Here is a 115,343-nt window from a genome sequence, read left to right as displayed (position 1 = left end):
GAAGACCTGCCCGAAGTACTCCGGATCGCCGGCCAGTCGTGCGGGGGTCAGCCTCAGCGCCGCGCAGGCGAGCGACGGGTCGGCGAGGTGCATCTTCGGCTGCTGCCGGAGCCGGGTCCGCGAGCGGAGGCTCACCGCCCACGCGGGCTGCTCGTCGACGACGAACACACGGGTGAGAGCGTCGAGGTAGCGCCGCACCGTGTCCCGATCGACGGCAGCACCGTCCGCGGCGACGTCGGCCGCGAGACTCGCCGTCGTGACCTCCGTCCCGATGGTGCGGGCGAGGCTGGCGAGCAGCCGCCCCACCCGGACGGGGTCGTGCCGCACGCCGGTCGCCAGGCGCAGATCGGTGGCCATGAGGTCCTGCAGGTACGAGGCGGTGAACTCCCGAGCGTCGGAGGCGGACGCGTCGATCAGCGCCGGCCAGCCACCGCGCACCGCCTCGACCGCGAGGTCCTGGTAGGTGAGGTCGCTGCGGACTCCGGTCAGCGGCTCGTCGCCGAGCGCGGCGAGACTCACCGCGGCCGTCGACCGGCCCCGCTCGTGGATCGACATCGGTCGCATCCTGATCCGGGCGAACCGCCCGGCGCCCGAGTGCCTGCGGACGTCGTCCGTGGGCGTCGCCGAGCCGGACAGGATGAACTGCCCCGGTGCCTGCCGGCGGTCCACCTCGTGCCGGATCACGTTCCAGAGCGACGGCGTCAGCTGCCACTCGTCGATCAGCCGGGGCGTCTCACCCTCGAGCAGGCCGGTGGGATCGAGCTCGGCGAGCTCCGCCACCGACCTCGACTCGTCGAGCCGCACAGCGCTCCGAGCGTGGTGGGACCCGGTCGACGTCTTGCCGCACGCGCGGGGGCCCTCGAGAACGACCCCACCCATGACGCCCAGGGCACGGGCGATGCGCGCGTCGGCCTCGCGTCTCCGGTACTTCACCACGCGACCGTACCGCATTCTGCACTGGTTCTATCCCGCAGCCTGCACCACATGTATCCCGCACTGTGCATGCTCGTCGTGCCGCACCTTGCAGATCGTCCTTGTCCGCGTGAGCCCCTCAGCCCTCCGCTGCGCCACCCGCCCCGAGGGCGCGCCCGACGGCGACCGCCGCCTCGTCCGAGAACGCCACGATCCGCACCTCGCGCACGCGCGACGGTGTGGCGCGCAGGGTCTCGACGGCGGCAGCCGCCGCGTCCGCCAGCGGCCACGCGTACACGCCCGCGCTGATCAGCGGGAACGCGAGGGTGCGCGACCCGATCTCGTCGGCGACCTCGAGGCTGCGCCGGTAGCAGGAGACCAGCAGCGCCCGGTCGCGCTCGCCGGCGGCCCAGCTCGGCCCCACGGTGTGGATCACGCGGTGCGCGGGGAGGTCGCCCGCCGTCGTCCATCCCGCGTCCCCGACGGCGAGCCCGCGCGGGAAGCGCGCGATACAGTCGGCGAGCACGGCGGGTCCGCCCGCGCGGTGGATCGCGCCGTCGACACCCCCGCCCCCGCGCATCGCGGTGTTCGCGGCGTTCACGACGGCGTCGACCGCCTCCCGCGTGATGTCGCCGCGCACGAGGGTGATCGCGGGCGGCAGGAGCGCCTCGACCACGACGCCGCCGAAGCGCGCCTCGTCCATGTGGCAGGGGTGCCCGTCGATCCACACGCGGTGGGTCTGCGTGGTCTCGCACGCGGATCCGTCGTCGCGGTGGTGCGCGACGAACCCGCCGCCGAGGCCCGTGTTCGCGCCGCCGACGGCGCGGCCGTGCACGCACCGGGGGCGCTCGTGGCAGTCGTCGCAGACCGCCCGGTCGTAGCGCGGCCCGCCGAGCGCGGGCGTCGCGCACAGGGGGCACGGGTGGGCGGTCGAGGTCGGCTCCTGCGCCAGGACCTCGTGGCGGGCGACGGCGCGCAGCACCTGCGCCTGCGTGGGGCGGCGGGCGGTGGGTCGCTCGCCGTCGGGCGTCCGGGTGGTTGACGCCCCGCCATCGCGCGACGCCCCGGCAGCGACCGCGGCCGTGGGTCGCATCGCGCGCCGCAGCAGCACGAGGGTGGCGTCCGCGCGGGCGACGTCGACCGGCTCGCCGGCCTCGTCGAGCGGCACCGGGTGCAGGTCGGCCGCGCTGCGCAGACCGGCGACGACGACGTCGACGGCGGCGCGCGTCGTCGCGGGGAGCGAGGCGGGGTCGATCGCGGTGCGCTCGCGCTCGCGGCGCCGTCGGGCCACGCGCCAGTACGCCTCGATCGCGGCCCGGCGCCCCTCGTCGGTGCAGGGGTCGACCGACCAGCTGCGCCCGCCGTCGACCCCGCAGACCAGGAGGGTCTGGTCGTAGCGGGCGGCGAACCCGCCGGCCTCGGCGTCCCCGGCGAAGGCGGGGTGCTCGACCTCGCGGACCGTGGTCGGGTCGGCCGCCTGGGCGATCGCGAGGGCGAGGGTGGTGGCGCGGGTGACGGGCGGGGTGTCGGGCACGGGTCCATGCTGCCCGCCGCCACCCGCGGCGTCACCCCGGACGAGAGCGGGGCCCCGACCACACCGGTCGGGGCCCCGCCTGCTAGCCGTTCGGCTCGATCACTCGGCCCGACGGCGTCGGGTCGTCATCAGCACCGCACCCGCGCCGAGGAGCACCAGGGCGGCGACGCCGAGCCCCGCCGCCGAGGCACCGGTGACGGGCAGCGACGGGCCCGTCGGCGGCACGACCGGGATCGACACCGAGGAGGGCTCCGCCGGGAGGGCGTTGTTGCCGGGGGTGGTGCCGGTCGCCGCCGCGGTGTTGGTCAGCTGGCGCGTGCGCAGATCCTCACGCGTGACCGTGTAGGCCGCGGTGAAGGTGGCCGACTCCCCCGGGGCCAGCGTGACCGGCGCCGGGCTCAGCGGACCGAGGTCGCCGCTGCCGGAGAACGCGGTCTCCACCGGTGCGACGTCGGTGAGCGAGACGTTGCCCGTGTTGGTGACCACGAACGTGTACGTGACCACCTGACCCGCGCGCGTGACGGTCGTGGTGTCCGAGGACTTCACGACCTCCAGGCCCAGGGTCCACCCGGCGGGGATGGTGACCTCGCTCGACGGGACCGGCGGGAGCTCGGTACCCGGGGGCGGGGTGCCCGTGGCCGTGGCCGCGTTCGTCAGCCCGCTCGCGTCCACGTCCGCCTGGGTGGCGGTGTAGGTCGCGGTGAAGGTGGCGGACTGGCCCGGGATCAGGGTCGCTGCGGCGGGGGTGATCTCGCCCAGCTCGCCCGTGCCCGAGAACGCGGTCTCGACCGGCGCGGCGTCGGTGATCGTGACGTTGCCCGTGTTGGTCACCACGAAGGTGTAGGTGACCTCCTGGCCGGCGGTGGTGAGCAGCGCGGTGTCGGAGGTCTTGACGACCTCGAGCGCCGGAGCCGGAGCACCCGGGATCGTGACCTCGCTCGGCGGGACCGGCGGCAGCTCCGTGCCCGGGGGCGGGGTGCCGTCGGCCGAGGCGGCGTTGGTCACCTCTCCCGCGTCCACGTCCGCCTGGGTGACGGTGTAGAGGGCGGTGAAGATCGCCTGCTCGCCCGGGAGCAGCGTGGCCGCCTCCGGGGTGAGGTCACCCAGCTCGCCCGTGCCGGAGAACGCGGTCTCGACCGGGGCGGCGTCGGTGATCGTGACGTTGCCCGTGTTGGTCACCACGAAGGTGTAGGTCACCTCGGCGCCCGCGACGAAGTCCTCCTCGCCGGTGAGCGAGGCGGACTTCACCACCTCGAGCGACGGCGCGCGCTCGCCGGGGATGTCGACGTCGCTCGGCGGGACCGGCGGCAGCTCGGTGCCTTCCGGCGGGGTGCCGGTGGCGGTGGCGGTGTTGGTCAGGACACCGGCGTCCACGTCCGCCTGCGTGGCGGTGTAGGACGCGGTGAACGTGACCGTCTGGCCCGGCACCAGAGTCGCCGAGGCGGGAGTGATCTCGCCCAGCTCACCCGTCCCGGAGAAGTCCACCTCGACCGGAGCAGCGTCCGTGATCGTGACCGTGCCGGTGTTCGTGACCGCGAAGGAGTAGGTGATCTCCTGACCGGCCACGGTCAGCAGCTCCACGTCGGAGGACTTGAGGATCTCCAGCGCCGGGGACCGGTCGCCCGGGATCGTGACCTCGCTGGGCGGGACCGGCGGCAGCTCCGTGCCCGGGGGCGGCGTGCCCTCGGCCGTGCCCGCGTTGGTGATCTCACCCGCGTCCACATCCGCCTGCGTGACCGTGTAGACCGCGGTGAACACCGCCTGCTCACCCGGCGCCAGCGTCGCCACGCTCACCGGCGTGATCGGACCCAGCTCACCAGTGCCGGAGAACGCGGTCTCGACCGGGGCCGCGTCCGTGATCGTGACGTTGCCGGTGTTGGTGACCACGAACGTGTAGGTCACCTCCGTCCCGGCCAGGTACTCCTCGCCCTCGGCCAGCGACGCCGACTTCACCACCGACAGGCCGGGGGTGCGCTCACCAGGGATGTCGACGTCGCTCGGCGGCACCGGCGGCAGCTCCGTGCCCGGCGGCGGGGTACCCGTCGCCGTCGCGGCGTTCGTCAGCTCACCCGCATCGACATCCGCCTGCGTGGCGATGTACGTCGCGGTGAACGTCGCCGTCGCGCCGGGTGTGATGGTGGCCGACTCGGGCGTGAAGGAGCTCAGCTCCCCGAGCCCGAGAACGCGGTCTCGACCGGCACGGCGTCGGTGATCGTCACGTTGCCCGTGTTCAGGACGGCGAAGGTGTAGGTGATCTCCTGGCCCGCTGTGGTCAGCAGCTCGGCGTCGGAGGTCTTGGTGACGAGCAGACCGGGGGTCCGCTCGCCGGGGATGTCGACGTCGCTCGGCGGGACCGGCGGCAGCTCCGTGCCCGGCGGCGGGGTACCCGTCGCGGTGGCCGTGTTGGTCAGCTCGCCCGCGTCGACGTCCGCCTGCGTGGCGGTGTAGGTGGCGGTGAAGGTGACGACGTCGCCCGGGGCGAGCGTCGCCGTCGCCGGCGTGAACCCGCTCAGCTCACCGGTTCCGGAGAACGCGGCCTCGACCGGTGCGGCGTCGGTGATCGTCACGTTGCCCGTGTTGGTCACCTCGAAGGAGTACGTGATCTCCTGACCGGCCTCCGTGAGCAGCTCGGTGTCGGAGGTCTTCACGATGCTCAGCTACGGCGCGCGGTCGGCGGGCAGGGTCGCGTCGTCCTCGTCGCCCACGGTGGTGCCGAAGGGGTCGGTCCCGGAGGCCGAGGCGGTGTTGTCCACCGTCCCGGCGTCGACGTCGGCCTGCGTGATCACGTACGTCGCGGTGCACGTCAGGTCCTCGCCCGGCGCGAGCGTGGCCGGCTGCAGCGGCGCGCAGTCGAGCGCGGAGAGCTCGCCCGTGCCGGTGAAGGACTCCTCGGTGACGGTGACGGTGACGTCGTCCAGCGTCAGCGTCCCGGTGTTGGTCGCGACGAAGGTGTAGGTGACCTCCTGGTCCAGGACGACCTCGGTGGCGTTCACCGTCTTGACCAGCGTGAGGCCGGGGGTGCCGTCGGTGGGGGTCTCCACGGTGCTCGTCGGAGGCGTGGGCGGGTCGACCCCCGGGGGCGGGGTGGCGGTCGCGGTGGCGGTGTTGACGATCTCGCCGTTGTCGACGTCGGCCTGCGTGACGACGTAGGGCTCGTCGGCGGTGCAGGTGACGAACTCGCCCGGTGCCAGCGTGGTCGGGTCGCAGGTGATCGCGATACCGGCCTCGGCCAGGGTGGGGTCGGAGACGCTCACGTCGCTCAGGGTCGTGGTCCCGGTGTTGGTCACCAGGAAGGAGTACGCGATCTCGTCGCCCACGTCGGTCAGGTCGTTGTCGTTCACGTCCGTGACCTCGGCCGACTTCACCAGCGTGTACGCGACCGTCCGGTCGACGGGGATCTCGACGGTGTCGGTGGGCTCCTCGGGTGCGGGGACGCCGGGCGGCGGCACGGCGGAGGCGGTCGCGGTGTTGACGACCTCACCGTTGTCGACATCGGCCTGGGTGAGGACGTAGGTCTCGTCGGCGGTGCACGTCACCGACGTCCCCGGCGCCAGCGGGGCCGGGTCGCACGAGATCGTGATGCCGAGGTCGGCCAGCGTCGGGTCGGAGACGCTCACGTCGGTCAGGGTCGTGGTCCCGGTGTTGGTGACGAGGAAGGAGTACGCGATCTCGTCACCCAGGTCGGTGAGCTCGTTGTCGTTCACGTCCGTGACCACGGCCTGCTTCACCAGCGTGTAGGCGGCGACGGCGTCCGAGGGCAGGACGACGTCGTCCAGGTCGGTCACCGTGGTCCCGAACGGGTCGGTCCCGACGACGGACGCCTGGTTGTAGAGCGTCCCGGTGTCGACGTCGCCCTGGGTGAAGGTGTAGGTCGCCTGGCAGGTCAGGACACCGCCCGGCGCGAGCGTCGCGGGCTGCGTCGGCGTGCAGGTCAGGCTCGAGAGCGTGCCGGCACCCGTGAACTGCTCCTCGCTGACGGTGACGCCGCTGAGCGGGACGTCGCCGGTGTTGGTGGCGGCGAAGGTGAACGTGACCGGGGCGCCGGCGACGATCTCGTCGGTGCTGGCGGACTTCTCCAGCGAGATGCCCGGGTTGCTGACGAAGGAGACGCTCGCGCAGCCGGGGAGGTCGATCCCGACGGCGTCCGAGATGTTCGCCGCGCAGTTCTCGAAGGTCAGGGGCGCGCTCTGCCCGGCGGTGATCGGGGCGTGCGTCACCTGGACGGTGACGGTGCACGAGGTCTGCCCCGCCGCGAGGACGCCGTTCGTGACGGCGACCGCGCTCCCGCCCGGGGTGGCCGTTCGCGTCGCCGTGCACGTGCCGCCGAGGGCGGGTGTGGGTGCGACGACGAGTCCGGCGGGGAGGTTGTCGGTGAAGGCCCAGCCGGCCTTGGCCGCCAGGTCGCTGGTGTTGGTGACCGTGAGCGTCAGCGTGGAGGTGGTGCCGACCGGGGTGGTGGCGGGGGTGAAGGACTTGTCGAGCTGCGGCGTCGCGTCCAGCACGCGGATGTTGTCGACCGCGCCGTCGTTGCCGTTGGGGTTCGTCTGCTCGTTGCGCAGCACGATCCCGAGCGAGCTCCCGTTGAACAGCACGGAGGCGTCGGCCGGGAACCGACCGTACCGGTTGGTCACCGCGCCCTGGTAGGCCATCGAGCGCGGCCCGACGCACGGATTGATCGCAGCGGTGGAGACGGGCGTCTCGGTCCCGTTGGCGTTGCGCAGGTAGAACCGCAGCAGCGGCTGGGCGGCCTGGCACGACGTCGCCGCAGCGTCGACGGAGAACGTGATGAAGCGGCCGGTCGCGCTGGGCAGCGGGACCTGACCGCTGGTGGCGAACATGATGCCGTTGGCCGGGGCGTTGCCCGAGGCGCCGCTGGTGTTGGTGCTCAGTGCACGGTTGGTGGTGGAGTTCTGCGGGCTGTTCAGGAGACCCAGCATCCGGGCCTTGAGCTGGACGCTCGAGAAGTCGCCCGCGTCGTTGCAGTAGCCCCCGGGGCGCGGCGTGGTGGGCCCCACGATGAAGCCGTTGCACGCGAGCGTGTTCAGCCAGTACGGCGCAGCGGTGTACGTCACGCCCGTGCTCGAGGTGTAGTTCGGGAGGTTCACGACCCCTGTGCCGTTCTCGAAGTCCTCGGCATAGATCACCGTGGGCACACCCGGGACTCCGGGGTTGCCGGGGACAGCCTCCGCGGTCTCGGGGGTGAGTGCCGCGCTGCCGGCGAAGGCGACGCACCCCGCGAGCACCCATGCCGCCGCCCTGGCGGCGAGACGCCTGCCTCTGTTCGGCCGTCGTCGATCCGTCCTCATTGCCGCCTCCACGGTCCATCGGTCACAGTGCCGGCACGACCGTGGACGGCCCCCCGACTGCGCCCCCTCGCGCACCGGCGGGAGCCGGGGCGGGTGCGAACGTCTCCAGTGGTGGCGACGTCTCGACGAGACACTACGGACGTCTGTGCAGCGCGTATAGATAAGCGCAAATAACATTTCGCTAACTTTCGCCCACCCGCCAAACGTGAACGAGCGGCAAACTTGCGTATTTCAAACCATTTCGATCCGTCTCGGAGTTTTCGAGATCGTTTAGTGATGAACGATCTCTCACGGGACGAGGCCCCCGCCCGCTCGGCCGTCGCCACGCTCCGCATCCCCGAGCAGCAGGAAGGCGACTTCCGTCATACGAGCCGCACCGGTCGCCGCGGACCGTCACGATCTACGCTCGCCGGGTGACGACGTCGCGCGATCCCGCCCACGCGCGCACCTCGCGGCAGCCTGCGCCGTCGGGGCGCTCGGCGCCCGCGGGCCCCACCGACGCCGACGCCCCCACCCCGGGCGCACCCGCGCCGTCGCGCGACGTCTTCTGGGACGCGGTCCGCGGCGTCTGCATCCTCGGCGTCGTCTGGACGCACACCCGCACCGGCATCCCCTACCTCGACGGCCCGCACGCGTGGAACTTCGACGCGTGGCTCGTGGTGCGCGAGGTGTGGAACTTCCCGGTGGCGGTGTTCGTGTTCCTCGCCGCGTTCTTCGTCCGCCCCGCGCGCGTGCTCGAGCGACCCGGCGCGTGGCTGCGCTCGCGCGCGGTGCGCCTGGGTGTGCCTTTCCTCGTGTGGTCGACGGCGTTCACCCTCCTGGGCGCGGCCCTCGCCGGCACGCGGGACGTGCGGCGCCTGGTGCGCGACGTCGTGCTCGGCGCCTCCGCCCCGCACCTGTACTTCGTCCTGGTGCTGCTGCAGCTCGTCGTCGTGACGCCGCTCCTGCTGCGCGTGCTCGAGGCGCGGTGGCGGTGGGTGATGTGGCTCGTGACGCCGGCGTTCGCGGTGTGGCTGTACGTGCGGACGCTGGCCGACGGCGGCCCGCCGTCGTTCTCCAACACGTGGCTGCTGGGATGGTTCGGCTTCTACTGGGCGGGTCTGTGGGTGCGGCGCTACGGCACGCCGCGGGTGGGGGTGCGCGCCGCCGTCGTGATCGCCGTGCTGGCGACGGCGGCGAGCGTGGCCGAGGCGGCGCTGCTGGTGCGGGCGGGGGTGGACGTCGGGTTCGCCGTCGGGCAGCTGAGCGGGACGTCGGTGGTGGCGGCGTTCGCCGTCGTGCTGCTGCTCGTGGTCTGGCACGAGAGGCGCACCGACCGCGGCGACACCCCGCCGCCCGGGCGGTTCGCGCGCGCCCTCGCGCACCTGGGCCGCGACTCGTACGGGATCTACTACGTGCACGTGCTGTGGCTGACGCTGCTGTGGCGGGCGGTGGCGCCGCCGTGGAGCGGGGACGGGCTGGTCGCGATGCCGGTGCTGCCGCTGCTGCAGCTCGCGGAGGCGGCGGGTGCGCTCGCGCTGAGCCTGGGGCTGATGGCCGCGGTGCGCGCGCTGGTGGGGCGCACCGCAGCGAGCCGGTGGCTGGGGTTCTGAGCGACCTCAGCGCTGCGACGCGGCGGTCGCAGCCGAGACGGCGGCGGCCGCGGCCCCGACCGTGATCGCGATCATCGTGCGCGTCACGGCCTCGGCGGCGGCGCTCGCGCCCCAGTCGCCGCGCTTGAGCTCCTCGGCGCGGTTCGCGACGGCGGAGCCCCACGGGATCTCGCGGTCCAGCGTGGGCAGGGCACCGCTCGCGGCGACGAGCGCCCCGATCGCGCCGGTGCGCGGATCGGGCTCGACGCCGTCGACCAGGACGGCGCGCAGGCGGGCGACGAGCTCGGCGCGGCGGCTCGTGTCCGGCACCTCGAGGACGGTCCGTCTGATCGGGCCGAGCACCTTGCGGGTCTCGCGCACGACGTCGCCGCGCTGCACGAGGCGCTCGAGCAGCGGCTCGCGCAGGTGGGGCCCGACGGCGGCGAGCACCGTCTGCGCGGCGCGCGGCTTCTCGGCGAGGTACTGCCAGGCGCGCTGCAGGTGCTCGTCGGCCGGGCAGTCGCCGCTCGCGTGCAGGAGGTCGCCGCGCAGGGCGCCGCGCTCCTCCACCGTGACGGCGCCGGTGGACCCGAGCTCTACGAGCACGGCGCCGCCGAGGACGTAGAAGAGCGTGCCCTCGCCGCCGATCGTGCCGCTGGCGGGGTCGAGGAGCACGAGGAGGACGTCCTCGGCGAGGAGGGGGTCGGTGGTGGGGGCGACGGCGGGGGTGGCGGCGTCGTCGTCGGGGTGGGCGTGCGCGGCGTCGGTCATGTGTTCAGCGTGCCGCGGCGCGAGGGGTGGCGGGAGTGCGTGGTGTCACCGGTGGAGGTGACGGATGTCAGGCCGACCGAGTCGGGAGCCCTGCTGCGCCCAGGCCGCGAGGCTCGGTTCTTTCGAACCGATTCGAAGAATCTGACCCCTCCGCCGCGCGACGAGCCCTCCCACCGGGACAGTTCCGCGGCTCACGATCAGGGGTTACAGGGCTTGCGCCCCCGCCAACATCGCGCTACCTTCGAACCGGTTCGCAAGGAGGCACCACATGGCTATCACCATCGGCGACGTCGCCAGGGTTGCCGGGGTATCCCGGAGCACGGCGTCCTACGCGCTGTCAGGCAAACGCGCGATCTCCGAGTCGGTCCGCACACGCGTGCTGCGCGCGGTGGACGAGCTCGGCTACACACCCAACGCCGGAGCACGCGCTCTGGCCACGTCGCAGACGAGGGTGATCGGTCTGCTCGCGCAGTTCCTGCCGGACGAGTTCGCGCCGGCGATGATGCAGTACATCCTGGGCGTCTCCAACACCGCCCGGGAGCTCGGGTACGACATCCTGCTCGTGACCGAGGAGGACGGGACGAACGCGCTGTCGCGCCTGACCGACTCGGGCATGGTCGACGGCGTCGTCCTGCTGAACGTCGCCGAGCAGGACGTTCGCATCCCCGTCCTGCGCGAGTGCGGGAAGCCCGGATCCCTCGTCGGTCTCCCGGCGGACGTCGACGGCGTCGACGTCTTCGATCTCGATTTCGAGGAGTCGGGCCGGGTGATGGTGGAGCACCTCGTCGCGCTGGGGCACCGTGAGCTGATCCTGATCTCGCAGCCCGAGCACGTGGTGGAACGCGGCGGCGCCTACGTCTGGCGCCTGCAGAACGCCGCCGTCGAGGCGGCGGCCTTCGCGGGGATCGAGATCCACACCTACTTCGGGGCGGCGAGCCAGCCGGAGATCGGTCGGCAGCTCGAGACGATCCTCGACTCCCACCCCACCGCCACGGGGCTGCTCCTCAACAACGAGGCTGTGGCCGCCGCCCTGCCCTCCACGCTCCACGCGCGCCACCTCGAGGCGCCGCGCGACTACTCGGTGATCGGGCGGTACTCGAGCGAGTTCGCGCGCACCTTCTCGCTCCCGTTCTCCCACGTGGAGAGCGCGCCCGACCTGCTCGGGCGGATGGCGGTGCGCCAGCTGGTCCGCCGGATCGAGGGGCGGACCCGACCGGGCGAACCCCACGTCGTCCGGTTCGTCGCACCCGATCTCGTCGACCTCGGCAGCACGGGCCCCCCGCCACCGTCGCTCATCGCACCGTCGTCGCCGGAGGGCCTCGACATCCCCTGACCCTCCGACCCGATCGACCACTCCCGACCGTGCCGTCACCCGGCCCCGTCGGCGGTATCCGACACCCACATCGTCACTCAGGCCCGCGCACCCTCGCGGGTCTCCCACCCACACCTGCATCCAGCAGCCCCCATCCGACACACGTCGGCACTGTTCGAGGAGGAACACATGAGGCACCTGAACACCCACCGGCACGGCCGCACCGCCGCGGCCGCGGTCGCGTGCGCGGCACTCGTCGTCGTCGCCGCCTGCTCCGGCGGAGGGGACGACGCCGACCCGACGAGCGGCGGCGGGTCGAGCGACAGCTACACCTGGTGGGACCCCTACCCCCAGCACGAGGCGGGGTCGGACTGGGACCAGCGCGTCCAGGCGTGCGGCACCGAGGCCGGCGTCACCATCAACCGCACGGCCTACGACACCACGGCCCTCACGAACCAGGCCCTGCTGTCGGCGCAGGAGGGCACCTCACCCGACGTCATCCTCATCGACAACCCGGCGGTCTCCACGCTGGCCGAGACCGGGATGCTCACCACGGTGGACGAGTTCGGGCTCGACACGGGTGACATCGACCCGAACCTCCTCGCGGCCGGAGAGCTCGACGGCGAGGCGTACGGCATCCCGATCGGCGCCAACACGCTCGCCCTGTACTACAACGCCGACATCCTCTCCGCCGCGGGTGTCGACCCGGCGTCGATCACCGACTGGGCGTCCCTCACGAGCGCGCTCGAGCAGGTCGACGCCGCCGGCTCGCGTGGCATCACGTTCGCCGGTATCGGCACCGAGGAGGGCTCCTTCCAGTTCCTGCCCTGGTTCTGGGGAGCCGGCGCCGACCTGAAGCAGCTCGACTCGCCCGAGGCCGTCGAGGCGCTCCAGCTCTGGGTCGACTGGATCGACGCCGGGTACGCACCCCAGTCCGTCATCAACAACTCCCAGAACACCGTCTGGGAGGAGTTCCTCACGGGCGAGTTCGCCTTCGCCGAGAACGGCACGTGGCAGGTCAACAGCGCCGCTGAGGCCGGCTTCGAGACCGGGGTGATCGCTCTCCCGGCGCGCGACGGCGGCAACGCCCCCGCGCCGACCGGCGGCGAGTTCATCGTCGCTCCCGTCCAGGACGACGAGGCGCGCTACGACGTCACGCGCCAGATCGTCGAGTGCATGACCACCCCCGAGGGCTTCGTCGAGACGGCGACCACGTTCGCCTACTACGTCCCGCCCACCGAGGAGGGCCAGGACCAGCTCCTCGCCGAGCTCCCCGAGCTGGACACCTGGGTCGACGCCGTCCGCACCGCCCAGGGGCGCACGAGCGACGGGCTGGGCGTGGAGTACCCGGAGATCTCCGAGCAGCTGTGGACCGCCGTCCAGAGCGCGATCTCCGGGGCGTCGACCCCGCAGGAGGCCCTCGAGGCCGCCCAGGCCGCAGCGCCCGCCGTCGACTGATCAGCGACCAGGTCCGGTGCCGCCCGCTCGTTCGGGCGGCACCGGCCCGGGGTCGAGATGGAGGGATCATGACCACCACCACCACCAGAGCCGCCGAGAGCGCGTTGTCGCCGGTGCGCGCCGCTGCACCACGGCCCGTCCCCCGGCGCCGGCGTGTCAGCGCCACGCAGTGGACGGCGCTCGGTTTCGCTGCGCCGCTCCTCGCCTACCTGGGCTTCTTCTACGCCTACCCGCTGTGGCGCAACATCGATCTCAGCGTGCACGACTACAACGTGCGGGCCTTCGTGCAGGGCGACGCCGACTTCGTCGGGTTCGCGAACTACGCGGACGTCTTCGCCTCACCCATCTTCGTCACCGCGCTGACGAACACCGTGATCTTCACGGTCGTGTCGATCGCCGTGCAGTACACGGTCGGACTGGCCCTGGCCGTGTTCTTCCGGGGCAGCTTCCGCCTCTCGAACACGCTGCGAGCGATGTTCCTCGTGCCGTGGCTGCTGCCCCTCATCGTCTCGGCGTCGACCTGGTCGTGGATGATGAACAGCGACAACGGCCTGATCAACTCGCTGCTGCGCGCGCTCGGCGGTGACGGGATCAACTGGCTGACCTCGCCCGACCACGCCCTCACGGCCGTCATCATCGCCAACATCTGGCTCGGGATCCCGTTCAACCTCGTCATCCTCTACGCCGGTCTCCAGAACATCCCCGGCGACATCTACGAGGCGGCCTCGCTGGACGGCGCCGGACCGGCTCGCACGTTCCGTGAGATCACGCTCCCGCTGCTGCGCCCGGTCTCGGCCATCACGCTTCTCCTCGGTCTGATCTACACGCTCAAGGTCGTCGACGTCATCTGGATCATGACGACCGGCGGGCCGGCGAACTCCTCGGTGACGCTCGCCGTCTGGTCCTACCGCGAGGCGTTCGGGACGGGACGCCCCGACTTCTCCCCGCGGCCGCCGTCGGCAACCTGCTGATCGTCATTGCCCTCGTCTTCGGCTTCCTGCACCTGCGGTTCCAGCGACGTCAGGAGGAGTCATGACCGCCACCCGCCGCTGGTGGAAGACCGCGCTCGGCGTCGTCTTCACCGCCCTGATGCTGTTCCCCGTCTACTGGATGGTGAACGTCTCCCTGACGCAGACCAGCGACCTGCGCCGCAACCCCCGCACCTGTTCCCGGTGAACCTGACGCTGGACGGCTACGAGGCGGTGCTCAGGCAGCAGCTGCCCGCGCTCGGGACGTCGCTGCTCATCGGCTTCGGCTGCGTGGCGCTGACGGTGCTCATCGCGGCACCGGCCGGGTACTCCCTCGGACTGCTGCGGTTGCGCGGCCGCACCACGTTGACGTTCCTGCTGCTCGTGGCGCAGATGATCCCCGCCGTCGTGATGGCCATGGGGTTCTACGCGATCTACGTGCGGCTCGGGCTCCTCAACACGATCCCCGGCCTGATCGTGGCGAACTCCACCATCGCCGTGCCGTTCGCCGTCCTCCTCTACACCGCGTTCATGGCCGGCCTGCCGCGCGAGATGCTCCAGGCCGCCAGGGTCGACGGCGCGGGTGCGTGGCGGACGTTCACGGCCATCGTGCTGCCCCTGAGCCGGAACTCCACGATCACCGTGGCGCTCTTCGCGTTCCTGTGGGCGTGGTCGGACTTCATCTTCGCCTCCACCCTGAACCGCAACGGCGACCTCATCCCGATCACGCTCGGGATCTTCAACTACATCGGCAACAACACGACCCAGTGGAACGCGATCATGGCGACCGCCGTGGTGGCCTCCGTTCCCGCCGCCGTCCTCCTGATCCTCGCGCAGCGCTACGTCGCCGCCGGGGTCACGGCCGGCGCCGTCAAGGATTGAGACCCCTCTTCATGACCACCACCACCGCCACGTCCGTCGCGCCCGGGACCGGGGCCTCGGCCCGTCCCGTCCAGCCCCCGGGACCTCGCCGCGGCCTCGGGGTCGGCGAGTACACCCTCGCCGACGGATTCTGGGGCCGGCGCCAGCAGGTCAACGCGGCCGCCTCGATCCAGCACTGCCACGCGTGGATGGAGCGGCTGGGCTGGATCGCGAACTTCGACTCCGTCGCGCGGGGCACGACGGCGGACCGAGCGGCCCGCGGCTGGCAGTTCGCCGACTCCGAGATCTACAAGCTGCTCGAGGCGATCGCCTGGCAGCTAGGGCACGCCCCGACCCCCGAGCTCGAGGACCTCTACGACGACCTCGTCACGCGTGTCGTCGCCGCCCAGGACGACGACGGCTACCTCAACACCCGCTTCGGCCACGCCGGCCAGCGGCCGCGCTACGGCGACCTCGAGGAGGGCCACGAGCTCTACTGCACCGGCCACCTCCTGCAGGCCGCCGTCGCCCGGGTGCGCACACGCGGTGAGGACGCGCTCGTGACGGCCGCGAGGAGGGCCGCCGACCAGGTCTGCGCGGAGTTCGGACCGTCGGGTCGGGCAGGACTGTGCGGTCACCCCGAGATCGAGACCGCGCTGGCGGAGCTCGGACGGGCGCTCGACGAGCCGCGCTACCTCGAGCAGGCCGCGCTGTTCGTCGAACGCCGCGGTCACGGGACGCTGCGACCGATCCCGCTGCTGAGCTCGGCCTACTTCCAGGACGACGTCCCGCTCCGGGAGGCGCACACGTGGTCCGGGCACGCGGTCCGGGCGCTCTACCTCGCCGCCGGTGCCGTCGACGTCGCGTCCGAGCGGGGTGACACCGAGCTCCTGGACGCCGTCGCGCGCCAGTGGGACGCCGTCGTCGCCCGACGCACGTACCTGACCGGTGGGATGGGCTCCCGCCACCAGGACGAGGGGTTCGGCGAGGACTTCGAGCTCCCGGCCGACCGTGCGTACTGCGAGACGTGCGCCGGTGTGGGCGCCGTCATGGTCTCGTGGCGCCTCTACCTGCAGACCGGGGACGTGAAGTACGCCGACCTCGTCGAGCGCGTCCTCTTCAACGTCGTCGCCGTCTCGCCGCGGGCCGACGGGCGGGCCTTCTTCTACTCCAACCCGCTCCACCAGCGCTCGGCCGGTTCGGACGTCGAGGCCGACGCCGAGAACCCGCGCGCCGAGGGAGGGGTGCGCGCACCGTGGTTCGACGTGTCGTGCTGCCCGACCAACGTCGCGCGCACGCTCGCCTCGTGGCAGAGCTACGCCGTCGCCGTCGAGCCAGGGGGCGTCACGCTCCTGCAGTACGCCGCGGGCGAGGTCGACGTCGAGCTCGAGCAGGGGCGCCTGCGGCTGCAGGTCGACACGAGCTACCCGGACGACTCCACCGTCACCGTCACGGTGCTCGAGACACCGCCCGCCGCGGGTGCGCTGCGGGTCCGGGTGCCGCGGTGGAGCGACACCGCGACGCTCGGCCGGCCCGGCGCCTCGCCGCATCCGGTCGAGCCCGGGATCGCCGTCGCGCTCCCGACGATGGGAGCGGGCGACACGGTGACCCTCACGCTCCCGCTGACGCCTCGCCTGACCTGGCCGGACCCCCGGATCGACGCGGTACGCGGCACCGTCGCGGTGGAGGTGGGTCCCCTCGTGCACTGCCTTGAGTCCCTGGAGCTGCCGACGGACCTGGCTCTCGACGACGTCCAGGTCGACGCCACGGCCGGCCCGCGCAGCGCCGTCGACGGCCACGGGGTCGAGGTCCGTCTCCTCGGCCCCGCGCATGGCGGCCCGTCCGACTCCGCTCACCCGATGCCCTACCTGCCGACGCCTCCGCCGCCGGTCACGGACGACGCCGAGCGCGCCGACTGGGTCCGCCTCACCCCCTACCACCGGTGGGCCGAACGGGGGCCGACCGCGATGCGCGTCTTCCTCCCCGTCCGGCCGACCACCTGACCCGCCCAGGACACGGCGGATCGCCCACGAGGAAGGAGCACGACCCGCCGCCGACGAGGTGGCTGCTCGAACAAGGACGTCCGAGCGCACGCACACGCGTGTGTCGACCGAAAGGCCAGAAACCATGACCGGATCACGCCCCAGGCGTGGCGCCCGCACCACCTCGTTCACCCTCGCCTCGGCCCTCGCGCTGACCGGGGTGGCCGGGATGGCGGGGATCGCCCACGCGGCACCCGACCAGGACGCACCACCCCAGGCACACCTGCACTACTCGATGGACGACATCGAGGGAACCACCGTCCCCGACAGCTCCGGCAACGAGCTCGACGGCACGATCTCCGGCTCGACGTCGGTCGTCGACTCCGACGAGGGCCGGGCCCTCCGGCTCCCCGGAGGGGCTGACGGCGGTTACGTCACCCTGCCGCGCGGCGCGCTCGAGGGCGCCACCGACCTGACCGTCTCCACCCGCGTCAGCTGGGACGGCGACGGTGGGAGCTGGCAGTGGATCTACGGGCTCGGCAGTGACAACACGCGCTACCTGTTCAGCACCCCCTCCTCCGGCAGCGGCCAGCTCCGGACCGCCGTGACGGCGAACGGTGGCGGCGGCGAGTCTCAGGTGACGGGGTCGGCGGCGCTCCCGCGCGAGCGCTGGGTGACGCTCACGACGACGCTCGACACCACGGCCGACGAGGTCGTCACCTACCTCGACGGCGTGGAGGTCTCGGCCCGCAGCACGCAGATCAGTGCCGCCGAGCTCCTGACCCAGGCGGCCACGGGCGCCGGGTACCTCGGCCGCTCCTTCTACTCCGACCCGCGTTTCAAGGGAGCGCTCGACGACGTCGCGATCTACCACGAGGCGCTCGACGCCGAGCAGGTCGCCGCGCTCGTCGACGGCGAGCTGCCCTCGCTCGTCGGCCTGACCGAGACGACCGCCGAGGTCCGCACCACCATCGGCACCCAGCCGACCCTGCCTTCACACCTGACCGGTCGGTTCAGCGACGGGTACGACCGCGACGTCCGGGTCACATGGGACGCCGTCGACCCCGCGCAGCTGGCGACCTCGGGCACGTTCACGGTCGACGGCGACGCGTCCGGCACGCCCGTGACCGCCGAGGTCACCGTGCACCGCGGTGAGCTCAAGGTCGACCTCGGCACCGACACCGGGGAGTTCCTCGGCGGCGCCTCGGGCCTGCTCTACGGCCTGTACGCCGATGGCATGCCGACGGACAACCTCATCGAGGGCATGGGCGTGCGCAGCATCGCCACCAAGGCCCAGGACGGCGCGCAGCACCCCGGCTCCGACGGTCTCGAGGTGCTCGAGCAGCTGTCGCAGAGCACCGGCGGCGACGTCTACATGCGCATCGTCGACTACTACCGGGGCTTCCCGTACGAGTGGCCGGGCGACACCCCCGAGGAGCGCTACGCCGACTTCAAGGTGACGCTCGAGGAGCAGCTCGACCTCATCGCCACCGTGCCGGCCGAGCAGCTCGAGGACCTGGTCATCGAGCCGTTCAACGAGCCCGAGGGGAACACGCACGGCACCGGTCGCTGGAGCTACGACGGCACGAGCTGGCTGGACGACCCCACGGACTACTTCCGGCACTGGGACGAGACCTACCGCACGATCAAGGCGCGCTTCCCGGACATGCGTATCGCCGGACCGGGCACCAGCATCCTGTTCAACCAGGTCGAGGGCTTCCTCGAGCACACGGTGGCCTCGGACACAGTGCCCGACATCATCACGTGGCACGAGCTGTCCGACCCGCAGACGATCCGCGGCTCGGTCGAACGCTTCCGCGGCTGGGAGGCCGGGGTCTTCGAGGGCACCGCGTGGGAGGGTACGGAGCTGCCCATCAACATCAACGAGTACGCGTTCAATTACCACACCTCCGTCCCCGGTCAGATGATCCAGTGGATCTCCGCGATCGAGGACACGAAGGTCGACGCGATGATCGCGTTCTGGAACCTGAACGGGAACCTGTCCGACTCGGCCGTCCAGAGCAACCGCGGCAACGGGCAGTGGTGGCTGTACAACGCCTACTCCCAGATGAGCGGGCACACCGTCGAGGTGACGCCGCCGTCGCCCGGTGAGAACTACTCGCTGCAGGGTCTGGCGACGATGGACCCGGACAACGCCCGGGCGAAGGTCATCATGGGCGGTGCGGACGGCGCGGCCCCGGTCGACGTCGTCAACATCCCGGCTGACGTGTTCGGGTCCCAGGTGCGCGCGACCGTGCGAGAGATCCCGTGGACGGGCCAGCTGGGCGACTCCGCCCAGCCGCGGCACCTCGCGGAGTTCACCGCCGACGTCACCGACGGCGCGGTCACGCTCGACTTCGGGGGTGCTCAGCTCCCGGAGCTGACCGAGTCCTCCGCCTACGAGGTCGTCCTGACCCCGGCCGGCGTCGGGGGAGCACCGCCGCCGATCCGCTGGAGTGGGAGGCGAGCTACGAGGCCGAGGAGGCGCGCGGCACCGGCGCGGGCTACAGCGTCAACGGCCCCGAGGGCAGCGAGACGAACGTCGCGGGGTTCTTCACCTCGGGCGGCTTCAACGTCGGCGGGCTGCGGACCGGGTCCGACGTCACGCTCGACTTCGACGTGGAGGTGCCGGCCGACGGCACCTACGACCTGTCGGTCTTCTCCAGCACGCTCAACACCTTCGCCCGGGTGACGGAGCAGGGTCCGACGAACATCTTCGTGAGCGTCGACGGCGCGCAGGAGCAGGAGATCCACCTGCCCCTGGGCTACAAGTGGGTGGTGTGGGACTCCACGTCCACCACGGTCGACCTGACCGCCGGGACGCACACGATCCGGCTGGCCGCCCGCAGCCTGGACGGGCAGCGGGGCACCGTGGGTGATGCGATCGTCGACCGCATCACGCTTGGGCTCGCCTCCGAGAACGCCGACAGCGCCGTGTACGAGGCCGAGCACGCCTCGCTCGACGGGGCCCGGGCGCAGTACACCGTGCCCGCCGGCGCCTCCGCCGGTGACGTCTCGGGTGCCGGCACCGTGCGCCTGGGCGCCGACGACTCGGCGACGTTCTGGGTCTACGGCGAGCAGAACGCCGAGGCGACGCTCACCGCGCAGCTGCACGGCCCCGGCCAGGGGCAGCTCTGGGTCAACGGCCGCGAGGTCCTCGACCTGGCCGACGCCCAGGAGGTCGCCGCGCACCTCGACGGTGGCGTGAACAAGATCGTCGTGACGGGTACCGGCTCGGGGCTCGTGCTCGACCGGCTCGTGGTCTCGCCCGGCCGCGACGCGCTCCCCGTCACGCAGTACCAGGCCGAGGACGCGCGCCTCGGGGGAGTGCCGCCGTCGTCGACCTGTCGCTGGCCGACGGCGGGAAGGCCGTCAGCGGCATCGGCGGCGAGCAGGGCAACGACAACACCCTGACGTTCGACGTCGAGGCGACGCAGGACGGCGCCCACGCGGTGGTGTTCCGCTTCTCCAACCCCGAGCAGGTGCCCGCCTCGCACTACAACCCCAACCCCATGGGGCGGCACGCCGACATCCGGGTGAACGGCGGCGACGTCCAGCGCGAGATGTTCGTGCCGACGTTCCACGAGAACAACTTCTGGGAGCGCACCGTCGTCCTCGACCTGACCGAGGGCGCGAACACCATCGCGATCTCGGCCCAGGAGCTCCCGAACTGGGACGGGGAGACCTTCGCCTCCGACACCTGGCCGCTGGGGTTCAACCTGCGGGCGGTCGAGGCGCCGATCGTCGACCGGATCTCGGTCTCGCCCGTGCGGGCGGACGCACCGGTCGACCCCGAGCCGCAGCCGCGCACGTTCGTGGACGTCCCCGCGGGGACGCAGTTCGAGCGTGAGATCACCTGGCTGGCCGAGAACGAGATCTCCACCGGGTGGGACCGGGGTGACGGGACGTTCGAGTTCCGGCCCGTGACCCCGATCGCCCGTGATGCGATGGCGGCATTCCTGTTCCGTCTCGCCGGCGACGACGACTACACGGCCCCCACCGTGTCGCCGTTCTCAGACGTGGACACCAACAACCAGTTCTACGACGAGATCGCCTGGCTCTACGACGAGGGGATCTCCACCGGATGGGACAACGGCGACGGGACGGTCTCGTTCCGTCCGCTCGAGCCCATCGGACGTGACGCGATGGCGGCGTTCCTCTACCGGATGGCGGACTCGCCGGCGTTCACCGCGCCGTCGACCTCGCCCTTCACCGACGTGACGCCGTCGACGCAGTTCTACGACGAGATCACGTGGCTCGTGGCGGAGGGGATCGCCACCGGGTGGCTCGGCAACGACGGGACGGCGATCTACCGCCCCGTGAATCCGATCAACCGTGACGCGATGGCGGCGTTCCTGTACCGCTACGTCGAGGCCGGGTTCGCGGCGGTCGGCTGACCGGCTGCGGCCCGCCCCGTGACGACGCCGCCTCTGATCCGGAACCCCGGGTCAGGGGCGGCGTCGTCACCTCAGATGAGTGCGTCCCCCTCGTCCCGCCACGAGTGCTCCGGCCGCCACCCCAGGACGCGCTCGGCGGCCGAGATGTCGAACAGCGACTGCGTCCCGCGCACCTCGCGGCGCAGCTCGACGCCGGGGAACTCCTCCGCCAGCAGCTCGGCCGAGTCGCGGCGCATGCACGTGTCGGCCGCCGCGATGATCACGTTGGGCGCGCTGCCCGCGCCTCCCAGCGACTCCTCGGACGCGACGAGGCCCGCCCTGCACGCGGTGGCGGCGTCGCGCGCGTCGATGTAGCTCCACAGGTTCCAGCGGCGGGCGGCCGGGTCGTCCCACGCCGGCGGGAAGAGGTCGCGGTAGTCCTGGATCGTCATGACGTTGGAGAACCGCAGGCCCACGTGGCTCACCCCGGTCCAGCGCGCGTACGTGGCTGCCATCTGCTCGGTCACGACCTTGGACAGCGCGTACGTGCTCTCCGGCCGCGGGAAGTGCGCCTCGTCGATCGGCGCGTACCAGGGCGGGGTGTCCAGCGGCAGACCGAGCGTGGTCTCGCTGGACGCCCACACCACGCGGCGCAGCCCGAGGGTGCGGGCCGCCGAGAAGACGGCCTGGTTCATCGCGACGTTGGTCGTGAACGTGACGCCCTCGGGCCGCAGCCCCGGCGCGGGGATGTTCGCGAGGTGGACGACGCCGTCGCACCCCTCGAGCGCGTCGACCACCTGGCCGAGGTCGGTCAGGTCGACGGCGAGCGCGGCCACCGAGGCCTCGCGCACCGCGGGCGGTGCGGGCGCGACGTCGAGCGCGACGACGTCGTACCCCGCCTCCGCGAGGTCCGCGACGGTGTAGCCGCCGAGCTTGCCGGAGGAGCCGGTGACCGCGATGCGGCCCGCGGTGAGGGGAGACGCCAGTGTCATGGGATCAGCGTATGTGAACGCTCACCACGGTTGGTGGCACACGGCGCTGGTCGTCAGGGCACCTCGACCCCGACGTCGCCCTCGTACCCGGGCACGAGCGTGGCGGCCGCGCGCCGCGCCGTCTACCCGGTCGTCTCGACGGCGACGCCGCCCGCCCTGGTCGTCACGATGCGGCACTCGTGGCCGTCGACCCAGACGCGACCGCTGCCGATCGCGGAGACGCACTCGGTGCGGTCGTCGTGCCAGACGGTGATCCCCATCGCCGTGAACCGGGTGTTCTGGCCGGTGACGGGTCGGTCGTGGGCGCATCGGGCGGAGGCGCGGCAGTCGTCGCAGACCTCCCGCGGGCGGTCGGCCGTGCCCGCCCCGGGCAGGCCGCACATCGGGCAGGGGCGAGGGGTCGGGGAGTCCCCGTGCTCTCGCGGCATCGAGCAGCTCTCGCTCAGCCCTTGGGACGCTTGGTGGTGAACAGCGCCCAGGCGATGAGCACGGCCTGGAACGGGAGGCGGGCGAGGCGCTTGGCGTCGGTGTCGAGGCCGAACCCGTCCTTCGCCTCGAGGAACTGCGCGACGTTGCCGGGGAAGATCACGACGAAGAACAGCGCGAGCAGCTTGCCGACGCGGCTGCGGGCCGGCTGCTTCCACACCGTGAGCATCAGGCTGCCGAGCGCGATCTCGGCCACCCCGGAGACGAGCACGACGGCGTCGGGATCCGCCGGGAACCAGTCCGGCACCTGGGCCTGGAACTCCTCGCGCGCGACGGTGAGGTGCGCCGTGCCGGCGCCGACCATCGCCGCGCCCATCGCGATCTGGCCGAGCGCGCGGACCGTGCGGCTGAGCCTGCTCCGCTTCGGCGCCTCGGGGGCGAGCGGGGCGCTGGGACGACGGGTGACGGCGCGGCGGGAGGTGCGCGACATGGGTGCTCCTGGTGGCTCGGCGGGAGCGTTCACCGTACGACGGCGCGGGGTGGGGCGGCCAGGGTGGTGCGGTCTAGAGGCGGCGCGCGAAGACCTCGAAGCGCTCGGCTAGGAGGTCACGGTCCGGATGGCTCGCAGCCTGCCTCGGGAGTCGCAGAGTGATGCCCTCCATGGCCTGAATGCCGTGCTTCAGCATGGGGCCGTCGACCTCCTCGAGCACAGCGGTAGAAATCCGGACACGATAGTCCGGCGTCACTCCGAGCATGCCTTGGTCGAAGGCAGCGTGATGGATCTTGCACATCGACAGACCGTTGGTCACCGTAGGCAGGCTCCGCGGGTCGCTATCAGCCAAGATGTGAGCAGCATCGAGGAGCGCGGGGTGACGGAGCGAGCAGACCGTGCACCTGGTGTCGTATGCGACGAGCACCCGGGTGCGGAAGGCTGGCTGGTGCAGGCGCTGCTTCGCGAGCCGCAACGCGTAGCGCTTCTGGTCGGCTGACATCGCGGCCCCGCGAGGCAGAAACCGGAACGCCTCGTCCAGGGCGATGATGAAGCAGCTGTTCTCGGGCTCGTCATCGACGACGTAGACAGGGGCGACCGGTGTAAGGACGTTGGGCATCTCCTTCCGGAAGAGGATCAAAGGCATCCCCGTCTCGAGCGCGTTGCGGAGCTTCCGGTTGTCCCCGGACCAGGGGTCGCCCTTGCGATACGAGTAGTGGAGCAGCCCGTCCTCCGGGGACTCGACGTCGTCGTACGGCCCGCCTGCCGCGCTCACAATGGAGAGGGTGGACGAAAACTCCGCCGGGTTCCGAATACCGCGGGAGTAGTCGATCACAGGCATCCGGCTGCCGTCGACACGCCAGTCGAGCAACTCAGCACGCGTCAGGAATCCACCGCTACCCTCCGCTCGCGCCATGACCTGCGCGATGATTTCGCTACGAATCCTCGCCTCGAGCACTGAGTCAACTGGCATGCAAGCAGCTCACCACATCTCTCCCCGATGCGCCTGCGGGAGGGAGGCCGGGAGCCACGGGACTCATCTCGAACGAGTACACCTGGCGACCGCAGGCGTTGCGGCGCACGACCATCTCGATGCCTCCCACGCCGCGCTGGTCGGGAGCGGCGGCGGCGATCCCGTTGCCGAGCACGATCATGCCGACGAACGTGCCTAGGGTCGGGAGTCCGCCGCGGAGAGCGTCCTGCAGCGGCTCTACGAGGTCGTAGACGCGCACGCAGCAGCTTCTCGATGGCCGTGGGCTCGTCCTCGGACAGTGAGGTCAGGCGGCGCAGCTCGCCGCGGATGGTCCGCGAGTGGGTGGTAGAGGTGGAGACGTCGCCGGTCCCGACCTCACCCTTGAAGCGGATCATCGCAGTGCCCTCGACGATGAGGCGCATGGCCGGGACAAAGTCGGTCCCGCCGCAGACGAGAGGACCGGTGAAAGCCCACTACTCGATGTGGTGGAAGTAGCCGGCCGGGGTCAGCACCTCAGACTCGTCGACGTCGAGGCACTGCACCAGATGCGCCTCGCGAAGTGGCCGATGCGCGCCGTGGCTATCCCGGCGATCGAGATGGTGGCGATGATCTCATCGGTCATGTTTGGGTCGCTCATGCGCAAGACGCCGCCCTCAGCACGGATTTCGGCGGGTACGCGCTCCATCGCCATGACAGCGACGGCGCCCGCGTCCCCGAGGATCCCCGCCCGCTCGGCCGTGAAGACGGACATATTTACAATACCCGTGAGTATGTCGGCCACGCCGCGCCCTTGAGGTGCCGACCTTGCTGGGCTCTGCTCGCGAACTCGGCGGCGCTGCGCAGAACTCGGGAGTACCCGCGAGTCAGTGAACCCGCTCCGTCATCGCAATCCCGCAGTCAGCATCGCAGGTCGCCTGACGTCGCCTCGCTACCGTCCGACGACTACCGCGCACGGGGTTGCACTGATATATTTGGTGCGTCGACTTCGACAGGAGAGAATTTTTCCCGAACGACGTCGAGCAAGTCGGCAAAAGGGGGCCGAGGTGGAACCAGTTCTGCGGCCAGCTTCCCCGTAAGGAAATTGCGGGCCCCATCCTCGCCGCTTGCAGCCCGCTCCACCTCCGCAGGAAACTTCGCGCACACTTCGGCTAGCGCCTCTTGGATGCCGCGGACCTTCGGAGAATTTTCAATCACTTGTTGAACAGCCATCTCCGTCGAGAGTGGCGATTTAAGCGTCAGCTCGAGCACCTCTGCGATCTGACGGCCGCGCAGCGAGTTAGCAAAGCCAATCGAGATCGCATCTGCCGCGGCGGCGGGAGCACGCTCTAAATATGCCCTATCTACGACCTTACTTAGGTCATTTAGTGCGACGTTAGATGCAAACTCTTTGGGCGCACCCTGAGCAACACTCTTTAGAACCACGCCGTCTAGCCCGGCACGGACCAGGCCAATGCAGACGCTCGGTGGGAGCCCAAGGTCGGACAGAACTTGCACTCTCGCCGTATCGTAATTTTTTCCACGACGCTCTTGAAACTTCAAGTACCAATCGGTCACAACCTGTGACATAACGAGAGAATTCCACGCCAGAACGTCGCCCAGCACGGACGGCCGGCGGTTCACCTTGGCAAGAGTAGGAGGCCCATGTCGAGGCGTCGATACCACCCAGGTCTGCCAACTTTTGCCTTCTTCCGACCGCACAATCGAATTCGAGAAGCGGTCACGAGACCGATAGACACCGACGACCGGGACGGCGCGTATCTCGCCGTTGCCGCTGACGCAGACGCCGGTTGTGCTGTCGGCCTTGAGCGCAAAAGACCCCGCCTCGCGTGAGGCCAGGTTGGCCTGCAGCGCCATCGGAATACTCCACGCGGCGAGGCGCTCGATAGCATCGGCGACTACGTTTACATGGCGCCCCGGGGGCGGTTCCTCCGAGCCATTTTCATAGCGCTCTCCTAGCCACCGATCGACATGCCTCTGCAGTGTGGCGTCTGCAACGATCGCTCCGAACTCATCCTCTGAAGCGTGACGCTCGACGTGAGCCACAAAGTCGACGCCACTCACGAAGCCCCCGAGTATCTCGGACTCGTCGGCGACAAGTAGTTGCGGACGCGCAGAAAGAAGTTCCTCGCGGAAAGCGAAGTAGCTGACAAATCCGAGAGCGCCGCGCGTTAGCTCCGAAATCATCAACAGGTCCTGGGAGGCTATCACTGCCGGGGAAACGCCTTGGGGGAGGTAGCCTGAACGTCCGAGATCCGCAGTCCGGGTAGAGACAGCACTCATGTCATCAGCTGTTGGGATTAAGACAAAGACACGATCTACAGCTTTTGCCAGGAGTCGAAAAGCTTGGCCGCGAACCCGAAGTTCGACTACACCTTCGTGAGCTAACGTGCGGAGAAGTCGCGTAGCTTGGAAGTAGGCCTCCGAAACCGTCTGATTAAGGTCCGAACGAGCCCCTTCGAGCGAACCGGACCTGGCAGCACGCGACACGAACCCGCCCTTCGCCTCCACCACGAAGAGCGTTCCACCAATAAGCACGGCCCCGTCGCTCTCACACTGCTCTCCATCCGTCGCTCGGTACATTCCTCCGCGCACTCCCCGAGCCCCGGGCTGGGCGATCAGGATCGACCATGCGACCTCCTCGGCGACCTCCCCTCGAGCCCGATAATACGCTTGGCCATGTTCCGCCGACCAGATGCGATTCACCAGTTCTGTGACATCTGTGTTTAATCGGTGAGGCCCGACCAACAACATTTGACGCCCATCGACCGCGATAGGTAAGTAGACGGCTCGGTCAGGGTCGACGGACTCGGGCGCCTTGTCAACATCAAAACAGATTCTATCGAGCCAATAGTTGCGCCCCGGAACATCTGATCGGGGCTCAGATAACTTGTCCCGGTCGACCCAGAGATGGTCAATAAGCGGCCCGAGCATCTCCAGTAACGAAGTGGAATCAGCTAATCGACGACCTCCGTCCAGAATCCCAGCGTCAAGAAGGCATAAGCGAAGCGCCACGTTCGAGTCCGCTAAGCTATGGAGTTCCCGAAATGCCGGCGACCATTCTGCGAGGAATTCCTGCGCGAGCCTCGTCAGACCAGTTAATTCGGGCGCCTCGACTCCCGCGTGAAGTAACCTCTTCCGAAGCAAGTTCATAACTCGCTGATCGAACGCTCCGTAGAATCTACCCCGAAGGAATGAAGCGGCATGGGCGAAATAAGATTCGACACCTTCGCCCATGTCGTCATCCCGGCCGCGGAGACTCTGCAAGATCGTGATTCTGCGTGCGAGCTGAAGTGCGTGGATCGACGCCTTGATATCGGCCGCACTTACGTCACGATCACTCGCGCTTAACGGACCCGCCGCGAGCAACTCGATCTCAGTGGCGTAGGCGTTGGGTGCGGGCGACAGCTGACGGCGACGATAGACCGATTGCCCGAGCAAAAGAGGGACGCCGAGAAGTGGTCGCGCCGGGATGCGTTCGATCACCGCTCGGAGGTCCCTCTGCGCCAGGTCGAGCATCTCATCGCATTGGCGATTGAAGTCGCGCCGATCATCTGGGGTCGAAACCCGTTCCGTGACTTTTCGGGCGTACTCGTTGGAAAGAGTGGCGACGATTGAGTCACGGCGCTCGGACGCCACGGAACCCTGAAGCCCCGAAAGGACGCGCATAGTATCGGCGTGTAAGCGCAAGTCCTCATCTGGAACGACCATCGAGCCCCGTCACATACCGTCGCGAAACCGCTTGGGTCGGCCCGAAAGCAACTGCGCCCGTACGCTCAGGTTTCCCGAGTTTGGATTGAAATGCTTGGCAGCGAACACCATCTGCCAGTCGGGCCCCCGACGATCACGTGAGGCACCAAACTATGCCAGTGCTTATCGCCGAGTATCTTAACGCGCCACATTTAGCAGCATGACTGGTACAGCGGAGACGGTGGGATTTGAACCCACGGACGGGTTGCCCCGTCACGGCCTTAGCAGGGCCGCGCACTAGACCTGACTATGCGACGTCTCCAAGACCTCTCGCCTCCGCACCCGCCCACGAGGGGTCGCTGCACCGAGGCCGATCGGCTCGAAGCAGGCTACCTGCCCGCGGCCCGGGAACCAAAACACGTCCACGCCCGCGCCGCACCGCCGCCCGCGAACCCGACCGGCGCCCCGCACCACCCACGCTCCCAGCCAACGTCCGGCCTCCCCCCAGGCTCGCACCAGCACCCCCGGCTTCCATGGGTCTCCTCACCCTCAGGAGCCCTCATGTCACTCAGCCCCACCCTCACCCTGCTGGCCGCCGATCTGGCCGCCGTCCTCGTCCTGGTGCTCGGCCTCTACCACCCGCGCCACCACCGCCGCGACCTCGTCGTCGCCTACCTCGGCATCAACATCGGCGTATTCACCGTCTCGGCCACGCTGGCGAGCTCCGCCGTCGGCGCCGGCCTCGGGCTCGGACTCCTCGGCGTCCTCTCGATCATCCGCCTCCGCTCCGACGAGCTGAGCCAACGCGAGGTCGCCTACTACTTCGCGTCCCTCGCGATCGGCCTTCTCGGCGGCCTCGCCCCCAGCCCCGTCTGGCTCGCCGCCGCGGGGATGGCGCTCGTCGTCGGCGTCATGTACCTCGCCGACCACCCCCGCCTCCTGCCCACCTCCCGCAGCCAGACGATCGTGCTCGACCGCGCGATCCCCGACGAGTCCGAGCTCCGCCTCCACCTCGCCGCCCTCCTGCACGCCGACGTCCGCGCCGTCACCGTCCAGCGCCTCGACCTCGTCAACGACTCCACCTGGGTCGAGGTCCGCTACCGCCTCCGCCCCGGCGCCCCCGCCGCGCCCGACGGACCGAACCTCACCTCCGCCGTCGCCCCGCTCGCGCGCACCACCGTCCACTCCCCTGCCACCCCCGCGACCCCGGCCGCGCCCACCGCGCTCGACGCCCTGCACGCCGCCGACACCCGCCACCCCGCCCGAGGAATGACCGTCCCGTGACCGCGCCCACCACCGCCACCCCGATCACGCTGGCCGAGCTGGTCGCGAGCGCCGCGCTCCTGACCCGCACCGACCGCAAGTACCTGCTCCCGACGGCGCAGCTCGCCGTCGTCGCCCACGCCGACCCCGACCTTCGCGTCCTGACGATCGACGGCGCGACCGCCCACGCCTACCGCTCCACCTACCTCGACACGGCCGACCTCACCGCCTACCGCCTCGCCGCGCTCGGCCGCCCGGACCGCTTCAAGGTCCGACGCCGCACGTACGTCGGCCCCGATCTCACCTACCTCGAGGTCAAGACCGCCGCCGCGCGCGGCGCGACGGTCAAGGACCGGCTCGAGCTCGCCGTCGCGACCCCCGAGGAGGCGCGCCGCTTCGCCGCCGCCACCGTGCGGATGCGCACCGGCCACGAGATCGCCCCCTCACGCCCGTCCTCGAGGTCGCCTACGACCGCACCACCTTCTACCTGCCCGCCAGCGGCAGCCGCGTCACGGTCGATACCGCGCTCACCTGGCGCGACACCGCGACCGGACGCACCCTGACCCTGCCGGACCACGCCGTGCTCGAGACCAAGACGACCGGCCGCCCGTGCGAGCTCGACCGCCTGCTGTGGCGCTCCGGCCGCCGCCCCGTGCGGCTGTCGAAGTACGCGTGCGGCGTCGCGCTCACGGCCGAGACGCCCGACGGCGCAGCCCCCTCCCACCACCGCTGGCACCGCCTCGTGCGCGACCTGCGCGACCTCACCCTCACCCCCTCCCCCACCTCCTGAAGGAGACCACCGTGCGACCCTCGACCAACCCCCGCCGTCACCGTCCCGCCGCGCTGCGATCGCTGCGCGGCGCCGTCGCCACCACCCTCGCCGCCACGCTCGGCCTCGGCGTCCTCGCCGCGTGCGGGACAGCCTCCGCGTCCGGTGCGGACGGCGACGCCGCGTCGTCCTCCTCGACAGCGCCCGCCGAGCAGGGCGAGCAGGGCGGCCAGGCCGGCCCCGGCGGCACCACCGCGACCGGCTCCCCCGCCACGGCAGACGCCTCGCTCACCGGCGTCGACGCCGCGCTCGCCGCGAACCTGGCCTACGAGGAGGGCGACGCGTCCTACGACGCGGGCTCCGCCGTCGCGATCACGCTCGAGGGCGGGAGCGCGAGCGTGGACGGCGACGGCGTCACGGTCGACGGCGGCACCGTCACCATCACCGCGGCCGGGACCTACGTGGTGTCCGGGACGCTGACGGACGGGCAGATCGTCGTCGATACGACGGATGACGGGGTGGTGCGGCTCGTGCTCGACGGCGCGGACCTCACCTCCTCCACCACCGCCCCGCTTCAGGTGACCGACGCGGGCAGCATCGTCGTCGTGCTCGCGGACGGCTCGACCAACGCGCTCACCGACGCGGAGACGTACGTGGACGCCGACGCCGAGGACGCGCCGAACGCCGCGCTGTACTCGACGGCGGACCTCACGATCGCCGGGTCGGGCGCCCTCACCGTGACGGGGCGCAGCTACGACGGCATCACCTCCAAGGACGGGCTCGTGATCGCGGGCGGCGACATCACGGTCGACGCGGCCGACGACGGCGTGCGCGGCAAGGACTACCTCGTCGTGCTCGGGGGAGCCTCACGGTCACCTCGGGCGGCGACGGGATGAAGGCCGACGACGACGAGGACGCGACCGCCGGCTACATCGCGATCCTCGGCGGCACGGTGGCCGTGACCGCGGGCGACGACGGCGTGATCGCCCAGACCGACACGATCGTGGGCGACGGCGAGCTGACCGTCTCCGCCGTCGACGACGCGGTCAAGGGCGAGGCCTCGGTGGTGCTCGGCGGCGGGACGGTCACCGTCACGGCGTCCTACGAGGGCGTCGAGGCGGCGACGATCGCGCTCGTGGGCGCGGACGTGGACGTCACGGCGTCGGACGACGGCGTGAACGCCGCCTCCGACACCGCGACCGAGCGCTGGATCCTCATCTCCGCCGGATCGGTCGTGGTGAGCGCCGACGGCGACGGGCTGGACGCGAACGGCGCGCTGACGATGACCGGGGGCGACGTCGTCGTGAACGGCCCGACGAACGACGGCAACGGCGCGCTCGACGTCGACGGTGCGTTCGACGTCTCCGGCGGCACGCTGGCGGCGCTGGGGTCGGCGGGGATGGCGGTCTCGCCGTCGGCGGACTCGGCGCAGGGCTGGATCGCGGCGACCGTGGACGCGCCGGCGGGGTCGAGCGTGGTGGTGACGGACTCCTCCGGGGCGGAGGTGGCGACGCTGGCCGCTTCGAAGGCGACAGCGTCGGTCGTGTACTCCTCGGACGCGATCGTGACCGGCGAGACGTACACGGTGACGGTCGACGGCGGAGCATCCGTCGACGTGGTCGCCGGGGTGGCGGCGGCCGGCGGGATGGGTGGGCCGATGGGTGGCGGGGGCCAGATGGGCGAGCCGCCGGCCGGTGGGCCGATGGGTGGCGGCGAGATGGGCGAGCCGCCCGCCGGTGGCCCGATGGGCGGCGGGACGGGCGAGCCGCCGGCTGCCGGTGCGGGTGCCGGCGCGACCACCGACTCCTGAGTCCAACTCCGCCCCGTCCCCGTCCCGGACACCCACCCCCCACCCCGCCGAGAACGTCCTGGGCCGCGCGAACCGACCCGTGAACGCGGCCCAGGACGTTCTCGGCAGGTCGGGCGAGGTCGAGGACGTCACAGGCCGCGGTATCCGTGTGGATACCGCGGCCTCTGACGTTCTCGTGAGGGGTCGGGCGGATCAGCCGATGACGGGGCCGGCTCCCGTGGCCGCACCCGACGTCGCGACGGCGAACGGGTAGGTCCAGGAGCGGGTCTCGTCGCCGTCGACCAGCACGCGCCAGGCGTAGGCGGCGTCGGCGGGCAACGGCAGGCCCTGGGCGAAGTCGACGACCATGCGGGTGCGGCCGCGCAGGGCCTCGCGCGGGTAGGACAGGCCGGCGGTGCGCTGGGGGCGCTCGACGCTCGCGAGCTGGGCGATGCGCAGCGGCTGACCGCCGCCCGGCGAGACGAGGCCGCCCGCGCCGTCGACGAGCGCGACCTCGATCGGGAAGTCCTGGGGCAGGAGGTCGTAGGGGACCTCGATCTCGACGACGACGCTGAACCGCGTCGTGGACGCCTTGCCCGCCGTGTGGGTCAGGACCGAGATGCCGGAGCCGACGATCGTGGCCTTCCCGCCGGGCTCGGCCATCGCGAAGTCCGCGACCTGGATGGAGACGACGGCGTGCTCGGCGACGACACTCACGGGGGCCTCTTTCGGGGCGGGGATTCGGTGGTGCCACGGTACGGCACGGAGGGTTTCGCGCGCGTGTCCACAGATGTGCGGTGGGTCTGGTGGGTGCGCGGGTGGTGGCCTAGTCTCGGCCCAGATCTGGATCGTCAGGGGGCGGGGCCATGACCAGAGGTGGGCGCTACGTGCGCGGAGCGGCGGGGATCGCTGCGGTGGGGTTGATTGCGGGTGGGCTCGTCGCCTGCTCGCCGGACGATCCGCCGGAGCCGACGGGGAGCTCGACGGCGACGACGTCGGCGGAACCTAGCGAGACGGAGACCGAGACTCCGAGCCCGACGGCGAGCGAGAGCGAGACGCCGACGCTAACGCCCGAGGAGCAGAACATCGAGGCGGCGAAGGCGACCGTCGTCGAGTACTACGCGGCGCAGGCAGAGGTAGGGGCTGCCAACTTCGAGAACTGGGCCGCGACTCTCCTCCCCTACTGGGGGACGGTGGAACTCACCGACTACTGGGGGTCGGTCTTCGCCCAGGCAGAAACCGATCAGCTGCGCACCGAGGGGACCGCCAGCGTGGAGGACTTCCGAGCGACTCCCACTCCCGGAGTCGACGGGCGCCCCAGCGTGCAGGTCACCTACTGCGAGAACAACGAAGCCGTTCGCATCTACCTTCCGGACGGATCGGAGATCCCGAAGGCGGGACAGCCGCGCACGAGCTACAGCGCCGTGATCGAGCACCGTGAGAGCGGCAACTGGGTGTTCATCACGTTGGACCAGACGAAGGCTGACGGGTGCTGAGCACACAGCTCGCGTCGCTCCCCCGATCGATGGACCATCTTTTGCGCGCGGTCGCGCTCCTCGGGATCCTGGCCCTCGCCGTGATCGCAACTCCCGTGGCGGCACAGGCTGCCCCGACCGCTCCACTCCCGGCCATCGACTGCGAGGAGAAGAGGTTCCTCGGAGCCGCTGCGGGGTGCGACGGCTCCGTCACTCCCCCTCGACCCATCATCAACCCCGGAGAACCGGTGGAGGTCGGTCAGCCACCGGTCTCGTGCACATGGGCCGGGAGAACTATCCCCTGCACATCGTTCGCCGGATCGTGGAATGGGAAGTGCTACGCCCGGGTCGACCAGCCGCAACCGCCCCGCGAGGACCCGATCTGGGCCGGCCGTGAAGACGGGGTCGTCGTGACGTGCACCCCGTACCCGTGCACGATCCAGGTCGGGGACACGATCGCGGAGTGCGAGGGCACCGAATCCGTTTGGCAGGCCCAGCCACCCGTCGCGGCGCCGATCGACGAGGCCGCGCTCGCCCGCGCGGCATTGGCTCAGCTCAACCTCGCGCCGGTGACAGTCGGCATGGCCCCGCGCCCCAACCTCGCCGACCCGAACGTCCTCATCGGCGCCCCCGCCTACTTCTGGGCAGAAGGCGGACCACCCGCCATCGGACCCATCGGCACCACCGTCACCGAACAGGGCATCACCATCACGCTGAACGCCACCCTGGACGACGTCACGTACGACACCGGCGACGGCAGCACCCGCACCTGCACCCGCGACGAGGTCGCGACCGCGCCCATCAGCATGAGCCTCCAAGGTGACCCCGACTGCGGCCACCGCTGGACCACCCCCGGCACCTACACCCTCACCGCCACCAGCAACTGGACCATCACCTGGCAAGGCCCCACCCAGAACGGCACCTTCGACTACGACCTCGAGAACGCCATCGACGTCCCCGTCACCGACCGACCCACCAACCTCACCACCAACAAGGGCCCCTGAGCCGTGAGTGGCGTCTTACGCCGTCGCCCCGCCGCGGTTGTCCACAGATCCACCCGGCTCGACCCTGAGGTCGTTTGAGACGGTTTAGCGTTCAAGGACCACCCACCGTCTCGGAGGTCCCCATGGCCCGCACCCGCTCGAACCCTGCCGTTCTCGCCGTCGGCGTCGTCGCCGTCGGGCTCCTTCTCAGCTCATGTGCAGTAGACCCCGGCAGCGACACCCAGGAGCGGACCATCGAGCCGAGCGCCTCCGGCGCGGCAGAACCGTCCGACACGGCGACAGCGTTCGACGCACCGGAGGCGACCGCCCCCGCGCCGACCACGGAGTCGTCGGGGCAGCGCGAGAACCCGGCCGACGACCCCGACCTCGCCGCGAATCTCCTCACGAGTCTCGACACCGTCGAGACCGTCTCGACGCAGGAGGGCGAGACGACGCCCGACGGCGACTCGATCGAGCGGACCGCGGTGTGGGACTACACGCGCACCCCGGTTGCCGCTCGCGTGGAGTCCGCCACCAACGGCGCGACCGATCCTCTCGTCCTCGTGATGCTCGACGGCGTCACCTACATCTCCGCCGCCCCCGTCGCACCCGGGCGGTGGGTGACCTACGAGGGCGCCCCGCCCAACCTCGACGATCCGATCACCCGCGTGCGCGAGCTGCTGAGCGCCGGCCCTGAGTTCACCGACGTCGGCCGGTTCGAGAGCCGCGGGGTCGAGGTCACCGCTCTGAACGCGATCGTCACGATCCCGGACGCGGTCCCGAGCACGACCACGATGGAGGTCTACCTCGAGGACGACGGCGGGCTCCACGCCATTCACTACTCCAGCGGCCTGGCCAGCGGTCTGATCTACGTCGAGGACCCCGCCGACGTCCCCGCCATCGAGGCCCCGCCCGCGGGCCAGGTCCTCTCGGACCAGGAGGCGCGCGACCTGGGACTCGTGCCGTGACGCGGCCGCTCGTGGGAAAGTTACGCAGGCCTCAGCCTGCGGAACTTCCCCACGAGGACGGTTGGGCGGAGAGGAGGGGATTCGAACCCCTGGTTGCTTGCACAACAACGGTTTTCAAGACCGTCACATTCGGCCGCTCTGTCACCTCTCCCGGCCCGCGAACCACCGTGCCGGGCACGACAGCACCGCGGAGCCCTGTCCATTGTGCCAGCGTGCCGCGGCGCACGGCCCTGAGCGCCCCGCGCCCCGACCGGCCGCGCCCCGCGCGCCCGACTCAGGCTGCGCCGTCGCCCGCCGCCACCGGCTCGAGCACGAGCACCGGGATCTCGCGATCCGTCCCCGCCTGGTAGTCCGCGTACGTCGGGAACGCGGCCACCGACCGCTCCCACCACACGCGCTTCTCCTCGCCGGTCACCTCGCGCGAGACGTAGTCGCCCTTCGCGGTCCCGTCCTGCAGCTCGACGAGCGGCTCGGCGAGCATGTTGAAGTACCACTGCGGGTGCTGCGGCGCCCCGCCGAGCGACGCGACGACCGCGTACGCGCCATCGTGCTCGACCCGCATCAGGACCGTCTTGCGCAGCTTGCCCGATTTCGCCCCGAGCGTCGTCAGCAGGATCACCTTCATACCGCGCATCTCCGTGCCCTGCGTGCCGCCGGAGCTCTCGATCAGCTCGGCCTGCTCGCGGGCCCAGTCGGACGTGCTCGGCGCGTACTCACCGTGAAGAGGCATGCCCCGAGGCTACGCCTGCGGGTGTCTGAGGCGTGTCGGAGGTCGCTGATACGTTCGCGAGCATGGAGATCCAGCAGGTGCGCGACGGCGCGCTGCACCCCGCCACCGTCCCCACCCCCGCGCCGGGGCCGGGCGAGGTCCTGATCCACGTCGGCGCCGCGGGCGTGAACCGCGCCGACCTCATGCAGGTCGCCGGGCACTACCCGCCCCCGCCCGGCGCGCCCGCCTACCCCGGGCTCGAGGTCGCGGGCGTGATCGAGGCGGTCGGGGAGGGCGTCACGCGGTGGCACGACGGCGATCGCGTCGCCGCGCTCCTGGCCGGCGGCGGGTACGCCACGCACGTCGTCGCCCCGGCCGGCCAGCTCCTGGAGATCCCCCGGGGCCCGACGGCGCGCGGCTCACCGACGCGCAGGCGGCGGCGCTCCCCGAGGCGCTCGCCACGGTCTGGTCCAACCTCGTGGGCGTCGGCGACCGCCCCGTCGGGGCCCTGCGCGCAGGCGAGACCCTCCTCGTGCTCGGCGGCGCGGGCGGCGTCGGGTCCGTCGCGGTCCAGGTCGGCGCGGCGCTCGGCGCACGCGTCATCGCGACGGCGAGCACCGCCAAGGTGGACGTCGTGCGCGGGCTGGGCGCCGCCGTCGTCATCGACCACCGCGAGCGCGACGCCGCGGGCGTGACCGCGGACGTGCTCGAGGCGACGGGCGGGCGCGGCGTCGACGTCGTGCTCGACGTGCTGGGCGGCGGCGCGCTCGGCGAGAACCTCGCGCGCCTCGCGACCGGGGGCCGGCTCGTCGTCATCGCCACGCAGGACGGGCGGCGCGGCGAGCTCGACCTCCTCACGCTGATGCAGAAGCGCGCGAGCGTGCACGGCACCACGCTGCGCGCGCGCCCGGCGGCCGAGAAGGCCGCGGTGGTCGCCGACGTCGCCACGCACCTCCTCCCCCACGTCACCGCCGGCCGCATCCGCCCGCTCGTGCACGCCGAGCTGCCGCTGGCGCGGGCCGCCGAGGCGCACACGATGCTGCGCGAGGGCAGCGCCGTCGGCAGCGTGGTGCTACTGCCGTGAAGCACGACCTCGTCCTGTCCACGTTCGGGGGCGATGCGCGCGCGATCGTGGAGGCGGCCGTCCGCGCCGCGGGCGAGGGGTACGACGGCGTGTGGGTCTTCGACCACCTCAGCTCCCTCGCCTCGCCCGGCGCCCCCGGCGAAGGCGCGGCGCGCGACCCGTTCGTGCTGCTCGGCGCCATCGCCGCCCGCACCTCGCGGCTGCGGATCGGCACGCTCGTGGCCAACATCCACAACCGCCACCCCGTCCAGCTCGCCCTCGCGCTCGACACGCTCGGGCAGCTCGCGCCCGGCCGCGTGGTCGCCGGGATCGGGGCGGGTGCCGGGCCCGGCTCGCCGTTCGCCCGCGAGGACGCCGCGGTCGGCCGGACGGTGCGACCGGCCGCGCGCCGTCGCGAGCTGCTGGTCGAGCACGTCGCCGCGCTGGACGCGATCTGGCGCGGGGAGGACGCGACGGGGTCGGTGGCGACGCACGGTCTCAGTGGCGTGGTGGTCGGGCCCCGCCCGCCGGTCGTGATCGGCGGCAGCACGCGCGCGACGCTCGAGCTCGCCACCCGGATCGCCGACGGCGCCAACATCACCGGCGCGAGCGGACCCGCGCTGGCCGAGCGGGTCGCGCAAGTGCGCGCGGCCGCCGCGCAGCGTCCCGACGGCGGCGCCGGCTTCGAGCTGAGCGTGTTCGTCCCGCGCTCGCCCGCCGAGATCGAGGCGACGGGCGGCGTCGCGGCGCTCGAGCTGCCCGACGGCGTCGACCGCCTGACGTTCCTCGTGCGGCCCTGAGGGCGCGGTCAGAAGGGAGTCGGAACGGGCTCCGCCGTGGGCCCGCCCGGCGAGACTCGCGGACCGGTCGCTCGACGTCGGGCCTCTCGACGGCGAGACTCCCTGGGACTTCGGCCCCCTGTTTCCGTTGCCAGAGCGCGGAATCCTTGAGGTACCGGATCACACCGAGTGATTCCAGTCCCGAAGGGAACCCGACGATGACCGCCACCGCCCACCGCCCCAGCACCCTCCCCGCCCGGGTGAGGCAGCAGGAGGACATCGTCACCAGCCCGCTCGCGCGGCGGGTGCTGGCCGTGGCCCGCATCGTCATCGGCTCGTACTTCGTGTGGGCCTTCCTCGACAAGCTGTTCGGCCTCGGCTTCACGACGGCGCCCGAGCGCTCGGTCCTCGCCGGCGGCACCCCCGCCCAGGGCTACATCAACAACGCGATCGCCGACGACCAGCCCCTCAAGAGCCTCTACCAGACCCTGTTCGCCAACCCGTTCGGTGACGCGATCTTCATGCTCGGCCTGCTCGGGATCGGCGTCGCGATGCTGGTGGGCGCGGGCGTCCGGATCGCCGCCGTCTCGGGCGTGCTGCTGATGCTGTTCATGTACCTGGTGGCGCTGCCGTGGGTCGGCGAGCACGGGACCAACCCGGTCCTCGACTCGCACTGGATGGAGGCGATGCTGCTGCTGATCCCCGCCGTCACCCTCGCCGGCGACACCTGGGGCGCCGGCCGCTGGTGGGCCCGCACCTCGATCGTCCAGCGGTTCCCCGTCCTGCGCTGAGCCCCGGCCCGCCCGCCTCGCAGCCCCACCGCCCACCTCGGGCGGCGGGGCTGCGCCGTCGTCGACCCTCGCCCACAGCGGCTGCGTCTCGCCGGGAGCGGCTGGCGGTGGCCGGCTCGATCGGGCCAGAACGTCGCCGCAGGTCAGAGGGGGTGGGCGTCAGAGGCCACCGCACTCAGCCGCTGTGAGCGAGACCCAGCCGCTTACAGCGAAGGAATCGCTAGCCCCGCTCGCCCGCCCCGATCCGGCGGCGGCGGCGGACCGGTCGACACGTCTAACTCGGTCGTGGCCGAACCCCGAGCGGGGTCATGGCCCAACCCTGGCGCGAACCCGTCCGCTGTGAGCGGCTGAGCGTGCTCCCACCGTCCCAGCACCGACATCGCTGCAGGTCGGGAGCCCGGCGGACGGGTGGCCCCGTGCTCAGCCGCTCCCAGCGGACACCCCCACTGACGGAACAGAAGCGCAACGAGCGCCCGGGCGCCTCGGCCCGGCCGATCGGGCGGCGGGGCTGCGCCGTGGCCGAGCCTCGCTCACAGCGGCTGCGTCTCGCTGTGAGCGGCTGGAGGCGACCGGCTCAATCAGGCCAGCGCATCGCCGCAGGTCAGAAGGGGTAGGTCTTTTGCGCCACCGCACTCAGCCGCTGTGAGCGAGACCCAGCCGCTCACAGCGAGGGCGCGGGGCGCGGCGGCGAGCTATCGGCCGTCAATCGAGGTAGCCGGACGTCGCCGGCCGCCGATCGGCGTGGCCGGACGTCGCCGCCGGCCGACCGAGGTGGCCGGACAGCGTCGCCGACGGCCGATCGGCGTAGCGGGAAAGCGCCGCCGACCGCCGGGTCAGCGATCGAGCAGGCCCGCCTTCAGCGCGCTCGCCAGCGCCGGGTACAGGGGCAGACGCGGGATGAGGCTCGCCTGGATCGAGTGGTAGATGTCCGGCTTGCCGGGCCACACGGAGTCGGCGGGCTCGTTGTCGGCGTCGAGCTGGTGCACCCACGAGCCGGACCCGTCGAGCATCGTCAGCTGCGCGTAGTCCCACCACGTCTCGTACCAGGTGGAGTAGGAGGCCTCACCCGTCGCGCGCCACAGCGCGGCCGCCGCCGCGAGCGCCTCCGTGACCACCCAGTGCATCCGGTCGCGCACGACCGGCTCGCCGGAGAAGTCCACGGTGTAGACGAAGCCGTCCGCGCCGTCGACCGCCCAGCCCTCCCGCACGCCCGCCTCGAACAGGGCGACGGCGGAGTCCAGCAGGTACGCGACCTCACCCTCGGCGCCGCCGTGCGCGAGCACCGCGGCGCGCGCGTGCAGCGCGAGGCGCGCCCACTCGAACCAGTGCCCAACGGTCGCGCCGAACGGCCGGAACGGGTGCGCGCGCTCGTCGGTGTTGTAGTCGAGCAGCGGCTCCCACGCGGTGCTGAAGTGCTCGGGGATGCGCCACGAGTACTCCTCGGCGTAGCCCATGACGCGCTCGAGGATGCGCAGCGCGCGCTCGCGCCAGGCGCCCTCGCCGGTCGCGTCGGCCACCGCGAGGTAGGCCTCGACCGTGTGCATGTTGGCGTTGACGCCGCGATAGTCCTCGCACGTGGTGAACGCGGCGTCCCAGGACTCCACGGCCATGCCCTCGGCCTCGTTCCAGAACCGCGTGAGGTGGACCTCCTGCGCCTGCGCGAGCAGCTCGGCCGCGCCGGGGCGACCGGCGAGCGTCGCCGAGGAGGTCGCGAGCAGCACGAACGCGTGCGCGTAGGCCTCCTTGACGTCCGCCGTCGGGCCCTGCGGGGTGACCTTCGCGAACCAGCCGCCGTTCGCGGTGTCGGCGAAGGTCTCGCGCAGCGCCTCGAGCCCGTGGTCGACCAGGACGGCGCAGCCCGGGCGGCCCAGCAGCACGCCGAGGCTGTAGGAGTGGATCATCCGGCAGGTGATCCACAGCTGCGCCTCCTCGGCCTCACCCGAGCCGCCGACCTCGCCGTCGCCGTCGAGGTAGCCGAAGCCGGCCTCCACGGCGCTCCCGGACGCGAACGCGATGAGGTCGTCCGTGTGCTGCTCGAGCCAGCGCGCGTGCGCGGGCGTGCCGAGCCAGGTCAGCGGGGCGGCGATGGCGGCGGTGATGGCAGCGTTGTCAGCAGTCACGGGGACCACTCTCCCACCACGACCGCCGCGGCGCACCGCCGTCCACCGAGCAGCGACCCGCGACGGCGCGTCAGCCGCGCAGGAGCGAGCGCAGCACGGGGACCACGCCGTCGTGCTCCACGCGTGCCGTGACGGCGTCGGCGCAGGCCGCGGTGCCGTCGTCGGCGTTGCCCATCGCGACGCCGAGCGCCGCCCAGCGCAGCATCTCGCGGTCGTTCTGGCCGTCGCCCGCGGCGAGGGTCCGTGACGTCGCGACCCCGAGCCGCTCCCGGATCCGCTCGAGCGCGGAGGCCTTGGAGACGCCGTCGGGCGTGATGTCGAGCCACGCGGTCCACCCGATCGCGTACGTCACGCCGTGCATGCCCGCGCGTTGGACGAGGTCGACGAAGTCCTGCGTGGAGCGGCCCGGCGCGCGCAGCGTCACGCGCGCGACGGGCTCGGCGAGCAGCTCGTCGATGCCGACGACCTCGAGGGGACCGGTGAGCTCGCCGTCGGGGAAGCGGCCCGTCACGCGGAAGCCGCGCCCCAGGTGCTCGACGGCGACCAGCACGTCCGGCGCCTCGGCCAGCAGCATGCGGACGGCCGGGGCGGGGTCGAACGTGACGACGTCGTGCACCTCGAACCCGTCGGGCAGGTCCGGGTCGAGCCGCAGCGTGACGGCCCCGTTGGAGCCGACCGCCCAGCCGGAGGTGATCCCGAGCTCGCGCGCGACCGGCAGCAGGCCGGGGGTGCCGCGGCCGGTGGCGAGCACGACGTGCGTGCCGCTCGCGCGCAGGGCGGCGACGGCGTCGCGCACCTCGGTGCTGAGCGAGCCGTCGTGGCCGAGGAGGGTGCCGTCGATGTCGAGGCAGACCATCGCGTCACCGCCGGCGGTGATCCCGGCTCGCGCCGTGAGGGCGGGGGCGAACGACGGCGGAGGCTCGCTCCCCTCGGGCGCGTCCAGCCCGAGGTGCTCGGTCGGGTCGATCTCCTGCGGAGCCTCGTACTCGGCAGCGCTCACGCGCGCAGCTCCGCGAGGCCGCCCAGATAGCCCCGCAGTCCCTCGGGCACCTCGACCGAGCCGTCCTCGCGCTGGTGGTTCTCGAGGATCGCCACGATCCAGCGCGTGGTCGCGAGCGTGCCGTTGAGGGTGGCGACGGGGCGGGTCGAACCGTCCTCGGTCCGCTCCCGCACGCCGAGGCGACGGGCCTGGAACGTGGTGCAGTTCGAGGTCGACGTCATCTCGCGGTAGGTGCCCTGGCTCGGGACCCACGCCTCGCAGTCGAACTTGCGCGCGGCGGACGAGCCGAGGTCGCCGGCGGCGGTGTCGATGACGCGGTAGGGCAGCCCGGCGATCTGGAGCATCTCCTCCTCCCACGCCAGGAGCCGCTCGTGCTCGGCCGCGGCCTCCTCCTGCGTGGTGTAGACGAACATCTCGATCTTGTCGAACTGGTGCACGCGCACGATGCCGCGGTTGTCCTTGCCGCCGGCGCCCGCCTCGCGGCGGAAGCACGAGGACCAGCCGGCGTAGCGCAGCGGCCCCGCCTCGAGGTCGACGATCTCGCCCGAGTGGTAGCCCGCGAGCGCGACCTCGGAGGTGCCGACGAGGTAGAGGTCGTCGGTGGGCAGGTGGTAGATCTCGTCGGCGTGCGCGCCGAGGAAGCCGGTGCCGGCCATGATCTCGGGCTTGACCAGCGTCGGCGTGATCACGGGCAGGAAGCCGTGCGCGATCGCGCGGTCCATCGCGGCGTTGAGGAGGGCCAGCTGGAGGCGCGCACCGAGCCCGACGAGGTAGTGGAAGCGCGAACCCGACACCTTCGAGCCTCGCGCCATGTCGATCCCGCCGAGGAGCTCGCCGATCTCGAGGTGGTCGCGGGGTGCGAAGCCCTCGGCGTCGAAGTCGCGGATCTCGCCCTCGTGCCGCAGCACGACATAGTCGTCCTCGCCGCCCTCGGGGACGCCGTCGACCACGATGTTCGGCATCTGCCAGACGAGCGCGTCCAGGTCGGCGCGCGCGGTGTCGGCCGCGGCCTCCGCCTGCTTCACGCCGTCCGCGAGCGCCTTCGCCTGCGCCAGGACGGCGGGTCGCTCCTCCGGCGACGCCTTCCCGACCGACTTGGAGATCGCCTTCTGCTCGGCCCGCCTCGTCTCGAACTCGGTGAGCAGGGAGCGCTGCTGCTCGTCCGCGGCGAGGATGCGGTCGACGAGCGTCTCGTCGGCGCCGCGGGCGCGCTGGCTGCGGCGTCCGACGTCGGGGTTGTCGCGCAGAGCCTTGATGTCGATCACCCCTCCAGGTTACGGGCAGGCAGGTCACGGGCAGGGCGACGGCGCAGGTCGGCCCGCTCGCCCCCTCACCGCACCCTCGGCACGGCTGACGAGTGCGACGAATCTGACCAGCCTGACCAGCGGGCTCAGCGCTCGGCCCAATCAGCCGGGTCCGCCCGATCACCCCGATCAGCCGGTCGGCCGGATCAGCCGGTCAGCCCGATTAGCCCGGTCGTCCCGGCACATCCGACCGAGGACCGGTCGTACATTCGCGATAGTTCGGGCCCTTCGTTCGTGCCCTTCGTTCGTGCCCTTCGCTCGGCCCCTTCGTTCGTGCCCGTCGTTCGTGCCCTTCGTTCGGCCCCTTCGTTCGTGCCGTTCCGATGGGCGGGCCGCCACATCCGCCACGGATCAGAAGGACACGAACGACGGGCACGAACTAGTTCAGAAAGTTGTGGGTCCGGTCGACGGTGGGCGGCGCCCGCGTCCGCGGCAGACACCGGCGGGACCTCGCGACGGCGCCGGCCAGGCCGGGCGCCGTCGCGCACGACACATCCGCGACACGGCCGCTGCGCAGGGTGCGCGACTAACGTGAGGCGGGTGACAGCCACCACCGCGCTCGTGATCGCGATCATCGCGCTCTCGATCGCGGGCGTCGCGCTGATCATCGCCGTCCTGGGCTACCGCGAGCTGCGCGCGTCCCGCACCACCCCGGCGCTGCGCGCCCCCGTTCGATCGCGCCGATCCCCTCGGCCGACGACGCCCCGGCCCCGCCGGAGGGCCCCCCGCGTTCGTCATCAATCCCGTAAAGGTCGCCGACGTCGACGCCCTCGAGCGCTACGCACGCCTCACCGCCCAGGAGCTCGGGCTGCCGGAGCCGATGATCTACCGCACCACCGTCGAGGACACCGGTCTCGGCCAGGCGCGCTCGGCCGTCGAGGCGGGCGCGAGCGTCGTCGTCGTCGCAGGAGGTGACGGAACGGTCCGCGCCGTCGCCGAGGCCCTCGCCGGCACCCACGTGCCGATGGCGCTCGTCCCGGCCGGCACGGGCAACCTCCTCGCGCGCAACCTCGACATCCCGGTCGACAACCTGCAGCAGCAGGTGCGCACCGCCCTCTCGGGGCGCGACATGGCGATGGACCTCGGATGGCTCACCACCGTCCCGCCCGCGCCCGAGTCGGCCGAGACGGCCGAGCAGACCGAGCATCCCGACGTCGCCACCACCGACGGCGCGGCCACCGACCTCGACGACCTCCCCACCACCGACCTCACCGGCACTCCCGCCCCGCACCGCGAGCACGTCTTCCTCGTGATGGCGGGCCTCGGCTTCGACGCCGCGATGGTCGCCGGCGCGGACGACCAGCTCAAGCGCCGCGTCGGCTGGGTCGCCTACTTCCTGGTCGGCGTCCGCCACCTGCACGCGCGCCGCACCCGCCTGCGCCTGCGCCTGGGCACCGGCGGCTGGCAGCACGAGCGCGTGCGCACACTCCTGTTCGCCAACTGCGGGCGCCTGCCCGCCGGGATCGTCCTGCTCCCGGACGCCGAGATCGACGACGGCTACCTCGACGTCGCCGCCATCGACACCCGCGGCGGCCTCATCGGCTGGGCCTCGCTGCTCGGCCGCGTGATGATGCAGGGCCTCGGCTGGCGCTCCGCCAACGCCTACAACCCCAGCCGCATCGAGTTCTGGCGCGCGCGGCAGATCGCCGTCGAGCTCGACGAGCCGCACGCCGTCCAGGTCGACGGCGACCTCGTGGGCGACGCAGTCGCGCTGAAGGTGCGCGTGCAGCCCGACGGGCTGCGGGTCCGCGTCCGGCGCTGACGGCTCAGGTCAGCCCGCGCCGCAGCCCCGCCACCCACTCCTGCGCGGACGTGAAGGCGTCGTCCGACGTGCCGGGTGCGACCGCCGTCGCGACGCCGTCGGCCCGCGGGTAGGACCCGAGGAACAGCACGAACGGGCACACGCGGTGCAGCCCCGTCAGCGCCGCGGCGAGGCGCTCGTCCGCGAGGTGCCCCTCGGCGTCGATCGAGAACGCGTACCGGCCGAGCGCGTCACCGATCGGGCGCGACTCGATCCGCGACAGGTTGACGCCGCGCGCCGCGAACTGCTCGAGCATCGTCAGCAGCGACCCGGCGTCGTTGTGCGGCAGGTGGACCAGGAGCGTCGTCTTGTCGGCGCCTGTGCGGGGCGGGACGGTGCCGGGCCGCGCGACCACGACGAACCGCGTCACCGCGCCGACGTTGTCCTCCACGCCGCGCGCGAGCACGTCGAGCCCGTGCGCCGCGGCGGAGTGCGCTGCCACGAGGGCGGCCTCGAACCCGAGCTCGTCGGCGTCGCCGGACGCGGCGTGCTCGGCCAGGAGCGCGGCCCCGGCCGCCGTCGACGTCGCCGGGACGTGGACGACGCCGGGCGCGAGCCGCGCGAGCGTGCCGCGGCACTGCGCCCACGCGTGCGGGTGGGTCGCGACGTGCCGCACGTCCTCCAGCCGCGTCCCCGGCGCCGCGACGAGCGCGAACGAGATCTCCACGAGCGCCTCGCCGACCACCACGAGCGGGTCGCCGGAGGTCAGCGCGTCGAGCGTCGCCGAGACGCCGCCCTCGACCGAGTTCTCGATCGGCACGACGGCGCGCTCCGCGTCCCCGCGGCGCACGGCGTCGAGCGCGGTCACGACGTCGGGCATCGGCACGTGCTGCGCCGCGGGCGCGACCTGCACCAGCGCGGCCTCGGTGAACGTCCCGACCGGTCCGAGGAACGCGTAGCGCTGCGTGCCCGACTCCTGCTGCACGGCGTTCTCCACGACATCTCCTCGGCCTCGTGACACGGTGGCCCGGGATGCCGGGCCCTGCGACAGTAGCGCTCACCTACGCTGGATCGGTGCCCCTGCTCAGCCCCCAGACAGCCGTGCCCGCGCCCACCCGGACGCCGCGACGCGCGTCGTTCCGCGGACCGCAGGCGCGCACGACGGCGGTGCGCTCCGCCGTCGCCCTGATGCTCGCGACGGTCCTCGGAGCGGGGTTCGCGCTGCTCGCGCCGGCCGCCGCGCTCGCCGCGCCGGCGACGGCGGACGGTGCGACGGCGACCCCGGCTCCGCCCGTCAGCCCCCGGAGGACGCCGCGCCGCTCGCGGACGGCCCTCTCGTCGTCGTCGGCGTGACGGGCCTGCGCTGGAACGACGTCGAGCCGGACACCACCCCGGCCCTGTGGGGCTTCGCGCAGGACGCGAGCATCGGCAACCTCGTGGTGCGCTCGGTCCGCTCCAGCACGTGCCCGGTCGACGGCTGGCTCTCGCTCAGCTCCGGCGCGCGCGCCGCCGACCAGGTGCTCGAGGACCGCACGACCGACGCCTCCGGCCTGCTGTGCCGGCCCCTGCTCGAGGCGTCCGAACCGGCGCAGGTGCCCGGCTGGGCGGACTACGTCGAGGCGGCGTCGGCGTCGTCGTTCGGGACGAGGCTCGGCCTGTGGGGCGAGGAGCTGCGGCTCGCGGGCGCCGGCGCGACGGCGATCGGGCCGGGCGCCGCCCTCGCGCTCGCGCTCCCCGACGGCTCGCTCGACACCGGCACGACGACGGTGCTCCCCCGGCCCGCGGACCCGGCCGACCTCGCCGCCGCGGTGGGCGACGCCGTCGGCACGCGGGACGTCGTCGTGGTCGACGCCGGCGAGATCCGCGACTGGAACACGCGCGTCCCCGATCCGAGCGAGTCCGAGGCCGCCGCCGAGGCGGCGCAGGCGGCCGCCGAGACGCAGGCGGCCGAGGCCGGCGAGGCGGACGGCGCCGCTGCCGCGGCCGCGGCCCAGGAGGAGCCTGCCGCCGTCGAGCCGCCGGACCCCGCGCTGTACCGGGCGCAACAGGTCGCCCAGATCGAGGCCAACGTGGCCGCGGTGCTCGACGGCGTCGCCTCCGCCACCACCCCCTCGGGTGAGCCGACCGTCGTCATCGCCTCGATCGCCGACGCCGGACGCGCCCCCTCGATGCAGGTGCTCGCCGCGTCCGGCCCGGCCTTCACGCCGCAGGGCGAGGCGTTCGGGCCCGGCACGCTGACGACGTCGTCGACCCGCCAGCTCGGCTACGTGCAGAGCACCGACCTGCTGCCCGGGTTCCTCGACCGCTCCGGCATCACGACGCCCGCCTCCCCCGGCGCGCAGGCCGCGCTGGTCGGCTCGCCGCCGCGCACGGTCCCGGGTGCGGCGAGCGCCGAGGCCGCCGATGAGCGCATCGCGTCCCTGGTCGACGACGAGCGGCACGCCCAGGCGATGCGCCCGATCGTCGCGCCGTTCTACCTCCTCGTGGTAGTGCTCAACGTCGCGCTGTACGCCGGGGTGGCCCTCGGCCTGACGCGCCCCGCCGCGACCCGGACGGGCGCCGCCGTCGCGCGCTGGCTCAAGCTCGAGGGCAAGGGGGTGCCGCTGTCGCAGGTGCGGCCGCACGTGCTGCGGGCGCTGCGCGTCGTCGCCGTCGCCATGGCCTCGATCCCCGTCTCGACCTACCTCGCGAACCTCGTGCCGTGGTGGCGCGCGGGATCGCCGTCGCTCGGGCTCGCGGGCGCGACGCTCGCGATCGTGGCGCTCGTGACCGTGGTCGCGCTGGCGAAGCCGTGGCGGCACCAGATCCTCACGCCGCTCGGCATCGTGGCGGGGCTGACCGCCGCCGTCCTGCTCGGCGACATCGCGACCGGTGCGACGCTGCAGCTGTCCGCCGTGATGGGCGTGCCCGTCCTCGTGGCCGGGCGGTTCTACGGCTTCAACAACACCGCGTTCGCACTGTTCGCGACGGCGTGCGTGCTGCTCGCCGTCGCCATCACCAACCCGCTGGTCAAGCGCGGGAGGCGGTGGCTGTCGGCCGGGATCATCGCGGTCATCGGCATCGTGGCCGCGTACGTCGACGGCGCCCCCTCCATCGGCGCCGACTTCGGCGGCCCGCCCGCGATCGTTCCGGCGTTCGCGCTGCTCGCGCTGATGGCGGCCGGCATCCGGATCACGTGGCTGCGCGTGGTGGGAGTGCTGGGCGGAGCCGTCGTCGCGACGCTCGCGTTCGCCGCGATCGACTACCTGCGCCCGCCGAGCGAGCGCTCCCACCTCGGCCGGTTCATCGAGACGCTGCTCGACGGCGGCGCCTGGGAGGTCGTGCTGCGCAAGCTCGAGGCGAACCTGCGGATCCTCGCGAACAACCGGCCGCTGACGATCCTGGCGATCACCGGGGTGGCGCTCGTGGTGTTCGTGCTGGCCAGGCCCCTGAAGACGGCGATCACCTCGCCCGGTGGCGGCCGGTTCTCGTGGCTCAGCTCGGGGGCGCCGATCTCGCAGATGGGCACCGTGGCGCCGATGCTGCGGCCGGGCCTCGTGGCGCTCGCGGTGGTGCTGGGCATCGGGTTCGCGGTGAACGACTCGGGCATCGCGATCCCGGCCTACGGCGTCGCGGTGGCGGTGCCGCTGCTGCTCGCGGCGTGCGCGAGCTGGATGCTGTCGCTGCCGCCGGGGGCAGCGCGGAGGTGGAGCCGGAGCCGTTGGCGGCCGGGGCGGAAGCGTCGGGGCCGGCGGAGGCGGAGGCCGAGGCGGAGCCGCGCTAGCTACGCGCGCTCGCCCGGGTAGCGCCGCACGCGGCGGACCGCGATCGCGTACGCGATGTCGCGGTACTGCGCGGCCCGGTGCAGGTAGCCGCGCAGGTCGGAGCCGGAGGGCCGGTGCCGCAGGTCGCACGGGACCTCCACGACGCCGAAGCCCTGCTCGAGCAGGTCGAGCGTCATCCCGGTCTCCACGCCCCAGCCGCGGGCGAGCGGCGCCGCGGACTCGAACGCCTCGCGCGTGATGCAGCGCTGACCGGACAGCGGCGCCTTCGGCGTCCAGCCGGAGACGCCCTGGATCGCCTTGCGCGCCAGGCCGAGCACGATGCCGTGCCCGCCGGCACCCGCCTGGGGCGGCAGGACCGCGATTGCGAGGTCGGCCTTGCCCGCCAGCACGGGCGGCACGAGCGGCGCCGTGTTCACGGCGGTGTCGCCGAGGTCGGCGTCGATGAACAGCAGCAGGCGGGCCGGCTGGTCGGCCGCGTCGCGCATCGCGGCGACGGCGGCGCCCGTCTCCATCGCCGACGCCTTGCCCCGGTTGTGGGAGTGGCGCACGACGACGGCGCCGGCCGCCCGCGCGATGTGCTGGGTGTCGTCCTCGCTGCCGTCGTCCACGACGAGGACGAGGTCGACGTTCGGGATGGAGCGCGCCGAGCGGATGGTCGCGGCGATGCGCTGCGACTCGTCCTTGGCCGGGATGATCGCCGCGACCCGCTGGCTGCGGGGGCCGGTGCGCCGCCGTCGGGCGCCGTGCGGGCGCTGACGCCCCGGGCCCGGACGACGCGGAGCGGATCGCGGTTCGAACCGGTGTCTGCGTCCACGCCTCTTACCCTACCCAGCGCTCGATCTTTACCGGAGGTTGACCTGGCGGGAGACGAGGCCCGCGCGGGCCCGTCGCTGGTCGGAGCTGAGGGGATCGGTGGTGTCGAGCGCGTCGCGCAGACGGCCACCGAGGGCGGCGACGGCGTCGGGCAGCTCGTCCGCCTCGGTACCGCGAGCCAGCTCCCACACCGGGACGAGGACGCCGCCGGTGCGGAAGGCGCCGATGAGGCGCGCGCCGTCGTCGAGCGCCGCGGTGCGGGCGGCCTGGAGGCGGGCGAGCGCGTCGAGCGTCTCCTCCTCCGAGCCGGGCACGGACCAGCGCAGGAACTCCTTGCCGTTCATGCGGCACCAGTAGGCGGCGCCGAGGCCCTCGGGGACGGCGACGGCGGCGGTCGGCACGATCATCTCGTTGGCGCTCTCGAGCGCCTCGGCCACCTCCTTGTCGGCCTTCTCCTCGTCGCTGACCCAGTAGTCGAACGTGTCGTGGACGCTGACCTCGAACGGCTGGGAGAGGTCGAGCACGTCCTGCAGGCGCGGGCCGGCCTCGGGCAGGTCGATGGAGCCGAGGCCGCCGCCGGGCTCGAGGTCGAGCGCCTGGAGGAGGGCGTCGGCGACGTCGCGGCTCGCGTCGCCGCTCGTGCCGACGGTCTGCAGCGCCACGAGGACGACGCCGTCCTGCCGCCGCATCGCCGGGAGGAGATCCGGCAGCAGGCTGACGATGGTGACGTCGCGGGAGCCGTGCTCCGCCGTCGTGCGCACCTGCGCGGTGGCCGCGGGGACGACCTCGCGCATCGCGATCCAGTCGTGCTCGCCGGGGAGGCCCTCGAAGGGGCGTGCCACGAACGGGACCGCCTGGCGCTTGGGCTTCGGCGGCTGCGGCGGGGTGCTGGCCGGCTTCGCGCCGGGACGCGTGGAGTCGGCGGGGCGAGCACCCGGGCGGTCGGTGCGGCGGTTCTTCTTGGCCATGGGCCACGAGCCTAGTTGCTGGCGGCCGCGCCGCCCGCCGGGCGCTGCCGCGCGCCAGGCGGCGCCCGCCCACGCGAGCCGCCCCCACCTGCGCCGCGGGACCCTCACGCCGAGTTCGGGGCTCGGTGCCCAGTTCGCGGCGCACACCCCCGACGTCGGCGTGGAACCGCGAACTCGGCAGGTGCGCCTCACCACTGCCGCCCGCGCGCCCGTCCGGGCTCCGCGAGATGCGACATCCGTGCCGAGAACGCTGCGCTGGGGACGCAGCTCGGCATCGATGTCGCGTCTCGCCGGGCGGGTACGGCCCACGTGCTTTCCGCTGGGCGGCGGGGGGCGGGGCGGGCACGCCGCCCACCCGGCCGCCCGCGCGGCATCCTGTCCAGCGCACCCCCACCTGGCAGGATCGGGGCATGCACCCCCGCGCCGGCCAGCTGGCTCTCCCCGAGGACCTCATCGACGTCGAGCAGCTGATCGGGGCTTACCACGATCTCGTCCCGGACTCGGGCGACCCGGCGCAGCACGTCGTGTTCGGCACCTCCGGGCACCGGGGCACCAGCCTGAACGGCTCGTTCACCGAGACCCACGTCGCCGCGATCGCCGCCGCCGTCGTGGAGTACCGCCGCGCCCAGGGCATCGACGGGCCGATCTACGTCGGCCGCGACACGCACGCGCTGTCCGAGCCGGCGCAGCGCACGGTCGTGGAGGTGCTGGTCGCCGCGGGCGCCCAGGTCCGCGTCGACGCGCGCGACTCCTCGACCCCGACGCCCGCAGTCTCGCACTCGATCCTGCTGCACAACGGCGCCGCGACCGCCGACGGCGTGCGCACCCAGGGCCCCGGCCGCGCGGACGGCATCGTCATCACGCCGTCGCACAACCCGCCCACCGACGGCGGTATCAAGTACAACGCCACCGACGGCGGCCCCGCCGGCGGCGACGTCACCGGCTGGATCGCACGCCGCGCCAACGAGCTCGTGCGCGCCGGCCTCGCCTCGATCGAGCGCGTCCCCTACGAGCGCGCGATCACCAACGAGCTGGTCGTGAAGCACGACTACATGAGCACGTACGTCGACGACCTCGACTCCGTCATCGACCTCGAGGCCATCCGCGCCGCGGGCGTCCGCATCGCCGCCGACACCCTGGGCGGCGCCGCCGTCGACTACTGGGCAGAGATCGGCGAGCGCTACGGCCTCGACCTCACGGTCATCCACCCCGAGACCGACCCGCAGTTCTCCTTCATGACGCTGGACTGGGACGGCAAGATCCGCATGGACTGCTCCTCCCCGCACGCGATGGCGTCGCTGCGCGAGCTGATGTCCCCCACCGGCCCCAACAGCGGGAAGTACGACATCGCCACGGGCAACGACGGCGACGCCGACCGCCACGGCATCGTCACGCCCGACGGCGGCCTGATGAACCCCAACCACTTCCTCGCCGTCGCGATCGACCACCTCTTCCGCACGCGGACCGACTGGCCGGGGCGCGCCGGCGTCGGCAAGACGCTCGTGTCCTCCTCGCTCATCGACAAGGTCGCCGCCGACCTCGGCCGCCCGCTGATCGAGACGCCCGTCGGCTTCAAGTACTTCGCCGAGGGCCTGCTGGACTCCTCGATGGGCTTCGGCGGCGAGGAGAGCGCCGGCGCCTCGTTCCTGCGCCGCAACGGCACGGTCTGGACCACGGACAAGGACGGGTTCATCCTCGACCTGCTCGCCTCGGAAATCATCGCGACGACGGGTGAGTCGCCGTCCGCCGCCCACGCCGAGCTCGTCGAGAAGCACGGCGAGTCCTGGTACGCGCGCGTCGACGCCGTCGCCACGCGCGAGGAGAAGGCCAAGCTCAAGGACCTCTCGCCCGACGCCGTGACCGCCACGACGCTCGCCGGTCAGGAGATCACCGGTCGCCTCGTCACGGCGCCCGGCAACGGCGCCGCCATCGGCGGCCTCAAGGTCACGACGGCGGACGCCTGGTTCGCCGCGCGCCCCTCGGGCACCGAGGACGTCTACAAGATCTACGCCGAGTCGTTCGTCTCCGCCGACCACCTGACGCAGGTGCAGGACGCGGCGCGCGCCGTCGTCGCCGACGCGATCGGCTGACGCACCGACCGCCGCCGGACCGGTGGCGCACGCCACCGCAGAACCGCGCTAACCGACCACCCGGACGGTGCGAGAATCTGCGGTGTGGCGAACCCGTACAAGCAGATCCTGAGCAAGCCCGGCGCGTGGCAGTTCTCCGCGGCCGGGCTGCTCGCGCGCTTCCCCATTTCGATGGCGGGGATCGGGATCGTGCTGATGATCTCCGACGGGGCGCTGTACGGCTCCTACGGCCTGGCCGGCCAGGTCTCGGCCGCATACATCGTGGCGCAGGCGATCGCGGCGCCGCAGATCGCCAAGCTCATCGACGTCTACGGCCAGGCGCGCGTGATGCGCCCCGCGATCGCGGTGTCGATGACGTCGCTGGCGGCGCTCGCCGTCGTCGCCACGAACCTCGCCCCCACGGTGTGGCTGTTCCTGCTCGCCGCGATCGTCGGCGCGACCATGGGCAGCATCGGCTCGCTCGTGCGCACGCGGTGGGGCGCCGTCGTGTCGAACCCCGACGAGCTGCACACCGCCTACTCGCTGGAGTCGGTGCTGGACGAGGTGGTGTTCGTCGTCGGGCCGGTGCTCGCCACGATCCTCGCCACCACCGTGCACCCGACGGCGGGGATCGCCGTCGCGATCGTGGCCGCGGTGGTCGGGGGTTCGCGTTCCTCGCGCAGCGGAGCACCGAGCCGCCCGCGAACGGGCGCCGCGAGGGCGGTCACGGACCCTCGCTCCTGCGCCTGCGCGTGATCGCGGTGCTCATCGTGGTGTTCGTGTGCATGGGCGCGATCTTCGGCGCGACCGACGTCTCGACCGTCGCGTTCGCCGAGGAGGCCGGGAACAAGGGGCTGTCCGGCGTGATCCTCGCGTGCTTCGCGGGCGGGTCGCTCGTGGGCGGCCTCGTCTACGGGGCGCGGACGTGGCGCTCGGCGCTGTGGACGCGGTTCGCGGTCGGGACGGTCGCGCTCGCCGTCGGCGTCTCCCTGTTCTTCCTGGCGGGCACGCTGCTCGCGCTGGCGGCCGTGATGGCCGTGGTCGGGCTCGCGATCGCGCCGACGCTCATCGCGGGCAACGCCCTCGTGCAGGCGGTCGTGCCGCACCAGCGCCTCACCGAGGGGCTGACGTGGATCAGCACGGCGCTGGGGGTCGGGGTGGCGGGCGGTTCGGCGATCGCCGGGCCGATCATCGACGCGCACGGGTCGCACTCGGGGTTCCTCGTGACGATCGGGGCGGGGGTGGTCGCCGTCGTCGTCACGGTCATGGCGACGCTCGCACGCGGAATGAAGCGGCCGGGTGCGGCGTTGACCGAGGCGGACACCATCCCCGAGAACCACCAGGAGTTGCGATGAGCACCATCGACCTCACGGCCGCCACCTTCGGCGAGACGATCACGAGCAACGGGACGGTCATCGTCGACTTCTGGGCCGAGTGGTGCGGCCCGTGCAAGCAGTTCGCGCCGACCTACTCCGCCGCGTCCGAGAAGCACTCCGACGTCGTGTTCGGCAAGGTCGACACCGACGCCGAGCAGGAGCTCGCCGGCCAGGCCGGCATCTCCTCGATCCCGACGCTGATGGTCTTCCGCGACCAGATCCTCGTGCACCGCTCCGCGGGCGCGCTGCCCCCGGCCCAGCTCGAGGAGCTGCTGACCAAGGTCGGCGAGCTCGACATGGACAAGGTGCGCTCCGACATCGCGACGCAGGAGGCAGCCGAGAAGGCCGCCGCCGTCGAGGGCTGAGCGCCCCGCCGTCGCCCGCGGCGGCACGCACGACACGACGGCCGGACCCCCAGCGGGGTCCGGCCGTCGTGCTGCGTCACCTGGCGGCTGTCAGCCGAGCTGGCTGTAGCGGTACAGGAACGCCGCCATCGCGTCGCGCTTGACCGAGACGAGCGGCCCGAACGTGACCGACCCGTCCGGCTGCTCGTACCCGGTCGAGATCCCCGACTGCGCCAGCCACGAGATCTCCGTGAAGAACTGGTCGGTCGGCGCGACGTCGGTGAACATCGTCCCGGCCGAGGCGTCGACCTCCGGCTCCTTCGCGAACCGGTACAGGAACGCGGCCATGGCGTCGCGGTTGATCGAGGCCAGGGGGCGGAACTCGAGCCCGGCCGGCGTCTCCCAGCCCTTCGAGATGCCCTGCTCGTACAGCCAGGAGATCTCGCGGTAGAACTGGTTGGTGGTCGGGACGTCGATGAACGGCGACGTCTCCAGCCCCACGTAGTCCGCGGGCGCCCCGGAGTAGCGGAAGAGGAACGCGGCCATCGCGTCCCGCGCGACGGGGGTGAGCGGGCGGAACTCCTTGCCCGACGGCGTGTCCCACCCGGTGGTGATCCCCGTCGCCAGCAGCCAGCTGATCTCCTCGACGAACTGGTTGGTGCTCGCCACGTCCGTGAAGACGACGTCGGCGCGCGGGGCGCACGGGTCGGTCTGCGGGCCCGGGTCCGGCGCCATCTGGCCCACGGTCCCGTCGGCGAGCACGACGGCGTCGTCCTCGCGCACGGTCAGCAGGCCGAACGCGTCGGCCGTCACGGCGTTCGTGACGGTCGCCGCGGTGACGGCGATCGACGTCGTCGGCACGGCGGACGGGCGGCGGTCGCCCTCGAGCGGCACCGCGAACGCGAGGCAGGTCTGCCCGGGCTCGAACGTCACCGAGGAGGCGAGGCGCTGCGCGCCGACCGTGCCGGAGCCGCCGATCGCCTCGACGTAGGTGGTGACCGGGACGGAGCTGGGCTCCGACAGCGTCAGGCCGACGAGCGCCTCGCCCGGGCCGGCGCCCTCGTTCACGTACGCGTCGCCCACCGTGAGGCTGGGCAGCGCGAGCGTGCCCGCGGTGCCGACGTCCGGCGTCGAGAAGGCGACGTCGGAGACGTAGGCGGCTCCGGCGTCGCCGACCCCGCCGAGGCGGATCTGGCGCACGTCGGTCAGGTCGACGCCGGCGGCGGCGATCTCGGCGACCGGGTAGGACACCGTGCGCAGGTAGGTCTTGCGCAGCGGCGTCGCGGTGCCGGGCAGCGGCGTGAGCGCGGGGCTCACCTGCGACACCGTGAAGGACGCGGTGCGGCCGGCGCCGTCGAGGACCGTGACGGTCATGTCCTGCGCGCCGCTGGTCAGCTGGCCGGGGGCGGTGCGGAACGAGAGGTTCTCGAAGCCGGAGACGTCGCGCTGGCCCGACGGCATCGCGATGCGCACGCCGCCGTCCGCGGCGGTCCACCGCAGGTCGAGCATCTGACCGGCCGGGGCCGACGGCGCGAACCGCATCGGCGTCCAGTGCGGCGCCTGCGAGCTCGTGACGTTCGCCTGCTGGGCGCACGCGGGGATCTGCTGCGGGAACGGGCGACCGTCGAGCGAGGCGCAGTAGGTCGCCGTCGCGGCACCCTGGACCGTGACCCGGGAGGACGCGGTCATGAGCGGGGCGACGTCGAGCTGGCTCGCGCCGGCCTGCGCCGCGACGGTGTGGACCTCGGCGTCACCGACCACGGCCGGGACGGCACCGGAACCGTCGAACATCGGCAGGAACTCGTCCTGAGCCCCCATCGTGAGGAGGAACCACGCCGAGACGTAGGCGTCACCGAGGTTGTACTGCTCGGCGGGGGTCAGGCGCGGCTCGGCGTTCTGACCACAGACCGGGTTGACCTGCTGCCGGTCCTGCGCGGCCCAGTCGTCGGAGACGGCGTAGGGGTAGAGGCCCGGCGTCCAGTTGGTGTTGAAGAAGTTGTGGTTCGCGCCCATGACCAGGCCGGTGGCGCGCAGCACGCCGTCGTCGAACGCCTGACGCGAGTCCTCGTAGAAGTGCTGGCCCTGGAGGTTCACGACGTCGCCGTCGCAGTAGGGCAGGAGGGTGTAGGTGGGCACGTCGGGGAGGCTGAGGCGGCCGAAGTCGACCGGCGCGAGCGGCAGCACCGACTCGATGCCGAACGGCTGCGGCAGCGCCTCGTTCATGAGCGCGGCGCGCACGACGCCGTCACCGCCGCGCGAGTGACCCATGAGTCCCACGTGGTCGAGGTCGAGGCGGCCCTGCAGCTCGCGCGACAGGCCCTCGGCCTGCCCGGCGTTCGCCTGCGCCAGCAGCTCGAGGTGGCTCAGGACGAGGCCACCGCGGGCGGTCGCGCCGTAGTCGGGGGCGAGCTGGTTGTCGTGCGAGTTCACGGCGTTCGCGGAGATCGAGACGACGACGTAGCCGTTGCTCGCGAGCGTCTCGGCCGGGGCGTCGTAGCCGAGGTAGCTGGGGATGTCGACGAGGCCCTCGGCGCACGGGTAGCGGCCCGGGTTCGGGATCGGGGTCGACGGCGTGGGGTTGGCGCACGAGGTGTGGCGGCCGTGCAGGAACACGACGACGGGGCGCTCGCCCGCGGCCTGCTGCGGGTAGTAGACCGCCGCACGGACCTCGCCCTTCTGACCACCGATGTCCTGCAGGTCCACGGCCTGGTCGCCGAGGTCGTAGTCGGCGCGCGCGACGGTGAACTCGCCGGGCGCCGTCGGGTCGGCGTCGAGGACCGCCTGGGCCGCCGCGGCGGTCGTGGTGGCGCCGTCGGTGGGGTCGGTGGGGTCGGTGGCGGCGTCGGGGCCCGTGGGGCCGGACGTGCGAGCCTGCCCGCCGGCCTGGTGCTGCGCGGAGGACGTGTCGGCCAGCGGCTGCCCGGACCAGCCGGCGTCGACGGCGGACGCGTCGAGCACCGACGGGTCGGCGGTCACGACGGAGAGGCTGAGGCCGTCCTCGGACTCGACGGCGCTGCCGACCTCCTCGCCGTCCACGAAGACGGCGGGGGCGGCGCTGCGGACCTCGAGCGGTGCGTCGAGCTCCACCGTCACCTCGTAGAGGCCGCTGCTCTGCTCGATCTGCCAACCGTCTCCGGTGACCACGAGGGGGTGTCCGCGGCAGGATCGGCCTGCGCGGCGACCGGCGTGACCACGAGGGCGGCGGCCGCGAGAGCGGCACCCCACCCCAGCGATCGACGGCGTGCCTGGGTGTGTCTCATGCGGGTGGGGCTCCTTCGGGTGGGCGGCGACGAGGCCGCGGGCGAGCCGCGCGCGGCGGGCTCGCGCGTGGTGGCGCGGGCGGGTCGTGGCGGTGCGTCCACTCTTTCCCGGTAATGCGCACCCCTGGTTTCCCCTGTGGAACGTCCATGTTTCGTTCGCGGCGGAACGGGTTGGCGGCGGACTGGCGTGACGGCGGACGGCCGGGCCGGGCGTTCGGGCCGGGCGTTCGGGCGGTCCGCCCGGTCCTTCGGGCGGTCTGCCCGGTCCTTCGGGCGGTCTGAGCACTACTGATGGCGCAACTCCCGCGCATCACCGCAGGTCAGAGCAGGGCTCCGCCACGCGGGCACGATCTCAAACCGCCCGACGGATTCGCCAGACCGCCCGACGGGTTCGTCAGACCGCCCGACGAGTTCGTCGCACCGCCCGACGAGTTTGTCGCACCGCCCAACGGACCGGCCGGACCGGCCGACGGTTTCGACGCACCGCCCGGTGCGTGAGCCCGACCGCCCGAGCACGGCCGCCAGGCGTGCCGCGAGCGGCCGGCCTCGGGGCAGCGGCCCCGGGTCAGGGGATGCGGGTCAGCCGCTCGAGGAAGGTCGCCATCGCATCGCGGTTCACCGGCTGCAGCGGTCGGTACTCGAACCGCCCCGGCTCGACCTCCCAGCCCTGCGAGACACCCGCCGCGGCGAGCCACCGCATCGCGTCGCCGTGCAGCTGGCCCGGGGCCACGTCGGTGAACGGCGACCCACCCGACGGCGGGGGCGGGCTCCCGGCGAACCGGTGCAGGAACGCGGCCATCGCGTCGCGGTTGACCGGTTCGAGCGGGCGGAACTCCACACCACCCGCCACCGTCCAGCCCGTGCTGATCCCCTGGGCCCGCAGCCACGTGATCTCGCGGTAGTACATGTTGTCGGTCCGCACGTCGAGGAACGGCGACGTCGCCGGCGGGGTGAACGCCGGCGACCCCGCGAACCGGTAGAGGAACGCGGCCATCGCATCGCGATTCACGGGGCTGGTCGGCCGGTACTCGACCCCCGCCGGCGTGCTCCACCCCGTCGTCACCCCGGTCGCCCCGAACCACGCCATCGCCTCGTGGTGCAGCATCCCGACCGGGACGTCGACGAACAGGTCCGCCGACGTCCGCCCGCACGGGTCGGTGCGCGGCTCGGTCTCGCGCGGCAGCGCGGGCCCCCGGGCGAGCCCGTCACGCCGTCGTCCTCCGTCACGAGCAGCTGCACCGACGTCCTCGTCCCGACCGCCCCGGTCACCGCCGCGGCCGTCGCCACCACCCCGCGTTCGGGCAGCGACGACGGCGAGCGGTCCCCCACCAGCGCCACCGGAACCGTGAGGCACGTCTGCCCCGGGGCGAACGTCAGCTGCCGGACGGCGAGCTGCGGGCCGCTACCGCCGGCCCGCACGGTCTCGACCGACGCCGTCACGGCCGTCGCCGCCGGGCCGGACAGCCGGACGGGCAGCAGCGTCAGTCCCGGTCCGGCGCCCTCCCGCACCACGGTCCGCTCCATCGACAGCGTCGGCAGCGGTGCGCCGCTCTGCGCCCCGACCGCCGAGCGCGAGACCGCCAGGTCGGACAGCACGACCGCCCCGCTCGACCCCACCCCGCGCAGCTCGATCGAGACGACGTCGCCCCAGTTCACGCCCGCGAGCTGCGCGAGCGGCACCCGGACCCCGCGCAGCAGCGTCTTGTTCAGCGGCCAACCCTGGCCGGGCAGCGGCGCGAGCGCCCCGCTCACCTCGTCGAGCCGCACCGTGGCGGCGCCGCCCGCGCCGTCGCGCACCGTCAGTGTCATCGCCTGCACGGTCGTCGCGCCCGGTGCCGGCGTCGCGTGCAGCGTGAGCGCGCCGTCGACCGCGAACGCCGAGAGGTCGCGCTGACCCGCGGGGAGGGCGACGGCGACCCCCGCCCCCGCACTGCTCCAGCGCAGGTCGAGCGCGGCGCCGGCGGGCGCGGCCGGGGCGTTCAGTGCCGGCGTCCAGTGCGGCACCTGCCTCTCGTCGACCTGCCCGGCACCGGACCCGAGCGAGGCGCACGCCGGTAGCGCCTGCGGCACCGGGCGCCCGTCGGCCGACGCGCACACGCGCGCGCTCGCCCCAGGGGTGGCGGTCACCGACGACGAGTCCGCGGTGAGGCGCGCGACGTCGCGGCGGGAGCCGGCGGGCGCCGTCGCCGTCGTGACGATCTCAGCGCCCGTCGCGGCGACGAGCGCGTCGGGGACCGCCCCGGTGCCGTCGAACATCGGGAGCATCGCGCTCTCCCCCGAGAGCGTGAGGCCGAACCACGCGGCGGCGTAGGTGTCGAGGACCCGGCGCTGCTCGACCGCGGTCAGGCGGTCGCTCGCGGCGCCGGGGTCGCACGTCGGGCCGCGCGACCCACCCATCTCGACCTGCCGCAACCAGTCGTCGCTCGTCCACCCCGCGTTGAAGAAGTTGTGGTTCGCGCCCATGACGAGGGCCGTGGAACGCAGGACGTCGTCGTCGAACGCGTACCGCGAGTCATCGTGCAGCTGAGCCCCGGGGAGGGAGGCGAGGTCGCCGTCGCAGTAGGGCAGGACCGTGAACGTGGGGACGTCCGGCAGCGTCAGACGCCCCATGTCGCTCGGCGCCAGGAGGAGGGCCGAGTCGATCGGGCGCCCCCGCCCGGCGTTGTCTGCGCGAGCTGGACCGCGCGGACCGCACCCTCGCCGCCGCGGGAGTGGCCCATCAGACCGACGCGCGCCAGGTCGAGCCGACCCTCGAGCACTCCGGGCAGCCCCGCGGACGCGTCGCCGCGGTTGGCCCGGTCGAGCAGGTCGAGGTGCGACAGGATCAGCCCGCCGCGGGCACTCGCTCCCCGGTCGGCGGTGCGCACGTCGTCGTAGACGCTGATCGCGTTGGCACTGATCGAGACCGTCACGTAGCCCTGCGACGCGAGCAGGGTGCCGAGCTGACCGAATCCGGTGTGATTGGCCACCTCGCGCTCGCCCGTGCGGCACGGGTAGACGAGGGGTCGCGGGATCGCACCACCGGCGGTGAGGCAGGAGTCCCCGCGTCCGTGCACCATGACGACGACGGGGCTCGGCCCCGCGACATCGGACGGGTAGGTCACGGTCGCGACCATCTCGCCGCGCGTGACCGGAAGCATGTCGCGCAGCTCGACGGCGGAGCGGCCGAGGTCGTAGGAGGTCCGCCCCACGGTGTGGGGACCCGGTGCGCCCGGGTCGGTCGCGAACGCGGGCGAGGGCGGCGTCGCGGCGCCCGGGTCCACGACCGCCGCGGGCGTGATCGTCGACGGCGAGCGCGCCTCCCCGGACCAGCCCGCCTCGACCTCGTCGGCCGCGAGCACGTCCGGGTCGTTCGTGGTGGCCACGAGGCTGCGCCCGTCCTCCGACAGTCGCGCGGTCCCGACCTCGACGCCGTCGACGACGATCGCGGGCGCGGCCGCGCGCATCTCGAGCGGCTCGTCCAGCTCGACGGTGATCTCGTAGGCACCGCCGACGTCGTCGACGCGCCAGCCCTCCCCCGCCGCCTCGGGTGCGGCACCGGCCGGGACGGCGGTCAGCGCGACGGTCGCCCCGAGCACCGCGGCCACCGCACCGGCGAGCGCGGATCGCCGGCGTGCGCGACGGCGGGGCCCGGCGGGCCGGCGGGCGGGAGCGGGCGACGGGGTTCTCACGAGAGTCCTCTCGAGGGCGATCCGGCCGCCACCGCGGCGTGACGTCCGGCGTTGCGACCACCGTACCCGCGCCGTCGACCCCCACCCTGTGCCGTGCGACCGCACGCTCGAACGCAACGCGCTGCAGGGCCACCGAGTTCGGTGCTGCGCGCCGACTTCGGCCGCCACAGCCCCGAACTCGACGCGGAACCCCGAACTCGGCGGAAGGGCTGCGAAGGCGGGGCCGGGGCGGGGGCGTGGGCGGGGGCGTGGGCGGGGCCTGGCGCGGAACCCCGAACTCGGCGGGGGGCATCACATGGAGGCACCCACGCGGACGCGGACGGCGCCCGGTGGCCTGGGCCACCGGGCGCCGCCCGTCACTCCGCTCGATCGGTGCGAGCTACAGCAGGTCGAGCCGGTCGAAGCGGTACACGAACGCCGCCATCGCGTCGCGCGCGATCGGCATCAGCGGCTCGTACTGCGCGCTGCCGTCGTTCCCGACCCACCCCGTGGTCACGCCGTTCTCCGCGAGCCAGGTGATCTCGGCGTAGAACTGGTCGGTCGGCGCGACGTCCAGGAACGGCGAGACCGCGGGCACGTCGTGCTCCACCGGACCGGCCGTCTCGGCCAGGCGGTACAGGAACGCCGCCATCGCGTCACGGTTGATCGGCTCCAGGGGGCGGAACTGCGCGCTCCCGTCGGCCTGCACCCAGCCCGTGGAGATCTCCTGCTCGTGCAGCCAGGCGATCTCCCGGTAGAACTGGTTGTCGGTCGAGACGTCCGTGAACGGGGAGACGGTCGGCGCGTCGTAGTTCTCGACCTCCGCCAGGCGGAACAGGAACGCCGCCATCGCGTCACGGTTGATCTTCGCCAGCGGCCGGTAGGTCACCGTGCCATCGGCCTCCGGCCACCCCGTCGTGATCCCCGCCGAGAACGCCCACGCGATCTCCTCGAAGAACATGTTCTCGACCGGCACGTCCGCGAACGGCGACGACGTCGGCGGGGTGAACACGTGCTCCCAGACCGTCGTCGCGCCCTCGGGGAAGGTGAAGGCGGGCAGCGGCCGCGCCTCGACCCGCACCAGGTCGCGGCCCGGGTAGGTGCCCGCGGCCACGACCTCGCCGTCGACCACGTACTCCACGCCCGTCACCGACGGGATCGTGTACGTGTCGTCCTCGCGACCACGCTCGTCGGTGAACACCACCGGCAGCGGCGTCACCTCCTGCGACGGGCGCAGCACGGTCACGCGGTCGAGCGCGATCGAGCCGGCGTCCAGGCGCAGGCCCACGGTCGGCTGCCACTCCGCCAGCGTGTCCACACCGACCCACAGCCGTGCCAGCCCGGCGTTGATCTGGCTCCAGGTGCCGTCGCGCTCGATCCACGACGTCAGCTCGCCCTGGTCGAGCACCGTGGCGAACCGGTCGCCGTCGTTCCAGCGCACGGGCGCCGCACCCGGTCCCTCGGCGAGGCCGCGGCGCGTCCCACCGGAGAAGATCTCGAACCCGGACTGGGCACCCGGCGCGTGGAACCACGACTGGGCGCGGTTGCTCGCGTCCGCCGTCGGGCCGAGGAACAGCGTGTCCTCACCGCCCCCCGCACCGCGGAAGCGCTCGGGCTCCACGATCAGCGCGAAGGACTCGCCCGCCTCCAGCGGCAGCTGCAGGTTGCTCCACGTGCGACCCTCGCCGCTCGCGGTGAGCAGCCCGGCCCCGGTGTCGACGGCGAGCGTCCCCTCGGGCTCACCCGGGCCGGAGAACCGGTCGTACTCGGCGAGGCGGTCGGTGCTGAAGTCGTCGTCGAACACGACCTCGCCCCACGTGGCGTCGTCGAACACCTCGTTGAACGGCTGCGTGGCGTTCACCGGTCCGACCTCGGGCCCGGGGACCGCGACGCCCTTCTCGGTGACCCACTTCGCGCCGTCCTCGCGCTGCGTGATCGTGAACGAGTCCAGCTCGTCCCCGACCGCGACCGTCGCCGCCCCGCCCGGACGCACGTGCGTGACGACCGAGGAGTAGGTGAGCGTGTCGCCGTCGACCGTGATCTTCTGGAAGGTCGACGTGTCCTGGGCGCGCACCACCGCGGTGGCGTTGTTGCGGGTCCAGATGTTGTCCGAGGCGGACGGGAGCGTGTACTGCTTCGCCCCGGCGTTCGAGACGACGTAGACCGGACCGGCCGAGACGCCGTCGATCCCCGTGGCGGTGGAGCTGGAGAAGCCGCGGCCGTAGGTGTGGTCGTGGCCCTGCAGCACCAGGTCGACGTCGTTGGTCTCCAGCACCGGCAGGATGTGCTGGCGCCAGTTGGCCTCGTCGCGCAGCCCGTTGCCGGAGATGCCCGTGGAGTAGACCGGCTGGTGCGCCGTCACGACGCTCCAGTCGTGCGGGTTCTCCTGCAGCACGCGGTCGAGCCAGGTCGCCTGCATCGTCATCCACGCGGTGCGCGCGACGTTGCAGTCGTAGGCCGCGAGGCCCGCCGGCCGCGCGATCGGGCAGATGTCGTCCCGGTTCGCGTTGAGCGTCACGAAGCGGACGCCCTGGTAGTCGGAGAAGTAGACCGTGTCCTTGAGCACCCGCGCGAGGTGGGCGCCGTACGTGGGGGCGAAGCGACCCGCGTCGGAGGCCACCGGACCGTTCGCGTCGTGCTCGAACGTGTCGAGGTAGTGCTCCATGAACGGCTCGGGGCCGACCTCGTGGTTGCCGGGCGTCGGCACGGCGTTCGTGCTCCACGCCCGCTCACCGATCCCGCCGAGCCAGTCGTCCCACTCCTTCTCGACCGTGGAGGTGTTGGTCATGTCGCCCGCGTAGACCGACAACCGGGCGTCCGGTGCGGCCTCCCACGCGGCGTCGACCGAGTCGTGCCAGACGGTGTCGATGCCCTCCTGGGCGTCGCCGAAGTACAGGAACGTGAACGGGTCGGCCTGCGCCGACGCCGTCGTGAACTCCTGCCACCCGCTCCAGCGGTCGGCTGCGCCGACGCGGTAGGAGTAGGTGGTCGACGGCGTGAGCTCGGTCAGCTTGGCCGAGTGGCTCCGCGAGGGGTAGCCGTTCAGCGTGCGCTCGGGCTTCTCGACGGCGTCGACGGTGCGGACGGGAGCGCCGGTGTCGGTGAGGCCGCCCTCGCGGATCTCGACCCTGCCGTCGATCGGCAGCGGGCTCGTGCTGCGCCAGGTGACGTACTGCGACGTCGAGGGGTCCTCCGGCACCGTGAGGATCACGCGGTCCGGCGTGCCGGTGGGCGCGTCAGGGTCGGCGTACGGCGTGGTGGTCGTCGCGACGTCGAACACGTGCATCACGCCGCGGTCGGTGACGCGCGGCAGGTGGATCGCGACGAGGTCCTTGGACGCGTCCAGCGGGGCCGGGCGGGTGCCGAACACGCGGAACGTGCCACCGGCGGACGTGCCGTTGACGTTGTTGCGACCCGCGACCTCGAGAACGGTGGCGTTGCCGCCGCCGGGGTTCGCGCCCCAGTCGGTCAGCTCGAGGGCGATGTTCTGGCGCGAGCCGTCGGAGTACTCCGCCTGGGCCGTGCCCTTCGAAGGACCGTTGGTGGCCAGGCCGAGCACGGACACGGCCGCCGCCCCGGGGGCGTCGACCTCGATGCGCTGACCGTTGACGATCCAGTTGTCGGGCTGCCCGACCTCGGTGTCCGGCCACGTGAAGGTGATGCCGGTGTCACCCATCGGGAGCTGCGCCCCCGGCGTGGCGCCGCGCTGCGCGAGGGTCTCGCGCGACAGCGACCAGTCGCTGTAGTCCAGCGAGCCCATGTTGCCGCGGCCGTTCGGCGTGATGCCGACGTTGTTGCGCGCGTCCATCCCGTCGGTGAACGACGGCGGCACGTCACCCGCGCTCGTCCCCCACGTCCCCGGGGTGGCCGACATCGTGAAGTCGAGCACGCCGCCCTCGCGGGCGAAGTCCTCGTCCAACCACGAGGCGGTGTGGGCCTCGCCGTCGACCGTCAGGCCGGTGGTGTAGCGGACGCTCTCGCTCTGGCCGGGCGCGTTGATCTCGTACACGCGGTCGGAGTCCGCGCTGCGGATCGTGATCTGCGGGAAGTGCGGCGCGCTCACCAGCAGGTTCGCCGTGCCGTAGATGCCCGGGTAGACGCCGAGGTTGCTGAAGACGTACCAGGCGGACAGGCCGCCGAGGTCGTCGTTGCCCGGGATGCCGGCGGGCGTGGTGTCCCACAGGTCGGCGGCGCGGTGCAGCACGTCGGTCGTCTTGTGGGGCGCCTGCAGCCAGTGGTAGGACCACGGCATGTTGAGGCTCGGCTGGTTGCTGAGGTAGGCGCCGGTCTTCGTGTAGGCACCGGCGTCGAGCTCGACGGTGTGCTCGTCCAGCGCGCGCTCGGTCGCCTCGATGCCGCCGCGGCGCTCCACCAGGCTGCCCATGTTGTGCGGCACGAGCCAGCCGTACTGGTAGCCCGTGGCCTGGTTGAACTGGCCGCCGCCCGTGCCGTCGCGGCCGCGCAGGTCGAAGTTGCGGTCGAAGCCGCTGCGCTCGCGCGGGCGGATGTGCTGGGTCTGGTCGTCGAAGACGTTGAGCCAGCTCTGCGCCTTGACCATGTAGTCGGCGTTCGCGCCCTCGTCACCGAGGCGGTCGGCGAGCTGCGCGATGGCGAAGTCGGTGATCGAGTACTCCAGCACGCGCGCCGTGGCGAAGTTGCCGCGGCGGTTCTCCACGACGCCGGTGGCGAAGTAGTGCTGCGCGTCCGGGCGGGAGCTGGACGTGCCCGGCAGCGTCTGCGAGCTCACGAGCGAGGCGAGGCCCGCCTCGCGGTCCCAGTCGGTGCTGCCGAACGCGTCGATGGTCGAGACCGCCGTCGGCAGCGAGTCGGCCGCCATGCGCGTCTGCGCGTTGTTCTGCGCCCAGCCGTCGACCCAGCGGCCACCCTGCTGCGTGAGCCGCAGGATCGACTGGTTGATGTCGCTCGCGACCTCCGGGTAGAGCATCGCGATGAGCTGCGCCGAGGAGCGGTAGAAGTCCCAGCCGGCGTAGTTCGTGTAGAGCTGGCGACCCTCCTCGACCTGGTGGAGCTCGCCGTCGGCGCCGGTGTAGGTGCCGTCGACGTCGTTGAAGACGTTGGGGTGGTGCAGCGCGTGGTAGAGCGCGGTGTAGAGCTTGACGCGCTGCTCGTTCGTGCCACCACCGACCTCGATGCGGCCCAGGGCCTCGGTCCAGGTGTCGCGAGCCTGCGCGCGGACGGTGTCGAAGTCGGCGTCGCCGACCTCGGCGGCCGCGTTCGCCGCGGCGCCCTCGACGCTGACGTAGGAGATGCCGATCGTGGCGGTGACCTGGGCGCCGTCGGCGAAGGAGAGGTAGGCACCCGTGCCGTGCTTGGCCGAGGTGCCCGACGCCGCGTCCGCGCCCGGGGTGACTGCGCCGTCGCCCCACACGCCGTGGGCGTCGAAGGGCTGGTCGAAGGACGCGGAGAAGTACAGGGTGTACGGCGCGCTGCCGCACAGGCCGGCGGCGGTGACCGAGCCGGTGACGCTCGCGGCCTCGGCGTCGATCTCGACGTCGCTGGCGGTGATCGCGTTGTTGGAGCCGGCGACGTTCATCAGCAGCGTGGAGTCGCCGGCGTCGCCCTCGGGGAAGTCGAACCGGCTGACGGCCGTGCGCGTGGTCGCGGTCAGCTCGGTGGTCACGCCGTCGGCCGTCTCGACCGAGTAGTAGCCGGGCTGGGCGACCTCGTCGTCGTGGGAGAAGTCGAGGTAGTAGTCGCGGATCGTCTGCTCGGGGTTGCTCGGCAGCGCGCCGCCCGGGAGCTCACCGGTGAACGGGAGGATCGGGACGTCGAAGCCGGAGTAGTTGCCGGAGCAGCCCGTGCCGGACATGCGCGTAAGGCCGAAGCCGCGCAGCTGCGTGCCGGTCCACTCGTAGCCGCCCTTCTCGCCGTTGCCGCCCTCGCGGAACGTGGTGGGGCTGTTCTGCACGGCGCCGAACGGCACCGTGCCGCCGGGGAAGGTGTTGCCGTAGGCGTCGTTGCTCTTGTTCTCGGTGGTGTCGAGCTCGGTCCCGATGAAGGGGTCGACGGCGTCGAACGGCGCGAGGAGGTCGGCCGCGGGGGCGGCGCCGGCAGTGGGCGCGGGCAGCGCGACGAGGAGCGGGGTGGCGGCGGTCGCGGCGGCGAGGCCGAGGATGGCGCTGCGCCAGGTGGCGGTCCTGCGTGGTCGGGTGCCGGCCCTGTCGGGGCTCGACGGCCCCGTTCTCGAGCGCGGGCGGGGCGGTGTGGTCATGACGTCTCCTTCGACGGGATGGGCGCGTTCCCCCTGGATGACACCGCTGTCATCGCTGCGTCGAGGATAGCGGTCCCGAGCGTTCCGCGCGCGGCGAGCGGCAGGTGGTCGGGCGTCGGTGCGGCGCGGTGCGACCGACGGCACGGAGGTCGGGGCGGGCGAAGTCCCATCGAGGAGTTCCTCACGTCAGGTGTGGGCGGCGCGCCGGTCGGCACGACCGCCCACGAGCGAAGCAGCGTCGCCCGACCGCGCCGTGGCCGCTCGGTGACGTGCGGCACTCACGAGGATGAACGGGATGAGAACGCTCACACGTCGGGTCGCGCGCGGGCAGGGCGGGCACGACGGCGGAAGCCCCGCCCCTCGAGATGAGGGGCGGGGCTTCCGGTGCTGCAGGTGCTGCTGGTGGAGCTCAGTCCTGCAGGTTGCTGTAGCGGAACAGGAACGCCGCCATCGCGTCGCGGGCGATCGGGGCGACCGGCCGGTAGACCGCGCGTCCGTCGTTGCCCTCGGGCCAACCCGTGGCGATCCCCTGGGCGTGCATCCAGGTGATCTCCTTGTAGAACTGGTTGCTCGGGTCGACGTCGTCGAACGGGGACACCGTCGGCGCGTCGAACGCGGGCTGCTTCGCGTAGCGGTAGATGAACGCCGCCATCGCGTCGCGGTTGATGGGCTCGAGCGGACGGAACTCGGCGCCGGCGGGCGTGGCCCACCCGGTCGAGATGCCCTGCTCGTGGAGCCACGCGATCTCCGTGTAGAACTGGTTGCTCGTCGGGACGTCCACGAAGGGCGAGACCGTCGGAGCGGTGTAGCCGACCGGCTTGGCCAGGCGGTACAGGAACGCCGCCATCGCGTCGCGGTTGATGTTCGCCAGCGGACGGTAGGTCTTCGAGCCGTCGGCCTCGGTCCACCCGGTCGTGATGCCGTTCTGGAACGCCCAGCGGATCTCGTTGAAGAACTGGTTGTCCTCCGGCACGTCCGTGAACGGCACCGTGAGATCGGCCGTGACCGTCACCGGGACCGTGACCTCGGTGCCCGAGGGCGCCACGGTCACGACCAGGTCGTAGTCACCCGCGGCCACCGTCGCCGGCACCTGGGCGGCGATCGTCGTCGCCCCCTCGGTGACGGCGAACTCGCCGAGCTCCACGTCGCCGAGCGTCGCCGTCGCCGTGGTGTTGCGCGGCGAACCGAGCGACGTCAGGTCGAGCTGACCCAGCGCCACCGAGAGCTGGCCGCCCGCGGCGACCGGGGCCACCTCGGGAACCTGCACGGCGCGGCGGGCGAAGCTCGGCGTGACCGGGGACGCGTCGCCGAGGTAAGAGATCCACGCCTCGCGGTCCACGAGACCGGAGTCGCGCGTGTCCGTGCCCTGCGTGAAGACCCGGAAGTTGTCGCCACCGGTCGCGAGGAACGAGAACGTCCCGATGCGGTAGCTCGCGGCCGGGTCGAGCGGCTCGCCGTCGACCGTGACCGACGTGATGCGGTCGCCCATCGGGCGCGTGGCGTCGAACGTGTACGTGACGTTGTCCGACAGACCCAGCTGCAGGTACGGACGCGACGGGATGGTGCCGTCGGCGTTCGTCTGCCACTGCTGCTCGAGGAGGACCTTGAACTGCTCGCCCGAGAGGCTCGTGGTCCAGAGGTTGTTCACGAACGGCAGGACCGCGTTCGCCTCGGCGTAGGTGATCACGCCGTCGGCGTCGAAGAACAGCTCGTTGCGCAGACCACCCGGGTTGACCACGCCGATCGTGGCGGCGCCGCGGTCCGGGGAGGACAGCGAGGAGACCAGCGAGTTGGCGACCAGGTTGCTGAGCGTGGACTCGGCGGCGCGGTTGTCGCGGCCCGTGGAGGGCAGCGGGCCGGAGCCCTGGTAGACGCCGTCGACGTAGGAGCCGCCCGAGTAGGCGGTCGTGATGTCGGCGGTGACCGAGCCGATGGGCTGGGAGCCGATGACCTGGGCCTCGGCGAGCGCCGCGTCGACGATCGTCTTGACCGCGGCCACGCGCGGGTAGTCCCGCACGAGGTCGGCGGCCGGCGTCGTCGAGCGGGCCACGTTCTCGGCCGTGTACTCCGTGACGTCACCCGTGGCGGGGTCGACGGTCAGGTCGACCCGACCGAGGAACTCGCCGTAGGAGCCGGTCTGCAGGATCGGACGGGTCTCGCCGTCCGCGCCCGGGACCGGGCCGTCCCACGCGTACTGCTTGTGCGTGTGACCGGTGAAGATGACGTCGACCGCGGGGTCGGTCAGGTTCACGATGTCCGCGAACGCGCCGCCGTCGGCGACCTCCTCCTCGAGCGTCGAGCCGTCGGGGATGCCGGCGCCGGCACCCTCGTGGTACTCGGCGATGATGACGTCGGCCTCGTCGTTGTCGAGGTTGCCGTCCGTGAGCTGCTCGGCGACGCGGTTGACCGCCTCGACCGGGTCGGTGAACGTCAGGTCCGCGATGCCGGCCGGGCTGACCAGCGTCGGGGTCTCCTCCGTCACCGCGCCGATCACGGCCACCGTGAGGCCGTCGACCTCGTGCAGCGAGTACTCCTGGAGCGCGGGGCTGCCGTCCGCCAGGCGCACGTTGGCGCCCAGGATCGGGAACGTCGCGTTCTCGCCGCCGTCGATCACGCGGTCGACGAGGTCGTCGTAGCCCTGGTCGAACTCGTGGTTGCCGACCGCCGAGGAGGCCAGCTCGAGCGCGTTGAGGACGTCGATCGTGGGCTGGTCCTGCGCGACGGCGGAGGCGAACAGCGAGGCACCGATGTTGTCACCGGCCGAGAGGAACAGCGAGGAGCCGCCCTCGGCGTCGATCGCCGCGCGCTGCTGCTCGACCGTCCCGGCGAAGTTCACCGTGTTGTTGTCGATGCGACCGTGGAAGTCGTTGATGTTCAGCAGCGAGAGGCCGACCGGCTCGGCGGGGACGACCGGCTCGACCGAGAGACCGGCGATGACCGGGTCGTGGTCCGAGGAGCGGTACGGGCCCGGGGCGTAGAAGTCCGTGCCGTGGTTGAGGTACCGGCTGTACTCGAGCGCGATGGACTCGCCCGAGTTGATGTTCCAGATGTCGGCGCCGGTCGCGCGCTCCATCGCCGCCTCGTTGAGGAAGACGTGGTCGAGCGAGCCGGACAGGCCCTGGAAGCTGTAGGAGTAGCCGGCGCCGAACTCCGTGGCGGCGTCGGTGAAGCCCGCCTGGACGAAGACCTCGAGCGGGTCCTCCATGCCGTAGGAGTTGAAGTCGCCGACGAGCGCGACGGCGTCGCCCTCCTCCGTCACGGTCGGCAGCCACTCGCGCAGCGCCGTGGCCTGGGCCACGCGCGAGGCGTTGGAGGCGCCCTGACCGTCACCGGCGTCGGCGTCGCCCTGCAGCGGGCCGGCCGAACCCTTGGACTTGAAGTGGTTGACGACGACGAAGACGCTCTCCTCGTCGGTGCCGCCGACGGGCACGAAGCTCTGCCCGAGCGGCTCGCGCGCGTTCTGGTACGCGGACCCGCTCGCGCTCTGGTTGCCGAGCACGCGGAGGGCGCCGTCCAGCTCGACCTCGGCCGGCTGGAAGATGATCGCGTTGGTGATCACGTCCTGCTGCGACAGCGGCGGGAGCTCCGCCGAGTTGGACCGGACGTAGTCCCACTTCGTGGTGCCCGCCTGCGCGTTCAGGGCGTTCACGAGCGTGGCCGTGGCCGCGTCGGCCGGCTTGCCGAGCTTCGCGGAGTTCTCGATCTCCATGAGCCCGAGGACGCTCGCGTCGGTGGCGTTGATGGCGTCGACGATCTTGGACTGCTGGCGGTCCAGGTCGGCCTGGCCCCACGCGCCGCGCGGGTCGCAGCCGCCGCGGACGGTGACGGGGTTGCCGTCGCGGTCGTCGTAGGACGTGCAGCCCGGGGTGTTGAACCCGAGCGTCGTGAAGTAGTTCAGGACGTTGAACGCGCCCACGGTCAGGTCGGCGTCACCGATGGCCTCGGCGTCGGGCGCCTGCGTGCGCGTGTTCTCGAACGTCGCGGGGTAGGCGGACGCGTCGGCCGGGGTGACCTGCGAGGTCGGGCTGAGCTTCCACGCGTTGTTGCGCCAGTCGAGGATGACCGGGTCCGTGAACTCGACCGCCGCGCCGATGATGACCGGGTCGGTGGTGGAGATGTAGGGCGGCGTCTGCTGACGGTTGTTGAAGAAGTTCGTCGACGCGCCGTCGTCCAGGATCACGCCGCGGTCGGCGTTGTCCGCGGCGACGGCGGCCGCCTCGGGCGTGCCGGGGCGCGCGACCTGGGTGGGCTGGATCAGCGGCGTGGTGCCGCTGGCCAGGCCGACCTCGCCGTACTGGTTGGTCGAGTAGGTGTTGGAAACGGTGAAGTCGCCCTGCGGAGCGATCAGCATCGACTCGAACGGCTCGCGGTCCGCGGCGGCCGGCAGGGCGATCGCGGCCGGGACGGGCGCGGGCACCTCCTCGGTCAGCTGCGTGAGGCCGGAGGCCGCGGTCACCTGGATCTGGGACAGGCCGTTGAACTCGCCGCGCGTACCGGTCACCTCGACGTAGTCACCGACGGCGACGGAGCCGACGGTGGCCGAGGAGAAGACGAAGATCGCGTCGGAGACGGTGCGGCCGTCGTTCTCGGCGCCGGTGCCGGGCGTCTGGATGACGTAGCCGTTGTAGCCACCCGTGGGGTAGGCCGCGGTGACGACGCCGCGCGTGGTGACGGTGCCGGAGGTCAGGGCCCGCACCTGGGCGATCGTCAGCGTCTCGCCGGGCTCGGGGGTCGGCGGGTCGACGGGCGTGGTCGACCCGGCGGACGGCGTGGGCGCGCCGACCGTGAAGTCGGCGGCGTTGTCCGCGGTGTTGGTGCCGGCGGCGTCACGAGCGACCGAGGTGGAGTTGCTCGGCGCCGGAGCGGCTCCCGTACCGGCGAACGCGGCACCCGTGCCGAATCCGACGAGGTCGACCACGGCGGCGTCGGCGGCGCACGCGGCGGCCTGGCAGCTCAGCGCGGCGGTGGAGCTGGTCAGCGCGACGTTGCCGTTCGCGCCGGCGAGGTTGACGTTGCCGCTCGCGTTCGGCGTCGGCAGCGGGGCTCCCACGGACGCGTTGTTCGTCCCGCCCTGGACGAGGTAGAGACCGCCGGCGGGGATGGTCCCGCTCAGGTTGATGCGGCCGCTCCAGTTCGTCCCGGCGGAGGACGCGTACTGCACCGACCAGCCGTCGACCGACTGCGGCGTGGAGCTGGTGTTGCGCAGCTCGATGAAGTCGTGCGAGAAGACGGCACCGGAGTTCCCACCTCCCCCGTAGACCTCGTTGATCACCACGGGGGCGTCGGGACTCACGGCGGCTGCGGCGCCGGGCGCGATCACCACCCCTGACACTGCGATGGCAGCAGCACCTGCTACTGCCGCGGGACGGGCCCACGAACGCATGACATCACCTCTTCTTCGAAACGGGAACGCGGTCACGGTAGGGCGCGGGTACGACATCGCGGCGTCGCCCACGTAACCGGCCGGTGAACGCTCTCAGCGCTGAGGCGTCACGCGCACCGTACCCTCGGGAGAGCCTCAGGAAATGCTCAAGATGGGCTCAGTAATGACGAGTTTGGTGCATGCTTCGCGTGAGGAACCGCGGCGTGCCGCGGGTCCCGATCACACGTCTCGATCTGATCTCGATCGCATCTCGATCCGGTCACGAACCGCTCGTGACCGGATCGAGGAGACGACCTCTCAGCCCCGGTGCGCCCGGTAGTACTCGATCAGCGCCCGGGTGGAGGCGTCCTGCGCGGCGAGGGCGTCGTCGTCGCCCTCGATCGCCGGCGCGATCTGCAGCGCGAGCTGCTTGCCGAGCTCGACGCCCCACTGGTCGAAGGAGTTGATGCCCCACACCACACCCTGCACGAAGGTGATGTGCTCGTAGAGCGCGACGAGCTGGCCGAGCACGGCCGGCGTCAGCGCGGGCGCGACGATCGACGTCGTGGGCCGGTTGCCGGCGAACGTGCGGGCCGCCACCAGCGCACCCGTGGTCCCCTCGGCCTCGACCTCCGCCGCCGTCTTCCCGAACGCGAGCGCCTTCGTCTGCGCGAGGAAGTTGGCGAGGAACAGCGCGTGCACGTCGCGGCCGCCGTCGGCCAACGGGTACGCCGGGTTCGCGACGGCGATGAAGTCCGCCGGGATCAGCCGCGTGCCCTGGTGGATGAGCTGGTAGAAGGCGTGCTGCCCGTTCGTGCCCGGCTCGCCCCAGAACACCTCACCGGTGTCGGTCGCCACTGGCGAACCGTCCCACCGCACGGACTTGCCGTTGGACTCCATCGTGAGCTGCTGGAGGTAGGCCGGGAAGCGGTGCAGCTGCTGCGCGTACGGGAGCACGGCGTGCGTCTGTGCGCCGAGGAAGTTCACGTACCAGACGTTCAGCAGGCCCATGAGGACGGGCACGTTGCGCTCCAGCGGCTGCGTGCGCACGTGCTCGTCGACCGTGTGGAAGCCCGCGAGGAGCTCGCGGAACGCGTCGGGGCCGAGCGTGATCGCGAGCGAGAGCCCGATCGCGGAGTCGACCGAGTACCGCCCGCCGACCCAGTCCCAGAAACCGAACGCGTTGGCGGTGTCGATGCCGAAGTCGGCCACCTTCTCCAGGGCCGTGGAGACGGCCACGAAGTGGTGTGCGACGGCGTCGGTGCGCGCCGCGTCGTCGTCGCCGATCGCGCCGGCGGCGGCCAGGCGCTCCCAGAGCCAGTCGCGCGCCAGGCGCGCGTTGGTCAGCGTCTCCAGCGTCGTGAACGTCTTCGACGCGACGATGAACAGCGTCGTCTCGGGGTCGAGGTCCGCGACCTTCTGGGCCAGGTCGGTCGGATCGATGTTGGAGACGAAGCGCGCGCTCAGGCCCTCCTGGACGTACGGCTTCAGGGCCTCGTAGACCATCACCGGTCCGAGGTCGGAGCCGCCGATGCCAATGTTGACCACGGTCTCGACACGCTTGCCCGTGACCCCCACCCAGTCACCTGAACGCACACGCTCCGCGAACGCGTCGATGCGTCCCAGGACCTCGGCGACGTCGGCGTCCACGTCCTGCCCGTCGACCTCGAGCGACGGTGCCTGCCCGGCCGGGCGGCGCAGCGCCGTGTGCAGCACGGCGCGGTCCTCGGTCGTGTTGATGTGCTCGCCCGCGAGCATCGCGGCGTAGCGCTCGGCGACGCCGGTGTCCTGCGCGAGGTGCACGAGCGAGGCGAGCACCTCGTCGGTCACGAGGTTCTTCGACAGGTCGACGTGCAGGTCGCCGAGGGCGTGCGTGAGGCGCTCGACCCGGCCGGGGTCGCCGTCGAACCAGCCACGCAGGTCCGGCGTGAACGAGCCGTGCAGGGCGGTGAGCTCCGCCCAGGCCGGGGTGCTGGTGGGGTCCACGGGCGTCGTCGAGGTCATGCCCCGAGCGTAGTGCGGGGGCCGCCGGGAGGCGCCGCCGGCAATACCCGTCCGACCGCGGTCACCCCGAGCGCGCGGCGCGCGCCGTCGAGTCGCGCACCACGAGCTTCACGGGCAGCAGCACGGGCTCGCCGCTCGAGCGCGCCCCGCCCACGATCGCGAGCAGGTTGCGCACGGCCGTGCTGCCCTGCAGCTGCAGCGGCGAGGCGACCGAGGTGAGGGAGGGCGCCGTCAGCGCCCCGATCGCGCTGTTGTCGAAGCCGACCACGCTGACCTCGCCCGGCACCGCGACCCCGAGCGCGCGCAGCCCGCGCACGAACCCGACCGCCATGACGTCGTTGAACGCGACGACCGCCGTCGTCGGCCGCTGCGCCCACCGGCGCGCGGCCCGCGCCCCGCCCTCGACCGTCGGCGCGTTCGGACCGATGCGGCGCACGCGCATGTCGAGCTCGAGGCCGGCCTCCTCGAGACCACGCCAGCGCACGCCGTCGGCCCAGGACGCCTCGGGACCCGCGACGTAGGTGATCTCGCGGTGCCCGAGCTGGCCGAGGTGCTCGGCGGCGCGGCGCACGCCGCGCGCACCGTCGGTCAGGACGCTCGGCAGCCCGCTGACGATGCGGTTCAGCACGATCACCGGGCGCCGCTTCGCGATGCCGCGGATGCCCGAGTCCGACAGGCGTGGGCTCGTGAGGATGAGCCCGTCGACGGCGTCGAGGAACGTCGAGGCCGCCTCGCGCTCGCGCACGTCGGACTCCTGCGCGTCCACCAGCAGCATCGTGTAGCCGGCGGCCTCGGCCGCCGCCGTCGCCCCGCGCACGACGTCGACGAACTGCGGGTTCCCGATGTCGGCCACGACCATCGCGAGCATCCGGGTGGGGACGGACGTGAGCACGGGTCCGACCGACGCGCGCCGGTAGCCGAGCTCCAGCGCGGCGGCGTGCACCTTCTCCGCCGTCGCCGTGCTCACGCGGCCCGGGCGGGACAGCGCGCGCGAGACGGTCGAGGGCGCGACGCCCGCGGCCCGGGCGACGTCGTAGATCGTCGGGGCCGGGCGGTCCTCATCGGCCGGGCGCTCGCTCACCGGCCCACGGTAGACCCCGACGGCGGGCGCCGGGCCGGGCGTCCGGCGTCGTCACCCGGGGTGGCAACGCCTGGCAACAGCCGGGGCCGACGCCGCGGCCCGGCCCAGACTGGTCCGTCACGACATCGACGAGGGAGCGGGTATGACGACGGCGGCAGCGGGCATCCGGGACATCGGCGGCATCGGCGACCTCGGCGACCTCCTGGCGGAACCGCTCGCGACGGCGACCGCGACCGCCGCGCACGCCCTGGCGGGCCACGCGCCGCTCGGCGTCGCGTTCTCCGGCGGGGTCGACTCGGCCACGCTGCTCGCGCTGGCGGTCCGCACGTTGGGCGCGGACGCCGTCGTCGCGGTCCTGGGCGTCTCCTCCAGCCTCGCGACCGACGAGCGCACCCGCGCGCACGAGACGGCCGCGTCGATCGGGGCGCGGCTGGTGGAGGTCCAGACCCACGAGGGCTCCTCTGCCGCCTACCGCGCGAACGGCCCCGACCGCTGCTTCCACTGCAAGGACGAGCTCTTCACGCGCATCTCCGACGACCTGGTGGCCGAGCTCGGCCTCGCCGCGGTCGCCTACGGCGAGAACGCCGACGACGCGCGCCGGCCGGACCGCCCCGGCTCGCGCGCCGCCACGCAGCACCGCGTGCTGCGCCCGCTCGCGGAGGCCGGGATGACCAAGGCGATGGTGCGCGAGCTCGCCCGCGCGCTGGAGGTGCCCGTCGCCGACAAGCCCGCGGCCCCGTGCCTGGCGTCGCGCATCCCGCACTTCTCCGAGGTCACCCCGGAGAAGCTCGCGCAGGTCGACGCCGCCGAGACCGCGCTGCGGCGCCTGGGGTTCACCGACAGCCGCGTGCGCCACCACGGCGACGTCGCGCGCATCGAGCTCCCGACGGCGGAGCTCACCACCGCGGTCGAGCGCCGCGAGGAGGTGGACGCCGCCGTCCGGGCGGCCGGCTTCCGCTTCGCCGCGCTCGACCTGCGCGGCATCCAGTCCGGGGCGTTCACGCTGCCCCTGGTGTCCGTCCGTGGCTGACGCACCCGGCACCGGGACCGGCACCGCCTGGGAGCCCGGCCCCGAGCTGCTGCGCGTCGCGCGCCTCGACCACGACCGCGCCGCCCGCCGCGGCTACCCCGAGGCCGTGCTGTGCGAGCCGAAGACGCCGGACCAGGTCGCCGCGATCGCCGCGGAGGTCGCCGCCGCCGGCACGCCCACGCTCTTCACGCGCGTCCGCGAGGACCAGGTGGACGCCGTCCTGACCGCGCTGCCGGACGCGCACCACGACGCCGTCGCCCGCCTCGTGGCCTGGCCGCCGCAGCCGCCCGCACCGACCGGCGGGCTCGTCGTCGTGCTCAGCGCCGGCACCTCCGACCTGGCCGTGGCGCGCGAGGCCGAGCTGACCGCGCGCCACCTCGGGCGCGCCACCGAGCTCGTCGTCGACGTCGGGGTGGCGGGGCTGCACCGCGTGCTGGCCCAGCTGGACCTGCTGCGCTCGGCCCGCGTCGTCGTCGTGGCCGCCGGGATGGACGGTGCGCTGCCGAGCGTGGTGGCGGGGCTGGTGAGCTGCCCCGTCGTCGCGATCCCCACCTCGGTCGGCTACGGTGCGGCGTTCGGCGGCGTCGCCCCGCTGCTGTCGATGCTGAACGCGTGCTCGCCGGGCGTCGCCGTCGTGAACATCGACAACGGCTACGGCGGCGGCCACCTCGCGGCGCAGATCGCCGCCGGCTGACCGCTCCAGCCGGACCACCGCCGCGGCAACACGCGGCAACAACTGCAGCACGGCGCCGCCGCTCTGGATAGATGGGCGCATCGATCGGCGAAGGGGCCGCGGCGCGAGGCGCCGGCTCGGCCTGACGACGACGTCACCGAAGGAACGGACACACATGAGGAACCGGACGATCACCGCGGTCGTCGCCGGCGCGACCACCGCGACGCTGCTCCTGGCCGCGTGCGGCCCGGGCTTCGCCGACGGCGAGGGCCGCCCGCTGCGCATCGCGCTCAACCAGAGCGAGGCCCACCCCTCCTACATCGCGCTCGACCACCTGGGCGAGGCCCTGGCCGAGACCACCGAGGGCTACGACACCGACATCTACCCCAACGAGACCCTCGGCGCCCAGGCCGAGGCGCTCCAGCTCGTCTCCGACGGCTCGGTCGACATGGCCGTGGTCTCGGGGCCCCAGCTCGAGAACCTCAACCCCGACTTCGTGGTGTTCAACCTGCCGCGCGTGTTCGACGACGTCGAGCACCAGATGCGGGTGATCCACGACCCCGAGATCACCGGGGACCTGTTCTCCTCGCTCGAGGAGCGCAACAACATCACGGTCCTCGGCGGCTTCACGCAGGGGGCGCGCTCGGTCTACACCGACGAGCCGATCGAGACCCCGGCCGACCTGGCCGGCAAGCAGATCCGGGTGCAGGAGTCCGACCTCCAGCTCGCCATGGCGCGCGCGCTCGGCGGGATCGGCACCCCGCTCGCCTACGGCGAGCTCTACACCGGGCTGCAGTCCGGTGTCGTGGACGCCGCCGAGAACAACGAGGTCTCCTACTTCACGCAGCGCCACTTCGAGGTGGCACCGTACTGGAGCTACACCAACCACCTCGTCGGCCTCGACTACATCATCATCAACTCCGACCTGCTGGCGAGCATGACGCCGGCCGACCGCGAGGCGTTCGACGCCGCGTTCACGGCGGCCCACGAGGAGCACACGCAGCTCTGGGCCGAGGCCACGCAGGAGGCCATCGAGGGGGCGACGGCGGGCGGGGCGACCTTCTCCGAGGTCGACGACGCCGCGTTCGCCGAGCCGCTCGAGGCGATGGCCGACACCTTCATCACGACCGACTCCCAGCGCGCGCTCTACGACGCCGCGCGAGCGGCGGCGCAGCCGTGACCGCCCCGACCCCCACCACCACGGAGGTGACGCGTGGATAGCGTCAAGAAGGCCCTCGACAGGGCCCTGTACTGGATCGTCGTGGTGCTGTTCGCCATGCTCGTGCTCATCGTCGTCTGGCAGATCGTCAGCCGCCAGGTGCTCGGGGCGCCGGCGTCCTGGACCGACGAGGGTGCCCGCCTCACCTTCGTGTGGCTCGGGCTGTTCGCCGCCGCCTTCGTGTTCGGCGAGCGCGGCCACATCGCCGTCGAGTTCGTGGCGCGCAAGCTCCCCGGGCGCAGCGAGCGCGCGCTCGCCGTCGTGGTCCAGCTGATCACGCTCGCCTTCACCGTCGTCGTGCTCATCTGGGGCGGCGGGCGGGCCGCGAGCAACGCGTGGCTGCAGAACCTCTCGGCGCTGCCGTTCACCCTCGGGCAGATGTACCTCGCCCTCCCCGTGGCCGGCACGCTCATCGCCTTCTACTCGCTGTACTACGTCGCCGGTCTGCTCCGCGGGACCCACGGGCCGTACGTCGAGCTCGAGGACGAGTCCGAGGTCGTGGCCGCCACGGTCGAACCGCTCACCCCGCGCAAGGAGGCGTGATGGATCCCGCAGCCCTCGTCGGCCTCATCCTGCTGTTCTGCATCATCATCGGGATCGTCTCCTCGGTCCCCATCGCGATCGTCATCGGCGTCGCCTCCTTCCTGGCCGCCGTCCCGATCCTCGGGCCGGAGCAGGCCGCGCTGGTCAGCGCGCAGCGCATCTTCACCGGCATCAACTCCTTCCCGCTGCTCGCGATACCCCTGTTCGTGCTGGCGGGCGTGATCATGAACAACGGCGGGATCGCCAGCCGCCTCGTGGACGCCGCCAAGGTGCTCACCGGGCGCGCACCCGCGTCGCTCGCGCAGACGAACGTCGTGGCCAACACGATGTTCGGTGCGGTCTCGGGCGCCGCCGTCGCCGCGGCCGCCGCCGTCGGCAGCGTGATGAACAACCGCATGGTCAAGGAGGGCTACGACCGTCCGTTCGCGGCGGCAGTCAACATCGCCTCCGCCCCGGCGGGGATGCTCATCCCGCCGTCGAACACGTTCATCGTGTACTCGCTGGTCTCGAGCACCTCGATCGCCGCGCTCTTCATGGCCGGCGCGATCCCCGGCGTCATGTGGGCCCTGGCCTGCATGGTCGTGGTCTACCTCTACAGCCGCCGCCAGCCCGGCCGGCTGCGGTCGGAGGACCGGATCTCGTTCTCCGACGGTCTGCGCGTCATCGGCCGCGCCGTCCCGTCGCTCCTGATGATCGTCGTGGTCGTGGGCGGCATCCTCGGCGGGTTCTTCACCGCGACGGAGTCCGCAGCCATCGCCGTCGTCTACTGCCTCGTGCTGTCGGCCTGCTACCGCAGCATCAAGGTCGGCGACCTCCCGGACATCCTCATCAACGCCGGTCGCACGACGGCGATCGTGATGCTGCTCGTGGGCGTCTCGACGTCGCTGTCCTTCACGATGGCCTACGCCCGGATCCCGGACCTCATCTCCGAGACCGTGCTGGGGCTGACCGACTCGCGCGTGCTCATCCTCATCCTCATGATGCTCGTGCTCATCCTCGTCGGGACGTTCATGGACCCGACCCCGGCGATCCTGATCTTCGTCCCGATCTTCCTGCCGATCGCGACGGAGTTCGGCATCGACCCGGTGCACTTCGGCGCGATGGTCGTGATGAACCTGTCGCTCGGGGTGATCACGCCGCCTGTCGGCAACGTGCTGTTCGTCGGGTCCCGCCTGGCGAACCTGCGCATCGAACCGGTCATCACGAAGCTGTGGCCGTTCCTGTTCGCGATCGTCGCGATGCTGTTCCTCGTCGTGTTCATCCCGCAGCTCTCGCTCTGGCTGCCGACCGCGCTCGGGCTGCTGTAGCGGGCGGCACCCTCAGGACGAGAGACGGCGGCGGCCGGGAGGAGATCCTCCCGGCCGCCGTCGTTCGTCGTCGCATCGCCTCGCCCAGGGAGGCCGAGCACCGCGGTCCCGCGCCCGACCGCGGCGTGTCGGCCTCGACACGCCGGTGTGCCCCCGGGCCGCGCCTCCCTGCGCGAGCGACCCGGTGGTGACAGTGCCGCCGGGACGCGCCGCTCAGTCCCCGGCGAGGTAGGCGCGCACGCCGTCGTACGCCTCGAGCATCGCGGCCGTCCGACGGCGCATCCCGCGGTAGACCTCGCGGTCGGCCGCGTCGACCTCGATCGGGTCGGCCACGCCGTCGGCCGGACTCAGGAGCTCCAGCGCACCCGCGAGCGAGTCCGCGCGCCCGAGCGCGTACAGCGCCAGCGCGGCCCCGCCCAGCGCCGAGCCCTCGGCGTCGTCGGTGGGTACGAGCGGGCGATCGATCGCGGCGGCCATCACCCGGCGCCAGACCTCCGCCTGGAACACGCCACCGGTGCAGCGCACCTGCTCCACCGGTGTGACACCACCGAGCACCTCGATCAGGCCGCCCATCGACACGGCCACGCCCTCGATCGCCGCGCGGACGAAGTGGTCGGGCCCGTGCTCGTGGCGCACCCCGAGGAAGGAGCCCGTGAGCTCCGGGTCCCACAGCGGCGCGCGCTCGCCCAGCAGGTAGGGCAGCATCACGAGGCCGTCGCTGCCGGCCGGCACGCGCGCGGCCATCGCCATCACGTGCGCGTCGCGCTCCGGCCCGGCGGGCACCTGCGAGGCGTAGACCTCGCCGGCCCAGCGGGCGACGACGCCGCCGTTGCTCATGGGCGCGCCCACGACCCAGGCGTCGTCGGTCAGCGCGTAGCAGAACAGTCGGCCGTGGTCGTCCAGCACGGGCTCGCGCACCACCGTGCGCACCGCGCCGCTCGTGCCCATCGAGAGGCCGGCGATGCCGGGCGCGATCGCGCCGGTGCCGAGATTGCCGAGCGGCCCGTCGGTGGCGCCCGTGTTGACCGGGGTCCCGGCAGGCAGGCCCGAGCGCGCGGCCGCGGCGGGCGAGAGCTCGAGCAGCGCCGTCGTCGGGAGCACGGGCGGGAGCTGCTCGGCACGCACGCCGGCGATGTCGAGGTGCTCGGGCGCCCAGGTGCGCGTGGACAGGTCCAGGAGACCGGAGCACGACGCCGTGGACAGCTCGGTCACGAGCCGTCCCGTCAGGTGCAGCAGCACCAGGTCCTTCAACCCGATCCAGCGGTGCGCCGCGGCGGCGGTGTCGGCGTCCTCCTGCGTGAACCACGCGAGCTTCACCAGCGGGCTCATGGGGTGCACGGGGGTGCCGGAGCGGTGGTGCAGCTCGAGGCCGCGACCGTCGGCGCGCAGGCGCGCGGCCTGGGCGTGCGCCCGGGTGTCGGCCCACGTGACGATGTCCGTGATCGGCCGCAGCTCGGCGTCGAGCGCCACGAGCCCGTGCATCGCCGTGCCCACGCCGAGCACGTCGACGGTCCGCCCCGCGGCGGTGCAGGCCGCCACGACCTCCGCGAGCGCGTCGTCCACCGCGCCCAGCACGGTGCGCGGGTCCTGCACCTGGTGTCGCGGCGCCGGCTCGACCAGCCGGTACTCGCGCAGCGCGACGGCGCGCCAGCGGTGGTCGGCGTCCTCGGGGTCGAGCGCCAGCACTTTCGTGGTCGTGGTCCCGACGTCGATCCCGATGACCACGCCCATGCTCAGACCTCCGGTTGCTCGAACGCGCGCAACTGCGCCAGGACGGCGCGGTGCACCTCGGGCAGCCCCGCATCCTCCGCCAGCTCGGGGGCCAGCGACGCCAGGATACGGGCCACCGCACCCTCGTCCTCGCCCGCCGCCCGCTCGCGCCAGAGGTCGGCGGCGACGTCGCGGACCGGCACCCCGGCGCCGCGCAGGTGCGCGATCCAGGCCGCGACGCCGACGACGGCGCCCGCGGACACCTCACCAGCGCTCCGCCGCGCGAGCAGCACCGGCACGTGCCGGACCGGGAGCTTCTGCGACCCGTCGGCGGCGATGCGGCCCAGCACGTCGCTCATCCGGACGTTGCCGAACCGCTCGCGCAGCGCCTGCCGGTAGGCGGGCGTCCTCGCGCGCACGCGCTCGTCGAGGTCGGTCTCGGCGTCGTCCCACAGCTGCTCGACCCACGCGCGCACGCGCTCGTCCGCGAAGGCGGCGTCGACCGTCTCGTGCCCGAGGATCGGGCCGGCGTAGGCCATGAGCGAGTGGGCGCCGTTGAGCAGGAGCAGCTTGCGGCGCTCGTAGGGCTCGACGTCGTCCACCAGCTCGACGCCGGCGTCCTCCCAGCGCGGCCGTCCGGCCGGGAACGAGCCCGCGACCACCCACTGCGAGAACGGCTCGGTGACCACGGGCGAGGCGTCGACGACGCCGAGCTCGCGCTCGACGATCTCGGCGGTGCCGGGTGCGACGTCGGGCGTGATGCGGTCGACCATCGAGCTCGCGAAGTCGACGTTCTCGGCGATCCAGGGCAGCAGGTCGGGGTCGACCAGCGCGGCCAGGTCGCGCACCACGCGGCCGACGACGGCGCCGTTGCCCGGCAGGTTGTCGCACGGCAGGACCGTGATCGGCCCGGCGTCGGCGCCCTGCCGCGCGAGCAGCCCGGCCACGATCTTGGCCGGCACGGTCGTCACGGGCGCGACGGGGTCGCGCCGCAGCGTGGCGACATCGGCCGCGACGTCCGGGTGCGCGGCGTCGAGCCCGCCGTCGTGGCCGCGCAGGTAGCCGGCCTCGGTCACGGTCGAGGTCACGACGGCGACGGCGGGGTCGCGCAGGTAGCCGAGCCAGGCCGCCTGGTCGCCGGCGGCGTGGACCGCGCTGAGCGAGGTGACCACGCCGACGTCGTCGCCGTCGGGACCGCGCTCGACCAGCGTGTACAGGCCGTCCTGCGGGGCCAGGGTGCGCGCGACGTCGGGACGGCGCCCGGTGAAGGCGGCGATGCCCCAGCCGTCGCCGGCGCGCATCGTGTACCAGGCCTGGTGGGCCCGGAAGAAGTTGCCGAGGCCGAGGTGCACGATGCGGACCGGGGCGGCCGCGGCGTCGGGCGTGCGGGCGAGGCGGGGCGGCTCGGTCCCTCCGGCCGCCTCGGTCTGCCGGGCTTGCTCGGCCTGCTCGGCCTGCGGGGTCGGAGCGCTCACAGCTTGAACACCTTCGTCGGGATCGTGGTCACGAGGTCGTGCGCGGTCTCGAGCGCCTCGTCGAGGCTGAGGCGGTGGGTGGCCACCAGCTCGGCGAGGTAGCCCGCGTCGAGGCGGCGGGACATGTCGTGGCGCGTGGGGATGGACAGGAAGGCGCGGGTGTCGTCGATGAACCCCGAGGTCCGGTAGAAGCCGGCCGTCTCGGTCACGGCGCCGCGGAAGCGGCGGATCGCCTCGGGCGCGTCGATGAACCACCACGGCACGCCCACGTGCATCGAGCGGTAGAAGCCGGCCATGGGGGCGAGCTCGCGGGAGTAGACCGTCTCGTCGATCGTGAAGACGACGAGCGTGAGGTCGGGGTGGTTGCCGTACCGGCCCAGCAGCGGCTGCAGCGCGTGCGTGAACTCGACGCCCATCGGGATGTCGGAGCCCGCGTCGGCGCCGAAGCGCGCCAGGTTGTCGGGGTCGTGGTTGCGCCGGACGGCGGGGTGCAGCGTCATGACGAGGCCGTCCTGCGTGGCCATCCGCGCCGTCTCGCTCATCATGTGGCGGCGGAACGCGTCGGCCTCCTCGCGCGTGACCTCGCCGCGGAGCGCGGCGGCGTAGATGCGCTCGGCGTCGGCGTGCTCCAGGGGCTGCGTGCCGGCGTCGGCGTGCGAGTGGTCGGAGGAGACGGCGCCGTGCTCCTTGAAGTAGCGGCGGCGTTCCTCGATGGCGGCGAGGTAGCCGGCGTAGTCGCCGGTGTCGACGTCGGAGACGCGCGCCAGCTGCCCGACGAGGTCGGACCAGTCGGGGCGGGCGAGCTCGAGGAAGCGGTCGGGGCGGAACGTCGGCAGCACGCGACCGGTGAACGTGGGGTCCGCCGCGAGCGCGCGGTGCGGCGCGAGGTCGTCCAGCGGGTCGTCGGTCGTGGCCAGCACGGAGATGCCGAAGCGGTCGAACAGGGCGCGGGGGCGGAACTCGGGGCGGGTCAGGGCCGAGGCGATCTCGTCGTAGATCGCGTCCGCCGTCGCGGCGCTCGGGGCCTGGGTGATCCCGAAGACCTCGGCGAAGGTGGTGTCGAACCAGTACTTCACGGGGGTCCCGCGGAACAGGTGGTAGTTCTCGCAGAGGATCCGCCAGGCGCGGCGCGCCCCGGCCTCGTCGAGCTGGACGGGTCCGTCGGGACCGCGGCCCAGGTCGCCGAGCTCGGCGCCGCCGGCGTGCAGCATCCGCAGCACGTAGTGGTCGGGGCTGAGCAGCAGCGAGGTGGGGTCGGTGAACGGCTCGTCCGCCACGAGCCACTGCGGGGGCACGTGGCTGTGCGGCGAGATGATCGGGAGGTCCTTCGTGGCGGCGTACAGCTCGCGCGCCACGGTGCGCACCTCGGGCTGGACGGGCAGCAGGCGGTCGGCGTCGACGTCGAGGGACCGCACCAGGTGGTCGTTCATCGGCCCATCGTGACCGGTCGGCCGCGCCGGGACCGCCCGGTTGCCAGCGCTTGCCGCCACGGGCACCGATCCGCGCCCGTCGGCGGCCCGCGGCCGGGGGCGCGGGTTAGCGTCGCGGCCATGACATGGTTCAGCAAGGAGGCGCGGTTCCTCTCGCGCCCCGAGATCGAGGCGATGTGCGACCGGCTGCTCCAGGAGGCGCAGGAGCGGTTGGGCATCGCGGCCTACCGCCGCGTGCTGCTGCTCCCGCCGGACCTCACGCGCGCCCACTCCGGCACGGGATGGATGACCGAGCACCTGTTCCACGCGCTGACGGCGCAGGGGGCGGAGGTGCACGTGATCCCGACGCTCGGCCAGCACGTGCCGCACACGCCCGAGGACAACACGTGGATGTTCGGGTCGATCCCGCACGAGCGCATCCACGCGCACGACTGGAAGAACGGCGTCACGAACGTCGGCACGGTCCCGGCCGAGGTGGTGCGCGAGCGCACCGGCGGGGCGGTCGACTGGGAGATGCCGATCGACCTCAACACGATGCTGGTGACGCAGGAGTGGGACCTCATCATCAACGTCGGGCACGTGGTGCCGCACGAGGTGCTCGGCTTCGCCAACCACAACAAGAACTACTTCATCGGCCTCGGCGGCAAGCGGCTGCTCGGGGCCGCGCACATGGCCTCGGCCGTCTACGGGATCGAGAACAACCTGGGCAATCTGCTCACCCCCGTGCGCTCGTGCTTCAACTACGCCGAGGAGCACTTCCTGGGTGACCTGCCGGACGTGTACCTCCAGGTCGTCATGGACTACGACGACGAGGAAACCTCGCGCACACCGGTGTGTTCGTCGGGGACGACGTCGAGACCTACTACGACGCCGCCCGCGCCTCGCGCGCGCAGAACATCACGCTGTTCGACGAGGGTGCGCCGAAGATCGTCGCGGTGATGCAGGCGGACGAGTTCCGCGCCACCTGGGTGGCGAACAAGGCGGTCTACCGCACGCGGATGGCGATCGCCGACGGCGGCGAGCTGCTCGTGATCGCGCCCGGCGTGGAGCGGTTCGGCGAGCAGCCCGAGGTCGACGCCTTGATCCGCCGCTACGGCTACCTCTCGCAGCGCGAGGTGCTCGCGCTGTACGCGACGCAGGTGGACATGCAGGAGATCCCGCACGGGACCGCGCACCTCGTGCACGGCTCGAGCGAGGGCCGCTTCCGCATCACCTACGCCCCGGGCCACCTCTCCCGGGACGAGATCGAGTCGGTCGGGTACGGCTACATGGACGTGGCCGAGGCGCTGCGGCGCTACGACCCGGCCGTCATGCAGGACGGCTGGAACACGATGCCCGACGGCGAGCGCGTCTTCTACATCTCCACCCCCTCGGCGGGGCTGTGGTCCACGCGCGAGCGCCTCGAGGGACGCGACACGGAGCTGCACCCGGCCTGAGGGCGGTGGGCCGGCGGGGCCCCTCCGCCGGCCGCCAGCCCCGCCGGCCGCCGGGGTCGCGCCCCGCACCCTTGCCTCGCCGCGATAGTTCGTGCCCGTCGTTCGTACCCTCACCATCTCCGGCAACCGCTTCTGGTGCCCGGGCGGCGGGTAGGTGACGAAGGAAGGACACGAACGAAGGGCACGAATCATCTGGAGAGGGATGGGCCGATCCGTCGCGCGTCAGGTTCGTGCAAGCACCCTGGTGCGAGGACCCTCGCGACGGAATCCCGCGCGTGAGCCGTGCCGCGCACCTCCTGGCTACAGCTGATGGTCGCAGCGCCTCCCGTCGTGGCCGAGGGCACGGCCTCGTTCGAAGGCGAGGTGGCCCACGACGGCGGGGCGGGTGGAGTCACCTCCACCCGCCCCGCCGTCGGCCGCTCGTCAGCTCGACGAGCCTGCCGCCGTCACTCCTGAGTCAGGGCCCGACGGCGTCGCAGCACGAGCGCCGTCCCGACGCCCACCGCCGCGAGCGCCGCGATCACCGCCGCGGTGACGGACGCCCCCGTGCTGGCGAGCGGACCGCGGTCGCCCGGTGCGGCGTCGCCTGTGGACGACTCCTCGCCCGGCGTGCCGGGGTCGGTGGACGTCGGGGCGGGGTCGGTCGGGTCGCTCGACGTCGGGGCGGGGTCGGTCGGGTCGCTCGACGTCGGGGCCGGGTCGGTCGGGTCCGTCGACGTCGGTTCAGGGTCGGTCGGGTCCGTGGTCGGGTCGGGCGTCGGCTCCGGCTCCGGCTCCGGCTCGGCGTCGGCGTACGTGAGCCCGTACCCGAACGGGTAGAGCGCCCCGTCGGTCGTCTCGTCGTAGCCCGGGGTGTCGCTCTGCTGCTCGAGGATCGCCTCGGGCGTCCCGGCGAGCGCGAACGGCATGCGGCCGGTCGGGGCCGCCTCGCCGGAGAGCACGTCGAGGAGCGCGGTGTCGCTCATGCCGAAACCGGCGAGGATCGCACCGGCGTCGCGCAGCCCGCTCGCCTCGTCCAGCACGTAGGGCTGGCGGAAGTACACGTGCAGGATCACCTTGCTGGGGTCCTCGGCCTCGGCCATGACCTGCTGGATCGTGTCGAGGGAGGGCACGACCTCCCACGACTGCGCCGCCTGCATCCCGGTGAAGTCGAGCGTGCTCGCCTCCCACGGGTACGCGCCGCCGAACCGGAGGCCGCTGTCGGTGCACGCCGGGACGTCGCCGCCCGCGGCGTTGTGCACGCACGCGTCGGCCTCGCCCCACAGGCTCTCGCCGTCGAGGTTCGGGATGCCCTCGATCGCACTCGGGTTGGGTCCGAACTCGGGGTTGAGGCCCAGCTCGGGGCTGTCGCTGACGTAGTCGCCGCCCCGCGCGCTCGCCGACATGGAGATCAGCACGTAGTCGCTGTCGGCCGCGCTCGGGCGCTCCTGGCCCTCGTCGACGTTGCCGTTCGTGACGCCGTAGCCGCGGGCGGCCACCGTCTCGGCGTTGAAGTCGCCGAGGATGTAGACGTCGGAGCCGTCGGCGATCGGCAGCACGGGGCCGTCGGGCGTCTCCTCGTTCTCCAGCAGCACGAGCGACTCGCGCTGCAGCTCGAGGCCGACCTCGCGGTGCTCGTCCGAGCCGATGGTCGCGTCCGCCACGGCGGGGTCGACGTACGGGTTCTCGAACAGCCCCATGAGGAACATCGGCTCGAGCAGGCGCTGCGCCGCCAGGTCGATGCGCTCGGGCGTCACGAGCCCGGCGTCGACGAGGTCGGTGATGGTGCCGGCGTCGTTGAAGCCCGACAGGGTGTCGGTGCCGCCGTTGACGGCCGCGGCCACGCGCTCGGGCACGGTCGCGCCCTCGAGGCCCCACGCGCGGTCGTTGATGATGCCGGTGTCGGAGTTGACGTAGCCGGTGAAGCCGAGCTGGTCGCGCAGCAGGCCGTTGACGATGGAGTCCGAGAACGCGAACCCGGTCAGGGGGTAGTTCCCCTCCCCGCCGACGACGGGCACGTCCACCGGGACGCCGTAGTACGGCATGATCGCCGACACCCCGGCGTCGATCGCGGCCTCGAACGGCAGCATGTGCTGCTCGAAGAACCCGCCCGGGTAGACCTGGGCCTTGCCGAACGCGTAGTGCGGGTCGAGCCCCAGCTCCTGCGGGCCGCCGCCGGGGAAGTGCTTGAGCGTGAGGGCGACGTCCGTCTCCGGCGAGAGCGCGAGACCGTTCGTGCTGCCGTCGGCGGGGACGGGTCCCTGCAGCGTCGACACGAGCGTCTCCATGATCGAGGCGGCGTGCGCGGCGTCCTCGGTGAACGTCTCGTGCGTGCGGTACCAGCGCGGCTCGGTCGAGAGGTCGGCCATGTAGCCGTACATGCCGCGCAGACCCATCGAGGCCCACTCCTCACCCATGACCGAGGCGAAGTCCGACACGGCCGTCATGTCACCGGTCGTGGGGTCCTCCCCGTGCCCGCCGCCTCGCGCCCGAGCGCGGCGGCGGCGATGCCCGCCTCCTTGGGGAAGGCGGTGAAGGCGCCGGCGGACTCGTTGATGCCCGCCCGTGCATCGGGGTCGATGTGGTTGCGCGCGTTGGACTTCATCAGCGCGGGGATGCCCCAGCGGGTGGCCTCGCTCAGCTCCTGGACGGAGTTGGTGAAGGTCGCCGCCTCGCCGGGCGTGACCGACGTCGTCGCCTGGAAACCGGCCCCGGGGTCGCCGCACACCGCGGCCTCCGGGCCCGTGACGACGTTGCGGAACACGAAGCGCTTCATGTGCTGCTCGTTCACGAAGTTGTCCGCGCTCTCCGGCAGCGTGCCGCGCACGCCGTCGGTGCACGTGGCGTTGAGCGTGTCGATCAGCATGAGCCCGGCCTTCTCGGCGAGGTCCATGCGCTCCACCAGGTCGCTCGCGCGCTCGGACGCCGGCAGGCGCCAGTCCTCGTACGGCGAGAGGTCACCGCTGCCGTCGAGGTCGCGGAACTGCAGGCCGTCGACGTCGATGATCGCCTTCACCCGGCTCGACAGCTCGGGCTGCGCCGGGGCGCCCGGGAGCTCGTCCTGCGGCGGTGGCGACGTGCCGGCTCCGGCACCGACCGCCAGCGTGAGCACCAGCGGTGCCGCGACGGCGAGCGCCACCGTGGTCCGGAAGGCCGGACGGGGGCTGCGTGACATGTGTTCTCCCTCGAATCTTCGTCGTCCTCGACGTTGTCGCGCTCGACACTGCCGCCGCCCGAGGTCCACCGGCGAACGGTTGCCGCTTGTTGTCCGCGACGACGGCCGGCCGGCGCGGGCCGGTGGGCGCGACCGGTGGGCGGGACCCGCTGGACCGCCGCCGGGGGTGCGGCACCCTGGAGCGACCTCACCGCTCGAGACCCTGGACGGCCCGTGCCCGCCTCCCGCCCCACCCCGCCCCGCTCGATCGCGGAGCCCTCGCCCCGCTCCCCCTGGCGCTGGACGCTCCACGGCGACGGCCGCAGCGTCACCCCCGGCGGCGTCGTCGCCCCGGGTGAGCGCCTCACGTGGCCGCGCACCATCGGGATCGGCATGCAGCACGTCGTGGCGATGTTCGGCGCGACCTTCCTCGTGCCGATCATCACCGGGCTGCCGCCCGCCACGACGCTGTTCTTCTCGGGCGTCGGCACCGTCCTGTTCCTGCTGATCACGCGCGGGCGCGTGCCCAGCTACCTCGGCTCGTCGTTCGCCTTCATCGCGCCGATCGCCGCGGCGAGCGCGTCCGGCGGGATGGCGACCGCGCTGGGAGGCGTGGTGGTCGCGGGCGTGGCGCTCGCCGTCGTCGGCCTCGTGGTGAACGCGGTCGGGTACCGGTGGATCGACGCCGTGATGCCGCCCGTGGTGACGGGCACGATCGTGGCGCTCATCGGCTTCAACCTCGCGCCGGCGGCGTGGGGCACGTGCACGTCGGAGGTGGTGGGCGGCGAGATCGTCGAGTCCTGCACGAACGGTGTGCGCGCGGCGCCGGTCACCGCCGTCGTGACGATCCTCGCGATCGTCCTCGTCACCGTCCTGTTCCGCGGGATCCTCGGGCGCCTCGCGATCCTCGTGGGCGTCGGAGTCGGATACGCCGTGGCGACGCTGCGCGGCGAGGTGAGCTTCGACGCCGTCGCCGACGCCGCCTGGGTGGGGCTGCCGCAGTTCACCACCCCGGCCTTCAGCCTCGGGGTGCTCGGCCTGTTCCTGCCCGTCGTGCTGGTGCTGATCGCCGAGAACGTGGGCCACGTGAAGTCGGTGGCGGCCATGACCGGGGACGACCTCGACCCGGTCACCGGCCGGGCGCTGTTCGCCGACGGCCTCGCCACGACGCTCGCCGGCGCCGGCGGCGGCTCGGGGACCACCACGTACGCCGAGAACATCGGCGTCATGGCCGCCACGCGCGTCTACTCCACCGCCGCCTACTACGTCGCGGCTGCGACGGCGTTCCTGCTCTCCCTCTCGCCGAAGTTCGGCGCCCTCATCGCCACCATCCCCGCGGGCGTGATCGGCGGCGCCGGGACCGTGCTGTACGGGATGATCGGCGTGCTCGGCGCCCGCATCTGGATCCAGCACCGCGTCAACTTCTCCGACCCGGTCAACCTCACGACGGCGGGGATCGCCCTCATCGCCGGCATCGCGAACTTCACGTGGCACGCGGGCGACCTCACCTTCGAGGGCATCGCGATCGGGACCGCCGCGGCGCTCGGCGTCTACCACCTCATGCGCGCGGTGGCGCGCTGGCGCGGTACCGATGCCGACGGCGGGCCCGCCGAGGCGGCCTCTCCGGCGTCCGTGCCCGCTGACGCACCCGTCGATCGCGGCTGACGCACCGACCGGACGCGGCTGACCCCGCCGGCCGTCGAGCTCGGGGCTCAGCCCAGCGGCAGCAGCGGGTGTCCGAGCGCGGCGGTCAGCGCGGCCACCTCTGCCGCGTCCTCGCGGCGCACCGCCACGAGGGGAGGCACTCGTCGTCGCCGTCGCCCTCGTCCAGCGCCACCAGGTCGAGCCCGACGGCGGCGATCGCCCCGCGCGCGGCGGCGATCGCCTCGTCCAGGTCGTCGAGGTCGACGACGGCGCGCAGGTCCGGCGCGGGCGGGCGGCCGGTGTCGGCGAGACGCGCCCGTGCGACCCGCGGGAGCGCACCCAGCGCGTCGACCAGGAGGTCGCCGGTGTCGGCGCGGTCGAGGCAGGCCAGGGCGCCGGCGTCGTCGAGCGCGTCGATCAGCGCCGCCCAGGGCGGGGCGCCGGCCGCGAGCGCAGCGGTGACCTCGTGCGCGACCTCGGGATCGGGGTCGAGGAGAGCGCACAGGCGGGCCCAGCTGGTGCTCTCGGTACTCGCGGGCGCTTCGGTCGTCACCGCCCGACCCTACGACCGCACGGGAATGTTCTCGCCCCGCCCCCGGTTGTGACGTACGGTGGAGGAGTCCGCGACGGAGACGTCGACGGGCCACCGGGTGGCCGCGAACTCACGCGCGGACCCCGACCACCACGGGGATCATCCGATCCCCCACCTGTTCGCCAGGCGGCTCTGACGCGGTGAGAACCCCCGCAGCCGGCCACGGCGGAGCCGGACGCGCGTGGCGCGCCGCTCCCGGCAGCTGCACGCCTCCTCGGACGAACGGGCCACGTTCGAGCTTCCAGGAGTATTCGTGTCCACGCTTCACCTGTCCGACCACACCACCACGTCGCAGCCCGGCCTGACCGAGACCGAGGCCGCCGCGCACGCGGTGGGCGACGCCGTCGCCCACGTCCTCGCCGGCACCCTGCCCGGCGGGGTCGCCGCCCTGCGCCACCCCCTGCCGATCGCCTTCCTCGACGACGGCCGTCGCCTCGTCCTCGTGATCGACGCCGGCCGCGGTCGCGCCGCCGACCGTCCCCGGTCGTGGGGCGTGGAGGTCGTCAGCGACGGTGACCTCGTCGGCGGATCCGGCGGCGACGGCGGTGGCCAGACGGCCGTCCGCTCGACGCGTCGGCTCACACCCGCCGCGGCCGTCGACGCCGCGCGGTTCGTGCTGGCCGCCGGCCGCTGATCCGCACGCCTCCCACCGACCCGGCGGCGGGCTACCGCCCGCGGGCCCGGGTGCGGCAGGGTGGGCGCATGACGACGCAGCCCGAGCCCGACGGTCCGCGCGACCGCGACGAGATCAGCGACGCCCCGCCGGCCGATCCGACCGCGATCCCGTCGTCGACGCCGTACGCCGGGCCGTCGGCCTACGGCACGCCGCCGGAGCCCGCGTTCGACGACCCGGCGCGGCCCTACGCCGTCGGGCGGCCCCCGGGCGAGGGCGGGCGCGGCATGTCCAAGCGCACGCTCGGCCTCATCCGGACGCTCGCGCCGTTCGTCGCCGTCGCCCTGTTCTTCATCCTGCGCAGCGCGGACGTCGACCCGGCGTGGCTCGCGTTCCTGCTCATCCCCGTGACCTTCATCGTCACCGACCACCTGCGCGGCAGCCCGCACCGACGTGACTGAGGCGCACGGACCCGGGATCGCCGCCCTCCCGGACGGTGCCGACGTCGTGATCGTCGGCGGCGGTCACAACGCCCTCACCGCCGCCGCCTACCTCGCCCGCGCGGGCCGCAGCGTGGTGCTGCTGGAAGCCGCCGACCACGTCGGCGGCGCCGCGGTCTCGCAGCGGCCGTTCGACGGCGTCGACGCCCGGCTCTCGCGCTACTCCTACCTGGTGAGCCTGCTGCCCCGCCAGGTGGCCCGGGACCTCGGTCTCGACCTCACCCTCGTGCGGCGCCGCTACTCCTCCTACACGCCGGACCCGGGCGACCCCTCGCGGGGGCTGCTCGTGGACGGCGAGGCGGACGACGACGCGCGGCGCGCCGCGTTCGACCGCGTCGGGGCGGGCGACGACGTCGCGGCCTGGACGGAGTGGTACGACGCCGTCGGACTCCTCGCGCGGGCGATCGCACCGACCCTCACGCAGCCGCTCCCGGCGCGCGACGACGTCGCCGCGGACCTCGCGCGCGCCGGCGGGGACGCGGGGCGCGCGATCTGGCGCGACGTCGTCGAACGCCCGATCGGCGAGGCGATCGAGCGCCGCTTCCGCTCCGACCTGGTGCGCGGCGTGGTGGCGACCGACGCGCTCATCGGGACCTTCGCGGACCTCGACAGCGACCTCGCGGCGAACCGCTGCTACCTCTACCACGTGATCGGCGGCGGCACCGGGGACTGGGACGTGCCCGTGGGCGGGATGGGCGCCGTCTCCGGTGCGCTCGCGGCGGCGGCGCGCGACGGCGGGGCGCAGCTCGTGACGTCGGCGCGCGTGAGTGCGGTGACGCCGGGGGTGAGGTGACGTTCGCCGTCGGCGGCTCCGAGCGACGCATCCGCGGCGACGTGGTGCTGAGCGGGGTCGCACCGGCGGTGCTCGAGGAGCTGCTCGCGGCGGGTGGTGACGGCGCGCACGGCGACCGCGCCGACGCCGTCGTGAACCCCCGGCCCGAGGGCGCGCAGGTGAAGGTGAACCTGCTGCTGACGCGGCTGCCGCGGCTGCGCGACGCCGAGGTGGATCCCGTCGCGGCGTTCTCCGGCACGTTCCACGTCAACGAGCTCGGGTCGCAGATCGCTGCGGCGTTCGCCCGCGCGCTCGGCGGCGAGGTCCCCTCACCGCTGCCGTGCGAGATCTACTGCCACACGCTGAGCGACCGCTCGATCCTCGGCCCCGAGCTGGCGGCGAGCGAGGCGCAGACCATGACCGTGTTCGGGCTGCACGTGCCCGACCGGCTCGTGGACGCCCACGGCAACGACGAGCTGCGCGCGCTGCTCGAGAGCGCGGTGCTCGACTCCCTGGACGCGGTGCTGGCCGAACCGGTCACGGACGTCCTCGCGCGGGACGCCCACGGACGGCCGTGCCTGGAGGTGCGCACGACGCGCGACGTCGAGGCGTCGGTCGGGATGCCCGGCGGGCACATCTTCCACGGGGACCTGTCGTGGCCCTGGCGGGAGGACGGCGGCGACGGCGCTGACGACGGCGCGCTGTCGCCTGCCGAGCGCTGGGGCGTGGCGACGCGCCACCCGCGGATCCTCGTGTGCGGCTCGGGGGCGGTGCGCGGCGGCGCCGTCAGCGGGATCGGTGGTCACAACGCTGCGATGGCGGTGCTCGAGGCGGGCTGAGGTCGACCCGCGTCGCGCCGTCCGACCGCATCGTCGAGCCTCCGTGCCGGGTGGGAAAACTCACGTCGACTGATACGGAATCTGAAGATTGGGCTGAACCTCGGGCACACTCGAGGTCATGACCACCGTGGCGGCTGCGCAGGACACCGGACCCGTGCTGGCGACGCTGATCCGCGCGAGCGCGGACGGGGACCAGGCGGCCTTCGCGCAGGTCTACGACGCCGCCGAACCGCTGGTCTACGGCACGTGCCTGCGGATCCTGCGCGACCCCGACCTCGCGGCCGAGACGCTGCAGGACGTCATGCTCGAGGCCTGGCGAACCGCGGTGGCCTTCGACGCCGAGCGAGGATCCGCCAAGGCCTGGCTCGCCACCATGGCCCACCGCCGCGCGGTGGACCGGGTGCGCTCCGTGCAGGCGACACGCACGCGGGACGAGCAGGACGCCGTCCGCAGCTACGTGCGGGAGGCCGACGAGGTGAGCGACGAGGTCCTGCGCCGCGCCGACGCCGACCGCGTCGCCCACTGCATGGCGGGCCTCACCGACAACCAGCGCGAGTCGCTCCTGCTGGCCTACTGGGAGGGCCTGACCTACCGCGAGGTCGCCGACCGCCTCGGTATCGCCCTGCCCACCGCCAAGAGCCGCATCCGGGACGGACTCACCCGCCTGCGCCTCTGCCTCGGGACGCGCTGACCGCACGGCTGGGACGACTCGGCCCCCGCACCCGTCGAGGGTGCGGGGGCCGAGTCGTCACTGATCAGCCTCGAGCTGCCGCCCGGGCGCGTCGGACGGCGAGCGTCGCGGCACCGCCCGCCATCAGCATCGCGGCCAGGGCGAGCGCGCCCGCTCCCGCGTCCGCACCGGTGGAGGCCAGCCCGCCCAGGGCGCCCGAGGCGCCGGGGTTGCCCGGGTTCCCCGGACCACCCGGGTTGCCCGGGGCCGGCGCCGGGGTCGGCGTGGGCGTCGGGTCCGGCGTCGGGGTCGGCGTCGGGGTCGGCGTCGGGGTCGGGGTCGGGGTGGGCGTCGGGGTCGGCTCGCCGCCCGGAGGCGTCACGGCCTCGACCGTGAACGTCCGCTCCTGGGTGGGCGCCGACCGGTCGGCACCGTCACCGGTGAACTGCGTCGCCGTCACGGTGTAGGTCCCGGGCACGAAGGTGCCGGACACGTTCCACGTGCCGTCCTCGCCCACCGTCGCGGTGAGCGTCTGGTCGGCGGCGAGCTGCACGCCGTCGTCGTCCGGGGCCACGGCGTCGACCGCGTCGACCTCCACCGTCGCGCCGACGACGCCGGTGCCGGAGAACGTCACCGTGGTCCCGTCCACGACCGGCTCATCGAGGGTGGGCGGTGCGAGCGGTGCGACCACGGGAGCGATCTCGAAGAAGATGTTCCGGCCGATCTCGGCCGCGACGCGCACCCTCCGGGTTCTCCTGCTGCGTGAAGGTGTTGGCGAAGAGCTGGTCGACCGGGAGGTCGGTGAAGAACGCGTCCACCTGGAACGAGCCGTCCTCCGCCACCACTGCCTCGCCGGCGACCGACAGGCCGCCGCGGCCGTTGAAGAACTCCACGACGATCGTGTTGCCGGGCACGCCGGTGCCGATGAACGGCACGCCGGTGCGCGGATTGGCGATGACGTCACCCTCCTGCGGCGTGGCGAGGGTGAACTCGGAGATCGGCGCCGGAGCGGACGGGAGCACGATCGTGACGAACGTGCCACCGGGGCGGACGACACCCGTCGGGCTCGTCGCCTCGGCCAGCACGCGGATCTCGGTCTCGCCGAAGTTCGCGTCGGAGAAGTCGGTCGTGGGGATCACCCAGTCGCCGTCCTCGTCGACGGTCGTCGTCCCCGCCACGTAGGTGCCGAGGCGCTGCCCGCCGTAGGTGAGGTTGACCGTGTCGCCGGGCGCGCCCGTCCCGGTGAACGCGGGCGTGAGGGTGTCGACCTGTGCGCCGTTCTGCGGCGAGGTGACGGTGAACGGGTCGAGCTCGACCGGTGCGACGGCGAACGTGAAGTTGCGCCCGATCTCCCGGGCGACGGAGTCGCCGCCCGGCGTGAACTGCGCCGTGAACGTGTTGACGAAGTCCTGCCCGGGGGAAGGTCGCGGTAGGTGGTGAGGACGTTGAAGTTGCCGTCTCCGTCCACCTCGCCCCGGCCGGCCTCCGACAGGCCGCCCCGGCCGTTGAAGTACCGCACCACGATGGTGTTGCCCGGGTCGCCGACGCCGAGGAAGTTGACGATGTTCAGGAGGTCGTTGCGCTCCTCACCCTCGGTGGGCGAGTCGAGACGGAACTGACCCGCCGCCGGCACGGGCGCGGTGGTGAAGTTGATCGTCACGAACGTCTCGCCGACGACGGTGCCGTCGGGCGTGCGCTCCGTGACGCGCGTGCGGTTCTCGGTCTCGCCGGGGTTGGCCGAGGAGAAGTCGGTCGGGCCGGTGGTCCAGTTCCCCGCCTCGTCGACGGTGGCCGTCCCCGCCGTGTAGTTCGCGAGGTTCTGACCGCTGTAGATGACGGTCACGGTGTTCCCCGTCGTCCCGAGGCCCGAGTAGACGGGCGACGTCGTGTCGACCGTCGATCCGTTGGCCGGGCTCTGCGCCTGGAACGGCTGCTCGACCGCGGAGGCGGCCGGGGCGAGCACCAGGGCGGTGGACCCGAGGAGCGCGAGCGCGGCGACGAGCCCCGCGAGTCTGGTGCGGTGGAAGCCTCGTCGGCGTTCCTCGTGGGTAGAGCCAGAATGATGCATCGGTGAACCCTTCTGAGCTTTCGCGGCGCTGCGAGCTGGTCCCGGCGCGTCCGCGCACCCCCGATCCCCTGTTCGGAGCCGACCCCGGATCGGATGGGGTCGGCTCAACCGCGCTCGGACAGGAGCACCGCCGTCGTACCGGTGACCAGCGCCTCGAAGACGTGCGGCTCGTCGCCCGGGTAGGTGAGGTAGTCGCCGGGGGCCAGCTCGACGGGGTCGTCGGTCGGTCCGACCAGCGCGCGGCCGGCGGACAGGACGACGTGCTCCCGGGTGCCGGTCGCGTGCGCGGCGCTCCGGCGCGGCGTGCCCGGGTCGGCCTCGATGAGGTAGACGTCGCGGCGCGCACCCGGCGGGCACGCGGCCAGGAGCGTGGCGGTGTAGGTGGCCTCCCCGCGGGGACGCGCGGACCCTCGCCCGCGCGCAGCAGCCGGACGGGCGACGGCGGCGGGTCCACGAGCGCCGAGAACGGCACACCGAGCGCATCGCTCAGCGCCCACAGCGTCTCGACGCCGGGGTTGCCCTGGGCCTGCTCGAGCGCGGAGAGCGTCGACTTCGCGACGCCCGCGCGGCGCGCGACCTCCGACAGGCTGAGCCCGCTGCGAGCCCGCGCCGCGCGCAGGCCGGCCGCGACCAGGGCCCGCACGTCGGTCGCCGGGGTGCCGATGTCGCCGTCGTCCATGCGTTCAGCGTAGCGGACGGAACGTTCGCCTTGACGAACGGCTGGGGGCGGGTGGACGATCGCCGCATGACCGCACTCCTGAGGGATCTGCCCCGCGAGCAGCGGCGCAGCGTGATCCTGATGACGCTCGCCGTCGCCCTCGTGGGCACCGCCTACGGCGTCACCGCGACAGCGAACGGCTTCGCGCTCTGGCAGATCCTGCTGCTCGCCGTCCTCGTGATGGCGGGGTCGGCCGAGCTCCTCTTCGTCGGGCTGATCGGTGCGGGCGCGAACCCGTGGCTGACGCTCGGCGCCTCGCTCATGCTGAACCTCCGCACGGTGGTCTACGGGATGGCGGCATCGCCGCTGCTGCGCGGCTGGGCGCGCTGGCCCGGTGCGCACATCGTCAACGACGAGACCGTCGCCCTGTCCGCCGCCGGCCCCACGCGTCCCGGGTCCGCACCCCGCCTCACGACGGCGCAGCGCCGCGCGACCTTCACGGCCGCGGGCCTGGGCGTCGCCGTCGGCTGGCCGGTCGGCGCCCTGATCGGCGCGACGCTCGGGCAGATCGTCGGCAACCCCGAGGTGTGGGGGCTCGACGCGGTGCTCCCCGCGCTGCTCGGCGCCGTCGCCGTCCCCGCGATCCGCGGCGGCAGCATGGTCGCCGTCGCCGTCCTGGCCGGGGCGATCGCCCTGGTGGCGCAGCCGCACGTGCCGCTGGGACTGGCACCGATGCTCGGACTGCTCGCCGTCGCGGTGGTGCTGCTGGGGCGACGGGGCGCGTCCGGCGGCGGCTCCGACGCCGACTCCCCGGCCGGCGTACCGGCCCCTGGCAACTCCGTCGGTCAGGTCCACTCGCGAGAGACTTCTGGGCACTCGCGAGAGGGTTCCGGACGGCCGCGAGAGACTTCTGGGCACTCGCGAGAGGGTTGCGGGAACGTCGTCGCCGAGAGCGGTGGGGTCGCAGACGGTGCGGGGGCCGCGTCGTGACCGCGGTGCTCGTCGCGGCGGCTGCGCTCGCCGTCGGCACCTACGCGATGCGCCGCGGCGGCGTCGCCCTCGGCGGCCGCGTGGGCGAGGGACCGCGGGCACAGGCCGCGGAGCGGACGCTCGACCACGCCGTCGTCGCCCTGCTGATCGGCGTGACCCTGACCGCGGCCGTGTACGACGGCGGTGCACCCGCCGGCTGGGCCCGCCCGCTCGGTGTGGGGTGCGCACTGGTGGCGGCGTGGCTGCGCGCTCCGCTCGCGATCAGCATCCTGCTGGGCGCCGGGGTGACCGCGCTGCTGCGGGCCATCGGGCTGAGCTGACCTGCACTCGGTCTCGCTGACGACGGCTCCGCCCTCGCCAGCGACGGCAGCGCCCTCGCCCACGACGGCGGTCCGTCCGTTGGACGCCCCTCGCTCACAGCGGCTGCGTCTCGCTCACAGCGGCTGGCGGTGGCCCCGGCAGCCGCATTCCTGCATCACCGCAGGTCAGAGGCCCATCGCCTCGGAAGCTCGGCGCGACAGGCGCCACCAACCGCTCTCAGCGAGGCCCAGCCGCTGTGAGCGAGGGCCCGCCCGGAGCGCGCACTGCCGTCGTGAGCGAGGGCTTCGCCGTCGTGAGCGAGGGCCCTGCCGCCGTGAGCGAGGGATGCACCGCTGCCAGCGAGGGCTGGGCCATCGCCAGCGAGGAGCGCACCGTCGCGGGAGCAGTGCGCCGCGGGTCGGGTGCCCGTGCGCCGCCGGCGTCCGCTGCGAGCGGCTGACCTCGGCCGCGAGCCCGGCTCCGCCTGCATCTGCGCAGGTCAAACGGGTCAGCCGGCTGAGCTCCAGCCGCCTCGCCCCGACCAGCCGCTCGCAGCGGACACCCTCGCCCAGACCGACCCGGCGCCGCGAGGCCGTCGGACGCCCGGACCGCCGTCAGGCGACCGGGTGGCGCGCGTCGTAGCGCAGGAAGGAGCGATTCGCGCCCACCAGCAGGAGCACGACCGCGATGCACAGCACCCCGCCGCCCACGGCCGCGAGCGCCTCGCCCCACCACGTCGCCGCCGACCCGAGCGCGAGGTCCCCGAGCCGAGGCCCCCGGCCACCACCACGATGAAGACGCCCTGGAGACGCCCGCGCAGGTGGTCGGGCGTGGCGGACTGCAGCACCGTCTGGCGGAAGACCGAGCTGATCGCGTCGGAGACGCCGGACCCGACGAGGAAGAGCCCGCCGACGATCAGCAGCGGCACCAGCACGCCGTCGGGCTCGGTGCGGCCGGCGACCAGGAGCGTGATCCCGAAGCCGAGGGTGCACGCGCCGAACGCGCAGATGGCCACGACGATCGCCACCCCCTGCCGCCGCACGCGCCCGAGACCGCCCGAGAACGTGCTCGCGAGCACGCTGCCGACGGCGATGGCCGCGGCGAGCAGTCCCGTCGTCGTCTCACCACCGCCGAGGATGACCGCGCCGACGGCGGGGAACAGCACCCGCGGCATGGCCAGCACCATCGCGACGACGTCGAGCAGGAACGTCATCCGCACGTTCCGACGGGTCCGCAGGTAGCTCAGTCCCTCGACCACGGAGGCGAGCCCGACGCGCCGCCGTGCGGGGGCGGCGGCGGGACGGGTGCGGCCGGGGTGTCGGCCGGTCCGGCCGGAGCGGTCGGATCGGTCTCGAGCACGGCGTCGCCGTCGAGGCTGCCCGACGCCGCCGCACCGGCCGCGTCACCGCGGTCGGCGCCCGCACCGGCACCGACGCCGCCGACCACAGGCTCCTCCGGCGGCAGGTGCGGCAGTCGCAGCAGCGCGTAGAACGCGCACAGGAACAGCGCCAGGTCGAGCGCGTAGGTGACGGCGTAACCCGCCTGCGCCACGAGGAGCGCCCCGAGCAGCGGCCCGACCATGAGGCCGAACGACCCCGTCAGGGCGCCGAGCGCGTTCGCGGCCGGGAGGAGGTCGGTCCCCACGAGCCTCGGAATGATCGCCATCCGGGCCGGGACGTACACGGCGGACCCCGCGGACTGCAGCGCCACCAGGGCGTAGAGCACCCCCGGGCTCGCCAGCCCGAGGGCGGCCTGCAGCACGAGGCCCGCCGTCGCGACCACCATCACCGAGGCCGCGACTAGCGAGACGGTGCGGCGGTCGTAGGCGTCGGCGAGCGCGCCGCCGTACAGGCCGAGGACCACGAGCGGCACGAGCGCGGCGATCCCGAGCAGGCCGACCGAGAAGGTCGAGCCCGTCAGGCCGTAGACCTCGAGACCCACCGCGACGACGGTGACCTGCGTGCCGATCTGACTGACGCCCAGCCCCCAGAACATCCGCCGATAGGCGGGCGAGGCACGCAGCGGCCGCGTGTCGAGGAGGATGCGGGGCACGTCGGACCACGCTAGCGCGGCTCCGCCGGACCCCGAAGCACGGCGCGGGACGACGCGGGCCGACGCGGGATCCCAGCGACGACCCGATCCGACGCGAGGGGTTGACTACGTAGTCAACCGGTGTCACGATCATCCCGTTGACTACGTAGTCACCACGGACCGGACGACGCGAGGGAGCGTGATGAGTCGCACGAGCACCATCGGGATGACCGAGATCGCCCGCCGCGCGGGCGTGTCCCAGAAGACCGTCTCGCGCGTCGTCAACGCCGAGCCCAACGTCTCCGACGACGTCCGCCGCCGCGTCCAGGCCGTGATCGAGGAGGTCGGCTACCGGCCCAACCACGCCGCGCGCGCCCTCGTCACCCGGCGCACCCGCCGCATCGGCCTCGTCACGACCGGCGGCGCCCGCTTCGGACCCAGCGCGATCGTCGAGGGCGTTCAGGAGGCGGCGCGTGCCCGCGGCTACCACACGAGCGTGGCGCGGCCCGCGGACGAGACGGTCGCCGGGCTCCGCGCCGCCGTCGAGGACCTCCTGTCGCAGGGAGTCGAGGGCCTGGCCCTGTCGGAGTCGGTCGACCTCGGGCACCCGAGCATCCGGATCCCGCCCACCGTGCCGGTCGTGACGTTCGACGACCCGCCGTCGGGCGCCCGGAGCGCCGAGATGATCGTGGCCGCCGGCGAGGCCGACGGCGCACGCTCGGCCACCGAGCACCTGCTCGCGCTCGGTCACACGACCGTCCACCACGTGTCCGGCCCCGACAACTGGAACGCCTCCGGTCGCCGCGCCGAGGGGTGGCGAGCCGCGCTGGAGGCCGCCGGCCGCCACGCCCCCGCGCCCGAGTCGGGCGGCTGGGACCCCGCCTCCGGGCACGACGCGGTCCGACGCCTCCTCGACCGCGGCGAGACGCCGACGGCGCTGTTCGTCGCCAACGACCAGATGGCGATCGGCGCGATCCACGCGCTCGAGCGCGCGGGCCTGTCAGTCCCGGACGACGTCAGCGTCGTCGGGTTCGACGACGTGCCCGAGGCCGCCTACCTCTCCACCCCGCTGACCACGGTGCGGCAGGACTTCGACGCGATCACCGCCCGCGCCGTCGAGGTCCTGCTGGACGCCGTGGAGGGCGGTCACCCCGCGAAGCACCAGTCCGTGCCCACCCGCCTGGTGGTGCGCGAGAGCACGGCACCGCCGCGCACCTGAGCTCGGCCGAACCGCCGTCGCTCCCCCGAGCAGCACCGAGCAGCACCGAGCACCACCGCTCGCCCCGCCCCCATCCGGCGTCACCGACGACGAGGAGCCATCCCTGATGAGAACGTTCACAAGCATGAGCCGCCGCGATGCGCTGCGGCTCGGCGCCACCGCGGCGGGTGGTGCCGCACTCGCATCGCTGCTCGCGGCGTGCGGCGGATCGCCACGCCCGACGGCGACGGCGGGCCCCGTCACGCTCTCCTTCTGGACCCACGACGAGGGCTACGTCAACTTCTTCACCGAGGCCCTCCCCCTCGTCGCGGAACGCACCCCGTTCGACCCCCGCCTGTCGATCACGCGCTCGGGCGCGAGCGACCTCGTGACCAAGCTGCTGGCCCAGGCGATCGCCGGCACCGGCACGCCCGACGTCGCCGGCCTCGAGATCGGCCAGTTCACGCGCCTGCTGCGCGGCGACATCGCGGCCGAGCTCCTCGTCGACCTGGCACCCGCCGTCGCCGACCTGGGCGACGACCTGATGGCCGCCCGCACCGCCCCGTTCTCCAAGGACGGAGCCCTCTACGCGCTCGACTCCGACACCCCGATGACCGTGTACTACTACCGCGAGGACCTCTTCGAGCAGCACGGCGTGCCCCTCCCGCAGGAGGCGGGCACGTGGGAGGAGTTCATGGCCGCCGTCGCCCCGATCAGCGAGCGGACCGGCACGGCCTTCGGCGCCCTCAGCCTCAGCAGCGACCTCCCCCAGGTCATCAGCAGCTTCCACTACCTCCTCCTGCAGCGCGGCGGGCAGCTCTTCACCCCCGACGGCGAGCTCAGCATCACCACGCCCGAGGCGGAGGAGGTGCTCACCCTCATGACGCAGGGTCTGACCAGCGGCGCGTTCACCACCGTCAGCGACTACTACGGCGGATCGGTGCAGTCGGCCCTGAGCTCCGACAGCATCGCCGGCATCTGCATGCCGTCCTGGTACGCGAGCTACGGCATCAAGCCCAACGTCCCCGAGCAGTCCGGGCGCTGGCGCGTGGCCGAGCTGCCCCGGTTCTCCGGCGGGGGCGGGCGCACCGCCGTCGGCGGCGGCACGGGTTTCGCCGCGCTGCGCGCCAAGCCGGGCACGACGGCGGCCACCGACCTGGTCACGACGGCCTACCTCAGCCCCGAGCAGCAGGTCCTGCGCTACCGCGAGCTCGGCTACATGCCGACCCTGCGCTCCGTCTACGACCTGCCCGAGATGTACGGGCTGCAGGACGAGTTCTTCGGCGGCCAGGACGTCTTCGAGGTGTTCCACGAGATCGTCGACGACGCCCCGCCCGTCTACCAGACCGCCGACCTCGCGATCCTCAACACCGTGCTCTCCGGCCGCCTGATCGAGGCCTACCGGGGCGTGCGCGCCCCGGCCGAGGCCCTCTCCCTCGCCGCGGAGGACTTCCGTGGCCAGACCCGTGGAACGGGAGCCTGACATGACCGTCACCACCGAGCACGCACCCCCCGCCCCGGTCTCGCCGGGCCGCACGCCCGCGCCCCGCCGTCGGGCCTCGAACGCCGGGGGCCGCGCGCCCTACGCGTTCATCGCGCCCTTCTACGTCCTGTACGCGTTCTTCATGATCGCGCCGATCGGCGCGGCGCTGTACCTGAGCCTGACGGAGTGGGTCGGCCTCGGCAGCCCGCGGTTCGTGGGGCTCGTCAACTACGTCGACCTCGCGTCCGACACGAGCTTCCGGACGGCGTTCGCCAACACGGCGCTGTACGTCGCCGTCGCGCTGGTGATCGTCGTGCCCGGTGCGCTCCTCATCGCCCAGGCGCTCAACACCAAGGGGCTGCGACTGCGCGACCTCTTCCGCGTCACGTTCTTCATCCCGATGGTGCTCTCGCCCATCGTGATCGCGCTGGTGTTCGGGATGATGCTCGACACCGACTTCGGCGCCGTGAACTCGGTGCTGTTCGCGCTGTTCGGGACACCGCCCCTGGACTGGCTGGCTGATCCCACCCTCGCGCGGCTCGCGCTGAGCTTCGTGATCGTCTGGCGCTGGGTCGGCTACCTCACGATCTTCTTCCTCGCCGCGCTGCAGAACGTGCCCGCCGAGCTGTACGAGGCCGCCGAGCTCGACGGCGCAGGTCCCCTCCGCCGGTTCCAGACCGTCACGCTCCCGGCCATCCGCCCGGTGACCGCGTTCGTGTTCGTGACCTCCTTCATCGCGGCCGCGCAGCTCTTCGACGAGCCGTACCTGCTCACGCGGGGCGGTCCGGGCGAGGCGACGCTGAGCGTGTCGATGTTCGTCTACCGCGCCGCGTTCGAGCGGCAGCAGTTCGGGTACGCCGCCGCGGCCGGTGTCGTCCTGTTCGTCGTCGTCTTCGCCGTCAGCCGCGTCCTCAACCGCATCCTCGACATCGGGAGGGCCTGATGAGCACCACGTCCACCGCACCGGCCCCCGCGACCGTGGCCCCGGGAACGCCCGCGCGCCGTCGCCCCGCCCGCGCCGGTCGCACGCGTCCCGCCGCCCGGGCCCGCCGCGGCCTGCTCTACGCCACGCTGATCGCGCTGCTCGCGGTCTTCGTGTTCCCGCTCGGCTGGGCGCTGTCCGGTTCGTTCAAGGAGCGCGGTGACATCTTCTCGCTGACGCCGATCCCCGACCCCGCCACGACCGCCAGCTACGACTCCCTCCTCTCGACCCAGCCGTTCTGGAACTGGTTCGCGATGAGCGTCGGCACCGCGACCCTCGCGACCGTCGTATCGGTCTTCGTGTGCGCGCTGGCCGGCTACGGGTTCGCGAAGTTCCGCTTCCGCGGGCGGCAGGTGCTGTTCACCGTGATGTTCAGCTCGCTGTCCATCCCGTTCGCCGTCATCCTCGTGCCGCTGTTCATCCTCGTGGTGAAGTCGGGGCTCTCGACGCCCTGGTTCGCGCTCGTGGTGCCGTGGGTGGCGCCCGCGTTCGGCATCTTCCTCATGCAGCAGTTCATCGTGCAGGGCGTGCCCGACGAGGTCATCGAGGCCGCGCGCATCGACGGCGCGACGGAGTTCGGCATCTTCTGGCGCATCGTGCTGCCGCTGCTGCGCCCGCCCTCGGCGCGCTGGGGGTGTGGGGCTTCCTGCAGACCTACAACAGCTTCCTGTGGCCGCTGGTCATCGTCTCCGACACGAACCAGTTCACGCTGCCGCTGGGCCTCAACGTGCTGTTCAGCGCGGAGAATCGGTCCTTCGACCTCGTGATGGCCGGGGCCGTGCTCGCCTCCGTCCCGACCATCCTCGTCTTCTTCCTGCTGCGCAAGCAGCTCCTCGACGGCCTGTCCGCGGGCGCCGTCAAGGGCTGAGCAGGCATCGCGAGACCACCCGGCAACCCCAGAAGGGAACCATGTCCCACCCCCTGCAGCACCTGTCCGAGGGCGTGCTCTTCGGCGCCGCCTACTACCACGAGTACCACCCGCGCGAGCGGGGCCCCGCATCGCGGAGGATCTCGACCTCATGGTGGCCGCCGGGTTCACCGTGATCCGCGTCGGTGAGTCCGTGTGGTCCACGTGGGAGCCCGAGCCCGGGCGCTTCGACCTCGAGTGGCTCGCGCCGGTGCTGGACGCGGCGCACGAGCGCGGCATCCGCGTCGTCCTCGGCACCCCGACCTACGCCGCCCCGATGTGGCTCGCGCGGCTCTACCCCGAGATCAACGTGCGCCGCAGCAACGGCGAGCAGATGGGCTGGGGCCACCGGCAGGAGATCGACTACAGCCACCCCGGCTTCCTCCTCCACGCCGAGCGGATCATCCGCGCGATCGCCGCGCGCTACGCCGACCACCCCGCCGTCGTCGGCTTCCAGGTCGACAACGAGCCGGGTAACGAGATCTTCCACAACCCGCAGGTCTTCCAGCGGTTCGTCGACCACCTGCGCCACCGCTACGGCACGGTCGAGGAGCTCAACGAGCAGTGGGGCCTGACCTACTGGTCCCACCGGCTCTCGACCTGGGCCGACCTGTGGACGCCCCACGGCAACGCCCAGCCGCAGTACGCGCTCGCGTGGCGGCGGTTCCAGGCGTCCCTGACGACCGACTTCATCGGCTGGCAGGCCGACGTCGTGCGCGAGTACGCGCGGGACGACCAGTTCGTCACGACGTGCATCGCCTACGAGCGCCCCGCCGTCGAGGACGAGGCGATGACGCGCCGGCTCGACGTCACCTCCGGTAACGCCTACTACCGGATGCAGGACCACCTGGCCCTGCCCGCGGCGACCGAGGGTTCGCAGGCCTGGATGACCGGGGGCACCTGGGCGCTCTTCCAGTCGGCCGACCGGATGTACGGCTCCAAGCAGGCGCCGTTCCTCGTGACCGAGACGAACGCGACGGCGATCGCGCACCAGTGGGTCCACGAGACGGCCTACGACGGCCAGTGGCGGCAGGCGGCCTGGGCGCTCGTCGCGCGCGGCGCCGCGATGATCGAGTACTGGCACTGGCACACGCTCCCCTACGGCGCCGAGACCTACTGGGGCGGGGTGCTCCCCCACTCCCTCGAACCCGGCCGCGTCTACGAGCAGATCGCGCAGCTGGGCGGTGAGCTCCGCACCGCCGGCACCGCCGTCACCGGCCTCGTGCCCGACGCGCCCGTCGGTCTGGTCTTCTCCGACCCCACCAAGTGGGCGCTCGCCGACTTCCCGCAGCTCGCGACGCCCGACGGCGAGGGCGACCCGCGCACGTTCCAGCGGATCGCGGACGCGTTCTACCGCGGCGCGTTCGACGCCGGGCTCGGCGTCCGGGTGCTGCACCCGGAGCAGCTCGTCGAGCGCGAGCCCGCCGACGTCGTCGCCTCCCAGCCGGTGCTCGTGGCCGCGGGACTCACGATCCTCGACGACGCCCAGCTCGACTGGCTGCGCCGCTACGCGCAGGCGGGCGGGCACCTCGTGCTCGGCATCCGCACCGGGTACGAGGACGAGGAGGCGCGCGCGCGTCCCGACCGCAAGCCCTCGCACCTGCACGAGGCGGCCGGCGTCTGGTACGACGAGTTCTCGAGCCTGACGCAGCCGCTCGAGGTCGTCGGGTCCGACGCGCTGCCGCTGGGCCCGGGGGCGCACGCGACGGCGTGGGTCGACGGCCTGCAGACCACGGGCGCGCAGGTGCTCGCGACCTACCGGCACCCGCACTTCGGGCGCTGGCCCGCCGTCACCACGCACACGAGCGGCGCGGGTCGCGTGACGTACGTGGGCACGGTGCCCGACGCCGAGCTCGGCCGCGCGGTGCTGGCGTGGGCCGCGCAGACCTCCGGGGTCGATGCGGGCTGGCGGCCGCAGGCGGAGACCCAGACCTCGCACGGCGCGCGCAACGCCGCCGGCGAGCAGCTGCGGTTCGTGCACAACTGGTCCTGGGACGCCTCGACGTTCACGCTGCCGGTCGAGGTCGTCGACCTGCTCGGGGGCGAGACGCTGGCCGCCGGATCGGTCCTCGAGCTCGGCGCGTGGGACGTCCGGGTGCTGCGAGAGGTGCGTTGAGCACGAAGGGCTGAGGCGCCGCGCGTCCGGTCACCCGCAGGGGACGATCCCCGCGGGGACCGGGCGCGCGGCGAGCGGGTCGAGGTCGGCGTCGTCGGCGTCGCGGTCGATCGCGAGGATCGCGGCGACCTCCTCCGGGTCGGTGATCGCCTCGCAGTCCGCCGACGGCGAGGGGTACCGCTCGAACGCCTCCGGCTCGACCTCGACGACGTCGGGCAGGTTGGCGACGACGACGTCCTGCATGGCCCGCATGAACGCCCGACCCTCGCGCTGCTCGCGGCGGAGGTCGTCGTCGAACCCGAGCGCGTACGCCGAGACGTTCACGGCTGCGTCCCCGCGGTAGTCGAGGCGGGTGCTGACCATGTCGGTCACCATCGGGCTCCCGAGGTCGCCGTTCGTGCGCTCGACGACGTCACGCAGGTCCGCCGCGAGGCGCGCCAGGTCGTCGAGCGCGCAGTCCGGCAGCCGCCCCACGAGCAGCAACGGCGACTCGGGGTGCGGCATCCACGCGAGCGCGGGGACGACGACGGTGCCCGCCGCCGGCTGCTCGCGCCTCGACGCGTGCCCGCCCGACGGCGGGACCGTCCCGACGGCGGTGACGGTCGTCGTCAGGCCGCCGGAGCGGTCGCCGTCGCGACCGACCGCCGCCTCGCCGTCGCCCCCCTGCATCCCAGCGACGCCGCGCGACCACTCGCCCGCGGTGCGGCCGACGACGGCGACGCGACCGTCGTCGTACACGACCGTGTCGGTGAGCCCGAGCGAGGACTCGACCAGGAGGACGTCCGCCTCCGCGAGACCCTCCAGCGTGACGTCGTCGGCCGCGACGGGGTCGCCGCAGACGGCGTCGGCGCCCGTTGGGGGCGCGACGTCCTGCCGGCACGCGGCGAGCGCCGTCGCGGTGAGCACGACGGCGAGCGCCGCCGGGAGGACGCGGGCGGGGATGCGCGGGCCTGGGTGCCTCATGGCTGGAGAGTGTGCCGGGCGGGCGAGATCTTGCGCCGCGCGGCGCCCTGGGTCACGCGACGTTCGCGCCGAACGCCAGCCCGAGCGCGTAGGTCGCCGCGGCCGCACCCCACCCGATGGCCAGCTGGCGCAGGGCGCGGCGCAGGGGCGGCCCGCCCGAGAGGATGCCGACGATCGCGCCGGTGACCAGGAGCGCGAGCCCCACGAGCGCGGCGGAGACGAGCACCGCCGTCGTGCCCGACAGGCCGAGGAGGTAGGGGAGCACGGGAATGATGGCGCCGCCGGAGAAGAGGCCGAAGCTCGCGAGCGCCGCGCCCCACGCGCTGCCGATCTCCTCGAACTCGCCGTGCGCGCGGCGCGGCTGGATCTGGTCGGGACGGTAGGAGCGGATGGAGCGCTGTGCGTGCTCGGCCGCCTCGTCCGGGCTCTCGCCGCGCGCGCGGTAGACCAGGGCGAGCTCGTTGGCCTCGATGTCGAGGTGCGGGAAGGCGGTGCGGGTCTGGGGATCCGGCGTCGAGGCCTCGAGCAGCTCGCGCTGGCTGCGCACCGAGACGTACTCCCCCGCCCCCATCGACAGGGCGCCGGCGAGGAGGCCGGCGATCCCGGTCGCGAGCACGACGCCGGTGCCCACGCCCGTCGCCCCGATCCCGAGCACGAGGGCCAGGTTGGAGACGAGGCCGTCGTTCATGCCGAAGACGGCGGCGCGGAACGAGCCCGAGAGCTGGGCGCGGCCTCGCGCGGCGAGGGAGCGGACGACCTCCTCGTGGATGCGCTCGTCGGCGACCATCTGCGGGGTGGCGTCGCGCTCGTCGGCGTAGACGGCGCGCGCCTCGGCCCGCTGCGCGAGGGCGAGGACGAAGACCGAGCCGAGCCGGCGCGCGAGGAAGCCGAGCCAGCGGGTGCGGAGGGCGCCCCTGCGGGGCTTGCCGACGTCGTCGCCCAGGAGGTCGAGCCAGTGCTGCTCGTGGCGGCGCTCGGCCTCGGCGAGCTCGAGGAGGATGGCGCGCTCCTCGCCGTCGCGACGGCTCGCGAGGTCGCGGTAGACGGCGGCCTCGGCGCGCTCGTCCGCGAGATAGGCGCGCCAGCGGCGGAGGTCTGCGGGGGTGGGCACGGGGCATCCTTTCCCGCGCACCGGTGGCCGTGCAACGTGTCGGGTGGCCGAATTCCGGGGCTCGGGCGGCCGGGCGGGAAGGGTCGGGCGGCCGGGCGGGGAGGGTCGGGCGGCCGGGCGGGGAGGGTCGGGCGGCCGGGCGGGTAGGGATGGGCGGCCGGGCGGGGACGGATGGGCGGCCGGGCGGGGACGGGACGCCCCACCCCTCGCTGACGACGGCGTCGACCTCGCTCACGACGGCGGTCCGCCCCTCGGACACCGAGCCGCCACCCCCTCGCTGTGAGCGGCTGGGTCTCGCTGACAGCGGCTGACGGTGGCGGTGTCCGCGCGAGACCCCCGGCTCAACGCTCTGACCTGCGCAAACGCCAGATTCCCGCCAGCGGGGGTCGCCACCAGCCGCTGTGGGCGAGGCCCCAGCCGCTCACAGCGAGGAGCTGAGCCGGCTCCTCGGTCGGTGTTCTAGGCGTGGACCGCCGTCGTAGGCGAGGGCGTTGCCGTCGTGGGCGAGGGCGTTGCCGTCACGAGCGAGCGCGTCGCCGCCCGGGCGAGGGGCGAAGCCGGTGAACCTCCTCGCCAGCGCCGCCGCACTCGGCGCCTGGCACCTGGCGCCCGGGACCCGGCGTCCGGCGTCCGGCGTCCGGCGTCCGGCGAGCGGCGTCCCGCACCCGGCGTCCGTGAGCGGCGGGCACCCCGTCACGAGGCGCCCGACGCCCGGTCGCCGGGGCGGATGTCGGTGCCTGCCCGTAGCCTCGTCAGCACCGAGATCCCTGGGGGTGCGATGTTCCTGCTGGACGGCGTGGTGGTCTACTCACCGACCGACATCACGCGCGCCTCCTGCCCGTTCCAGCTGCTCCGCCTGCTGGACGAGAAGACCGGTCGCTCCCCCGTCCTCGAGGTGCCGCCCGACCCGATGCTCGATCGCGCGGCTCGCATGGGTGACGCGCACGAGCTGCGCGTACTGACGGACTACCGCGCCGAGTTCGGTCCGTGGGAGCCCGCGGGCGCTCGGGGGTCGCCGAGATCACCGACGAGGGCGGCACGGGCCCCGAGGCCTTCCGCGCCGGACTGGTCCCCGCGCGCGAGGCGACGTCGGCCGCGATCGCCTCGGCCGCCGACGTCGTGTTCCAGGCGACCTTCTTCGACGGCCGGTTCTACGGCCGGGCCGACTTCCTGCTGAAGGAGCGCGGCGGCGACCCGGCGGACGGACCCGTCTACGCCGTCGTCGACACGAAGCTCACGAACAAGGTGCGCGCGACGGCGCTGCTCCAGATGGCGGCCTACGCCGACCAGCTCCTCGCCGCGGGGGTCGCGGTCGCGGACCGCGTGACCGTCCACCACGGCAACGGTGAGCGCAGCGACCAGCCGCTGGCCGACCTCCTGGCCGTGTACCGCGGCGAGCGACGGCTCGTCGAGGCGCTGCTGGACGCCCACCTGGCATCGGGCGCAGCCGCCGACTGGGAGGACTGGCGCGATCCGAGCGGCGTCCCCGCGCTGCTCGCCGCCCTCCCGCCCGATCTCGCCCCGGCCCGCCGCGCGTGCGGACGGTGCGACCACTGCGCGAACGAGGTCGCCCGGACGCGGGACGTGCAGCTCGTGCACGGGATCCGCGCCGTGCAGCGGACCCGGCTCTACGGCGAGGGGGTCCGCTCGCTGACCGACCTCGCCGCACTCGCGCACCCCGTGCCGCGGATGAACCCGGTCATCCAGGAGCGTCTGACGCGCCAGGCACGCCTGCAGGTGGGGCAGCTCGACCGGATCGACCGGGCGGAGGCGGCGGGCTTCGCCGTCGGGCCGGGGATGCTCCTGACGGAGCCCGACGGCGCCGCCCCGGCGGGCGACCGGGCCGAGGTGGCCGCGGCGATCGGTGACGTGGTGGCCGTCGAGGTCGTGGGTGCGGCGCTGCTGCGGTCGCTGCCGCCGCCGTCGACCGGCGACATCTACTTCGACTTCGAGGGTGACCCGATGTGGTCGACCTCGGGCGGGATGGAGGGCGGGCTCGAGTACCTCTTCGGCCTCGTGGAGGAGTCCGACGACGAGCCGTACGTCGCCTTCTGGGCGCACGACCGGGCGCAGGAGAAGGCCGCGCTCGTCGACTTCCTGGACTACGTGCGCCGGCGTCGGGCGAGGTACCCGGACATGCACATCTACCACTACGCGAACTACGAGCGGGCCGCGCTGGAGCGGCTGGCGGAGCGGCACGGCGCCGGCCTCGAGGCGGTCCTGACCCTGGTGCGCGAGGGCGTGCTCGTCGACCTGTTCCCGGTGGTGCGTGGTGGCGTCGCCGTCTCGCAGGCCAGCTACTCCATCAAGAAGCTCGAGCCGCTGTACATGGGCGGGGAGCTGCGCGACACGAGCGGCGTGACGACCGGCGGCGACTCCGTGGCGCAGTACGCGGCGGGGGTGGCGGCCGGCGCGGCGGGCGACGCGGCGACCTTCGACGCGGTGATGGCCGACATCGCCGACTACAACCGGTACGACTGCGTCTCCACCCGGCGGCTCGTGCAGTGGCTGCGATCGCTGGCGCACGGGCGGCACGCGGGTGGGGACGGGGTCGACGTCGAGGTCCTCCCTCCGATTGCTCCGGTTGCGCCGGTTGCGCCGGTTCTTGACGGCGGGGGCGACGGCGCCGCTCGCGACACCTTCGCCCCCACCCCGGTACAGCGTCTGGTCGGCCTGCTGCGCGACGTCGCCGGCCCGGCTCCGCGTGCCGACGCGGACACCGACGCCCTGGCCCTGCTCGCCGCCGCGCTCGACTACCACCGGCGCGAGGACGCCCCCGTCTGGCGCGCCCACTTCGAGCGGCTCACCCACCCGATCGACTGGTGGGCGGACACGCGCGACGTGCTGGTGGTCGACGACACCCCGGTCGGCTGCGAGGTGCTGGAGGACTGGTCCGGCGGGGGCCGCTCTCGCCGTCGGGTGCTCCGCCTCGAGGGCCTGCTGGGGGCGGGCAGCACGCCGGCCGGGATGCGCGACGGGTTCGCCGTCTACCCCCTGAGCGAGTCGGACGGGCTGCGCCGCGACCCCGGTGCTGCGTGGGCGACGACGTCGCTCACCATGCTCGACGTCGCCGTCTCCCGCGACGGGACGCGCGCCTCCTGGACGGTGCGGGAGAGCGCACCGGCGGACTTCGCCGAACTGGGTGCCGGCGCTGCGGGAGCCGTCCCGTCGGCCGTCGTGCCCGGTCCACCGATCCGGACGACCTCGATCCACCTCGCCCTCGTCGAGCTGGCCGCGCGCGTGATCGGCACCGACCTCGCGACCCTCGAGCGCCTCGGGGACGACGCACCGCCTCCGGTGCGCGCGGAGGTGCTGTACAGGCTCCGCGGGTTGCGACTACCCGCCCTCGAGATCCTCCGACGCACGCTCCCGCGTCTGCGGCAGCCCAACTCGGCGGACGGGCCGGACGGGCCCGACGGAGCAGCACCTGACGACGTGCACCGCTGCATCCACCTCGGTCCGCTCCCCGATCTCGACGACGGCTCGACCGGTGACCCCCTCCCGCCCGTGGTGGGTGGCGACCACGTCGCCGCGGTGACCGCCGCGACCGCCGCGCTGGAGCACTCGGTGCTCGGTGTCCAGGGCCCGCCGGGCACCGGCAAGACCTACGTCGGCGCACGCGTCATCGCACGTCTCGTGTCCGAGCTCGGCTGGCGCGTCGGGGTGGTGGCGCAGTCCCACGCGGTCGTGGAGCACCTCCTCGACGAGATCGTCGGGGCGGGCCTGCCCGGCTCGCGGGTGGGCAAGACCCGGAGGGATGCACCCGCCGAGGGTGCCGAGCCGCCGCCGTGGACCGAGCTGCGCAAGGACGACCACGCGGAATTCCTCGCCGAGCACGCCGCGGGCGGCTGCGTGATCGGTGGGACGGTCTGGGACATGACGAACCGCAAGCGGATCGGTGAGGGGCAGCTCGACCTGCTCGTCGTCGACGAGGCCGGCCAGTTCGCGCTCGCCAACACCGTCGCCGCCGCCACGGCCGCGCAGCGGGTGCTGCTGCTGGGCGATCCGCAGCAGCTCCCGCAGGTCACCCAGGGCTCGCACGACGAGCCCGTCGACACCTCGGCCCTGGCGTGGATCGCCGGCGGCGCGGCCACCGTGCCTGCCGAGCGCGGCTACTTCCTCGAGCGCACCTGGCGCATGCACCCGGCGCTGTGCGCGGCCGTGTCGGACCTCAGCTACGACGGTCGCCTGCAACCGAACGCCGAGGTCACGGGGCGGCGCCACCTCGAGGGCGTCGCTCCGGGCCTCCACCGAGTGCTCGAGCCCCACCGCGGGAACTCCTCGGCCAGCCCCGAGGAGGCCGCCGCCGTCGTGCGCCTCGTGCGATCGCTGCTCGGTCGGCCCTGGCGATCGGGAGACGCGGGCGCGGCGGCGACCTCGCCGCTCGCTACCAGCGAGATCCTCGTCGTCGCGGCGTACAACGCCCAGGTCAACCTCGTACGGGCGGAGCTCGACGCCGTCGGGCTCACCGAGGTGCGCGTCGGGACGGTGGACAAGTTCCAGGGGCAGGAGGCCGCCGTCGCGATCGTGACGCTGGCCGCCTCGTCCTCGCGCGACGCCCCGCGAGGCGCCGACTTCCTCATCAACCGCAACCGCCTCAACGTCGCGATCTCGCGCGCGCAGTGGGCGGCCTACGTCGTGCACGCCCCCGGGCTCGACGACGCGCTTCCCCACGGCGGCCAGGCCCTCGCGGACCTCGGCGCCTTCCGCCGCCTCACGGCCGCCGCCGCCTCCCCCACCCTCCGCGAGAGCTTTACCGACCCTCCCCGAGAGCTTTCCTGACCCTCCGCGAGAGCACTGGCGCCCCTCCCCGAGAGCTTTCCTGCCCTTCCCGAGAGCACCGGCGACCCACCACGAGAGGTTTCCCGACCCTCCCCGAGAGCACTGGCGACACAGACCAACCGAACCGGACACGCCGCCCCCTGTCAGCGCTCAGCCCATGATCGCTCCACACCGCGGCCCCGGACTGTCCCCAGGCCCCTCGCCCGCGCCGTTGTCCCTCGAGCACCTGTGCGCGCCCCCACGACCCTCCGGACCGCGCCACCCTCGAGCATGCCCCTCCTCAACGCAGGTCTACCGTTCCTCACGACGACGTCGCCCGACGTCGGCCTCTCCGAGCGCCAGCTGCGCGACGCCATCCACGGCGGCGCGCTGCGGCGGGTGTTCCGCGGGGTCGCCGTCGACGTCCGATCGCCCGACACCCGCGACCTCCGGCTCGCCGCCGCGTCCCTCGTGCTGCCGCGCGACGCCGTCGTCTCCGACCACTCGGCCGCGTGGCTCTACGGCGCCGACACCGCGCCGCCCGGCGACATGCGCGACCTCCGTCTCATGACCGTGGTGCCGCACGGCCACGTCCGGTCCGTGTCCTCACGCATGCGCACCCGACAGACGTGCCTGCCCGACGGCGACGTCCGGGTCGTGCGCGGCGTCGCGGTGACCTCTCCCCAGCGCACCGCCGCCGACCTGCTCCGCCTGTCGTGGCGGCCCTACGCCCTCGCGGCCGGGGACGCGCTGCTGCGCGCCGACGTCGTCGACCTCGCCACGCTCGGTGAGTACCTCGCCCCGCTGCGCCGGCTGCCAGGTCTGAAGCAGGCGAAGGAGCTCGCCCCGCTGCTCGACGGCCGCGCGAACCGGCACGGCGAGTCCTGGATGCG

General features: G+C 73.0%; 90 protein-coding genes, 2 tRNA genes and 6 pseudogenes (2 of these 98 cut by a window edge). 52 read left to right on the top strand and 46 right to left on the bottom strand.

All coding sequences use genetic code 11. The features are described 5' to 3' along the window. The 5 genes and pseudogenes from QQK22_RS16825 to QQK22_RS16805 form a co-directional block, all read right to left on the bottom strand. Positions 1–933, bottom strand: partial view of an ATP-binding protein gene (locus QQK22_RS16825; RefSeq protein WP_284252298.1) — the 5' portion only. The gene continues 315 nt to the left of window position 1, outside the view; the window shows 933 of its 1,248 coding nt (coding positions 1–933); the start codon lies at positions 931–933; its stop codon lies off the left edge, out of view. Between the two features lie 118 nt (positions 934–1,051). Then, positions 1,052–2,446 (bottom strand): macro domain-containing protein, encoded by a 1,395-nt coding sequence (locus QQK22_RS19010; protein ID WP_348525620.1) that lies wholly within the window; start codon positions 2,444–2,446, stop codon positions 1,052–1,054. A gap of 99 nt (positions 2,447–2,545) precedes the next feature. After that, complete coding sequence (locus tag QQK22_RS16815; RefSeq protein ID WP_284252296.1) at positions 2,546–4,453, bottom strand: DUF7507 domain-containing protein; 1,908 nt, start codon at positions 4,451–4,453, stop codon at positions 2,546–2,548. Between the two features lie 69 nt (positions 4,454–4,522). Next, positions 4,523–5,094 (bottom strand): annotated as a pseudogene (locus QQK22_RS16810) (DUF7507 domain-containing protein); the annotation flags it as partial. A 9-nt stretch (positions 5,095–5,103) separates the two neighbouring features. Then, positions 5,104–7,689: a DUF7507 domain-containing protein gene (locus tag QQK22_RS16805; RefSeq protein ID WP_284252292.1), complete on the bottom strand. Its 2,586-nt coding sequence runs from the start codon at positions 7,687–7,689 to the stop codon at positions 5,104–5,106. Positions 7,690–8,165: 476 nt separating this feature from the next. Here QQK22_RS16805 and QQK22_RS16800 point away from each other — a divergent pair, with 476 nt between their 5' ends. Then, the gene (locus QQK22_RS16800; protein ID WP_284252290.1) at positions 8,166–9,344 is read left to right on the top strand and encodes an acyltransferase family protein; all 1,179 of its coding nucleotides are present in this window, start codon (positions 8,166–8,168) and stop codon (positions 9,342–9,344) included. A gap of 6 nt (positions 9,345–9,350) precedes the next feature. Here QQK22_RS16800 and QQK22_RS16795 read toward each other — a convergent pair whose 3' ends face one another. After that, a complete protein-coding gene (locus tag QQK22_RS16795; protein ID WP_284252288.1) occupies positions 9,351–10,094 on the bottom strand; it encodes a GOLPH3/VPS74 family protein in 744 nt (247 codons plus the stop codon). A gap of 268 nt (positions 10,095–10,362) precedes the next feature. On the opposite strand from QQK22_RS16795, the gene QQK22_RS16790 reads away from it, so the two are divergent. The 9 genes from QQK22_RS16790 (at position 10,363) to QQK22_RS16750 (ending at position 21,072) form a co-directional block, all read left to right on the top strand. Further along, positions 10,363–11,427 (top strand): LacI family DNA-binding transcriptional regulator, encoded by a 1,065-nt coding sequence (locus QQK22_RS16790; protein WP_284252286.1) that lies wholly within the window; start codon positions 10,363–10,365, stop codon positions 11,425–11,427. Positions 11,428–11,595: 168 nt separating this feature from the next. Beyond that, entirely contained in the window at positions 11,596–12,864 is a 1,269-nt protein-coding gene (locus QQK22_RS16785) for a sugar ABC transporter substrate-binding protein (RefSeq protein ID WP_284252284.1), read from the top strand. Between the two features lie 68 nt (positions 12,865–12,932). Then, positions 12,933–13,835: a carbohydrate ABC transporter permease gene (locus QQK22_RS16780; RefSeq protein ID WP_284252282.1), complete on the top strand. Its 903-nt coding sequence runs from the start codon at positions 12,933–12,935 to the stop codon at positions 13,833–13,835. A gap of 61 nt (positions 13,836–13,896) precedes the next feature. Next, entirely contained in the window at positions 13,897–14,040 is a 144-nt protein-coding gene (locus QQK22_RS16775; protein ID WP_284252280.1) for a hypothetical protein, read from the top strand. Further along, on the top strand, positions 14,037–14,714 hold the full coding sequence (locus tag QQK22_RS16770; RefSeq protein ID WP_284252278.1) for a carbohydrate ABC transporter permease: 678 nt from the start codon (positions 14,037–14,039) through the stop codon (positions 14,712–14,714). Before QQK22_RS16775 ends, QQK22_RS16770 begins: the two co-directional genes overlap by 4 nt. An 11-nt stretch (positions 14,715–14,725) precedes the next feature. Next, complete coding sequence (locus QQK22_RS16765; RefSeq protein ID WP_284252276.1) at positions 14,726–16,696, top strand: glycoside hydrolase family 127 protein; 1,971 nt, start codon at positions 14,726–14,728, stop codon at positions 16,694–16,696. Positions 16,697–16,820: 124 nt separating this feature from the next. Then, the gene (locus QQK22_RS16760; RefSeq protein ID WP_284252274.1) at positions 16,821–19,367 is read left to right on the top strand and encodes a LamG-like jellyroll fold domain-containing protein; all 2,547 of its coding nucleotides are present in this window, start codon (positions 16,821–16,823) and stop codon (positions 19,365–19,367) included. Then, entirely contained in the window at positions 19,295–20,089 is a 795-nt protein-coding gene (locus QQK22_RS16755; RefSeq protein WP_284252272.1) for a carbohydrate-binding protein, read from the top strand. Before QQK22_RS16760 ends, QQK22_RS16755 begins: the two co-directional genes overlap by 73 nt. A 38-nt stretch (positions 20,090–20,127) precedes the next feature. Continuing rightward, the gene (locus tag QQK22_RS16750) at positions 20,128–21,072 is read left to right on the top strand and encodes an S-layer homology domain-containing protein (protein WP_284252270.1); all 945 of its coding nucleotides are present in this window, start codon (positions 20,128–20,130) and stop codon (positions 21,070–21,072) included. A gap of 71 nt (positions 21,073–21,143) precedes the next feature. On the opposite strand, the gene QQK22_RS16745 is transcribed toward QQK22_RS16750, so the two are convergent. The 8 genes and pseudogenes from QQK22_RS16745 to QQK22_RS16715 all read right to left on the bottom strand — a co-directional run bounded on the left by QQK22_RS16745 (position 21,144) and on the right by QQK22_RS16715 (position 27,941). After that, positions 21,144–22,043 (bottom strand): NAD-dependent epimerase/dehydratase family protein, encoded by a 900-nt coding sequence (locus QQK22_RS16745; RefSeq protein ID WP_284252269.1) that lies wholly within the window; start codon positions 22,041–22,043, stop codon positions 21,144–21,146. Positions 22,044–22,165: 122 nt separating this feature from the next. Next, positions 22,166–22,471 (bottom strand): hypothetical protein, encoded by a 306-nt coding sequence (locus tag QQK22_RS16740; RefSeq protein WP_284252267.1) that lies wholly within the window; start codon positions 22,469–22,471, stop codon positions 22,166–22,168. Between the two features lie 14 nt (positions 22,472–22,485). Further along, positions 22,486–22,959 carry a DoxX family protein gene (locus QQK22_RS16735; RefSeq protein WP_284252265.1) on the bottom strand — a complete coding sequence of 158 codons (474 nt, stop codon included), beginning with the start codon at positions 22,957–22,959 and terminating at the stop codon, positions 22,486–22,488. A gap of 73 nt (positions 22,960–23,032) precedes the next feature. Continuing rightward, entirely contained in the window at positions 23,033–23,932 is a 900-nt protein-coding gene (locus QQK22_RS16730) for an HNH endonuclease (protein WP_284252264.1), read from the bottom strand. Next, entirely contained in the window at positions 23,922–24,191 is a 270-nt protein-coding gene (locus QQK22_RS19450) for a type 1 glutamine amidotransferase family protein (protein WP_431310173.1), read from the bottom strand. Before QQK22_RS19450 ends, QQK22_RS16730 begins: the two co-directional genes overlap by 11 nt. Then, positions 24,148–24,683 (bottom strand): annotated as a pseudogene (locus QQK22_RS16725) (beta/alpha barrel domain-containing protein); the annotation flags it as partial. The gene QQK22_RS19450 and the pseudogene QQK22_RS16725, both read right to left, overlap by 44 nt. 191 nt (positions 24,684–24,874) lie before the next feature. Continuing rightward, positions 24,875–27,568, bottom strand: a complete 2,694-nt coding sequence (locus QQK22_RS16720) for a hypothetical protein (protein WP_284252261.1) — start codon at positions 27,566–27,568, stop codon at positions 24,875–24,877. 284 nt (positions 27,569–27,852) lie between these two features. Beyond that, positions 27,853–27,941 (bottom strand) — tRNA-Ser (locus tag QQK22_RS16715). Positions 27,942–28,180: 239 nt separating this feature from the next. Between QQK22_RS16715 and QQK22_RS16710 the strand changes: the two genes are divergently transcribed. The 5 genes and pseudogenes from QQK22_RS16710 to QQK22_RS16690 all read left to right on the top strand — a co-directional run bounded on the left by QQK22_RS16710 (position 28,181) and on the right by QQK22_RS16690 (position 31,461). Next, a complete protein-coding gene (locus QQK22_RS16710; protein ID WP_284252259.1) occupies positions 28,181–28,903 on the top strand; it encodes a DUF4956 domain-containing protein in 723 nt (240 codons plus the stop codon). After that, positions 28,900–29,445 (top strand): VTC domain-containing protein, encoded by a 546-nt coding sequence (locus tag QQK22_RS16705; protein WP_284252257.1) that lies wholly within the window; start codon positions 28,900–28,902, stop codon positions 29,443–29,445. The genes QQK22_RS16710 and QQK22_RS16705 overlap by 4 nt, the downstream gene beginning before the upstream one ends. After that, positions 29,364–29,672, top strand: a pseudogene (locus QQK22_RS16700) (hypothetical protein); the annotation flags it as partial. The gene QQK22_RS16705 and the pseudogene QQK22_RS16700, both read left to right, overlap by 82 nt. 11 nt (positions 29,673–29,683) lie before the next feature. After that, the gene (locus QQK22_RS16695) at positions 29,684–30,547 is read left to right on the top strand and encodes a carbohydrate-binding domain-containing protein (protein ID WP_284252255.1); all 864 of its coding nucleotides are present in this window, start codon (positions 29,684–29,686) and stop codon (positions 30,545–30,547) included. Further along, on the top strand, positions 30,544–31,461 hold the full coding sequence (locus QQK22_RS16690; protein ID WP_284252252.1) for a carbohydrate-binding domain-containing protein: 918 nt from the start codon (positions 30,544–30,546) through the stop codon (positions 31,459–31,461). Before QQK22_RS16695 ends, QQK22_RS16690 begins: the two co-directional genes overlap by 4 nt. A 192-nt stretch (positions 31,462–31,653) precedes the next feature. On the opposite strand, the gene QQK22_RS16685 is transcribed toward QQK22_RS16690, so the two are convergent. Next, positions 31,654–32,157 (bottom strand): hypothetical protein, encoded by a 504-nt coding sequence (locus QQK22_RS16685; RefSeq protein WP_284252250.1) that lies wholly within the window; start codon positions 32,155–32,157, stop codon positions 31,654–31,656. 149 nt (positions 32,158–32,306) lie between these two features. Between QQK22_RS16685 and QQK22_RS16680 the strand changes: the two genes are divergently transcribed. From QQK22_RS16680 to QQK22_RS16670, 3 genes are all read left to right on the top strand, one after another. Further along, positions 32,307–32,936: a hypothetical protein gene (locus tag QQK22_RS16680; protein ID WP_284252248.1), complete on the top strand. Its 630-nt coding sequence runs from the start codon at positions 32,307–32,309 to the stop codon at positions 32,934–32,936. A 389-nt stretch (positions 32,937–33,325) separates the two neighbouring features. Next, the gene (locus QQK22_RS16675; protein WP_284252246.1) at positions 33,326–33,919 is read left to right on the top strand and encodes a hypothetical protein; all 594 of its coding nucleotides are present in this window, start codon (positions 33,326–33,328) and stop codon (positions 33,917–33,919) included. A 122-nt stretch (positions 33,920–34,041) separates the two neighbouring features. Further along, a complete protein-coding gene (locus tag QQK22_RS16670) occupies positions 34,042–34,866 on the top strand; it encodes a hypothetical protein (RefSeq protein WP_284252244.1) in 825 nt (274 codons plus the stop codon). A gap of 66 nt (positions 34,867–34,932) precedes the next feature. On the opposite strand, the gene QQK22_RS16665 is transcribed toward QQK22_RS16670, so the two are convergent. Continuing rightward, positions 34,933–35,017: transfer RNA gene (locus QQK22_RS16665), tRNA-Ser, on the bottom strand. A 123-nt stretch (positions 35,018–35,140) separates the two neighbouring features. After that, a complete protein-coding gene (locus tag QQK22_RS16660; protein WP_284252242.1) occupies positions 35,141–35,596 on the bottom strand; it encodes a nitroreductase family deazaflavin-dependent oxidoreductase in 456 nt (151 codons plus the stop codon). A gap of 62 nt (positions 35,597–35,658) precedes the next feature. Between QQK22_RS16660 and QQK22_RS19005 the strand changes: the two are divergent. The 4 genes and pseudogenes from QQK22_RS19005 to QQK22_RS16640 form a co-directional block, all read left to right on the top strand. Next, a pseudogene (locus QQK22_RS19005) lies at positions 35,659–35,913 on the top strand (alcohol dehydrogenase catalytic domain-containing protein); the annotation flags it as partial. A gap of 140 nt (positions 35,914–36,053) precedes the next feature. Beyond that, a complete protein-coding gene (locus QQK22_RS16650; protein WP_284252239.1) occupies positions 36,054–36,659 on the top strand; it encodes a zinc-binding dehydrogenase in 606 nt (201 codons plus the stop codon). Then, a complete protein-coding gene (locus QQK22_RS16645) occupies positions 36,656–37,438 on the top strand; it encodes an LLM class flavin-dependent oxidoreductase (RefSeq protein ID WP_284252238.1) in 783 nt (260 codons plus the stop codon). The genes QQK22_RS16650 and QQK22_RS16645 overlap by 4 nt, the downstream gene beginning before the upstream one ends. 197 nt (positions 37,439–37,635) lie before the next feature. After that, positions 37,636–38,208 carry a DoxX family protein gene (locus tag QQK22_RS16640; protein ID WP_284252236.1) on the top strand — a complete coding sequence of 191 codons (573 nt, stop codon included), beginning with the start codon at positions 37,636–37,638 and terminating at the stop codon, positions 38,206–38,208. An 833-nt stretch (positions 38,209–39,041) separates the two neighbouring features. Here the strand turns inward: QQK22_RS16640 and QQK22_RS16635 are convergent. From QQK22_RS16635 to serS, 3 genes are all read right to left on the bottom strand, one after another. Beyond that, positions 39,042–40,328 (bottom strand): AGE family epimerase/isomerase, encoded by a 1,287-nt coding sequence (locus QQK22_RS16635; protein WP_284252234.1) that lies wholly within the window; start codon positions 40,326–40,328, stop codon positions 39,042–39,044. 70 nt (positions 40,329–40,398) lie between these two features. Beyond that, a complete protein-coding gene (locus QQK22_RS16630) occupies positions 40,399–41,328 on the bottom strand; it encodes an HAD family hydrolase (RefSeq protein ID WP_284252232.1) in 930 nt (309 codons plus the stop codon). Continuing rightward, the gene (serS, locus tag QQK22_RS16625; protein ID WP_284252230.1) at positions 41,325–42,593 is read right to left on the bottom strand and encodes a serine--tRNA ligase; all 1,269 of its coding nucleotides are present in this window, start codon (positions 42,591–42,593) and stop codon (positions 41,325–41,327) included. Before serS ends, QQK22_RS16630 begins: the two co-directional genes overlap by 4 nt. A gap of 859 nt (positions 42,594–43,452) precedes the next feature. Between serS and QQK22_RS16620 the strand changes: the two genes are divergently transcribed. Next, entirely contained in the window at positions 43,453–44,394 is a 942-nt protein-coding gene (locus QQK22_RS16620) for a diacylglycerol/lipid kinase family protein (protein WP_284252228.1), read from the top strand. Positions 44,395–44,398: 4 nt separating this feature from the next. On the opposite strand, the gene pheA is transcribed toward QQK22_RS16620, so the two are convergent. Further along, positions 44,399–45,370 carry a prephenate dehydratase gene (pheA, locus tag QQK22_RS16615; protein ID WP_284252226.1) on the bottom strand — a complete coding sequence of 324 codons (972 nt, stop codon included), beginning with the start codon at positions 45,368–45,370 and terminating at the stop codon, positions 44,399–44,401. A 77-nt stretch (positions 45,371–45,447) separates the two neighbouring features. Between pheA and QQK22_RS16610 the strand changes: the two genes are divergently transcribed. Further along, entirely contained in the window at positions 45,448–45,726 is a 279-nt protein-coding gene (locus QQK22_RS16610) for a hypothetical protein (protein ID WP_284252225.1), read from the top strand. Beyond that, a complete protein-coding gene (locus tag QQK22_RS16605) occupies positions 45,723–48,158 on the top strand; it encodes a hypothetical protein (protein ID WP_284252224.1) in 2,436 nt (811 codons plus the stop codon). The genes QQK22_RS16610 and QQK22_RS16605 overlap by 4 nt, the downstream gene beginning before the upstream one ends. On the opposite strand, the gene QQK22_RS16600 is transcribed toward QQK22_RS16605, so the two are convergent. Both QQK22_RS16600 and QQK22_RS16595 read right to left on the bottom strand, forming a co-directional pair. Further along, complete coding sequence (locus tag QQK22_RS16600) at positions 48,137–48,790, bottom strand: glycosyltransferase family 2 protein (protein ID WP_284252813.1); 654 nt, start codon at positions 48,788–48,790, stop codon at positions 48,137–48,139. The two genes, QQK22_RS16605 and QQK22_RS16600, sit on opposite strands and share 22 nt — an antisense overlap. Positions 48,791–48,979: 189 nt before the next feature. Continuing rightward, the gene (locus QQK22_RS16595; protein ID WP_284252207.1) at positions 48,980–49,918 is read right to left on the bottom strand and encodes a DUF5926 family protein; all 939 of its coding nucleotides are present in this window, start codon (positions 49,916–49,918) and stop codon (positions 48,980–48,982) included. A gap of 410 nt (positions 49,919–50,328) precedes the next feature. Between QQK22_RS16595 and pgm the strand changes: the two genes are divergently transcribed. The 4 genes from pgm (at position 50,329) to trxA (ending at position 53,728) form a co-directional block, all read left to right on the top strand. Then, positions 50,329–52,008 (top strand): phosphoglucomutase (alpha-D-glucose-1,6-bisphosphate-dependent), encoded by a 1,680-nt coding sequence (gene pgm, locus QQK22_RS16590; protein WP_284252205.1) that lies wholly within the window; start codon positions 50,329–50,331, stop codon positions 52,006–52,008. A gap of 84 nt (positions 52,009–52,092) precedes the next feature. After that, positions 52,093–52,743 (top strand): MFS transporter, encoded by a 651-nt coding sequence (locus tag QQK22_RS19000; RefSeq protein WP_348525619.1) that lies wholly within the window; start codon positions 52,093–52,095, stop codon positions 52,741–52,743. Continuing rightward, complete coding sequence (locus QQK22_RS18995) at positions 52,740–53,342, top strand: MFS transporter (protein ID WP_348525618.1); 603 nt, start codon at positions 52,740–52,742, stop codon at positions 53,340–53,342. The genes QQK22_RS19000 and QQK22_RS18995 overlap by 4 nt, the downstream gene beginning before the upstream one ends. Continuing rightward, a complete protein-coding gene (gene trxA / locus QQK22_RS16580) occupies positions 53,339–53,728 on the top strand; it encodes a thioredoxin (RefSeq protein ID WP_284252196.1) in 390 nt (129 codons plus the stop codon). Before QQK22_RS18995 ends, trxA begins: the two co-directional genes overlap by 4 nt. Before the next feature lie 90 nt (positions 53,729–53,818). On the opposite strand, the gene QQK22_RS16575 is transcribed toward trxA, so the two are convergent. The 8 genes from QQK22_RS16575 to QQK22_RS16540 all read right to left on the bottom strand — a co-directional run bounded on the left by QQK22_RS16575 (position 53,819) and on the right by QQK22_RS16540 (position 75,296). Further along, the gene (locus QQK22_RS16575; protein ID WP_284252195.1) at positions 53,819–56,851 is read right to left on the bottom strand and encodes an S-layer homology domain-containing protein; all 3,033 of its coding nucleotides are present in this window, start codon (positions 56,849–56,851) and stop codon (positions 53,819–53,821) included. A gap of 681 nt (positions 56,852–57,532) precedes the next feature. After that, the gene (locus tag QQK22_RS16570; RefSeq protein WP_284252194.1) at positions 57,533–58,054 is read right to left on the bottom strand and encodes an S-layer homology domain-containing protein; all 522 of its coding nucleotides are present in this window, start codon (positions 58,052–58,054) and stop codon (positions 57,533–57,535) included. Further along, positions 58,027–59,577 carry a hypothetical protein gene (locus tag QQK22_RS16565; RefSeq protein ID WP_284252189.1) on the bottom strand — a complete coding sequence of 517 codons (1,551 nt, stop codon included), beginning with the start codon at positions 59,575–59,577 and terminating at the stop codon, positions 58,027–58,029. Before QQK22_RS16565 ends, QQK22_RS16570 begins: the two co-directional genes overlap by 28 nt. Next, positions 59,565–60,638: an alpha/beta hydrolase gene (locus tag QQK22_RS16560; RefSeq protein WP_284252188.1), complete on the bottom strand. Its 1,074-nt coding sequence runs from the start codon at positions 60,636–60,638 to the stop codon at positions 59,565–59,567. The genes QQK22_RS16565 and QQK22_RS16560 overlap by 13 nt, the downstream gene beginning before the upstream one ends. A 379-nt stretch (positions 60,639–61,017) precedes the next feature. After that, complete coding sequence (locus QQK22_RS16555) at positions 61,018–66,849, bottom strand: GH92 family glycosyl hydrolase (RefSeq protein ID WP_284252187.1); 5,832 nt, start codon at positions 66,847–66,849, stop codon at positions 61,018–61,020. A 409-nt stretch (positions 66,850–67,258) separates the two neighbouring features. Then, positions 67,259–72,172 carry an ExeM/NucH family extracellular endonuclease gene (locus QQK22_RS16550; RefSeq protein WP_348525617.1) on the bottom strand — a complete coding sequence of 1,638 codons (4,914 nt, stop codon included), beginning with the start codon at positions 72,170–72,172 and terminating at the stop codon, positions 67,259–67,261. A gap of 357 nt (positions 72,173–72,529) precedes the next feature. After that, entirely contained in the window at positions 72,530–74,215 is a 1,686-nt protein-coding gene (gene pgi, locus QQK22_RS16545) for a glucose-6-phosphate isomerase (protein WP_284252184.1), read from the bottom strand. Between the two features lie 61 nt (positions 74,216–74,276). After that, entirely contained in the window at positions 74,277–75,296 is a 1,020-nt protein-coding gene (locus QQK22_RS16540) for a LacI family DNA-binding transcriptional regulator (protein WP_284252182.1), read from the bottom strand. 142 nt (positions 75,297–75,438) lie between these two features. On the opposite strand from QQK22_RS16540, the gene larE reads away from it, so the two are divergent. From larE to QQK22_RS16515, 5 genes are all read left to right on the top strand, one after another. Then, on the top strand, positions 75,439–76,326 hold the full coding sequence (gene larE / locus QQK22_RS16535) for an ATP-dependent sacrificial sulfur transferase LarE (protein ID WP_284252180.1): 888 nt from the start codon (positions 75,439–75,441) through the stop codon (positions 76,324–76,326). Continuing rightward, entirely contained in the window at positions 76,319–77,020 is a 702-nt protein-coding gene (gene larB, locus QQK22_RS16530) for a nickel pincer cofactor biosynthesis protein LarB (protein WP_431310172.1), read from the top strand. Before larE ends, larB begins: the two co-directional genes overlap by 8 nt. A 154-nt stretch (positions 77,021–77,174) precedes the next feature. After that, entirely contained in the window at positions 77,175–78,179 is a 1,005-nt protein-coding gene (locus QQK22_RS16525; RefSeq protein ID WP_284252177.1) for a TRAP transporter substrate-binding protein, read from the top strand. A 33-nt stretch (positions 78,180–78,212) separates the two neighbouring features. Continuing rightward, complete coding sequence (locus QQK22_RS16520) at positions 78,213–78,761, top strand: TRAP transporter small permease (RefSeq protein ID WP_284252175.1); 549 nt, start codon at positions 78,213–78,215, stop codon at positions 78,759–78,761. Further along, positions 78,761–80,068, top strand: a complete 1,308-nt coding sequence (locus QQK22_RS16515; RefSeq protein WP_284252173.1) for a TRAP transporter large permease — start codon at positions 78,761–78,763, stop codon at positions 80,066–80,068. Before QQK22_RS16520 ends, QQK22_RS16515 begins: the two co-directional genes overlap by 1 nt. Positions 80,069–80,281: 213 nt before the next feature. Here the strand turns inward: QQK22_RS16515 and QQK22_RS16510 are convergent, their stop codons facing one another. The 3 genes from QQK22_RS16510 to uxaC are packed head-to-tail and all read right to left on the bottom strand — an operon-like array spanning position 80,282 to position 84,683. Continuing rightward, the gene (locus tag QQK22_RS16510; protein ID WP_284252171.1) at positions 80,282–81,799 is read right to left on the bottom strand and encodes a gluconokinase; all 1,518 of its coding nucleotides are present in this window, start codon (positions 81,797–81,799) and stop codon (positions 80,282–80,284) included. A 2-nt stretch (positions 81,800–81,801) separates the two neighbouring features. After that, positions 81,802–83,253 carry a mannitol dehydrogenase family protein gene (locus QQK22_RS16505; protein WP_284252169.1) on the bottom strand — a complete coding sequence of 484 codons (1,452 nt, stop codon included), beginning with the start codon at positions 83,251–83,253 and terminating at the stop codon, positions 81,802–81,804. Continuing rightward, a complete protein-coding gene (gene uxaC, locus QQK22_RS16500) occupies positions 83,250–84,683 on the bottom strand; it encodes a glucuronate isomerase (RefSeq protein WP_284252167.1) in 1,434 nt (477 codons plus the stop codon). The genes QQK22_RS16505 and uxaC overlap by 4 nt, the downstream gene beginning before the upstream one ends. A 120-nt stretch (positions 84,684–84,803) precedes the next feature. Between uxaC and QQK22_RS16495 the strand changes: the two genes are divergently transcribed. Both QQK22_RS16495 and QQK22_RS16490 read left to right on the top strand, forming a co-directional pair. Continuing rightward, a complete protein-coding gene (locus QQK22_RS16495; RefSeq protein WP_284252165.1) occupies positions 84,804–85,622 on the top strand; it encodes a lactate racemase domain-containing protein in 819 nt (272 codons plus the stop codon). Then, positions 85,517–86,119, top strand: coding sequence for a hypothetical protein (locus QQK22_RS16490; protein ID WP_284252163.1), 603 nt, complete (start codon positions 85,517–85,519; stop codon positions 86,117–86,119). Before QQK22_RS16495 ends, QQK22_RS16490 begins: the two co-directional genes overlap by 106 nt. 446 nt (positions 86,120–86,565) lie before the next feature. On the opposite strand, the gene QQK22_RS16485 is transcribed toward QQK22_RS16490, so the two are convergent. Next, the gene (locus tag QQK22_RS16485) at positions 86,566–88,545 is read right to left on the bottom strand and encodes a glycoside hydrolase family 3 protein (RefSeq protein WP_284252161.1); all 1,980 of its coding nucleotides are present in this window, start codon (positions 88,543–88,545) and stop codon (positions 86,566–86,568) included. Then, positions 88,542–89,273 carry a hypothetical protein gene (locus QQK22_RS16480; RefSeq protein ID WP_284252159.1) on the bottom strand — a complete coding sequence of 244 codons (732 nt, stop codon included), beginning with the start codon at positions 89,271–89,273 and terminating at the stop codon, positions 88,542–88,544. The genes QQK22_RS16485 and QQK22_RS16480 overlap by 4 nt, the downstream gene beginning before the upstream one ends. 246 nt (positions 89,274–89,519) lie before the next feature. On the opposite strand from QQK22_RS16480, the gene QQK22_RS16475 reads away from it, so the two are divergent. Next, complete coding sequence (locus QQK22_RS16475) at positions 89,520–90,917, top strand: uracil-xanthine permease family protein (protein WP_284252809.1); 1,398 nt, start codon at positions 89,520–89,522, stop codon at positions 90,915–90,917. An 85-nt stretch (positions 90,918–91,002) separates the two neighbouring features. Here QQK22_RS16475 and QQK22_RS16470 read toward each other — a convergent pair whose 3' ends face one another. Further along, entirely contained in the window at positions 91,003–91,449 is a 447-nt protein-coding gene (locus tag QQK22_RS16470) for a DUF6630 family protein (RefSeq protein ID WP_284252158.1), read from the bottom strand. Positions 91,450–91,741: 292 nt separating this feature from the next. Between QQK22_RS16470 and QQK22_RS16465 the strand changes: the two genes are divergently transcribed. The 4 genes and pseudogenes from QQK22_RS16465 to sigK all read left to right on the top strand — a co-directional run bounded on the left by QQK22_RS16465 (position 91,742) and on the right by sigK (position 94,903). Continuing rightward, a complete protein-coding gene (locus QQK22_RS16465) occupies positions 91,742–92,122 on the top strand; it encodes a hypothetical protein (RefSeq protein ID WP_284252157.1) in 381 nt (126 codons plus the stop codon). A 68-nt stretch (positions 92,123–92,190) separates the two neighbouring features. Further along, positions 92,191–92,562: a hypothetical protein gene (locus tag QQK22_RS16460; RefSeq protein ID WP_284252156.1), complete on the top strand. Its 372-nt coding sequence runs from the start codon at positions 92,191–92,193 to the stop codon at positions 92,560–92,562. Next, positions 92,555–94,212 (top strand): annotated as a pseudogene (locus QQK22_RS16455) (phytoene desaturase family protein). The gene QQK22_RS16460 and the pseudogene QQK22_RS16455 overlap by 8 nt, the downstream one beginning before the upstream one ends. A 118-nt stretch (positions 94,213–94,330) precedes the next feature. After that, positions 94,331–94,903: an ECF RNA polymerase sigma factor SigK gene (gene sigK / locus QQK22_RS16450; RefSeq protein ID WP_284252155.1), complete on the top strand. Its 573-nt coding sequence runs from the start codon at positions 94,331–94,333 to the stop codon at positions 94,901–94,903. A 64-nt stretch (positions 94,904–94,967) separates the two neighbouring features. On the opposite strand, the gene QQK22_RS16445 is transcribed toward sigK, so the two are convergent. From QQK22_RS16445 to QQK22_RS18990, 5 genes and pseudogenes are all read right to left on the bottom strand, one after another. Continuing rightward, positions 94,968–95,624 carry an ML domain-containing protein gene (locus tag QQK22_RS16445; RefSeq protein ID WP_284252154.1) on the bottom strand — a complete coding sequence of 219 codons (657 nt, stop codon included), beginning with the start codon at positions 95,622–95,624 and terminating at the stop codon, positions 94,968–94,970. Beyond that, on the bottom strand, positions 95,539–96,021 hold the full coding sequence (locus tag QQK22_RS16440; protein ID WP_284252153.1) for a hypothetical protein: 483 nt from the start codon (positions 96,019–96,021) through the stop codon (positions 95,539–95,541). The genes QQK22_RS16445 and QQK22_RS16440 overlap by 86 nt, the downstream gene beginning before the upstream one ends. Next, the gene (locus tag QQK22_RS16435) at positions 96,018–96,950 is read right to left on the bottom strand and encodes a hypothetical protein (RefSeq protein WP_284252152.1); all 933 of its coding nucleotides are present in this window, start codon (positions 96,948–96,950) and stop codon (positions 96,018–96,020) included. Before QQK22_RS16435 ends, QQK22_RS16440 begins: the two co-directional genes overlap by 4 nt. A gap of 104 nt (positions 96,951–97,054) precedes the next feature. Further along, positions 97,055–97,447: a cupin domain-containing protein gene (locus QQK22_RS16430; RefSeq protein WP_348525616.1), complete on the bottom strand. Its 393-nt coding sequence runs from the start codon at positions 97,445–97,447 to the stop codon at positions 97,055–97,057. A 23-nt stretch (positions 97,448–97,470) separates the two neighbouring features. Further along, a pseudogene (locus tag QQK22_RS18990) lies at positions 97,471–97,629 on the bottom strand (helix-turn-helix domain-containing protein); the annotation flags it as partial. A gap of 66 nt (positions 97,630–97,695) precedes the next feature. On the opposite strand from QQK22_RS18990, the gene QQK22_RS16425 reads away from it, so the two are divergent. The 3 genes from QQK22_RS16425 (at position 97,696) to QQK22_RS16415 (ending at position 99,358) form a co-directional block, all read left to right on the top strand. Continuing rightward, on the top strand, positions 97,696–98,598 hold the full coding sequence (locus tag QQK22_RS16425) for an AzlC family ABC transporter permease (protein WP_284252150.1): 903 nt from the start codon (positions 97,696–97,698) through the stop codon (positions 98,596–98,598). After that, positions 98,595–98,918 carry an AzlD domain-containing protein gene (locus QQK22_RS16420; protein WP_284252148.1) on the top strand — a complete coding sequence of 108 codons (324 nt, stop codon included), beginning with the start codon at positions 98,595–98,597 and terminating at the stop codon, positions 98,916–98,918. The genes QQK22_RS16425 and QQK22_RS16420 overlap by 4 nt, the downstream gene beginning before the upstream one ends. A gap of 272 nt (positions 98,919–99,190) precedes the next feature. Next, positions 99,191–99,358: a hypothetical protein gene (locus tag QQK22_RS16415; protein ID WP_284252146.1), complete on the top strand. Its 168-nt coding sequence runs from the start codon at positions 99,191–99,193 to the stop codon at positions 99,356–99,358. A 48-nt stretch (positions 99,359–99,406) separates the two neighbouring features. On the opposite strand, the gene QQK22_RS16410 is transcribed toward QQK22_RS16415, so the two are convergent. Both QQK22_RS16410 and QQK22_RS16405 read right to left on the bottom strand, forming a co-directional pair. Next, positions 99,407–100,156 (bottom strand): hypothetical protein, encoded by a 750-nt coding sequence (locus QQK22_RS16410; RefSeq protein WP_284252145.1) that lies wholly within the window; start codon positions 100,154–100,156, stop codon positions 99,407–99,409. Continuing rightward, positions 100,141–100,950 carry an MFS transporter gene (locus QQK22_RS16405; RefSeq protein WP_284252144.1) on the bottom strand — a complete coding sequence of 270 codons (810 nt, stop codon included), beginning with the start codon at positions 100,948–100,950 and terminating at the stop codon, positions 100,141–100,143. Before QQK22_RS16405 ends, QQK22_RS16410 begins: the two co-directional genes overlap by 16 nt. Positions 100,951–101,131: 181 nt before the next feature. On the opposite strand from QQK22_RS16405, the gene QQK22_RS16400 reads away from it, so the two are divergent. The 6 genes from QQK22_RS16400 to QQK22_RS16375 all read left to right on the top strand — a co-directional run bounded on the left by QQK22_RS16400 (position 101,132) and on the right by QQK22_RS16375 (position 107,615). Continuing rightward, on the top strand, positions 101,132–102,148 hold the full coding sequence (locus QQK22_RS16400) for a LacI family DNA-binding transcriptional regulator (RefSeq protein WP_284252142.1): 1,017 nt from the start codon (positions 101,132–101,134) through the stop codon (positions 102,146–102,148). Positions 102,149–102,272: 124 nt separating this feature from the next. Continuing rightward, a complete protein-coding gene (locus QQK22_RS16395) occupies positions 102,273–103,610 on the top strand; it encodes an ABC transporter substrate-binding protein (protein ID WP_284252140.1) in 1,338 nt (445 codons plus the stop codon). Position 103,611: 1 nt separating this feature from the next. Next, complete coding sequence (locus tag QQK22_RS16390; RefSeq protein WP_284252137.1) at positions 103,612–104,553, top strand: carbohydrate ABC transporter permease; 942 nt, start codon at positions 103,612–103,614, stop codon at positions 104,551–104,553. Then, positions 104,553–105,359 (top strand): carbohydrate ABC transporter permease, encoded by an 807-nt coding sequence (locus QQK22_RS16385; RefSeq protein ID WP_284252135.1) that lies wholly within the window; start codon positions 104,553–104,555, stop codon positions 105,357–105,359. The genes QQK22_RS16390 and QQK22_RS16385 overlap by 1 nt, the downstream gene beginning before the upstream one ends. Positions 105,360–105,501: 142 nt before the next feature. Next, positions 105,502–105,636, top strand: a complete 135-nt coding sequence (locus tag QQK22_RS16380) for a hypothetical protein (RefSeq protein ID WP_284252133.1) — start codon at positions 105,502–105,504, stop codon at positions 105,634–105,636. Further along, the gene (locus QQK22_RS16375) at positions 105,612–107,615 is read left to right on the top strand and encodes a beta-galactosidase (RefSeq protein WP_284252131.1); all 2,004 of its coding nucleotides are present in this window, start codon (positions 105,612–105,614) and stop codon (positions 107,613–107,615) included. Before QQK22_RS16380 ends, QQK22_RS16375 begins: the two co-directional genes overlap by 25 nt. A 30-nt stretch (positions 107,616–107,645) precedes the next feature. Here the strand turns inward: QQK22_RS16375 and QQK22_RS16370 are convergent, their stop codons facing one another. Then, positions 107,646–108,578: a hypothetical protein gene (locus tag QQK22_RS16370; RefSeq protein WP_284252129.1), complete on the bottom strand. Its 933-nt coding sequence runs from the start codon at positions 108,576–108,578 to the stop codon at positions 107,646–107,648. Between the two features lie 52 nt (positions 108,579–108,630). Further along, positions 108,631–109,710 carry a VIT1/CCC1 transporter family protein gene (locus tag QQK22_RS16365; protein ID WP_284252127.1) on the bottom strand — a complete coding sequence of 360 codons (1,080 nt, stop codon included), beginning with the start codon at positions 109,708–109,710 and terminating at the stop codon, positions 108,631–108,633. Between the two features lie 966 nt (positions 109,711–110,676). On the opposite strand from QQK22_RS16365, the gene QQK22_RS16360 reads away from it, so the two are divergent. Both QQK22_RS16360 and QQK22_RS16355 read left to right on the top strand, forming a co-directional pair. Further along, positions 110,677–114,471 carry an AAA domain-containing protein gene (locus QQK22_RS16360; protein WP_284252125.1) on the top strand — a complete coding sequence of 1,265 codons (3,795 nt, stop codon included), beginning with the start codon at positions 110,677–110,679 and terminating at the stop codon, positions 114,469–114,471. A 270-nt stretch (positions 114,472–114,741) separates the two neighbouring features. After that, positions 114,742–115,343, top strand: partial view of a type IV toxin-antitoxin system AbiEi family antitoxin gene (locus QQK22_RS16355; RefSeq protein ID WP_284252123.1) — the 5' portion only. The gene runs 310 nt beyond the window's last position; the window shows 602 of its 912 coding nt (coding positions 1–602); its start codon is at positions 114,742–114,744; its stop codon lies off the right edge, out of view.

It is taken from the genome of Litorihabitans aurantiacus (assembly GCF_030161595.1).
GTDB classification, from domain to species: domain Bacteria; phylum Actinomycetota; class Actinomycetes; order Actinomycetales; family Beutenbergiaceae; genus Litorihabitans; species Litorihabitans aurantiacus.
The sequence above is the reverse complement of the archived record's forward strand: the minus strand, read 5'-3'. Positions and strand labels throughout refer to the sequence as shown.

Excerpts from the sequence above, each read along its gene's own strand:
- QQK22_RS16775 (WP_284252280.1), top strand. The coding sequence starts at position 13,897 with ATGACCGCCACCCGCCGCTGGTGGAAGACCGCGCTCGGCGTCGTCTTC.
- QQK22_RS16400 (WP_284252142.1), top strand. The coding sequence starts at position 101,132 with ATGAGTCGCACGAGCACCATCGGGATGACCGAGATCGCCCGCCGCGCG.
- QQK22_RS16745 (WP_284252269.1), bottom strand. The coding sequence starts at position 22,043 with ATGACACTGGCGTCTCCCCTCACCGCGGGCCGCATCGCGGTCACCGGC.
- QQK22_RS16595 (WP_284252207.1), bottom strand. The coding sequence starts at position 49,918 with ATGGCCAAGAAGAACCGCCGCACCGACCGCCCGGGTGCTCGCCCCGCC.
- QQK22_RS16515 (WP_284252173.1), top strand. The coding sequence starts at position 78,761 with ATGGATCCCGCAGCCCTCGTCGGCCTCATCCTGCTGTTCTGCATCATC.
- larE (WP_284252180.1), top strand. The coding sequence starts at position 75,439 with ATGACGACGGCGGCAGCGGGCATCCGGGACATCGGCGGCATCGGCGAC.
- QQK22_RS16435 (WP_284252152.1), bottom strand. The coding sequence starts at position 96,950 with ATGCATCATTCTGGCTCTACCCACGAGGAACGCCGACGAGGCTTCCAC.
- QQK22_RS16510 (WP_284252171.1), bottom strand. The coding sequence starts at position 81,799 with ATGGGCGTGGTCATCGGGATCGACGTCGGGACCACGACCACGAAAGTG.
- QQK22_RS16570 (WP_284252194.1), bottom strand. The coding sequence starts at position 58,054 with ATGGCGTGGTTCGGGGCGACCGGGGTGACGACGGGGTGGAGCACGCCG.
- QQK22_RS16765 (WP_284252276.1), top strand. The coding sequence starts at position 14,726 with ATGACCACCACCACCGCCACGTCCGTCGCGCCCGGGACCGGGGCCTCG.
- QQK22_RS16690 (WP_284252252.1), top strand. The coding sequence starts at position 30,544 with ATGAAGGCCGACGACGACGAGGACGCGACCGCCGGCTACATCGCGATC.
- sigK (WP_284252155.1), top strand. The coding sequence starts at position 94,331 with ATGACCACCGTGGCGGCTGCGCAGGACACCGGACCCGTGCTGGCGACG.
- QQK22_RS16395 (WP_284252140.1), top strand. The coding sequence starts at position 102,273 with ATGAGCCGCCGCGATGCGCTGCGGCTCGGCGCCACCGCGGCGGGTGGT.
- QQK22_RS16780 (WP_284252282.1), top strand. The coding sequence starts at position 12,933 with ATGACCACCACCACCACCAGAGCCGCCGAGAGCGCGTTGTCGCCGGTG.
- QQK22_RS16620 (WP_284252228.1), top strand. The coding sequence starts at position 43,453 with ATGATCTACCGCACCACCGTCGAGGACACCGGTCTCGGCCAGGCGCGC.
- QQK22_RS16525 (WP_284252177.1), top strand. The coding sequence starts at position 77,175 with ATGAGGAACCGGACGATCACCGCGGTCGTCGCCGGCGCGACCACCGCG.
- QQK22_RS16740 (WP_284252267.1), bottom strand. The coding sequence starts at position 22,471 with ATGCCGCGAGAGCACGGGGACTCCCCGACCCCTCGCCCCTGCCCGATG.
- QQK22_RS16370 (WP_284252129.1), bottom strand. The coding sequence starts at position 108,578 with ATGAGGCACCCAGGCCCGCGCATCCCCGCCCGCGTCCTCCCGGCGGCG.
- QQK22_RS16640 (WP_284252236.1), top strand. The coding sequence starts at position 37,636 with ATGACCGCCACCGCCCACCGCCCCAGCACCCTCCCCGCCCGGGTGAGG.
- QQK22_RS16795 (WP_284252288.1), bottom strand. The coding sequence starts at position 10,094 with ATGACCGACGCCGCGCACGCCCACCCCGACGACGACGCCGCCACCCCC.
- QQK22_RS16385 (WP_284252135.1), top strand. The coding sequence starts at position 104,553 with ATGAGCACCACGTCCACCGCACCGGCCCCCGCGACCGTGGCCCCGGGA.
- QQK22_RS16380 (WP_284252133.1), top strand. The coding sequence starts at position 105,502 with ATGTCCCACCCCCTGCAGCACCTGTCCGAGGGCGTGCTCTTCGGCGCC.
- QQK22_RS16790 (WP_284252286.1), top strand. The coding sequence starts at position 10,363 with ATGGCTATCACCATCGGCGACGTCGCCAGGGTTGCCGGGGTATCCCGG.
- QQK22_RS16495 (WP_284252165.1), top strand. The coding sequence starts at position 84,804 with ATGACATGGTTCAGCAAGGAGGCGCGGTTCCTCTCGCGCCCCGAGATC.
- QQK22_RS16565 (WP_284252189.1), bottom strand. The coding sequence starts at position 59,577 with ATGGGGCGTCTGACGCTGCCGGACGTCCCCACGTTCACGGTCCTGCCC.
- QQK22_RS16660 (WP_284252242.1), bottom strand. The coding sequence starts at position 35,596 with ATGCCTCTTCACGGTGAGTACGCGCCGAGCACGTCCGACTGGGCCCGC.
- QQK22_RS16555 (WP_284252187.1), bottom strand. The coding sequence starts at position 66,849 with ATGACCACACCGCCCCGCCCGCGCTCGAGAACGGGGCCGTCGAGCCCC.
- pgm (WP_284252205.1), top strand. The coding sequence starts at position 50,329 with ATGCACCCCCGCGCCGGCCAGCTGGCTCTCCCCGAGGACCTCATCGAC.
- QQK22_RS16390 (WP_284252137.1), top strand. The coding sequence starts at position 103,612 with ATGACCGTCACCACCGAGCACGCACCCCCCGCCCCGGTCTCGCCGGGC.
- QQK22_RS16485 (WP_284252161.1), bottom strand. The coding sequence starts at position 88,545 with ATGACGGCCGTGTCGGACTTCGCCTCGGTCATGGGTGAGGAGTGGGCC.
- QQK22_RS16425 (WP_284252150.1), top strand. The coding sequence starts at position 97,696 with ATGACCGCACTCCTGAGGGATCTGCCCCGCGAGCAGCGGCGCAGCGTG.
- QQK22_RS16730 (WP_284252264.1), bottom strand. The coding sequence starts at position 23,932 with ATGCCAGTTGACTCAGTGCTCGAGGCGAGGATTCGTAGCGAAATCATC.
- trxA (WP_284252196.1), top strand. The coding sequence starts at position 53,339 with ATGAGCACCATCGACCTCACGGCCGCCACCTTCGGCGAGACGATCACG.
- QQK22_RS16735 (WP_284252265.1), bottom strand. The coding sequence starts at position 22,959 with ATGTCGCGCACCTCCCGCCGCGCCGTCACCCGTCGTCCCAGCGCCCCG.
- pgi (WP_284252184.1), bottom strand. The coding sequence starts at position 74,215 with ATGACCTCGACGACGCCCGTGGACCCCACCAGCACCCCGGCCTGGGCG.
- QQK22_RS16460 (WP_284252156.1), top strand. The coding sequence starts at position 92,191 with ATGACGACGCAGCCCGAGCCCGACGGTCCGCGCGACCGCGACGAGATC.
- QQK22_RS16785 (WP_284252284.1), top strand. The coding sequence starts at position 11,596 with ATGAGGCACCTGAACACCCACCGGCACGGCCGCACCGCCGCGGCCGCG.
- QQK22_RS16760 (WP_284252274.1), top strand. The coding sequence starts at position 16,821 with ATGACCGGATCACGCCCCAGGCGTGGCGCCCGCACCACCTCGTTCACC.
- uxaC (WP_284252167.1), bottom strand. The coding sequence starts at position 84,683 with ATGAACGACCACCTGGTGCGGTCCCTCGACGTCGACGCCGACCGCCTG.
- QQK22_RS16375 (WP_284252131.1), top strand. The coding sequence starts at position 105,612 with ATGGTGGCCGCCGGGTTCACCGTGATCCGCGTCGGTGAGTCCGTGTGG.
- QQK22_RS16710 (WP_284252259.1), top strand. The coding sequence starts at position 28,181 with ATGTCACTCAGCCCCACCCTCACCCTGCTGGCCGCCGATCTGGCCGCC.
- QQK22_RS16680 (WP_284252248.1), top strand. The coding sequence starts at position 32,307 with ATGACCAGAGGTGGGCGCTACGTGCGCGGAGCGGCGGGGATCGCTGCG.
- QQK22_RS16670 (WP_284252244.1), top strand. The coding sequence starts at position 34,042 with ATGGCCCGCACCCGCTCGAACCCTGCCGTTCTCGCCGTCGGCGTCGTC.
- QQK22_RS16480 (WP_284252159.1), bottom strand. The coding sequence starts at position 89,273 with ATGTCACGCAGCCCCCGTCCGGCCTTCCGGACCACGGTGGCGCTCGCC.